Raw genomic sequence first — 115,343 nt, 5'->3', positions numbered from 1 at the left:
ACCGCATCGCGGTCGACTCCGGCAGCCCCGACCTCGTCGCGCTGAGCCGCCAGGCGCACGCGGCGGTGCTGCTGGCGAACGGCCGGCGGGCCGAGGCGCTGGCCCTGCTGGACGACGCGATGTGCTCGGTCACGGCGGGCGAGCTGAGCGGCATGTTCACCGGCTGGCTCTACTGCATGGCGCTCACCCACTGCATGGCCGCCGCCGACTTCGCACGGGCCGTCGAATGGACCGACGCCGCCATGGCCTGGTGCTCCGTCCCCTGGTCGCGGCACGCCGCCCCGGCCGCCGAGGGCGTCGACGGCGCGGCGGAGAGCGACCCGACCGCCGGCGCCGCCCTGACGGACAACCCCTTCCGCGGGCTCTGCCGCATCCACCACGTCCAGGTGCTGGACCTCCTCGGGTCGTGGCCGCTGGCCGCCGCGGAGGCCGAGCGGGTCTGCCAGGAGGTCATGCCCGACTGTCTCGAGGCCGCCGCTGCCGCCCACTACGAGGCCGGGGAGATCCAGCGGCGCCGGGGCCGCCTCGACGACGCCGCCGCGTCGTACGCCCGCGCCCACGAACTGGGCCTCACGCCGCAGCCCGGTCTCGCCCTCCTCCGCCTGGCGCAGGGCAAGGCGGAGGCCGCCGTGACCGGGCTGCGGCTGGCGCTCGCCTGCCAGGGCGAGGCGTCGGCCGACCTGCTCGGACGGGCCCGGCTGCTCGCCGCGCAGACGGAGGTGTCGCTCGCCGTCGGTGACGTGGACGGCGCCGCCACCGCGGTGAAGGAGCTGGAGACGCTCGCCGCCACCGGACCCCGCCCGCCCACCGCGACCCTGCTGCGGGCCATGGCCGACACGGCACAGGGCTCGCTCGCCCTCGCCCAGGGCCGCCCCGAGGGCCCCGACGACCCCGACGCGGCGCTGCGGCCGCTGCGCCGCGCGCTGGCGGGCTGGCTGGGGATGCGCATCCCGTACGAGGCAGCCCAGGTGCGCATGCTGCTGGCCGCCGCGTGCCGGACGGCCGGCGACGTCGAGGCCGCGCGCCTGGAACTGCGGGCCGCGCGGAGCACGTTCGAGCAGTTGGGCGCGCACCCCGACGCCCGGCGCGCGGCGGCCCTGCTCAGCGAACGGCCGCGGGGCCTGCCCGGCGGTCTCACCCGCCGGGAGGCGGAGGTGCTGCGGCTGGTCGCCGCGGGCGGCACCAACCGGGACATCGCCCGGGAGCTGGTGATCAGCGAGCACACCGTGGCGCGTCATCTGAACAACATCTACGCCAAGCTGGACGTGACCTCCCGCGCCGCCGCCACCGCCTACGCCTGCGCCCACGGCCTGGCCGGCTGATTCCCGGACGCCGTATGGGCCGTTCTGCCCATACCGGCCCCTCCCGGCACGTGGACGGTCCGGGCGATGCCCGGCCCGGGCCCCGCGGCCTACAACGGACTCATCGGCTCATTGAGCCCCGCGGACACGTCCGGGCCCATGAGAACGCACACGTCCACCCCGAAAGCCGGTGCCGTGATGACCGCGCTGACCACCCCCTCGACCGAACCGGCCGACCTGGCCCTTGAGCCCCTGCACACCGCCGTGCGCGGCGATGTCATCGAGCCGGGCGACCCCGACTACGACCAGGCCCGCCGCGTCTACAACGCCGCCCACGACCGCCACCCGGCCGTCGTCGTACGCCCCGTCGACGCCGCCGACGTGATCGCCGCCGTGCACTTCGCCCGCGACCACGCCCTGCCGCTCGCCGTCCGCGGCGGCAGCCACGCGGTCGCCGGCCACGGCACGTGCGACGGCGGACTCGTCGTCGACCTGTCCCGGATGCGCGCGGTCCGCGTCGACCCCGTCACCCGCACCGCCCGCGCCGAAGGAGGCTGCACCTGGGGTGACTTCGACCATGCCACGCACGCTTTCGGCCTCGCCACCACCGGTGGGGTCGTCTCCACCACGGGGATCGCCGGACTGACCCTCGGCGGCGGCATGGGCCACCTCGCCCGCCGCTACGGCCTGAGCTGCGACAACCTCGTCTCCGCCGATGTCGTCACCGCCGAAGGGGCCCTCGTCACCTGCGACGCCGCGCACCACCCCGACCTGTTCTGGGCGCTGCGCGGCGGAGGCGGCAACTTCGGCGTCGTCACGTCGTTCCAGTACCGGCTGCACCCGGTGGACGTCGTCCTCGGCGGCCCCACGTTCTATCCGCTCGACGGCGACGTGGCGCGCCGCTGGCGGGACATGATCGCCGGCGCCCCCGAGGAGTTCAACGCGCTCTTCGCCGTGATCCTCGGGCCGCAGGTCCCGTTCCTGCCGGAACGGTGGCACGGCCGCCCCGTGTGCGGTGTGGTCACCTGCTTCAGCGGCCCGCCGGAGGAGGACGACACGATCCGCGGCCGCCTCGCCGAACTCGGCCCGGTCATCGGCCAGTTCCTCGACCGCATCCCGTATCCGGTGATCAACACACTGTTCGACGAGGATCTGCCGCCCGGTCTCCACCACTACTGGAAGGGCAACTTCAGCCGCGACCTGAGCGACGGCGCCATCGACGTCCATATGACGTACGGCGAGACGATTCCGTCGATGGAGAGCGACACCGTGCTCTTCCCGATCGACGGCGCGTGCCACCGCGTCGGCCCGCAGGACACCGCCTTCGCCTACCGCGACGCCGCGTTCTCCCACGCCTTCGGGGCCAGTTACCCCGATCCGGCCGACACCGAGCACAACGTCGCCTGGACCCGCGCGTACGACCACGCGCTGCGTCCGCACACCGAGGAGGCCGGTTACATCAACTTCATGGACACCGACGACCAGGACCGGGTGCGCGCCAACTACCGGCAGAACTACGACCGGCTGCGGACGGTCAAGCGCCGGTACGACCCGGAGAACCTGTTCCGGATCAACCACAACATCGCGCCCTGAACCGGCCCGCGGCGCCCGCTCACCCCGTTCCCGGCGTCACCAGCCCGGCTCGTAGGCGACGATGACCAGTCGGGCCCGGTCCCGGGCGTCCAGCTTGCCATGCTACGGCTGACATGGGTCTTGACCGTCAGCGGACTCAGACCCAGCGACTCGGCGATCTCCGTGTTGTTCAGGCCGCGGGCCACCAGGGCCAGGACCTGGCGTTCGCGGACCGTGAGACCGTCCGGGCCGCCCGCCTCCGGCATCCGCGGTGCGCTCAGGACGCGGGCGATCAGCCGGGACGTCGGCCCCGGTGACAGCAGGGACTCGCCGCGCACGTCGTCGACGAGGGCGGTGCGGGCGTCGTTGTCGGTGCCGGGCGCGGTGGTCGACATCGGGTACATCAGGGTGGTGCCGTCCTGGGACGGGACGCCCTGCGGCGCCGGGCCGTCGAACGGGTGGGCGCCGGTGATCCGGTCGATCTGCTGCTGCGCGTGGGAGCGGTCGGCGGCGGTGAGCCCGCCGTCCCGGTGGTAGACGACGACCAGTTCGGTCGACCCCCCGCCGGGGAGGGCCTGCTCGATCTTGGCCACCTGCGTGGAGTCGGCGCTCGCCGGCAGGTGGTCGACGACGTTGTTCCGCTGGGCGTCGGCGAGCCCGCCCGCGAAGGGCAGGGCGATCGCGATGACCGCGGCCCACAGCACCACGACGGCCCATGGCACGGACCGCCGGGCCCCCGGCCGGGCGGGCGGCTTGGACGGAGGTCTCCGGCTTGCGGTCAGTACGGGCCCCATGGGTGTCTCCCCTTCGTACGGGCGTCCGGTGGCGTGATGCGTCACCAGCGTCCCGTCGCGGGGAGGCGCTTTCGTCGCACGGGAGGGCGAGATGCGCCGTACTCCGCGGGGCGGTACGTCCGCGCCCGTACTCCCCGGGGAGTACGAACGAGTGCAGGGGGTCAGAAGGGGGTGCGGGCCGTCTCCATCAGGCGGGTGGTGTCGGTCTCGTCCAGCTGCAGCGCCGCGCCCACGGTGGCGAGGACCTCGCGCTCGGCCTGGGTGTACGGACCGTCGGCGAGGGCGATCCGGGCGCCCTGGAGCAGGATCGACTCGCGCCCGGCGGGGGCCAGGTGCGGGGCGAGAGGTTCGAGCGCCTCGTGGAGTTCGATGGCGAGCGCCGCGCCGTAGGGCCCGGCGTCCGTGACGTACCGGCCCGTGTCGGCGGCGAGGGCCTCGATGAGGGAGGTGAGCTGGTCCTCGGTGCAGTCGTCGAGCCCGGCGGCGCGCACGGTGTGGACGGCGGTCTCGCGGACGCTGCGGGAGGAGGTGCCGCCGGCGGCGAGGACGGCGAGAGCGACGGTGTGCACCGCGTCTCTGAGCATCGCGGAGAAGCGGCCGGTGGTGGGGTGGTCGAGGGCGTCCGTCCCGAAGTGGCCGTGGCAGGCGGCGCATTCGACGACGGGCCCGGCGATGCCGCGCGGCAGCAGCGGCACGCCGAGGACCGCGAAGCGGCGGCGGCCGGTCCGGCGGCGGTAGTTGCGGTCGCCTCCGCAGCCGGGGCAGAAGAACTCGCCGTCGCCGACGGTGTTCCACGACGTGTGAATGCCGCATACCCGAAGTCTTCGGACGGACATTCCCCGGGCTGGCAGCACGTCGCACCTCCATCACGCTGCGGCAGCGCTGCCGCGTTGACGTGATGTTAGCCACAGAGGCGATGTCGCGTCAGCACCCCGGAGAAGGTGCGGATCCACATGGCTGATTCCGGTCCCCGGCACAACTACGTGCACAGCACCGCAAAACGCCGGACCCGCTCACGAGCGGGCAGGCCCGGCGTCCGGCACGGGAGTACGGGGGTGTCAGCGGGCCGCGCGGTTGACGGCCGAGACGACCGCCTTCAGGGAGGCGCGCGTGGTGTTGGCGTCGATGCCGATGCCCCACAGCACCTGACCGTCGATGGCGCACTCGATGTACGAGGCGGCCTGCGCGGACGCGCCCTCGCTCATCGTGTGCTCCTGGTAGTCCAGCAGGCGCACGTCGACGCCGATGCCGTTCAGCGCCTCGAAGAACGCGGAGATCGGACCGTTCCCGGAACCGGTCAGCACGGTCTCCGCACCGTCGACGACCGCCTCGACGGTCAGCGTGTCCACGCCGTCCTTGTCGGTGGTGGTCTGCCCGGAGCGGATCTGGATGCGTCCCCACGGGTTGTCCGGGTTCGGCAGGTACTCGTCCTGGAAGACGGACCAGATCGCGGCCGGGGTGACCTCGCCGCCCTCGGTGTCGGTCTTGGCCTGGATGATCCTGGAGAACTCGATCTGCATCCGGCGCGGCAGGTCCAGCTTGTGGTCGTTCTTCAGGACGTAGGCGATACCGCCCTTGCCGGACTGCGAGTTGACGCGGATGACGGCCTCGTAGGAGCGGCCGACGTCCTTCGGGTCGATGGGCAGGTACGGCACGGCCCATTCGATGTCGTCCACGCTCTTGCCGGCGGCGGCCGCGTCGGCCTCCATCGCGTCGAAGCCCTTCTTGATGGCGTCCTGGTGGGAGCCGGAGAAGGCGGTGTAGACCAGGTCGCCCGCGTAGGGGTGGCGCGGGTGGACCTCCATCTGGTTGCAGTACTCGCTGGTGCGGCGGATCTCGTCGATCTGCGAGAAGTCGATCTGCGGGTCGACGCCCTGGGAGAACAGGTTCATGCCCAGGGTGACCAGGTCGACGTTGCCGGTGCGCTCGCCCTGCCCGAACAGACAGCCCTCGATCCGGTCGGCTCCCGCCATGATCGCCAGCTCGGCGGCGGCGACTGCGGTGCCGCGGTCGTTGTGCGGGTGGACGGACAGGCAGACGTGCTCGCGGCGGGTCAGGTTCCGCGACATCCACTCGAAGCGGTCGGCGTGCGTGGACGGCGTCGAACGCTCCACGGTGGCGGGCAGGTTGAGGATGATCTCGCGACCGGGGCCGGGCTGCCACACGTCACAGACCGCCTCGCAGACCTCCAGGGCGAAGTCCAGCTCGGTGTCGGTGAAGATCTCCGGGCTGTACTGGTACCCGAAGGCGGTCTCGTCGCCCAGCAGCTTCTCCGCGTACTCCATCACCAGCCGGGTGCCGTCGACCGCGATCTGCTTGATGTCGCCCTTCGAGCCGCGGAAGACGACACGGCGGAAGGTGGGCGCGGTGGCGTTGTAGAGGTGGACCGTGGCGCGCCGGGCGCCGACCAGGGACTCCACGGTCCGCTCGATCAGGTCCTCGCGGGCCTGGGTCAGCACCGAGATGGTGACGTCCTCGGGGATCGCGCCCTCTTCGATGATGGAGCGCACGAAGTTGAAGTCGGTCTCGCCGGAGGACGGGAAGCCGACCTCGATCTCCTTGTACCCCATGCGTACCAGCAGGTCGAACATCTCCCGCTTGCGCGCGGGGCTCATGGGGTCGATCAGCGCCTGGTTGCCGTCCCGCAGGTCGGTGGACAGCCAGCGCGGGGCCCGGGTGATCCGCCGCTCGGGCCAGGTGCGGTCGGGGATCTCGACGGCCTCGTACCGGCCGTACTTGTGGATCGGCATCCCGGACGGCTTCTGCATGTGCGTCGTGTTCGTGATCGGGGTGGGACGGCCGGTCCACTGCGACTGTGACATGACGTGGGGCTCCTCTGATCCTGCGGGAAGGGGGCCGACTGGGTCGAAGCAGCACCAGACTCCGCGGGGAGGGGGTCGGCCTATCGACTACAGGCCCTCACCGCGGCAGCTAAGGAGAAGCAGCCCGAAACGCATGATGCGAAGAAGACTAACCGAGCCTCGACGGGTGCATGGGCCCTGTTCCAGTATGCGGGACGACCGATCAGTAACGGGCAAATATGGCCTATCACTCCATTTCATTAACCGGACTCGCTTTCCGTGACAGTGTCGTCACATGCTGCGACATTGCCCTCCATGGACATTCGCACCCCGGTCTTCTGCGGCATCGTGCCGCCGCACATCCTCGACAAGCTCGCCCGCGCCGGCGACCCCGCCCTCTCCGGCCCCGCCCGGCGCACCCTCCAGGCCGACGCCGCGCACCGCACCGGGCGCCGGCTGACCACCGTGGTCGGCGCTGCCGCACGCCCGGTCGCCGCCCCGGCCGACGGCCCGCGCCGCACCGTGTACGACGCGCGGAACGGCACCGCGCTGCCCGGCGCCCGGGTACGCGGCGAGGGCGACGAGGCCGTCAGGGACGCCACCGTCAACCGCGCGTACGCGGGACTCGGCGCCACCTTCGAACTGCTGACCGCGTACGGACGCGACTCCGTCGACGGCGCCGGCCTGCCGCTCGACGCAACGGTCCACTACGACGAGCAGTACGGGAACGCCTTCTGGAACGGCGAGCAGATGGTGTTCGGCGACGGCGACGGCGAGGTGTTCCTCGACTTCACCGTCGCGGTCGACGTCATCGCCCACGAGCTGGCGCACGGCCTGACCCAGTACACGGCCAATCTGAGCTACTTCGGCCAGCCCGGCGCCCTCAACGAGTCGGTCTCCGACGTGCTCGGCTCGCTGGTCAAGCAGCGGACGCTGGGCCATAGCGCCGACGAGGCGGACTGGCTGATCGGCGCCGGCCTGCTCGCGCCCCGGGTCACCGGGTCGGCGCTGCGCTCGATGAAGGCGCCGGGGACCGCGTACGACGACGACGTGCTCGGCAAGGACCCGCAGCCGGCGACGATGGAGGACTACGTCCGCACCGGCCGCGACAACGGCGGTGTCCACATCAACTCCGGCATCCCCAACCACGCCTTCTATCTGCTCGCCACCCGGCTCGGCGGACGCGCCTGGGAGCGGGCCGGACAGATCTGGTTCGACGTGCTCACCGGCGGCGAGCTGACGGTGGACGCCGACTTCGGCAGCTTCGCCCGTCTGACGGCGGCCGCCGCGAAGGCGCGCTACGGCGACGGCGAGGAGCTGGAGGCCGTGCTCAAGGCCTGGTCGCAGGTCGGCGTCAAGACGTCCGAATGAACACCGGGGCCGGGCGGCCCGGCTGTCGCCCGGCCCCGTTCCGTACTAGAACGGGAACCATGCGTATCCAGGTAAGGCGTACGGGCGGCTTCGCCGGCATCGAGCGTCACGCCGAGGTGGACACCTCGGGGCGGGCCGACGCGGACGAGATGCACGCCCTGGCCGAACAGGCGATGACAGAGGGCCGGGACACCCCGCCCATCGGGGTCCCCGACGGGTTCAGCTACCAGCTCACGGTCGACGGGCGCACGGTCTACTGCTCCGATCCCCGGCTGACCGAGGCACAGCGGCATCTGATCTCGCTGGTGCTCAAAGAAGGATCCTGAGCCGGTGCCGCAGGCGGTTTACCGCGCTCGGCTCAGAAGCCCAGCTTCCGCAGCTGCTTCGGGTCGCGCTGCCAGTCCTTCGCGACCTTCACATGCAGGTCCAGGAAGACCGGTGTGCCCAGCAGCGCCTCGATGTGCTTGCGGGACTTGATGCCGACCTCCTTCAGGCGCTTGCCCTTCGGGCCGATGATGATGCCCTTCTGGCTGGGGCGCTCGATGTAGACGTTGGCGTGGATGTCCAGCAGCGGGCGGTCCGCGGGGCGGTCCTCGCGCGGCAGCATCTCCTCGACGACCACCGCGATCGAGTGCGGCAGCTCGTCCCGCACGCCCTCCAGCGCGGCCTCGCGGATCAGCTCGGCGACCATCACCTGCTCGGGCTCGTCCGTCAGGTCGCCCTCCGGGTAGAGCGGCGGGCTCTCCGGGAGCAGCGGGATCAGGAGGTCGGCGACCAGCTTCACCTGCTTGTCGCCCACGGCGGAGACCGGCACGATCTCGGTCCACTCGATCCCGAGCTCCTTGCCGATCGCGTCGATCGCGATCAGCTGCTCGGCGAGCGTCTTGGAATCCACCAGGTCGGTCTTGGTGACGATCGCGACCTTGGGGGTCTTCTTGATGCCGGCGAGCTCCTTGGCGATGAAGCGGTCGCCGGGGCCGAGCTTCTGGTCGGCCGGCAGGCAGAAGCCGATCACGTCGACCTCGGCCCAGGTGGTGCGCACCACGTCGTTCAGCCGCTCGCCGAGCAGGGTGCGCGGCTTGTGCAGCCCCGGGGTGTCGACCAGGATCAGCTGCGCCTCCGGACGGTGCACGATGCCGCGCACGGTGTGCCGGGTGGTCTGCGGCCGGTTGGAGGTGATCGCCACCTTCTGGCCGACCAGAGCGTTCGTGAGGGTGGACTTGCCCGCGTTGGGACGGCCGACGAAGCAGGCGAAGCCGGCCCGATGGGGGGCTTCGGAAGACTGGGTACGAGCGCTCATGGCGCCCATTCTCCCTGATGTCGGGGGCGCTCGGTCACGCGCGCCCGCGCCGGGCGCCCCCGAGGGGCTTTCCGGGCTCCGTCCCGTACGCTCCGGCGGCCGCGGGAAACACCGGCCGGGCCCCGCGTCAGCCCGCGGTGACCGCGGCCTTCAACTCCCCGTCGGGGCCCGCGAGCAGCACCGGCGTCCCCGCCCCGCCCAGGTCCCGTACCGCCGCGCGGTCGTCGTCGGAGGCGGCGTCCGCCTCGGAGACGACGGCCGCCGCCTCCAGCGACGTCGCGCCGCTGGCCACCGCCATGGCGACGGCGGTCTGCAGCGCGCTGAGCTTCAGCGAGTCCAGGGCCACCGTGCCGGCGACATAGGTGCGGCCGGTCTCGTCGCGCACCGCCGCGCCCTCGGGCACGCCGTTACGGGCCCGGGCGCTGCGCGCCAGAGTGATGATCTTGCGGTCCTCGGGGCCGAGGTCGGAACTCTGCGTCATGCCACGAGCATAGATCGGCCCCGAGTCCGCACCGGCGTCAGCCCTGGGCGCCCTTGACGAGCTTGTCGCCGACCAGCGTGACCAGGTCCGGGAAGGTCTTCTGCACCTTGTCGCTACCGGGATGCTTGAGCACGGCACGGGTGGCGCCGGTGCCCTGGTGGGCTGCGACCACGCTGGCCTTGATCTCGATGCCGGGGACGAACTCCACGGCCATGGTGAACGCCTGGGACGCCTCTCCGATGTCCGGAGCGTCGAGAGGGGCGACCTTGACGGGCACCTTGGCGCCCTCCATGTCGACGAACACCGTGGTGCAGCTCTTCAGGGCGGTCTCGATGCCCTTGACGTAGTCGGCGGCGCCCGTGCCCGGCAGGGTGAAGACCTGCTGGGCCAGTTCGATGGCGCCGCCGTCCTGGATGAAGTCCACGTCACCGCCCACCGTGGCGCCCTGGACGGCGGCCAGCATGTCGGCGAGCGGCTGGCACTCGGGCTTGTCGGCCTTGGGCGGGGCGTCGGTCGACGACGGAACCTTGCGGGCGCTCCACCCGGACGGCAGGTCACCGAGCTCGAGGGTGGACGCCTTCATCTGGGCCTCCGTCAGCGGCTCGACGGACTTGCTCTCCTCGGCGGGCTTGTCGCTCGCCGAGCCCTTGGCGTCGCCGCTCTTGGAAGCGCTCGGCTTCTTGTCGTCCTCCGCGCCGCAGGCGGTGCCTACGAGGCAGAGAGCGGAAGCGGTCAGAACGGCGGCGGCGGTACGGCGGATACGGGTACGCATTGCGTCATCTCCCCATGTCAAAAGAGCTCTTGGGGAGCTTCCCCCCTCCCCTGGACGCACAGAGAATACACAGAAACGGAGGCTGTCCCGCCATGGATTACTGCGCACCTGGCCGGGCCGGGCTCCCCGTTCAGCTCCGGTCCAGCCGCAGCCGCTCCGCCCGCGGGAGACCCGCCACCACCAGGTCGTACGAGTCCTCCACCAGCTCCCGGACCAGCCGGTCGGGCAGCTCGGCCACCGTCACCGTGTTCCAGTGGCGCTTGTTCATGTGCCAGCCGGGGACGATCACGCCCGGATGGTCGGCGCGCAGCCCGACCGCGAGGTCCGGGTCGCACTTGAGGTTGACCGTCAGCGGGGTGCCGTCCAGCGCGCTCAAGGCGAACATCTTGCCCAGCACCTTGAAGACGGAGGTCTCAGGACCGAAGGGGAACTCCTCCACCGCGGCGTTGAATTCCAGGCAGAACGCCCGCAGTTCCTCCGGAGTCACCCCGTCGCCCCTTCCTCCGCCGACAGCTCCACCGGCTCGGAGAGCACCGTCACGATCTTGTTGCGCCGGCCCGCGGGAGACTCCGCGGTCAGCCGGAGGGCCCGGCCGTCCGGCAGGTCCACGACCGCCTCCGCGCCCGCGATCGGGACCCGGCCGAGCGCCTTGGCGAGCAGGCCGCCGACCGTCTCCACGTCCTCGTCGTCCAGCTCGTCGGCCCCCAGGCCGTACAGCTCGCCGAGGTCGCCGATGTCGAGACGGGCCGTGACGCGGAAACGGCCGTCGCCCAGCTCCTCGACGGGCGGCAGCTCGCGGTCGTACTCGTCGGTGATCTCGCCGACGATCTCCTCGAGGATGTCCTCGATGGTCACGATGCCCGCCGTGCCGCCGTACTCGTCGATGACGACGGCGACGTGGTTGCGCTTCTGCTGCATCTCGCGCAGCAGGTCCCCCGCGTTCTTGGTGTCGGGCACGAAGACCGCCGGCCGCATCGCGGTGGAGACGAGGTCCGCCTCCGCGTCGCGGTTGATGTGCGTCTTGCGGACCAGGTCCTTGAGGTAGACGACGCCGACGATGTCGTCCTCGTTCTCCCCGGTGACGGGGATACGGGAGAAACCGGAGCGCAGCGCCAGCGTCAGCGCCTGGCGGACGGTCTTGTACCGCTCGATGGACACGAGGTCGGTGCGCGGCACCATCACCTCGCGCACCAGGGTGTCGCCGAGCTCGAAGACGGAGTGCACCATGCGGCGCTCGTCGTCCTCGATCAGCGACTCCTGCTCCGCCAGGTCGACCAGGGCCCGCAGTTCGGCCTCGGAGGCGAACGGCCCCTTGCGGAAGCCCTTTCCGGGGGTCAGGGCGTTGCCGATGAGGATCAGCAACTGCGGCACCGGGCCCATGACGCGGGCCAGCGGCAGCAGCACGTACGCGGAGGCGGTGGCCGTGTTCAGGGGATGCTGACGGCCGATGGTGCGCGGGGAGACGCCCACGGCGACGTAACTCACCAGCACCATCACGGCGATGGCGACGAGCAGCGCCGACCAGGTCTCCGCGAACTCCTTCAGGCAGACATAGGTGACGAGCACTCCGGCCGCCATCTCGCACGCCACCCGCACCAGCAGGGCGACGTTGAGGTAGCGGGTCGGGTCCGCGGCGACCTGCTCCAGTTTCTGCGCGCCCCGGCGCCCGTTCCGCACCGCCTCGGCGGCGCGGAAGCTGGACACCCGGGCGAGGCCGGCCTCCGCGCAGGCGGCCAGCCAGGCGACGACGACCAGCGCGACGGCGCCCGCGATCAGTTGGCCGGTCATGAGACGGTCGGCGCCGGGGACGGGCCGGTGAAGCCCTTCTCCGACCGCCAGCCGTCGACGATCGCGGCCTGCAGACCGAACATCTCGGCCTTCTCGTCCGGCTCCTCGTGGTCATAACCGAGCAGGTGCAGCACTCCGTGGACGGTCAGGAGCTGGAGCTCCTCGTCCATGGAGTGCTGCGTGGGAGCGTCCTCGCCCTGCTTCTTGGCGACCTCGGGGCAGAGCACGATGTCACCGAGGAGGCCCTGCGGGGGCTCCTCCTCGTCCTTGCCCGGCGGACGGAGCTCGTCCATCGGGAAGGACATGACGTCGGTCGGTCCCGGCAGGTCCATCCACTGGATGTGCAGCTGCTCCATGGCTTCGGCGTCCACGACGATCACCGAGAGTTCGGAGAGCGGGTGGATGCGCATCCGCGCGAGGGCGTAGCGGGCGATGTCGAGGATCGCCTGCTCGTCGACCTCGGTTCCGGACTCGTTGTTGACGTCGATCGACATGGTGCGCGCTGACTACTTCCCGTTTTGGCCGTCGTACTTCTCGTACGCGTCGACGATACGGCCGACCAGCTTGTGCCGGACGACATCCTGCGACGTGAGCCGTGAGAAGTGGACGTCCGAGACGCCGTCGAGGATGGCCTGCACCTGGCGCAGACCGCTCTTCGTACCGCCGGGGAGGTCGACCTGGGTGACGTCGCCGGTGATCACGATCTTCGAGTCGAAGCCGAGCCTGGTGAGGAACATCTTCATCTGCTCGGGGTTCGTGTTCTGCGCCTCGTCGAGGATGATGAACGCGTCGTTGAGCGTCCGGCCACGCATATAGGCGAGCGGTGCGACCTCGATCGTGCCCGCCGCCATCAGGCGCGGGATCGAGTCGGGGTCCAGCATGTCGTGCAGCGCGTCGTACAGCGGGCGGAGATACGGGTCGATCTTCTCGTACAGCGTGCCGGGGAGGAAGCCGAGACGCTCTCCGGCCTCGACGGCGGGGCGGGTCAGGATGATGCGGTTGACCTGCTTGGACTGCAGCGCCTGCACGGCCTTGGCCATCGCGAGATACGTCTTGCCGGTACCGGCGGGGCCGATGCCGAAGACGATCGTGTGCTTGTCGATCGCGTCGACGTAGTGCTTCTGGTTGAGCGTCTTGGGGCGGATGGTGCGGCCGCGGCTGGAGAGGATGTTCTGGGTGAGGACCTCGGCCGGGGTCTCGGCCACGGCGTCGCCCGTACCTTCCTCGGCCGCCCTGAGCATGGCGATCGAGCGTTCCACTGCGTCCTCCGTCATCGGCTGCCCGGTGCGGAGCACGAGCATCATTTCGTCGAACAGGCGCTGGATCAGGGCGACTTCCCGCGCGTCGCCGACCGCGCTGACCTGGTTGCCCCGGACATGGATGTCGGCCGCCGGGAAGGCCTTCTCGATCACGCGCAGCAGGGCGTCACCCGAGCCGAGAACTGTCACCATCGGGTGCTTGGCCGGGACGGTGAAGTGGGCTCGCGCCTGGCCCGGCGCGGGGGTCTGGTCTGTCGGTGTCTGAGTCATGGGCCGGCTCTGTGGCCTGCACATACCTCCCGTTGCAGGGTTCTCGCTGCTCGACAACCTCTGGGACATCCAGAGTACGACGTGCCACTGACAAGGCCGAAGGCTTTTACCGGAGCGGATCCGGGCGGTGACGGAGGGGACCGGCGCCGTGGCGGGTCCGGGCAGGCACTGGCGCGGGTCCGGGCAGGCACTGGCGCGGCCGCCTCAGGCCGAGCGGCCGAAGCCGATCGTGGGGACCGCCCGGCGCAGCGGCCACGGCCTGGCCGGCGCGGGCAGCAGCCGCTCGAGGAAGCCGTACCGGTGCAGGGCCGCCGGGTCCTGGTCGTGCACGGCCCGGACGGACTGCCACCAGGCCGCGACCTCCGACCAGCCCGGAGCGGAGAGCGACCCGCCGAACTCCTGCACCGACAGGGCCGCGGTCAGCCCGGCGAAGGCGAGCCGGTCGGCGAGCGGCCAGCCCGCCAGCGTGCCGGTGACGAATCCCGCCACGAACACGTCCCCCGCGCCCGTCGGGTCCAGCGCCTCGACCTGGATGGCGGGGACCTCGGCGCTCTCGCCGGTGGAGCCGTCCACGGCGTAGGCGCCTTCCGCGCCGAGCGTGACGACGGCCAGCGGCACCCGGCCGGTCAGGGCCCGGGCGGCGGCGCGCGGGCAGTCGGTGCGGGTGTAGCGCATGGCCTCCGCCGCGTTCGGCAGGAAGGCCTCGCAGTGCTCCAGGTCGGCCAGGTCGTCCGGGTCCCAGCGGCCCGACTCGTCCCAGCCGACGTCGGCGAAGACCCGGGTGCCCTTGCGGGCGGCCTGGGCGATCCACTCCGCCCGGACGCCGGGGGTGAGGGAGGCGATCGCGGCGCGGGCGGGCGGCGGGCAGTCGGGGGCCGGCTCCGGCGGCGGGGCCTCGTGGCCGTGGGAAACCATGGTGCGCTCGCCCTCGTACGCCATGGAGACGGTGACCGGGGAGTGCCAGCCGGGGACGGTGCGCGACAGGGACAGGTCGATGCCCTCGCCCTGCTCGAGGGCGTCCCAGCAGTACTCGCCGTAGTGGTCGTCGCCGAAGGCGGCGGCCAGGGAGGTGCGCAGCCCGAGGCGGGCGAGGGCGGTGGCCATGTTGGCGACGCCGCCGGGGCTGGACCCCATCCCGCGGGCCCACGACTCGGTGCCGCGCACGGGGGCGGAGTCGAGGCCGGTGAAGATGATGTCGAGGAAGACGCTGCCGGTCAGATAGACGTCGCAGTCGGGATCGCCGGGCGTCCGAAGTGCCGCGAGGGGATCGAGGCAGGTGGCCGCGGCCGGGCGCGCGCGGCCGGGCGCGAAGGGACCGGAGCCGGCCGGCTGCGGCAGTTGCTTTCCGTTGCGAGTGGTCACCGTGGGCACTCCCGTACGTGGTGCATTTCCAGCCAGTCTGCCCGACGCCACCGGCACCGGAACGGAGGCGGGCAGGGAGCGGCCGGGGCCCCGGTGGACGCGGCGGGTGGCCCGTACCCCCCGGCCGGCGCGTTACAGCGGGGCCGGGCGGAGGATGCCGAGCAGCATCCGGACCAGCTCGTCGACGAGTTCGTCCAGGGTGGCGTCCACCCATCCGGCGGTCCAGTCGTGGAGCAGCCCGTTGACGCTGCCGATGAACGCCGCCGCCGCGACCCGGTAGTCGCGCGGCTCGGCCTCTCCGCGCTCCACGGCGCGCGCCGCCTCCGCGCAGATGAAGTCCACCCAGCGGGCGCGGCGCGCCAGCCGCTGCCGCTCCATCTGCGGGCTGACGCCGACGATTTCGAGGAACGTGATCCGGATGCGCCGGGGATCGCCCGTCACGTTGGCGGCGTACGCGCGGAAGACCGCCGCCGCCCGCTCCGCCACCGGCAGTTCCGCGGCGCGGTCGAGGGCGGCGAGCGCCGCTTCCTCCGCCCAGTCGTTGACCTGGAGGTGCAGGGCGGCCAGTACGTCCTCGAGGGTGCGGAACTCCTCGTAGAACTGGCGGGTGGAGAGCCCCGCCGCCTCGCTCAGCGCGGCGACGGTGGTCGCGCGGTAGCCCGGTGCGTCGCCGAAGAGCCGGAGGCCCGCGTCGAGGAACCGGCGGCGGCGCTCGGCCCGGCGCTCCTCCGCGGACCTGCCTCCGTAACGGCCGGTGGCCGGCCGGGCCCTGCCTGTCACATGACCTCCTGTCGTCGGACGACTCATTTTCGTGGGTCGGCGGGCTGAAGTCCGGGTTTCGGCGTGTGCGAAGTCTTGTGAAGCCTGCCACCGCTCGTTACTTTCCAGTAGCCCAATCTGAACGGCTCCGTTTTCAGACTGCGCCTCGACCTCCTGGGGCCGCCTCCGTGGAAGGAACGACGATGTCTCTGTCCAGCACCAGGCGGGCCGTCGGTGCGGCCGTCGCCGCCCTGGCTCTGACCGCCACCGCGTCGGTGACGGCGACCGCCGCGGCCCCGGCCGGCCCGGCCGCGGACTCCCTGCGGGAGGTCATGTTCGTCGGCAACAACTGGGACGGCACCGCCGATGTCATCGAGGCCCGGGGCGACTTCGCGAAGATCGGCCGGATCAACGTCATACCCGACAAGGAGGAGCGGCTGCGGGAGATCTACCTCAATCCGCTGAAGCTGGCCTTCTTCCTGGGCATCCGCCAGGGCCCCGGCGAGGGGCACGACCAGTTCGTCGACGACATGTACTCGACGCCCGACGGATCGGCCATGGTCGTCTCCCGCCCGAGCTTCGCCGACGTGGTCTCGATCGAGCTGGCCAACGGGGAGATCAACTGGCGTTTCCCCGTCTCCGGCTTCCGCTCCGACCACATGGCCGTCTCCCCGGACGGCAGGCGGGTCGCGGTCTCCGCCTCCACGTCCAACACCGTGCACGTCCTCGACATCGAGACCGGCGAGCAGGCCGGGTCGTTCAAGACCGGTGACAAGCCGCACGAGAACGTCTTCACCGACGGCGGCAGGCATCTGTGGAACATGTCCATCGGTGAGGTCAACACCGCCCTCGACGCGCCCTGGCTCGACTGGACCAAGGGCGACCGCCGCATCACCGTCGTCGACACGCGGACCCACCAGCAGGTGAAGGTCATCGACATGCGCGAGCGGCTCGACGCCTTCGGCCGCAAGGACCTCTCCGACTCGGTCCGGCCCGTCGCCTTCACCCCGGACGAGTCCAGGCTCTACTTCCAGGTGTCGTTCTTCAACGGCTTCGTCGAGTACGACGTGGCGACGGACGAGGTCACGCGGGTCAAGACGCTGCCGAAGAACCCGGCGACCAGCGAGGACCGCACCAGCTGGGTCAACGACTCGCGCCACCACGGCATGTCCATGAGCCCGAAGGGCGACAAGCTCTGCGTCGCCGGGACCATGGACGACTACGCCACCGTCGTCGACCGGGCCACCCTGGCCGAAGGGCCGCTGGTGCCCGCGTCCAAGCCCTACTGGGCCACGGTCAGCGGCGACGGCAAGTCCTGCGTCATCTCCGAGAGCGGAGCCGACGCGGTCACCGCGATCGACTTCGCCACCGGCAGGAAGGTCGCCACCGTCGCCGTCGGCGACCACCCCCAGCGGGTGCGTCTCGCCCACGTGCCGGCCGGCTGGACCGGGCCCGCCGCGGGCTGAGCCGCAGGGGGCGCGTACGCAGCGCGGGCCCGGCCCCGCCCGGCCGACCGGCGTGCTCAACTACCTGGTCTGCCCGGCCGACCGGCGTGCTCGAACTCGTACGCCTCCACCTCGGCCAGATAGCGCGCACGGCGCTCCTCGTCGTCGTCCAGGAACGACGCCAGGAAGGAGTTGCGGGCCAACTCCCGCAGCTGCTCGTCGTCCAGCCCGAGCGCCTCGTGCACCGCGTGGAAGGTGTCGCCGACGTAGCCGCCGAAGTACGCCGGGTCGTCGGAGTTGACCGTGCACATCAGCCCGGCGGCCATCATCCGGGCCAGCGGATGGTCCTCCAGCACGTCCACGGCGCGCAGCCGTACGTTCGACAGCGGACAGAGCGTCAGCGGGATCCGCTCGCGCGCCAGCCGCGTGACCAGTTCCGGGTCCTCCATGCAGCGCAGCCCGTGGTCGACCCGCTCGACTCCGAGCACGTCCAGGGCCTCGAGGATGTACTCCGGCGGCCCCTCCTCGCCCGCGTGCGCGACCCGGCGCAGACCGAGCGCGGCGGCCGCCTCGTACACCTCGCGGAACTTCGACGGCGGATGGCCGGCCTCCGCGGAGTCCAGACCGACGCCGGTGATCCGGTGCAGATACGGCTTCGCCGCCTCGAGCGTCGCGAGCGCCGACTCGGCCGTCTCGTCCCGCAGAAAGCACATGATCAGCCGGGTGGAGACGCCGTACCGCTCCTCCGCACGGTCGAGCGCACGCGCCAGTCCCTGAACGACCGTGCCGATGCCGACGCCCCGCGCGGTGTGCGCCTGCGGGTCGAAGAAGATCTCCGCGTGCCGGACGCCCTGCTCGGCGGCGCGCCGGAGGTAGGCGTCGGCCAGATCCGCGAAGTCCTCCTCGGTGCGCAGCACCGTCATCAGCCCGTAGTACAGGTCGAGGAAGGACTGCAGATCCTTGAACAGATAGGCGCGGCGCAGCGCTTCGGCGTCCCGACAGGGCAGCTCCACGCCGTTGCGCCCGGCGAGGGTGAAGGCGAGCTCGGGCTCCAGGGTGCCTTCGATGTGAAGGTGGAGTTCGGCCTTGGGGAGGGGCATGATCGCATTCTAGGCGGCCGGCGCCTCGCAACCGCGGAACGTGCTCGGACCCAGGGGCCGGGGCGGCGCCTCAGGCCCGCTTCGGCACGGGGATGCGCGAGAGGTCCCTGGCGACGGTCACCTCGCCGTCGAAGCCGGCGGCCGCCCTGGCCTGCCGCTCGAACTCGGCGGCGGCATCCGTGTACCGCTGCGAGAAGTGCGTCAGCACCAGGTGCCGGACGCCCGCCTCCTGCGCCACCCTGCCCGCCTGGCCCGCCGTCAGGTGCCCGTGGTCGGCGGCGAGTCGCCCGTCCTCGTCGAGGAACGTGGACTCGATGACCAGCATGTCGCAGCCCTCCGCCAGCGCGTACACGCCGTCGCAGAGCCGGGTGTCCATCACGAAGGCGAACCGCTGCCCCGGACGGACCTCGCTCACCTCGTCGAGGGTGACCCCGTCCAGTGCGCCCTCGCGCTGGATCCGGCCCACGTCCGGCCCGGTCAGGCCGTGCGCCGCCAGCTTCTCGGGGAGCATCCGGCGGCCGTCGGGCTCGACGAGCCGGTAGCCGTACGACTCGACGGGGTGCGACAGCCTGTGCGCGTGCAGGGTGTAGCCCGCCGTGGTGGCGATGACGCCGTCGGCGGCGACCGGGACCTCTTTGAGCCTCACCGTCTCGCGGTACGCCGTGGCATACCGCAGCCGGTCGAAGAACCGCTGCCCGCTCTTCGGATAGTGCGCGGACACCGGGTGCGGGACCTGGTCCAGATTGATCCGCTGGATCACCCCGGCGACGCCGAGGGAGTGGTCGCCGTGGAAGTGGGTGACGCAGATCCGGTCGATGTCATGCGCGGAGACACCGGCACGCAGCATCTGGCGCTGTGTGCCCTCCCCCGGGTCGAAGAGCAGCCCCTCCCCGTCCCAGCGCAGCAGATAGCCGTTGTGGTTGCGGTGCCGGGTCGGGACCTGGCTGGCGGTGCCCAGCACCACGAGTTCACGTACGGACAAGGCGCGTTGCTTCCGGCTATCCGGGCGGCCACTCGAGGCCGCGGCCTCCGAGCACGTGCGCGTGGGCGTGGAAGACGGTCTGGCCCGCGCCGGAGCCGGTGTTGAAGACGACGCGGTAGCCGCTGTCGGCCGCCTTCTCCTCCACCGCGACCTCGCTGGCCTCGCGCAGCACGTCGGCCGCGAGTCCGGGCGCGCCGGCGGCGAGTGACGCGGCGTCCGGGTAGTGCGCCTTGGGGATGACCAGGACGTGCGTGGGAGCCTGCGGGTTTATGTCGCGGAAGGCGAGGGTCGTCTCCGTCTCCCGTACGACGGTGGCAGGCACCTCCCTGGCGACGATCTTGCAGAACAGGCAGTCCGCCTGCGGTTCTCCGGCCATTCCCGGTCCTCCTGGCGCGCGCTGACGACGACTTCCGCATGCTATCGGGCGGCGCACCCCTCGGGGCGCGGCGCCCTGGGCGCGCGGGGGCCGGCCGGATCGGCTGGCCCCGCTGCCCCGCATCGGTTTCACGGGGCAGCCGCCGCTCACCCGTCCCCCGGTCGTGGCCGGCGCCAGGGGGTGGGGGATCCGCTGTCAGCCACGGCGGCCGGGCTGCAGGGAGTCGTCGAGGACGCCTTGCCGGACCAGGTACGGGTCCTGGCGGAGCCCGGCGGCCCCGGCCGGAACGCCGCCCTGCACGTGCGGCGTCGTGCGCGGTGACCGGTCGGCGGCGTCCGTCAGCAGGCACGACGGGCAGAAGGACTGCGGAGCCGTCACGGTGTCCGCCGTCAGGGGCAGTGCGCCCGGCTGCACGTCACCGGACGACGACCGGGTGGTGCGCAGGGCCGCGGCGGCGACGGACAGACAGGCGGCCACGAGGACCAGGTTCTTGATGATGTACTGCCCCTCCATCGAGGGGACGAACGGGTAGCGCCACACCTCGCCCGGAAGGATCACCAGGGTGGCGAACACGCCCCCCATGTGGACGAAGAACACGGCCAGCGTCAGCCGCAGCAGCTTCCCCGTGACCAGCCCTATGCCGATGAGCACCTCCATGAGGGCCAGGGCCGGCTGGGAGACGCCGGGCGGGACCATGCCGAAGCTGATCACGCCCATCACCTGTGTGGCGATGTCCTGTGCCGGGCTCAGCGCGGGCACGAACTTGAGTGCGCCGAACCACACGTACAGCACTCCGACACTGACCCGGAGCATGTCCGTCTCCCGGCGCCGGTAGGCGGTGGAGAACGCGGCCGCCCAGTGGGCGTAGCGGTTCGTGCGTGGGAATCGTGCGATGCGGATCATGGATGTACCTCGGTTTCGTGTCAGCCGGTCGGGTCCGGATGCGCGCCGCGGCCGCCGGTGGTTGCCGGACGGGCGGGGGCGGCCCGGCCCCGACCGGTTCATCGGGCCGAGCCGGTCGGGCTTCGCAGTGGCAGAGGCCGATGCGGAATTCCCTCCCCCAACCGGGCGTTCTCTTCTGTGGGTTCGGCCGTGCGCTCGCGCACCGGGCCGTGTGCTTCCGCCAACTCGTCCGCCGCATATGGGGCTCGATGCGCTGGGGAAGGTTCGTGTCGTACGTGTCGACAGCGATGAGGAGGATCTGTTCCACCGCCGCCCGGTGGTCGCCCGGCAGCAGAGGGCCGGGGGCGTCGTGGTGAACACGACGTGCATCAGGGGGCGGAGTGCGCGGTTCTTCGTCGGTGCCCTCGGCGGGCCGGCGGATTTCGACCGGTGCCGCCGCGGGAGCGGCAGCGTCTCGGGTCTCTTCTCGGACTCCGCCGTGCGCTGCGGGAGCCGTCCGAACGGCGCCGTTCTTCGGCGGCCGGCGGCCCGCGCCCAGCGGCGGCCGCGATGTCGCGGTTCTCCGGGGACGACCCGTGTGGATCGGGCCCGCGCCGCGCCCGGCTGCCGGCGGGATCCACGCGCCCCCGCCAGCAGTTGCCCGGCCGGCGGGGCCTGTGATCAGCGGTTCAGGTGATCAGTTGTTCACGATCGTGGCGCCGACGTGGCCGGCGACCCGGTAACCCATGGTCAGCGCCACTTCGTTGTCCCACTCGAAGTGCACACCGAGGTACTTGCGGCTGTCGGCCTTCTCCTGCGCGGCGGCACTCAGGCTGGGGAAGGAACGCGTGACGCCCGGGGCCAGCGGGTCGTCGGTACCCGCCGTGAACGACAGGTTGTCGGTGCCGAAGTAGCCCCGTACGGCACCGGCCCACGCCGCCGCGATGCCGCTGTGACCGGAGACGTACGTCGGGAAGTTGGGGCTGAAGCTGTTGCCGGCGGTGTCCTGCTCCTCGGGCTCCCACGCGGGGTCGGCGACGATTCCCGGGTTCGGGACCTCGTTCGCGCGGGTGATGGCGTCCGCCGGCCGCCAGACGTCCCAGTCGCTCAGGTACTTGGAGTCCCAGACGGCGATCGCGGCGTCGGCCAGGGACACCGAGGTGAGGGCGAACAGCTTGGCGCTCTCGTAGGACGTGCCGTTCGGCCGGTACTTGCGGAACACCGCCGTGGTGTGGTCGAACTGCTGGCCCACGGGCTTGTAGGTGCCCTCGATGTCATTGGCCCAGTAATGGCCGATCTTCGTCTGCTCCGCGGTGCGGGCGGTGGAGCCCTTGCCGCCGATCCGCTTGATCTCGTTGACCTGCGCCGCGTACTCGGGACTGCGAAGGAGCTGGTCCGCGGTGGCGAAGCCGCCGATGTTGCCGGGCCGGAACTGCGAGCCGGACTTCAGGGCGAACGGCTTGACCTTGCCCCAGTTGGGGCCTCCCGCGGGCTTGCCGGGCGCGGGCTGCCAGTGCCCGGGGGCGGTGACTCCCACGTAGGGCGTGGTGTCGGCGGAACCGTCTCCGGTGCGGTCGGCGATGATCGCCTCCGCGGCCCTGATGCCGAGGGCGCGGCCCCGCTCGCGCTGCTTCGGGCCGGCGAAGTCGGGCATGGCCAGCGCCGTTTTCAGCTTCGCGTCGAGGTCGGCCGACGGGTACTGCGGGAAGGCGTTCTTGAGGGCGGTGTAGGCGGCGTAGTCGATCGCCGTGTTGAGCGCGCCGTAGTCGCCGCGGGCCGAGGGGTCCTGGGTCCGGTACGGCTTGCCTATGGTGCGGATGGAGTTGACGGCGTCGTAGATGGCCAGATCCATCATCGCCCCGCCGCGGCTGAGCGGACCGGGGGTGCCGCCCGTGCGGCGGAACACGTCGAGGATCGCGTCGTTCCAGTAGAGGACGTGGTCGTTGGCGCCGCGTGAGGAGTCGAGTGCGGACGCGTCGGGAGCCGGGATCTCCTCGGCCGCGGCCGAGTGGGCGGGGGCCAGGGCGGCGAGGGAGGCCATGGCGACGGCTGCCACGGCGTATTTCAGTGCGGTCCTGCCCGGACGTGCGGTGGAGAGCATGAAGTCTCATCCCTGTCTGTCGTGGCCCTGGCGACACTCGAGGACGATGCCGGCGGCGCCATGGCGTTTCTGTCTTGCCATGGAACGTATTCGGCCATCGAGGCCCGTCACCGACCGCTTCGCCGATGGGAGGGATCGGAAAGTCCGATGCCCCCGGTTCAGCAGCGAGTTCACCGGAAGACCATCCCTCTCTAACGGCAAATCAAGGTGCAGTCGTTAGACCTGAGACAGGGTGGGAATCAGCTACTGGGCCTGGTTCCTGCGGGCGTAGTGGCGGGCCACCCGGGCCCGGTTGCCGCAGCCGGTCGAGCACCACTCGCGGCGGCCGCGCGCGCGGTCGAAGAACAGGACGCAGCCCGGCGCCAGGCATGCGCGGGGCTCCACGCCGGACGCGCCGGTCAGCATCCCGATCAGCGAGTGCGCGATCTCGGACTGGACCGCCACCAGGGGCGGCGCGGGGCATATCTGCACCAGCGTGGGGCGCCCACCCTCGATCCAGCGCAGCGAGGGCCACGGCCGGTCCATGCTCGACGCCCGGTTGAGCTGCGCGACGTCCCAGGAATCGGGGCTGAGCCGGCGGACATGGGCCTCGGTCAGCCGGCGGGTGACGTCGCGCAGCATCACGAAACTCAGGACGTCCGCTGCGGTGACCGCATCGAGGGCGCCGTCCGGCAGCGGCGTCGTCAGCCTGTCGCAGCACGCTTCGAGCCACCACGCGAGCCGTTCGCGGGACCCGAGGCCGTCTCGGAGAACCCCCCTCACGGGGAACACCGTGTTGGCGAACTCGAGCGGCAGCGGCTCGCCGTGGAGGGGAGGGACGTCGTCGGGTCCCGGTGCGGGGGCATCGGTGGTCATGTCGGTCCTCATCCGGTCGGGCTCAGCTGGGCGAACGGCATCGGGCTTGTCGCGGCGGCTAACTGCATGGCAGGATCCAACCTAACGCATCTTCGCTCTTGACATCATTAGGTACGACGCGATCCGGCCATGGCTCCTCGGGGGGAGTCACCGCCGGATACGGGCCGGAGTCCGTGGGCGAAGGGCAGGCCGCAGCGCCTCGACGCCGTTCGCGTCCGGATGACGACGGATCCGTGTTTTTCCTTGGGGGAAGTGACATGTCGTTGGATATCGCGCTCTACCAACTCAGAACCTTTCGCGAAGTAGCCAGAACCGGAAGCCTCACCAAGGCCGCACGCAGCCTTGGTTACGCACAATCAAGCGTCACATCGCACATTCGCTCCCTGGAGTCCCGGGTCGGTCTCCCGCTGATACAGCGAATGCCGCACGGCGTTCGCCTGACGTCCGCGGGAGAGATCTTCCGGGACTACACGAACCGGATCTTCCACGTCGTCGACGAGATGGCCTCGGCGCTCGACCCGTCAGGCGAGGCCGAGGGACGCGCCGCGGTCGGCGCCTCCGCGCTGCTGCTGGAGACACGGATCGGCGCCCTGGTCCGCGACTGCCGCTATCGCTACCCCAAGGTGCAGGTGTCGCCACGCCAGTTGGGGATCAGCCGCGCGCTGGCCGCGCTGCGGGGCGGCGATGTCGACATGGCCCTGATCCACGGCGACTTCGCCGCCGGGGACCTCTCCGCCCCCGGTGTCTTCGTCGAGGAATTACCGGACCTCGAGGTGGTGCCCGTCGGCGCGACCTCACTCCTCTCCGCACCCGACCTGGCGACGGCGCTCGGACCGCTCAAGGTCCTGGCGGTCGATCCCCACTGCGCGTCGCACCAGGTCCTCGTCACCACGCTGCGCGAGGTGTACGGCATCGAAGCGGCCGTCATCGAGGCGGGCTCCATGGGCGGCGCCCGGGAACTCGCGCGCGCCGGCTACGGCATCGCCATGCTCCCGGCCGAGTCCGTCGGGCCGACCGAGGAGAGCAACGGCCTCACGGTGCTGCCGGGGCTGCCCCGGGTACGCCTCGATGTGCGGGCGCTGTGGAGCGGCCGCGACGTGGCCATGTCGGCGGTCGCCGCGGTCTGGGAGGTGGCGATCCGGCTCGGCCGCGACACCGTGGCGCAGCCTGCCTGACGGCCGGTCCTTCTTTCCTGTTCCACCGGTTTCGGGAAGGCTCTCGCACCACGGGCTCTTTCCTTCGTTTTCCCTGACCCCCGGCCCGGTGGCACGTCCGGCCCGTCCCATCGGAAATCTTGATAACGGGCATCGGCGAACACCCGAAACCAGCCCTGCCTCCGCTCTATAGCCTTCTCATGACACACAGAGAATCCCCCGGTGGGCTCCGTCCACACCGGCCGGCCGCCGCGGCGGAAGATCCGCTTTCTCGGCGTGACCGCGGCCTCCTGAACCGGCCGGGGCAGAACGGCCCTCAGCCCTGACCGGCCGTTCCGCCCCGGCCCCCCCCTCACGCCATCCCCACCGTGCACCACGCCTGCGTCGGCGTCCCGTCACCGCGCCATGTCCTCACCGCGCCATGCCGCGCCGCCGCGCCCGCACCCGACGAAAGAGCCGCCTTGTCCACCCATCAGGTCCATCCGCACCGCACCCGCCGGCAGGACGCCGCGGAACGAGAGACCGAACACCCCGTGGAGCGCCGCCGCCACCGCGTGCTCGTCTCGAGCGTCTCCTCCGACTCCCACACCTGGAACCTCGTTTTCCTGCAGCTGCTGCTGGAGGAAATGGGACATGAAGTGACCAACATCGGCTCGTGCGTGCCCGACGAGTTGCTCATCGAGGAGTGCCGGCGGGTCCGGCCCGACGTGGTCGTCATCAGCAGTGTCAACGGCCACGGGGCGCTCGACGGGGCACGGTGCATCCGTCGTCTCCGTGACGAGCCGGACCTGCGCGGTCTGCGGGTGGTCATCGGCGGCAAACTGGGTGTGACGGGTGCCGAGGCGGGCACCTACGGCCCCGAGTTGCTGGCCGCCGGTTTCGACGCCGTCTTCGAGGACTCGGCCGGCATCGACGCGTTCCGCCAGTACCTCACCCGGGACGCCGCGCCCGCCGTCGCCGCGACGGGCGCCGCCCGGTGACCTCGGCGTTCGCCGCGAGGATGTGTCGGCAGTCGCTCGGCACTGCTTCCGGCCCGTCCCCCTACCTGGCCGGGGCGAACAGTTCAGAACCCTGATCCGCCAGGGCGTGGTGGAGGTGGCGGACGCCTGCGTCCGCTCCACCCGCCGGCGGAGAACCGGGAGGACGGCGCGGGTGTTCGTTCCCCGGACGGGCCGGCGGCGGCCCGGGCGCGGTCGCCGCCGACCGGTGAGGCGCTCCGCGGCTCAGGCCGGGCGGACGCGGGCCTGGTGCCGCTGTGCCTTGGCCCGGTTGCCGCAGCCGGCCATCGAGCACCAACGGCGGGTGCCGTTCTTGGACACGTCGTAGAAGTGCAGCACGCACGAGGGGTTGGCGCAGTGCCGGATGCGCTCCGGGCGGTCGGCGAGGAGCCGCAGATAGGACTCGACCGCCACCCAGGCGGGCAGCCAGGACGGCGCATCCACCTCGATGACGGTGCCCGGACCGTCGGAGCGCAGGACGTGGCGTATCCGGCCGTGGTCGAGCACGGCGTTGACGGCCTCCACAGCGGCCGGCCCGGGGGCGGCAGGACTCTCGACGGCCTGGTCGAGCGCGGCACGGGCCAGAAGGAGCTGCTCGAGGGTGTCGGCGCCGGCGGGCACAGGTTCTCCGCCGAGGGCGTCGCGTACCGCCGCGCTCTTCAGCCACACCGCCAGTCCGTCGACGCCGGTCAGCAGATCGTGGTGGCCGGCGCCGTCGATCCAGCGGGTGTTGAGCAGATCGATGCCGAGGGGCTCGCCGGTCAGCGGCCTCGGGTCTGCCGCGGCGGTTGAGGTCACGGTTCAGGTCCTTTCTGTGCGGTCGACGTGCTGGCACCACCCACGATAACCGGTCATCCATAGATCACCGGTTGACACGATCGCGATCTAACCCCTAAATTCGCTTTCAACGGTTACGAGAGCGGCTCGTGGCCCTGGATCGAAGGCATGTGATCGACGATGAGCAAGGCCACCAACCTGCAGACCGGCCACATCGGGCTGAACGTCACCGACCTGGACCGCTCGCTCGCCTTCTACCGCGAGGTCTTCGACTTCGAGGTCATGGCAGAGGGCAAGGAGGACGACCGCCGCTGGGCGTTCCTCGGTCGCGGCAGCCGCATGATGGTGGCGCTCTGGCAGCAGAGCGAGGGCACCTTCGCCACCGACCGCCCCGGCCTGCACCACCTGTCCTTCCAGGTGGACACCGTCGAGGAGGTCCGGGCCGCCGAGGAGGTGCTGCGCGGTCTCGGCGCCGAGTTCACCTACCAGGGTGTCGTCCCGCACGGGGAGAACGGCACCTCCGGCGGCATCTTCTTCGCCGACCCCGACGGCACCCGCCTGGAGATCTACGCCCCCACCGGCGCGGACCCGGCCGACGCCCCGACCGCCGGCGCGCCCACCTGCGGCTTCTTCTAGGAAGCCGGGCCGACGACCGGGTGCTTGCGGAGAGAGGCAGCCCGGTGAGGACCCGGCCGCCCCCGCGCCACGATCCGGGCACGCGAGCCCCGGAAGACTCTCGGAGCTCGGAGAGTTCGGAAAGGCAGCCATACCCAGAGCCCCTGGGCTCTCCGATCTTACGAATGACCAGAGCAACCGCCCTTGAAAGGCAGGACATGCCGTGGCCACCTGTCACAGCGGCGAGACCGCTGTGCAGGAGCGGCGGCCACGTCGGTCTCGACCAGGTCATCGCCGACTGCCCCAAGTATCCGCAGAAGCGCGACCACCGCATCGTCGCGGCCGATGAGGCCGCGGCGGCCCGTGCCGTCATCGCCGGCACCGCGCTCACGGCCGCCCAGCAGCGGGCGGTGAGCTCGGCGGACACGTTCTTCGTCGCCACCGTGTCCGGCCGCGGCGACGCGGACGCCTCTCGCCGGGGCGGCAACCCCGGCGGTCGTCACCGTCGTCTCCCCCACTGCTGCACCGGCCCGACCACACCGCGAACGCGATGTTCCTCACCCTGGGGAACCTGCTGCGCAATCCGGCCGCCGGAATCCTCGTCCCGGACCGGGGCACGGGCTCCGTCCTCCACCTGTGCGGCACCGCACGAACGGTGGGGGAGGCCGACGAGACCGCCCGGGTGCCGGAGGCGCAGCGGCTGGTGGAATTCTCCGTCGAAGCCGTACGCGAGCTCTCGGCCGCGTCCCCGCTGCGCTGGACGGAGCCCGGTTACTCGCGGTTCGACCCGCCGGGCGGCTGACGGGAGCCGCCACTCGAATTTCTCGCACCACTGGAATTGCTCGGGCTTCCCGAAAAAGAAGATCCGGTTCTTCCCGTCCAGGAAAGGACGGGAAGAACCGGATCGATCCGGAATCAGTCGAAGTTGCAGTGGGCCGGCGCCTCTCGCTCGTAACGCAGCGGAGCTCCCTCGGGCTGGAGGTACGTGAGGTGCAGCTCGATGGGCTCCGTACCCTCGTTCACGCCGTTCAGAGCAAGGTTGCCCTGCTTGATGAACGACGAGCCCTCCGGGAACACCTCTTCGGTGCAGTCGGCGTTCTTGCGGACGATCGTCCCCTTCTGCACGGTCAGGACCACCAGCCCCGGGTGCACATGCCACCCGGTGTCGCCGCCGGGCTGGATCGTCAGAGTCTGCTCCACGACGTTCGTGACGTGCTTGACCCGAAGATCGTGCGGAACCGCGAACTTGCCCTCCGCGGTGGTCACGGCTGTCAGATCGTGCGCCGGGCTCGCCGTGGCGACACCGCCGACGCCGGCCAGCACGGCAACCGCGGCAACAGTCGCCAGCGTCCTGCCCCGTCGCGACACATCAATACGCTTCATTTTCCATCCTTCGAGATAACACCCGCACCGCAGGCGCGCCGATAACCGGTTCCTTCAGATGGAACTCTAGAAATGAATTCACCCCGAGAGCAAGGTCTGGCTCATTCGATTAGCCGATAGGGGGTGGTGGAAAAACCAATACCATCGAAAAGCAGCCACGAAAGAATGGAGAAGGGCCGGATAACAGGGTGTCCCGGACCCTGACGGGCCCGGGACACCACCGAACGGGGAGCCCTCTACGGCAGCGACGGAGGCTGCTTGGGCGGCGTCTCCGCCAAGGAGGCCAGCGCCAGGCGGATCGCCTCGTCCAGCTGCGGGTCACGCCCCGCCGCCTGGTCCTGGGGCGTCGCGACGACCTCGACGTCCGGGTCGACGCCCCGGTTCTCCACGTTCCAGCCGTAACCCTCCAGCCAGAAGGCGTACTTCGGCTGGGTGACCAGCGTGCCGTCCACGAGGGAGTAGCGGCTGTCGATGCCGACGACACCGCCCCAGGTGCGCGTGCCGACGACGGGACCGATGCCGAGCGCCTTGATCGCCGCGTTGACGATGTCGCCGTCGGAGCCCGAGAACTCGTTGGCGACGGCTACAACCGGGCCGCGCGGCGCGTCCAGCGGATAGCTGGACGGCTGCATGCCGCGCGGCAGGTCCCAGCCGACGATACGGCGGGCCAGTTTCTCCACGACGAGCTGCGACGTGTGACCGCCGCGGTTCTCCCGTACGTCGACGACCAGCCCGTCCTTCGCGACCTCGACCCGCAGGTCGCGGTGGATCTGGGCCCAGCCGGGCGCCTGCATGTCGGGGACGTGCAGATAGCCGAGGCGGCCGCCGGACTTCTCCTGGACGTAGGCGCGCCGGTCGGCCACCCATGCGTGGTAGCGCAGCGGTTCCTCGTCGGCGAGGGGGACGACGACGGCGTGCCGCGGGTCGCCGCCGCCGGCCGGGGAGACGGTCAGCTCGACCGGCTTGCCCGCCGCCCCGACGAGCAGCGGCCCCGGGCCCTTGACCGGGTCGACCGGCCGGCCGTCCACCGCGAGCAGCGTGTCGCCGGCCCGCAGGGCGACGCCGGGTGCGGCGAGCGGGGAGTGCGCGTGGGGGTCGGAGGTCTCGGACGGCAGGATGCGGTCGATGCGCCAGGCGCCGTCCTCCGTACGGGAGATGTCGGCACCGAGCAGGCCCTGCCGGGTCGCGGCGTCGCCGTGGCCGCCGGGCGGCATGACGTACGCGTGCGAGGTGCCCAGCTCGCCCTGGACCTCCCACAGGAGGTCCACGAGGTCGTCGTGGGTCGCCACCCGGTCGAGGACGGGCCGGTAGCGGTCGAGGACTCCGTCCCAGTCGACGCCGCCGAGGTCGGGCCGCCAGAAGTGGTCGCGCATGAGGCGTCCGGCCTCGTCGTACATCTGCCGCCATTCGGCGGCCGGTTCGACGGTGCGCCGCACGCGGGACAGGTCGACGGTGACGCTCGCGGCGTCGTCGCCGTCGTCGTGGGACGCCTCGCGGTCGCTGGGGACGACCTTGAGCTTGCCGCCGGTGTGGAGCAGGGCCCGCTTGCCGTCGCCGCTGACGCGGAAGTAGGAGGCGTCGGAGGAGAGTTCCTCGACCCGCTGCTGTCCGAGGTCGTACCGCTCGAGGGTGGTTTTGGGCTCCGGGTCCTCCGGTGTGGCACGGGTCGCGCCGAGGACGCCGCGCAGCGGGTGGCGCAGCCACAGCAGGCCGTCCTTGGCGGCGCGCAGCGTGGAGTAGCTGGCGGCCTCGACGGGGAACGGCACTATCCGGTCGGCCAGTCCGTCGAGGTCGATGCGGGTGACGGACTCCGCGCTCTCGTCCCCGTCCTGCGCGTTGTCCTTGTCCGAGTCGAAGGCCCGCCCGTGCCGCTGCGGCCCGAACGGCGAGGGTGTGGTCGCCGCCAGTGTGATCAGGTGCGGCCGGCACCCGCCGACGAAGGCGAGGTCGAAGACGTGGGCGTCGTAGACCGGGTCGAAGGCGCGCTCGGAGAGGAACGCGAGGTGCTTGCCGTCGAGGGTGAACGCCGGCTGGAAGTCGGCGAAACGCAGCGGCGTGGCCTCCGAGACGGTCAGATCGCCCGTGTTGGCGAGTTTGATCTGCCGCAGCGGGCTGGGGCCGGGGTGCGACCAGGCGAGCCAGGCCGAGTCGGGCGAGAAGACCAGACCGTCGGCGTCGCCGTGCTCGCTGCGGTCGACCTCGCGCACCTCGCCGCTCTCGCGCTCGACGAGCAGCACCCGGCCGTCGTGCGAGGCGACGGCGGCGCGGCTGCCGTCGGGGGCGACGGCCAGGTTGAGTACGCGGCCGAGCCGGCCGGCGGCGAGCCTGCGCGGTGTGGCGCCGGCGGCGGTCCCGGTGGCGGGCGCGAACTCGAGCGCGTCGTCGCCCTCCGCGTCGGTCACCCAGACGACGTGCTGCTCGCCGTCGACCCGGAACGTGCGCGGCATCCTGGCGCGCACGCCCGGCTCGGCGGCGAGCGAACGGGCCGGCCCTTCGCGGTGGGTGACCCAGTGGATGCCGCCGCGGATCTCGACGGCGCTGCCGCGGCCGGTGTGGTCGGGCGCGGCGCCGCCGAGGTGGTCGGCGGCGTCGATCGGCCGCGGCTGCAGATCGGTGCGCTGTCCGCCGAGCCGGAGGTCGAGCCGGCGCGGCTCGGCGCCCTCCAGGTCGTCGAGGAGCCACAGTTCACCGGCGCTCGCGTAGGCGACGCGGGTGCCGTCGGTCGCGGCGTGGCGGGCGTAGAAGCCGTCGAGGGGCGTGTGGCGGCGCAGGTCGGAGCCGTCGGGCAGCGACGAGTACAGGGCGCCGACGCCCTCATGGTCGGAGAGGAAGGCGACCCGGCCGCCGGCCCAGAGCGGGTACTCGATGTTCCCGTCGATGTCCTCGTGGAGGCGCACGAACTCCCCGTCGCCGTCGCGGTCGATCCACAACTTGCCCGCCGTGCCGCCGCGGTAGCGCTTCCAGGCGGCGGCCTCGCGTCCCATGGTGGCCGACAGCAGCAGCGTGTGCGGGCCGTACGCGACACCGCCGACCGGCCCGTACGGCAGGCGGGTGGCGGGTCCGCCGTCGAGCGGCACCGCGTGCGCCCAGCTGCGGCGCAGGGACGCCTGGCCGTGGGTGGTGAGCGCCAGCACCCGGCCGTCCGGGGTCCAGCCCCGTACGGAGGTCCGGTGGCTCCCCCAGTGGGTGAGCCGCTCGGAGGGGCCGCCGTCGACGGGGGCGACATGCACCTCCGGCAGACCGTCGCGGGAGGAGGACCAGGCGATACGGGTGCCGTCGGGCGAGATTCTGGGATGGTTCACGGGCATGTTGTCGGCGCTCACACGCCACGCCCGGCCGCCGTCGAGCGGCGCGACCCAGACGTCGTCCTCGGCGGTGAAGGCGATCAAGTCACCGTGCAGATGCGGATACCGGAGGTAGGCAGGGTGCGTCACACCGTCACCCTAGGCAGGCGGGAGCCCCGGAGTGAGGGTTTTGGATCACTTGGCCGGAACGGCGGTCACTGTTTCGGTCACCGTCACGGTGACCGTGGGCCGCGGCGCCCCGGGAGCACTGGGGGGCCGGCTCGGCGCGGGCGTGCCGCTCGGCGTAGCCGTGCAGTCCCCGAGCATCGTCGCCCGGAACACGGTCTTCTTCTCGATCTCGGCGATCAGATCTCCGCGGACGCACTTCCCGGCCCGCTCCTCCGTCACCGTGCCGGTGACGGTGATGGCCTGCCGGGAGCGGGTCTCCCCCTGGCAGTTGACGGTGGCGCGGGCCGGTACGGACGGCGAGGGCGACTGGGAGCCACCGGCCGTCGCCGCGCCGCCGTCGGTGCGCGCGGTGCAGTTGAGCCAGGCGACGTCGAACGTCAGGCGCTCGAGGGTGCTGGTCACGGTCCGGTCCGTGGTCACGGCCACGGCGGCGGAGTTCAGCCCGCCGGCGGCGGGTTCACAGGCGGCCAGGCCACCGACCGCCGCTGCTGCGGCGGCGGTTGCGGCGAGGACGCGCGGCACTCTGGTCCGGGCGGGCATGAGGCCAGAGTGCCACCGGGCGCCCGCACGTAAAAGAGTGGTTGTGGCCAGGTGCGGCCCGTACGGTCGTGCGATGACCAAGAAGCTCGACCGGGTGCGCCGGCTGGGGATCGACGCGGAGACCGCCTGGATCTGGAACGTACGCCAGCGGCACACCCGCGCGCCGGACACCGTCACCGACTGCCGCCTGGTGCTGTCCCTCCGGCGGGAGGGCACCCAGCGACGGCTCGAGATCACCTTCCGCCCGGCACCGGGCCGGATCGTCTCCGACGGCTACTGGGAATCCGGCACGGTCGTCTCGCACGGCATCTGGCTCAATCTGTACGAACCGGGCGTGGTGCGGCGGCTGTTGGCCGCGGCTACGGCCAGTGGAACGCTGCCGGCCCGTGCGGGGACGGTGGAGGCCGACGGGTGGCCGCTGTTCGACGCGGTGACGGCGGCCGGCCCGCGGGCTCCCGCGGGCTGACGCCCGCACCCGGCCGGCCGGTTCAGGACCAGCGGCCCGTACGCCCCAGCAGGAGCGCGGTCGCCGCCGTACCCGCCGTGGAGGTGCGCAGCACGCTGCGGCCGAGCCGGTACGGCTTCGCACCGGCCTGCGCGAACACGGCCAGTTCGTCCGGGGAGACCCCGCCCTCGGGGCCGACGACCAGCACGATGGAGCCCGTCTCCGGAAGATCCGCCGTCGCCAGCGGCTGCGCGCCCTCCTCGTGGAGCACCGCCGCGAAGTCCGCGGCCGCCAGAAGTGCCGCCACCTGCTTGGTCGTCGCGCTCTCCGCGACCTCGGGGAAGCGCAGCCGGCGGGACTGCTTGCCCGCCTCACGCGCCGTCGCCCGCCACTTGGCCAGCGACTTGGCGCCGCGCTCACCCCTCCACTGGGTGATGCAGCGCGCCGCGGCCCACGGCACGACCGCGTCCACGCCGGTCTCCGTCATGGTCTCCACGGCCAGTTCACCGCGGTCGCCCTTCGGAAGCGCCTGCACGACGGTGATACGGGGCGCCGGCTCCGGCTCCTCGGGGCACTCGCGCACCTCGACCACCAGGCGGTCCTTGCCCTCGGTGGAGACGACGGAGCCGGCAGCGCCGCGGCCGAGGCCGTCCGTGAGGACGATCTGCTCACCGGGCTGGAGCCTGCGCACGGAGACCGCGTGCCGACCCTCCGGCCCGTCAAGGGTGACGGACGCGCCCGGCGCGACCCCTTCCAGCGACTCGACGAGAAAGACAGCAGCGGTCATCAGACACCACCGCCGTGCGCGAACGCGGCCCGTGCCGTGTCGACTTCGGCGGCGAGCACGCCCACCAGCTGGGCGGCGGGCATCTCCCGCGCCAGCCGGTGGCCCTGGCCGGCCCACAGCGCCATGCCCTGCGCGTCGCCCGCCTTCGCCGCGGCCTTGCGCAGTCCGCTCGTCAGCTGGTGCACATCGGGATACGCGGCCGGCGCGTACGGCCCGTGCTCCCGCATGAACCGGTTGACCAGGCCCCGCGCGGGCCGGCCGGAGAACGCGCGCGTCACGTCGGTGCGGACGAACAACGGGTTGGTCATCGCCTGCTTGTGCAGCGGATGCGCGCCCGACTCCGGGCACACCAGGAACGCCGTACCGAGCTGCGCGAGGCTCGCGCCGGCGGCCAGTACGGCGGCGATCTGGCTGCCGCGCATCAGGCCGCCGGTGGCGACCACGGGCAACTCCACGGTCTCCCGCACCAGTTGGACCAGCGTCAGCAGTCCGTAGCCGGAGCCGTCGCTCGCCGGGTCGTCGCGGTGCGTGCCCTGGTGGCCGCCCGCCTCGACGCCCTGCACGCACACGGCGTCGGCGCCGCACCACTGTGCCGTCTGCGCCTCCTCCGGCGTGGTGACGGTCACGATCGTGTACGTGCCCGCCTTGGTGAAGGACTCCAGCACCGGGCGGGTGGGGCAGCCGAAGGTGAACGAGACCACGGGGACCGGGTCGTCGAGCAGAATCGCGAGCTTCGCCTCGTAGCCGTCGTCCCGCCCCTGGTCCGGGTCCCCGAGAGGCGTCTCGTACCAGGTGGACTCACCGGCCAGCTGCTGCCGGTACACCTCCACGGCGGCGGGGTCGGCGGTGCCGGGCTGCGGCATGAACAGATTGACGCCGAAGGGGCGGGCCGTGAGCGCGCGGACCTGCTGGATCTCCTGGTACATCCCGTCGGCCGTCTTGTACCCGGCGGCGAGGAAACCCAGCCCGCCGGTCTCGGACACGGCCGCCACGAGCTGCGGGCAGGAGGCGCCGCCGGCCATGGGGGCCTGCACGATCGGATGCCGGCAGAGATCGGTCAACGCGGAGGACATGCAGGCATCGTGCCACGTCCCCACGGACCCAGCCGAATCCCCCGTTCCGCTCTTTCGGGGCGTGCCGCCCGCGCCCGAGGCGGGCGCGCCTCAACCACCGGCGGGGCGGGTTGGCCGGTCCCGCCGGGCCCCGCCCCGAACCCCGCGCCTCAATCTCCCCCTGCGCCCGGCGGCCGCGGGAAGCACCCGGGCGAGGCTCAAGTTGCCCGGCAACTCCGGCCCGGCCTGGGGGGCCACCCACGGCCGCCGGGCCGTAGGGGGAGTTCGAGGCCACCGCGCGGAGCGCGGTACCGGGTCCGGGCGGGGCCCGGCCCGGCCACCCTGCGGCACTGGCCCGGAGCCCAAGTCCCCACCTGCCGCCCGGAAGGGCCGGACGGGTCCGGGGCGGGGCCCCACCCCGGCCCGGAGGCCGGGATGGCCCCGGGGCGGATCCACCCGCCCCGGCGCACGCACCCGGGCAGAACGCCTAGCGCCCGTTGAACGCGTCCTTCAGGCGGGAGAAGAGCCCCTGCTGCCCCGGCTGAAACTGACCGAGCGGCCGCTCCTCACCCCTCAGCTTCGCCAGATCCCTCAGCAGCCGCTCCTGCTCCACGTCCAGCTTCGACGGGGTCGTCACCTCGACGTGGACGATCAGGTCGCCGCGGCCGCCGCCGCGCAGGTGCGTGATGCCGCGCCCGTGGAGCGGGATCGACTGGCCGGACTGGGTGCCGGGGCGGATGTCGACCTCCTCCATGCCGTCGAGCGTCTCCAGCGGGCACTTCGTGCCGAGCGCCGCCGCCGTCATGGGGATCGTCACCGTGCAGTGCAGGTCGTCGCCGCGCCGCTGGAAGACGGAGTGGGCGACCTCGTGGATCTCGACGTACAGGTCACCGGCGGGGCCGCCGCCCGGGCCGACCTCGCCCTCGCCCGCGAGCTGGATCCGGGTGCCGTTGTCGACACCGGCCGGGATCTTCACGGTCAGGGTGCGACGCGAGCGCACCCGCCCGTCGCCGGCGCACTCGGGGCACGGCGTGGGGACGACCGTGCCGAAGCCCTGGCACTGCGGGCAGGGCCGCGACGTCATGACCTGGCCCAGGAAGGACCGCGTCACCTGCGAGACCTCACCGCGGCCGCGGCACATGTCACAGGTCTGCGCGGACGTACCGGGCGCGGCACCCTCGCCCGAGCAGGTCGTGCAGACGACGGCCGTGTCGACCTGGATGTCCTTCGTCGTGCCGAAGGCCGCCTCGTTGAGCTCGATCTCGAGGCGGATCATCGCGTCCTGGCCACGGCGCGTACGCGAGCGCGGCCCGCGCTGCGACGCCGTACCGAAGAACGCGTCCATGATGTCCGAGAAGTTGCCGAAGCCGCCCGCGCCGAAGCCTCCGGCGCCACCGCCTCCGGCCTGCGAGAGCGGGTCTCCGCCGAGGTCGTAGACCTGCTTCTTCTGCGGGTCCGAGAGCACCTCGTACGCGGCGTTGATCTCCTTGAAGCGCTCCTGCGTCTTCGGGTCCGGATTCACGTCCGGGTGGAGTTCGCGCGCGAGGCGGCGGAAGGCCTTCTTGATCTCGTCCTGCGATGCGTCGCGGCGCACGCCGAGTACGGCGTAGTAGTCCGTGGCCACTTACGACTCCGCCAGGATCTGTCCGACGTAACGTGCCACTGCGCGTACCGCTCCCATCGTTCCGGGGTAGTCCATGCGGGTCGGTCCGACCACGCCGAGTTTGGCGACTGCCTCGTCGCCCGAACCGTAGCCGACGGAGACCACGGACGTGGAGTTGAGTCCTTCATGGGCGTTCTCATGACCGATTCGTACGGTCATGCCCATGCCGCCGGACTCATTCGCCTCCCCGAGCAGCTTGAGCAGCACCACATGCTCCTCGAGCGCCTCCAGCACGGGCCGGATGGTCAGCGGGAAGTCGTGCCCGAAGCGGGTCAGATTGGCGGTGCCGCCGATCACGAGCCGTTCCTCGGTCTCCTCGACCAGGGTCTCGAGCAGGGTGGACAGCACCGTGGAGACGGTACCGCGGTCCTCGTGCTCGAAGGATTCGGGAAGGTCCTGCACCAGCTGCGGCACATCCGCGAAGCGGCGTCCCACGACCCGGCTGTTGAGCCGGGCCCGCAGGTCCGCGAGCGAGGTGTCGCCGAACGGCGCGGGGCAGTCGATCATGCGCTGCTCCACCCGGCCGGTGTCCGTGATCAGCACGAGCATCAGGCGGGCGGGAGCGAGGGAGAGGAGTTCCACATGCCGGACCGTGGACCGGGTCAGCGAGGGGTACTGGACGACGGCGACCTGCCGGGTCAGCTGCGCCAGCAGCCGGACCGTGCGGCCCACGACGTCGTCGAGGTCGACCGCCCCGTCCAGGAAGTTCTGGATGGCGCGGCGCTCGGGCGACGACAGCGGCTTGACGCCCGCCAGCCGGTCGACGAACAACCGGTACCCCTTGTCCGTGGGGATCCGGCCGGCGCTGGTGTGCGGCTGGGCGATGAAGCCCTCCTCCTCCAGCACGGCCATGTCGTTGCGGACGGTGGCCGGGGAGACGCCGAGCCTGTGCCGCTCGGTGAGGGCCTTCGAGCCGACGGGCTCCTCGGTGCCGACATAGTCCTGGACGATGGCGCGCAGCACCTCGAGCCTGCGTTCGCTGAGCATTCGCGCACCTCCAGATGTGGTTCCTCGTATGTGGTCTGGCACTCGCTGTGTTCGAGTGCCAACATTCCCCGGCCAGTGTACGGCTGTCGGGTACACGCGTAGCAAGGGTGGCAGACCATGCGGTCGGACATGGCGCCGGGCACGGTCCGCACAGGCGGGCGCGGAGGTGATGCGGATAGCGTCGCCGTATGGACGTCAGTTGGGAAGACTTCGGCTGGGAACGGCTCGCCCCCGGCGTCGGCCGTCGCCGCCTGCCGGGCTGGGACGCGACCGTCGGCCTGGTGATCGGCGCGGACGCCGCGCTGCTGTACGACACGGGCTCGACGCTTCGCGAGGGGGCGCAGATCCGGGCCCAGGCGCAGGCGCTGATGGGCGGCCGCCGGGTGACGCACATCGCACTGAGCCATCCCCACTTCGACCATGTGCTGGGCACGGCCGCCTTCGCGGGCGCGGAGGTGTACGGGGCGGTGGGCCTGGACACGCTGCTGGGCCGGGAGCGGGACGCCGTCCGGGACACCGCGGTACGGCACGGGGTGCCGCCCGACGAGGCGGCGGAGGCGGCGGACCTGCTGGTCGCGCCGCACCATCCGGTGTGCGGCGAGTGGACGCTCGACCTCGGCGGCCGCCAGGTGCTGCTCGCCAATGTGGGACCGGGGCACTCGGGGCACGACCTGGCGCTGCTGGTGCCGGGTGAGCCGGAGGTGGTGTTCTGCGGCGACCTGGTCGAGGAGTCCGGCGAGCCGCAGGCGGGGCCGGATGCCATCACCTCCCGGTGGCCCGCCGCACTGGACCGGTTGCTGGACCTCGGCGGCGAGGAGGCGCTGTACGTCCCGGGGCACGGCGCGGCCGTCGACGCGGCGTTCGTCCGGGCGCAGCGGGCGGAACTGGCGGCGCGTTTCGGCGTGTCGTAGCGGCGGGCGGCCGTATCGTCGTGCGATGCGCAGCTACAGCCCTGATCTCACGCCGCCCTGGAAGCGGTCGAAGCCCGTCCCCGAGGTGCCGGCGGAGCCTGATCTGGTGGTCGAGGAGGTGTCGACCGGTTTCTGCGGCGCGGTGATCCGCTGCGAGGCCGGGACGGTGACCCTGGAGGACCGGTTCGGCAAGCACCGGGTCTTCCCGCTCGAGCCGCGCGGCTTCCTGCTGGAGGGCAGGCCCGTCACCCTGGTCCGCCCCGCCCCGGCGGCACCGTCCCGCCCGTCCCGTACGGCGTCCGGCTCGCTCGCCGTGCCCGGCGCGCGGGCGCGGGTGGCGCGCGCCGGGCGCATCTATGTCGAGGGCCGGCACGACGCGGAGCTGGTGGAGCGGGTGTGGGGCGACGACCTGCGCATCGAGGGCGTGGTGGTCGAGTACCTGGAGGGCGTCGACGACCTGCCGTCGATCGTCGCGGAGTTCGCGCCCGGTCCGGACGCCCGCCTCGGCGTCCTGGTGGACCACCTGGTCGAGGGCTCGAAGGAATCCCGGATCGCCGCGTCGGTGACCGATCCGCACGTGCTGGTGGTGGGCCACCCGTACATCGACGTGTGGGAGGCGGTGAAGCCGTCGTCGCTCGGCATCCCGGCGTGGCCGGGAATCCCGCGGGGCCAGGACTGGAAGACGGGCGTGTGCCGGGCACTGGGTTGGCCGGACAACACGGGCGCGGCCTGGCAGCACATCCTGTCCAGGGTGACGAGCTACAAGGACCTGGAGCCGTCGCTGCTGGGGCGGGTGGAGGAACTGATCGACTTCGTGACGGTGTCGGACTAGCGGGGGGAACCCGGCAACGTCCGGAACCGGGATGTGTCCAGCGTGAGATCCAGCGCCTCGACAGGCAGGGGATCACCGAACTTCGACCCGCCCGGGATCGCGAGGTCCTGAGTCTGGAGCGGATACCAGCGCTCAAGACGAGGAATCTGCTTCTGCACCTGCAGAACGATCATGTTGCGGACCCAGTCGGGCCCTGCCGTCATCACGATTTCCCCCCGCAGGAGCTCCGCCTTGAACCCCTCGGGAACATGCAGGTTCTCGTAGAGGTCGGCAATCGATGCAACAGGCCGGTCATCCCCAGCGGTCATCTCCGTGGCCCTCCTCGTCCGCCGCATCCCGTTCGAGCAGCAGGGCAGGGACAGCGTAGGCAGTGGAACCCCTCTTCTGTACGAGTTCACCCCGGGTGAGTGATCAGTCCACCAGGTCCCTGACCACCCCGTCCGCCAGCAGCCGCCCCCGCAGGGTCAAGGCCGCGCGGCCCTCCTCGTACGGGCCGGGGTCGAGCAGGCCGTCGGCGAGGGCCTTGCGGGCCGCCGCCAGGCCCGCCGGGCGCAGCAGCGACAGCGGGACGCCCTCGCGCAGCCGCAGCTCCAGCAGGATCCGCTCGACGCGGCGGTCGTCGTCCGCGAGGATCTCGCGGCCCGCGCCCGGCGAGCGGCCCTCCGCAAGCGCGGCGGCGTACGCGCCGGGGTGCTTCACGTTCCACCAGCGCACGCCGCCCACATGGCTGTGCGCCCCCGGGCCGGCACCCCACCAGTCGGCTCCGCGCCAGTACAGCTCGTTGTGCAGGCAGCGGCCGGCCTCGGTGGTGGCCCAGTTGGAGACCTCGTACCAGTCGAAGCCGGCGGCGGAGAGCACCTCGTCGGCGATCAGATAGCGGTCCGCGTGGACGTCGTCGTCGGTCATGGGGACCTCGCCGCGGCGGATGCGCCGCGCGAGCTGCGTGCCCTCCTCGACGATCAGCGCGTACGCGGAGACATGGTCCGGTCCCGCGCCGACCGCGGCGTCCAGCGAGGCCCGCCAGTCGTCGTCGCTCTCGCCGGGCGTGCCGTAGATCAGGTCGAGGTTCACATGGTCGAAGCCCGCCGCCCGCGCCTCGCCGACGCACGCCTCCGGCCGGCCGGGGGTGTGGGTGCGGTCGAGCACCTTCAGCACGTGCTGCCGGGCGCTCTGCATACCGAACGAGATCCGGTTGAAGCCGCCCTCCCGCAGCTCCGCCAGATAGGCCGGGTCGACGGATTCCGGATTGGCCTCCGTGGTCACCTCCGCGTCGTCCGCGAGGCCGAACTCCTGCCGGACCGCGTCCAGCATCCGTACGAGATCGCCGGCCGCCAGCAGCGTCGGCGTACCGCCGCCGACGAACACCGTCCGCACCGGCCGCGGGTCGTCGCCGAGGATCTTGCGGGCGAGGCGGACCTCGTCCGCGAGGGTCTCGGCGTAGTTGTCACGGGAGGCGAGCACTCCGCCGGAGCCGCGCAGCTCGGTGGCCGTGTAGGTGTTGAAGTCGCAGTAGCCGCAGCGCGTCGCGCAGTACGGCACGTGCAGATAGAAGGCCAGCGGCCGGGCTTCGGCCCCGAGCAGGGCGGACGCGGGCAGCGCGCCGTCCTCGGGCATGGGCTCGCCGTCAGGCAGTACGGAAGGCATGCCCCCCATTGTCCGTCACCCGCGAGGCCACCCCGCCTGGAGCACCAGCAGGGCCAGATCGTCCCCCGGCGGAGTCGGCGCGAACGCGTGCACCGCCGCCCTGATCCGCTGCGCGATGCCCTGCGCGCTGAGCCCGGCGCACTCGGACAGGATCGCCGCGAGACCGTCCTCGTCGTCGAACATCCGGGAGCCGGAGCGCCGCTCGGTCACTCCGTCCGTGACGCACAGCAGGGTGTCGCCGGATTCGAGGTCGAAGGTGTGGCTCTGGTACGCGACGTCGTCGACGACGCCGATCAGCACCTGCGGCTCCGCGTGGACGCGGACGGTGCCGTCGGGGCGCAGGAGCAGGGGCAGCGGATGCCCGGCGCTGGCCAGGGTGCAGCGGGCGCCGCCGTCGCCGGACGCCGAGGGGACCACCTCGCCGTAGAGCAGCGAGAGGAAGCGGGAGTGCCGGCCTTCCGGCAGGCTCGGCCCGTGGCCGCCGGTGGCGAGCAGCGCCGTCGCCTCCGCCGCCTCCATCGCGTCGTCGAGCAGCAGGCCGTTCAGCCGGTCGAGGACCTGCCCGACCTCGTAGCCCTCACGGGCGAGCAGCCGCAGCCACGGCCGCGCGAGCCCGGTGACGACGGCGGCCTCGGGACCGCTGCCCTGGACGTCGCCGAGCATGAAGCACCAGCGGCCGCCGGAGCCGGCGGGGAAGACGTCGTAGAAGTCGCCGCCCGCCACTCCGTCGTCGCTGGGCTCGTAGACCAGATACGTGTCGACGCCGGGGATCTGCCCGACCCGGCTGGGGAGCAGGCCGCGCTGCAGGACGCGGCTGATGGTGGCCTGCCGGGCGTACCGGCGCGCGGCGCCGACGGCCAGGGCCACCCGGCGGGCGAAGTCCTCGATGAGCGCGGCGACTTCGGCGGGTACGTGCTCCTCCCCGCTCTGCGCCACCACCAGTGCTCCGAGCCTGCGGCCTCCGGCACTCAGCGGGTACGCCAGCGCGGTGGCGGCCTCCGCGCAGGGCAGGGCGCCGCCGCCGTCTCCGTCCGCGGCGGACGGCCGGGCCGGCGGTCCGGAGGCGGGCGGCAGGGGCTTCCCGGCGCCGCCCGACGCGCTGCCGTCCGTGGTCCGGAGCCCGTGCTCGACGGCGTGATGGCCTGGCGCGGCCTGGTGAGCCCCCGCAGCGTCCGCGTCCTCGGGCCGGGCGGCCGTCGCGTCGGCGCGGCCGGACGCACCGGCGGGCACCGACCCGGCGGTCGCGTCCACCCGCCGACGGTCCGGCCACCGCACCCGCACCGGTCCGCCGTCCGGGGTGTCCGGCAGCGGGGGCGGCTCCTTGCCCAGCGCCTCGCGCAGCGGCTCCACGCACGACTCGTCGCTGTGCCATACGCCCACGAGCCGCGGCGCCGCCCCGCGCCCGGCGCGCCCGGCTCCGTGGCCGTGCCCGTGTCCCTCGTTCCCGCCGTCGAGCCAGATCGCGCACCGGTCGGCGAGCCGCGGCACCAGCAGCTGGCCCGCGAGCGCCGCGACCAGGTCCTCGTCCAGTTGGCCGGCGAGCAGGTCGGACGCCTCGGCGAGGAACGCGGGCGCGCCGCGGCTGACCCACTCCAGGTCGTCCCGCCCGGCGCGCCGGCGCCGGGCCGACTCCGCGCCGTCCGCGTCCCGGCGTACGGACGGGGCCGGTGACGCGGCGGTCGGCGGCCGGGTCTCACGGCCGTCGAGCGGCAGACGGGCCCACACCGTCTTGAGGGCGGCGTGGAAGGTGACGCCCCAGCGTTCCGCGAGGGAGGCGACGAGGTGAAGGCCGCGGCCGTAGTCGGGGGTGCCCGACTGGTCGGCGCTGTGCGTGCCGCCGGTCACGCCGCTGGCGGGGTGGTGGTCCGAGACCTCGACCACCAGCGCGCCCGGCTGCTCGTGCGTCGGTTCCTCGAAGCGGCAGAGCAGTTCGGCCGCGGTGCCCGCGTGCACGACGGCGTTGGTGACCAGCTCGCTGACGACGATCGCCGCGTCGTCGGCGAGCCGGTCCGCGCGGCGGCCGGCCGTCAGGAGCCCCAGAGCGGTCCACTCGGCGACGGCGTCCCGCACGAAGCGGCGCCCCGCGGCCGGAGCGAGGAGGTTGCCGGGCAGGCTGGTGCGCGCGGCCGGCCCGGCGTCGGACCGGGCCGGCCACACGGAAGTCGATCGGTTGCCGGTTTCGCGCTGCATCGGAATGGACCCCACCTGCGGCTCCTGGTCGGTGCTGGCGTGCGCCGCTCATGACACCGACAGAGTGACAGACCGAGGGCGCCCATAAGCGCCGAGTCACCGAAGTCGAGGGAACGAAACAGGAACGAAACGGCCTGGACGGCGTAAAGGAGCGGGGCGGGAGCGACGGAAGGCCCGCCGGACCGGACGTTGTCCGGGCCGGCGAGGGCTGCTTCCGCGCTCCCGCCCGCCAGTCACACCATGGCGGCGGCTACACCTCGCGGGATCCCGCGTACATCTCGTCGATCAGGTTCTTGTACTCGCGCTCCACGACCGGGCGCTTCAGCTTGAGGCTGGGCGTCAGCTCGCCGTGCTCGATGTCCAGGTCACGCGGGAGCAGCCGGAACTTCTTGATGGTCTGCCAGCGCTGGAGCCCCTCGTTGAGGCGCTTCACATAGCCCTCGATGAGCTGCTCGGCCTGCGGGGAGGCGACGACCTCGGCGTAGCTCCTGCCGCCCAGGCCGTTCTCCTCGGCCCAGCCGAGGATGGTCGGCTCGTCCAGGGCGATCAGCGCGGTGCAGAAGTTACGGTCCGCGCCGTGCACCAGGATGTTGGAGACGAACGGGCACACGGCCTTGAACTGGCCCTCGACCTCGGCCGGCGCGATGTACTTGCCGCCGGAGGTCTTGATCAGGTCCTTCTTGCGGTCCGTGATCCGCAGATAGCCGTCGTCGGACAGCTCGCCGATGTCGCCGGTGTGGAACCAGCCGTCGGACTCGAGGACTTCGGCCGTCTTCTCCGGCAGCTTGTGGTAGCCCTCCATGATGCCGGGGCCGCGCAGCAGGATCTCGCCGTCGTCGGCGATGCGGACCTCGCAGCCGGGCACCGGCTTGCCGACCGTGCCGGTGCGGTAGGCCTCGCCCGGGTTGACGAAGGAGGCGGCGCTCGACTCGGTGAGGCCGTAGCCCTCCAGGATGTGGATGCCGGCGCCGGCGAAGAAGTAGCCGATGTCGGGCGCGAGCGCGGCGGAGCCGGAGACGGCGGCGCGCAGCCGGCCGCCGAAGGCCTCGCGGAGCTTCGAGTAGACGAGGGCGTCGGCGACCTTGTGCTTGGCGGTCAGGCCGAAGGGCGCGGTGGCGTTGCCGGTACGGCGGAAGTTGTCCTGGGTGACCTTGGCGTACTCGCGGGCGACGCCGGCGGCCCACTGGAAGATCTTGTACTTGGCGCCGCCGCCCGCCCGGGCCTTGGCCGCGACTCCGTTGTAGACCTTCTCGAAGATGCGGGGCACGGCGGCCATGTACGTCGGCTGGACGACCGGCAGGTTCTCGATGATCTTGTCGACGCGGCCGTCGACGGCCGTGACGTGGCCGACCTCGATCTGTCCGGAGGTCAGCACCTTGCCGAAGACATGGGCGAGCGGCAGCCAGAGGTACTGCACGTCGTCCTTGGTGACGAGGCCGGTCGCGGCGATGGCCTTGGCCATGTAGGACCAGTTGTCGTGCGGCAGCCGTACGCCCTTGGGGCGGCCGGTGGTGCCCGAGGTGTAGATGAGCGTCGCGAGCTGGTCGGAGGTGATCGCCGCGACCCGCTCCTTGACTGCGTCCGGGTGCTTGGCGAGGTACTTCGCGCCGCGCGCCTCGAGGTCGGTCAGGGAGACGACCCAGCCCTCCGGGTCGGCGGCGTCCGGCTCCAGGCCGGCCGGGTCGATGACGACCACGTGCTTCAGCTCGGGCAGTTCGGCGCGCTTCTCACGGGCCTTGGCCAGCTGGGAGACGTCCTCCGCGATCAGCACCCGGCTCTCGGAGTCGGAGAGGATGTACGCCGATTCCTCCGCGTTGGTGGACGGGTAGACGGTGGTGGTGGCGCCTCCGGCGCACATCACGCCGAGGTCGGCGAGGATCCACTCGACCCGGGTGGAGGAGGCGAGCGCGACCCGCTCCTCGGGGCCCACCCCGAGGTCGATCAGTCCGGCCGCGATGGCGAAGACCCGTTCGGCGGCCTGGCCCCAGCTCAGGGACTTCCAGTCGTCGGGTCCGGAGCCGGATGCGGGCGGCACGGGATAGCGGTAGGCCTCGCCGTCCGGCGTGGCTGCCACGCGCTCGGTGAAGAGGGTGGCCACCGAAGGCGGCCGGTTCTCGATCAGGGTCTGGGTTTCGCTCACGACGTCCTCCGGGCCGGCGGCAGCACTGCGCGACGGGCTGGTTGTTTAACTGGCGAGTAACCATCGAGCCGTGCTCAGGGTAAAGCCCGTTCGACCGGCGCGTAAGTGCCTGCGGGCTGCCGCTTGATAACGAACGGAACGCCGATCCACCGGTTGGAGCAGCAGATCGATGCAACAAGCATGCATCTGTCCGGGAGGTTCCGGAAAACCGAAAAGCGCCCGTCCCGGCAGGGGACGGACGCCTTTCGCACCTCGTGGGGACGTGGCCGCTACTTCTTGCTCTTGCCGCTCTCGTCGCTGGACAGCACCGCGATGAAGGCCTCCTGAGGGACCTCCACGGAGCCGACCATCTTCATCCGCTTCTTGCCTTCCTTCTGCTTCTCCAGCAGCTTCCGCTTACGGGAGATGTCACCGCCGTAGCACTTGGCGAGGACGTCCTTGCGGATCGCGCGGATGGTCTCGCGGGCGATGACCCGGGAGCCGATGGCCGCCTGGATGGGGATCTCGAACGCCTGGCGCGGAATCAGCTCGCGCAGCTTGGCGACGAGCCGTACTCCGTAGGCGTACGCGGCGTCCTTGTGGGTGACGGCGGAGAAGGCGTCGACGCGGTCGCCGTGGAGGAGGATGTCGACCTTCACCAGCTGGGCGTCCTGCTCGCCGGTGGGCTCGTAGTCCAGGGAGGCGTAACCGCGGGTCTTGGACTTCAGGTTGTCGAAGAAGTCGAAGACGATCTCGGCGAGGGGGAGCGTGTAGCGGATCTCGACGCGGTCCTCGGAGAGGTAGTCCATGCCGAGGAGGGTGCCGCGGCGGTTCTGGCAGAGCTCCATGATCGAGCCGATGAACTCGCTGGGAGCGAGGATCGTGGCCCGGACGACCGGCTCGAAGACCTTGTCGATCTTGCCCTCGGGGAACTCGCTCGGGTTGGTGACCGTGTGCTCCTTCCCGTCCTCCATGATCACGCGGTAGACCACGTTGGGCGCGGTGGCGATGAGTTCGAGGTTGAACTCGCGCTCCAGGCGCTCACGGACGACGTCGAGGTGCAGCAGGCCGAGGAAACCGACGCGGAAGCCGAAGCCGAGGGCCGCGGAGGTCTCCGGCTCGTAGACCAGGGCGGCGTCGTTGAGCTGGAGCTTGTCCAGCGCCTCGCGGAGGTCGGGGTAGTCCGAGCCGTCCAGCGGATAGAGGCCGGAGAAGACCATCGGCTTGGGGTCCTTGTACCCGCCGAGGGCCTCGGTGGCGCCCTTGTCCTTGCTGGTGATGGTGTCACCGACCTTGGACTGACGGACGTCCTTCACGCCGGTGATGATGTAGCCCACCTCGCCGACGCCGATGCCGTCGGCCGGCGTCATCTCGGGGGACGAGACGCCGATCTCGAGGAGCTCGTGAGTGGCGCCGGTCGACATCATCTTGATGCGCTCGCGCTTGTTGAGCTGGCCGTCGATCACTCGTACGTACGTCACGACGCCGCGGTACGAGTCGTATACCGAGTCGAAGATCATCGCGCGGGCGGGGGCGTCCTTGACACCGACCGGGGCCGGGACGTCGCGGACGACCCGGTCCAGGAGCGCGTCCACGCCGATGCCGGTCTTCGCCGAGACCTTCAGCACGTCCTCGGGCTGGCAGCCGATGAGGTTGGCCAGCTCCTCGGAGAACTTCTCCGGCTGGGCGGCCGGCAGGTCGATCTTGTTCAGCACGGGGATGATCTTGAGGTCGTTCTCCATCGCCAGGTAGAGGTTGGCGAGGGTCTGCGCCTCGATGCCCTGGGCCGCGTCCACCAGCAGGACCGTGCCCTCGCACGCGGCGAGGGACCGCGACACCTCATAGGTGAAGTCGACGTGGCCCGGGGTGTCGATCATGTTGAGGATGTGGGTCCTGCCCTGGTCCTCTCCCTCATTGGGGGCCCAGGGCAGACGGACCGCCTGGGACTTGATCGTGATGCCACGCTCGCGCTCGATGTCCATCCGGTCGAGATACTGAGCGCGCATCTGCCGCTGTTCGACGACGCCCGTCAGCTGGAGCATCCGGTCGGCAAGCGTCGACTTGCCGTGGTCGATGTGCGCGATGATGCAGAAGTTGCGGATCAGAGCCGGGTCGGTACGGCTCGGCTCGGGCACGTTGGTAGGAGTCGCGGGCACGCAGGGTCCTGATTCTTTGGCAGACGCCGGGTCGGTGAGCTCGACTCGGGCGCGGCTCGGGTCGCTGTCGGATCGATACGTAGGCTCCATGGTCCCACGCGCAAGGGACTGTGCTCGGTTTGGGCCGCCCGTGCGGCGACTGGTAGCCTGAGCAGCTGTGTCTCGTGCCCTCCCTCTCTGGGCACACCTCTCGGACCCGACGGGCCGCGGGGAAGGGACACGAACTCGAAGATCATCGATCCTGAAAAGGCTCTTTCGTGGCGAACATCAAGTCCCAGATCAAGCGGAACAAGACGAACGAGAAGGCGCGCCTGCGCAACAAGGCCGTCAAGTCCTCGCTCAAGACCGCGATCCGCAAGGCCCGTGAGGCTGTCGCCACCGGCGACGTCCAGCAGGCGACCGTGGCGGCCCGTGCCGCCTCCCGCCAGCTGGACAAGGCCGTCTCCAAGGGCGTCATCCACAAGAACGCCGCCGCCAACAAGAAGTCGGCGCTGGCTTCCAAGGTTGCCACCCTCCAGGGCTGAGCACTGATGTGATCGCCGGAAGGGATGAAGCGGGCCCTCTCATCCGCTCCTGACCGGCACCCTTCAGCGCCGCACGCGGCCTGCGTTCGCCACGCGGGTGCGGCGCACCCAGCTTGAAGCGAAGGCCCCGAGCCACCGTCCTTCCCCAGGACGACCGGCCCGGGGCCTTCGTCGTGGACGGACGGCACGGGGCCTTCGTCGTGGACGGACGGCACGGGGGCGGGGTGAGGTGGGGACGGGGCGGTGCGCGCGAGGCCCGGGAGGCCTCAGCGGCGGGAGCGTGCCGCCGTCGCGATCGTCACGACGGCCTTCTCCAGCGCGTACTCCGCGTCGTCGCCGCCGCCCTTGACGCCCGCGTCGGCCGCCGCCACGGCGCGCAGGGCCATCGCCACACCGTCAGGGGTCCAGCCGCGCATCTGCTGACGGACGCGGTCGATCTTCCACGGCGGCATGCCCAGCTCCCGCGCCAGGTCGGCCGGCCGGCCGCCGCGCGCGGAGGACAGCTTGCCGATCGCCCGCACGCCCTGCGCGAGCGCGCTGGTGATCAGCACGGGCGCGACACCGGTCGACAGGGACCAGCGCAGCGCCTCCAGCGCCTCGGCCGCGCGGCCCTCGACCGCCCGGTCGGCGACGTTGAAGCTGGACGCCTCCGCACGGCCCGTGTAGTAACGGCCGACGATCGCCTCGTCGATGGTGCCCTCGACGTCCGCGGTCAGCTGCGACACCGCCGAGGCCAACTCCCGCAGATCGCTGCCGATGGCGTCGACGAGGGCCTGGCACGCCTCCGGCGTGGCGGACCTGCCCGCCGCGCGGAACTCCGACCGCACGAAGGTGAGCCGCTCCCCCGGCTTGGTCGTCTTGGGGCAGGCGACCTCGCGCGCTCCCGCCTTGCGGACCGCGTCCAGCAGGCCCTTGCCCTTGGCGCCGCCGGGATGCAGCAGGACGAGGGTGATCTCCTCGACGGGGGCGAGCAGATACGCCTTCACGTCCTTGATCGTGTCGGCGGACAGGTCCTGTGCGTTGCGCACCACCACGACCTTGCGCTCGGCGAAGAGCGACGGGCTGGTCAGCTCGGCGAGCGTGCCGGGCTGCAACTGGTCGGCGGTCAGGTCCCGTACGTCCGTGTCCGCGTCGGCGGCCCGCGCCGCCGCCACGACCTGCTGGACGGCGCGGTCGAGAAGCAGATCCTCCTGGCCCACGGCGAGTGTGACGGGGGCGAGCGGATCGTCGGTCGAGTTCTTGGTGGCCATCGCGCTCCAGCATCCCACGCGCCACCGACAGTCCTGTCGGCACGGCAACCGAGGACGCGTGCCGCACGAGCGGCGGGCGGTCGGTGCGCCCGGGCGCCGAACGGCCCACGCGGCTCGGCACTGGCGGTCAGTGCGCCTCGCGCCACCCGTCCCAGGCGGCGACGAAGTCGTCGAGCTCGGCGGCGTCCAGACTGCCGTCCGGGTCCTCGACGACCACCAGCCACTGCGCGTCCTCGGCGTCGTCCTCGCCGGCCAGCGCGTCCCGTACCAGCTGGGGCTCCTCGGGTACCTTGAAGCGGTCGCCGATCGTCTCGGCCACCTCCTCGGCGGCGTCACGGTCGGGCAGCACCAGCACATGTCTCACATCGCTCACCGCAACATTGTGCCGGTGGCCCGGGGTACGTCCCCCTTGCCCCCACCGGCCCGGAGGCGCCGGGTCAGTTCTTCGCCGCCGCCCGCACCTCCGGCACCCGGTCGAGTTCGAGGCCGAAGTGCTTCCGGTAGGCGGCGAGCACCTCCGCGTCGGTCTCCAACGGCCGCTCCCGGCGCTCCCGGCCCTCCGTGGTGACGAGTTTGCGACCGCTCAAGGTGATCCTCCCGTCTGCCGTGAGCAGGGAGCACACCAGCGACTTGGTGAAGTGGGACGCGGGCGAGGTCCGGTGATACCAGGCTCCCGCCTCGAAGTCGGCGAGCTCACGCGGCCTGGTGTCGAGCCGGAACTGCCGCTTGCCGTCCCGGAGCAGGTCGAGGTCCCCGTCGCCCGCCTCGACGAGACGGAAGGTCCCCGCCGGATCGGACTGGTCGCCCCGCTCGTCGAGGAGCAGCGGGTGGTGGCTGTGATCACCGAACCCGACGTCGGCCAGCCACGGCCCCGTCCCGTCCTCGGTCTCCACGCGCAGCGTCAGGTGGTCGTACGGGATGCCCAGCCGCCCGCCGTCGCCGAACACCCTGGCCTGGAGCAGCGTCACACCGAAGCCGAGACCGCGCAGCAACGCGGCGAAGGCCCCGTTGAGTTCGTAGCAGAACCCGCCGCGCCGGGCGCCGACGATCTTCTCGAGCAGCGGGCCGTCCGCCAGTACGAGAGGCTCGCCGCGATGGACGGAGAGATTCTCGAACGGCACGGACAGCAGATGCCGCAGCTGAAGGTCCCTGAGCGCATTGGCACCGGCACGCTCGGGCCGCCCGGCGCCGATGCGCGCGAGGTACGCGTCGACGTCCTGCGGTGAGGGGGCCGGCGGCGCCTTCGCGGCGGAGGCCGACGGGGACGGGCTCGAGGCGGACGGTGGCGACGGACGTGCACTCATACGTGCAGTCTGCCCACCGCCTCCACCGCCCGGCCAGACGTCGTTGGTCCTGGTCCCCAGGTCGGAGGCCACTCCGCCCTCCGCCCGACGCGCCACCGCCCGGCGGCCCCTAGCGTGCCTGTCATGATCACTCAGGAACCGGCGCGCAGCCGGCAGGAGCGCCGCCGGGACACACTCGGCCGACTCGCCCAGGACGAGGACGCCTGGGTCGCCACAGCGTCCGCGGACGGACACCCGTGTCTCGTGCCTCTCTCCTTCCTCTGGGACGGCACTTCCCTGCTGATGTGCACCCGGCGCACCAACCCGACCGCCCGCAACGTGACCCCACGGGGCGAGGCCGCGGTGACCCTCGGCCACACCCGTGACGTCGTGCATGTCGAAGGTCCGGCCGAGGTCGTCGAAGGGTCCGCGCTGGCGGCCGAGGCCGCGGACGCCTTCGCCGCGAAGCTGGACTGGGACCCGAGGGACCGGGAGCCCTGGGTATATCTGCGGATCACCCCCCGTGTCGTCAAGGCATGGCGTGAGGAGAACGAGCTGAAGGACCGGCTGATCATGGCCGACGGCCGCTGGCTGGACTGACCCGCGGCGCGGCGGCCGCCCTCGGGGCGCGGGGCCTTCGGCGGTTCCGGCTTCCAGGACCCTCGACGCGCGCTCCACCATTCCGCGCTCCCGGTCAGGCGGCGCCGCGGGCCACCGCCCGGAGATCGGACCCGGCGCCCGTCACCGCGATCGCTCCGTCCCGGTCCGTGCGCAGCACCAGCGCCCCCTGGGCCCGCAGCGCGCCGACCGTGCGGGGTGCCGGGTGTCCGTACGGGTTGTCCCGGCCGCATGAGATGAGCGCCAGCCGGGGCCTGGCTCCGGCGAGGAGGCCGGGGTCCTGGTAGGCCGATCCGTGGTGGGCCACCTTGAGCACGTCGACGGCGGGCAGCGCGGGGTGGGCGCGTATCAGCCGTCGCTGCGACGGTGGTTCCAGGTCTCCGAGGAGCAGCATCGACAGGCCGCCCGCGGCCCGGACGAGCAGGGCGACGCTGGCGTCGTTCGGGCCTTCCGGGTCGGCGCCCCGTGACAGGTCGGGCCACAGGACCTGCCAGGTCAGCTGTCCCGCCCTGCGCCGCTCCCCCGGTATCGCCTGGATCACCGGCACTTCCGCCGCGGCCGCCGTACGCCGTACGAACTCGGCCTGCCAGCGCGGTTCTTCGAACGTGGTCGTCTGGATGGCGCCGACCGCCCGGCCGCGCAACACCCCGGCGAGGCCGGCGACATGGTCGGCGTGGAAGTGCGTGACCAGCAGCAACGGCACCTGTGTGACGCCCAGTTCGCTCAGGCACCGGTCGGTGAGCTGCGGGTCGGGTCCCGCGTCGACGACCACGGCCGTGCCGTCTCCGGCCGCCAGAACCATGGCATCACCCTGGCCCACGTCGCACATCACCAGTGCCCAGTCGGGAGGCGGCCAGCCGGTGAGCCTCGCGGTGAGCGGCGCCGGGCGCACCACGACGAGCACGAGCAGGAGCGCGCAGAGGGCGGTCGCCCACGGATGCCGCGTCAGCCGCCGGACGACGAGAAGCGCCACCGCGGTGAGTGCCGCGAGCAGCAGCCCGCCGCGCCAGCCGCCCGGCCAGTCGATCTGGGCGCCAGGCAGGGCCGCCCCGGTGCGCGCCACGGCAGCGATCCAGCCGGCCGGCCACCCGGCGCAGCGGGCCAGCAGCTCCGCGACCGGTATGGCGACGGGCGCCACGGCCAGGGTCGCGAAACCGAGGACCGTCGCCGGGGCCACGGCCAGTTCGGCGGCCAGGTTGCAGGGGATGGCCACCAGGCTGACCCTGGCGGCGAACACGGCCACCACCGGGGCGCAGACCGCCTGCGCGGCGGCGGCCGCGGCCAGCGCCTCGGCGAGCCTGGGAGGCACCCGGCGCCGCTGGAGCGCCTCGCTCCAGCGGGGACCGATGGTGAGCAGGGCCCCGGTGGCCAGGACGGAGAGCAGAAAGCCGTAACTCCGGGCCAGCCACGGGTCGTACAGCAGGAGCAGCAGGGCTGCGGCCGCCAGCGCCGGGACGAGCGATCTGCGCCGGCCGGTGCCGATGGCCAGCAGGGTGATGAGTCCGCAGGCCGCCGCCCGCAGCACGCTGGGCTCCGGTCGGCAGACGACCACGAAGGCGAGCGTGAGCACCCCGCCGAGCAGTGCCGTTCCGCGCAGGGTGATGCCCAGGCGGGGTGCCAGGCCCCGCCGTTCGGCCAGCAGAGCTCTGCCGGGCGGTCCGATGAGCAGGATGAGGACGATGGTGAGGTTGCTTCCGGAAACAGCAAGAAGGTGGGTCAGGTCCGTCGCCTCGAACGCGTTCTGCAGGTCGGCGGGGATGCGTGAGGTGTCGCCGACGACCAGTCCCGGCAGCAGCGCGCGGGCGTCGGGGGCCAGACCGTCCGTCGCCTCGCGCAGTCCGGCGCGCAGGTCACCGGCCGTACGCTGCAGGGCGGTCGGCGGGGCGGTGATCCGTGGTGGGCCGCTGTCGGCTCGCAGCACGGCGGCGAAGGGGTCGTCCGTGCGCAGCGGCGGGGCGAGGCGCCCGCCCACCGTCAGCCGTGTGGAGGGCAGGAGCTGCCAGGCCGTCTCCTCTTCGCCGGGGGACACGAGGAGCAGGACGGGCGTACGGGTTGCGGTGACGGCGCCCCCGGCCACGCTGACCCGTGTCGCCTCCGCGTTCAGTACGAGGGCCGCGGGAGCCGTCCGGGCGCCCACGACCTTGGGGCTGGTGGGCCGCGGGTCGGAGGTGACGGTCAGCTCGACCGTGACGCGCGCGTGCCGCTCGGCCAGACCGGGCAGCGGCCCCCGTCGCAGATCCGCCCCATGGAGCCCGGCGGACACGGCACCGGCAGCCGCGCACACCAACGCGGCGACGAGCGCCGTGGCGCCCGGACGCCACCGCTGCGAACGGCCTCCCGGAGTGCGCGCCGACCCCGGTGAGGCGGCCGGCCCCACGTGGCCTGCCGAACCGGGCCCGCTGCCCCCGCCAACGCGGCCGACCCGGCGTACGCGGCGGTCCCGGTGGGTCCCGCCGAGCCCAGCGTCCCGACGACGCCGTGCCGCTGCCGCCCACAGCGGCAGCAGCGCCGCAGCGGCGAGACAGGCCGCCACACCAGCTGCCGTCCACTGGCCCGGCGCCCCCAGCGCGAGTGCCGACGCCAGCCAGGTGGCCAGTGCGGGCGGGACGAGCCGCAGATCGGTCGGGCCCTCCTGACGCGGGTCGGCCGCGCCCAGCCTGTGCCCCGTCCCGGCGTGGGCCGCCACCCCGGTCATGGCCGCACCAGATTCCGCAGCACCTCGAACCGGCGGTCGCCGATTCCGTTGACGTCGCGCAGTTCGTCGACCGACCGGAAGCCGCCGTTCTGCGTGCGGTGGTCGAGGATGTGCTGCGCGAGCACCGGGCCCACTCCGGGCAACGTCTCCAACTGGTCCGCCGTGGCCGAGTTGAGGCTGATCGGCCCGGCAGGGGCGCCTGCCCCCGGCCCGGTGCCGGAACCGCCCGGTGCCGGCGGTGCCGGGCCGCCGACGACGACCTGTTCACCGTCCATCAGCACCCGTGCCCGGTTGAGCCCCGTCAGGTCGGTGCCTGCCTTGACGCCACCGGCCGCCGCGAGCGCGTCGGCGACCCGCGAACCGGCGGGCAGTTCGAGCACCCCCGGCCGGCGCACCTTGCCACTCACGTCGACGACGATCGCGGCAGCCCGCTCAGGTCCCGCGACCGGTGGCCCCGGCGAGGGGGACGGATCCGCCGCCGGCCCGGACCGCGGCTGGGCAGCGCCGTGCTGAACCAGTTCCGGGGCGTGCAGCGGCTGCGGCCGGCCGGACCAGAAGTGCTGCGCCGCGAAGACAGCCGCCGCCACGAGGACGACGGCCAGAGCTGCGAGTGTCTTCGGCTCGAGCCCGCACCGGAGCTGGACCCACACCGGCAGCCGGTCACGCAGAGCGAGCCGGATGTGCGGGAGCGGCCTGTCCCCCGGTCTGCCCCTGCCCCTGTCCGTGCCCGTGTCCGTGTCCGTGCCCGTGCCCGTGTCCGTGTCCGTGCCCGTGTCCGTGCCCGTGCCCGTGTCCGTGTCCGTGCCCGTGTCCGTGCCCGTGTCGGGCGCTGCCGCTCCTGCCGGGCCCCGGGCTTCGCTGCCGGGCACCACAGGCGCCGCTCCTGCCGTGCCCCCGCCATCGCCCGCAGGCACCGCAGGCGGCCGTGCCCCGCCGGCCGGTTCCGGTGGCCCGCCCGACCCGGCCCCTCGTACCCGGCCGCCGGAGCCGTTTCGGCCCGGGCCGGTGCCCGCCCCCGCCCGCCGTCCCCCGAGGGGCGTGGGTGGGCGTGCGGACACCGGCGCGGAGGCGGGAGAGGACGGACCGGTCTCAGGCTGTCCTGACGCCACGCCCGCAGCCGCTCCCGCAGCCTCCCCCGCTACCCCGCCCACGGCCCGCGGACCCGGCCCGAACAGGGCGTCGGCCCGCCGCCGCAAGGTGGCTGCCTCTGCCGTCGGCGCACGTCCGCCGCGCAGGCGAACGGCCCGTAGGCCACGGCCGTTCTCGCCGGCGCCCCGTCGGGGACTGACGCCTCCACCGATGCCTGGCGTCACCGCGGGCGCCGGTCCCCGTGCGCGCAGCGGCTCGGGCCCGTGCCCGGGTCCGTCAATGGGCCCGTACACCGGCGCGTAAACGCGCTCGTGCCGGCGGAGACGGCCGTGAACGCGGCCGTGGCCGTGGCGGGCACGGCTGTCGGAGGCCGGGGCGCGGCCCGGGCCACTGGTTGCGGTACGTGATCGAAGAGCCATGTCACAGGACGGTAGGCACCAGCGCCCGAACCCGCTGAGACGTCCCGATTTCAGTGGATAACAAGCCCGTTGTGGGCAACTCGGCCACCCTGACGGGTGACCACAGGGGCCGGCTTCCTCAGCGCGCCGAGACCACGACGCCCAGCAGACCCGGTCCGGTGTGCGCCCCGATCACCGCGCCCACCTCGCTGACATGCAGCTCTGCCAGGCCCGGCACGCGCTCGCGCAGCCGGTCCGCGAGTGCCGCGGCCCGCTCCGGGGCCGCGAGGTGGTGAACCGCAATGTCGACCGGGGCGGTGCCGGCACGTTCGGCGGCGATCTCCTCGAGCCGGGCGATGGCCCGCGACGCCGTACGCACGCGCTCGAGCATGTCGATGCGGCCTCCGGTCAGTTGGAGCAGGGGCTTCACGGCGAGCGCGGAGCCGAGCAGCGCCTGTGCCGCACCGATCCGGCCGCCGCGGCGCAGGTAGTCGAGCGTGTCGACGTAGAAGTACGCGGACGTGCCTTCCGCCCGTTTCTCCGCCGCGGCCACCGCCTCGTCCAGCGAGCCACCCGCCTCCGACACCTCCGCGGCCGCGAGCGCGCAGAACCCGAGGGCCATGGCGATCATTCCGGTGTCGACGACCCGCACCGGCACGGGCGCGTCCTTGGCGGCCAGCACGGCCGCGTCGTACGTCCCGGACAGTTCGGCGGAGAGGTGCAGCGAGACGATTCCCGTGGCCCCGGCGTCGGCAGCGGTGCGGTACGCCTGGCTGAACATCTCCGGGCTGGGACGGGACGTCGTCACCGAGCGCCGCTTCTGCAGGGCGGTCGCCAGCGAGCGGGCCGAGATCTCGGTGCCCTCCTCCAGCGCCTGGTCACCGAGGACGACGGTCAGCGGCACGGCCGTGATGGAGTGCCGCTCCATCGCCGGCGGCGGCAGGTGGGCCGTTGAATCGGTGACGATCGCGACATGGCGGGACATGAGCGGGAGGTTACCCGCAGGCGACGCCGTACGGCAGCCCGACCCTGCCCCGGACGCGACGCGCCGTACGGTCGGCGGCACCCGCCCCCACCCGATGCGGGGACGCCGTGTGCCGGACGGCCGCCCGGCCACCTCGCGCGAGGCGCGGGATGTCCGGGCCGCGACGCGTCAGTTCGTGGTCTCCGGCCGGGCGGTCTTCTGCCACGGATAGGTCGTCGCCTCCCGTGGATCCCGGGCGGTGATCGCCTGGGGCCGGTCCTGCGCCCCCGGCTCCGCACCCGCCTCGGACTCCGATGCCGCCGGCCACGTCTGGGTGGCGCCCGGTCCGGCCCCGGCCGGCTCCGGGACTTCCGAGTCCGGCGCCTGCGGCCATGCCGAGGCCCCGGCGCCCGCGGCGGCCCTGCTCTCCGCGTCTGCCGAACCGTCCGTGGTCGACCAGTGCCGCAGCGCCCCCGCCTCCATGTCGATCTGCGCGCTCAGCGCGTCGAGGTCGCCCTCGGCGAACTTCTGCGCCCGGTCCCGTGCCGCCCAGCGCAGCGCCTCCGCGGAGCGCGTGACCTGTTCCGTGCGCTCGCGCAGCCCCGGCATCAGCGAGGAGACCTTGGCCCGGTCAGGCTCGCGCTCGAGCCTCCTGAGCTCGTCGTCCAGCTCTCGTCCGTGCGCGCTGAGCCGCTGGAAGAGGGCCAGGGACTCGGAGAGCGAAGCGTCCTCCGCGACCCCCGCGTTCAGCGTGTCCTGGGTCGCCCGCATCGACGTACGCAGCTTCAGCCGCAGCTGGGCGAGCTCGCCGACCACGCCGGTCTGCCCGTAGCTCTTGGCGCGCAGCGCGGTCTCCTCCACCGTCCGCCGCGCCTGGGTGACGGTGCGCTCGACGCCGCGCTTGGCGGCACGCACGGCCTTCACGCTCACGTACACCCCCAGCGCCACGAAGGCGAAGAAGAGCAGCGCGAGAATCGTGATCACGGCTTCCATGTGCGCCCTCCGGCGTCGTGTGTGTCCTTCCACCGTAAACGGAACGGGCAGGCCGTAGGTTCCGGCGGAACCCCCAACCTGCCCGTAGGGGAAGCCCCCGACAGCTCTGTCCGCTACGCGGGCACGATGTTGACCAGCTTGGGCGCCCGCACGATCACCTTGCGGATCCCCGCGCCGCCCAGGGCCGTGACGACGGGCTCGGCGCCCAGCGCCAGTGTCTCCAGCTCCTCGTCGGTGATCGACGGGGCGACCTCCAGGCGGGCCTTGACCTTGCCCTTGATCTGCACGACGCAGGTGACGGTCTCGTCCACCACGTACGCCGGGTCGGCGACCGGGAAGTCCTGGTGGACGACCGACTCGGTGTGGCCCAGCTTGCGCCACAGCTCCTCCGCGACGTGCGGGGCCAGCGGTGCCACCAGCAGCACCAGGCTCTCGGCCACGGACCGCGGCACCGGGCCGCCCGTCTTCGTCAGGTAGTTGTTCAGCTCGGTGATCTTGGCGATGGCGGTGTTGAAACGCATGGCCGCCATGTCCTGCGAGACACCGTCGACGGCCTTGTGCAGGGCGCGCAGCGTCGCCTCGTCCGGCTCGCCGTCGACGACCGTGACCTCGCCGGTCGCCTCGTCGACGACATTGCGCCACAGCCGCTGCAGCAGCCGGTACTGGCCGACGACGGCGCGGGTGTCCCACGGCCGGGAGACGTCCAGGGGGCCCATCGCCATCTCGTACAGACGCAGCGTGTCGGCACCGTACTCGGCACAGATCTCGTCGGGGGTGACGGCGTTCTTCAGGGACTTGCCCATCTTGCCCAGCTCGCGCTTGACCGGCTCGCCGTCGAAGTAGAACTTGCCGTCCCGCTCCTCCACCTCGGTGGCGGTGACGGGGAAGCCGCGCTCGTCGCGGTAGACGTACGCCTGGATCATGCCCTGGTTGTACAGCTTGTGGAACGGCTCGACGGACGAGACGTGCCCCAGGTCGAACAGGACCTTGGACCAGAAACGGGCGTACAGCAGGTGCAGCACCGCGTGCTCGGCACCGCCGACGTACAGGTCGACGCCGCCGTGCGGCTGTCCTTCGCGCGGCCCCATCCAGTACTGCTCGATGTCGGGGGCGACCAGCCGCTCGCTGTTGTGCGGGTCCAGGTAGCGCAGTTCGTACCAGCAGGAACCGGCCCAGTTGGGCATGGTGTTGGTCTCGCGGCGGTAGCGCTTGGTGCCGTCGCCCAGGTCCAGCTCGACGTTGACCCAGTCCTCGTTGCGGGACAGCGGCGTCTCGGGCTGGGTGTCCGCGTCGTCGGGGTCGAAGGTGCGCGGCGAGTAGTCGTCGACCTCCGGCAGCTCCAGCGGCAGCATCGACTCGGGCAGCGCGTGCGCGACGCCGTCCTCGTCGTAGACGATCGGGAAGGGCTCGCCCCAGTAGCGCTGACGGCTGAACAGCCAGTCGCGCAGCCGGAAGTTGACCGTGCCCTCGCCGATGCCCTTGTCCGTCAGCCAGGCGGTGATCCTCGCCTTGGCCTCGGCGACGTCCAGACCGTCCAGTGAGATCTCGTCGTTGGCGGAGTTGATGGCGGGGCCCTGCCCGGTGAACGCCTCCCCCTCCCAGCCCTCCGGCGGCCGCACGGTGCGGACGATGGGCAGCTCGAAGGCCTCCGCGAACTCCCAGTCGCGCTCGTCCTGTCCGGGGACGGCCATGATGGCGCCGGTGCCGTAGCCCATCAGGACGTAGTCGGCGACGAAGACGGGGATCCGCTCGCCGGTGACCGGGTTCACGGCGTACGAGCCGGTGAAGACGCCGGTCTTGTCCTTGTGCTCGGTCTGGCGCTCGACGTCGCTCTTCGTCTGGGCCTGCTTGCGGTAGGCGGCGACGGCCTCCGCGGGAGTCGCGGCGCCGCCGGTCCACGCCTCCTTGACGCCCTCGGGCCACTCGGCCGGGACGATGGAGTCGATCAGGCCGTGCTCGGGCGCCAGGACCATGTAGGTGGCGCCGAACAGGGTGTCGGGGCGGGTCGTGAAGACGGTGATCCGTGCGCCGTCGTGGCCGTCGACCGCGAAGTCGACGCGGGCGCCCTCTGAGCGGCCGATCCAGTTGCGCTGCTGCAGCTTGATGGCCTCCGGCCAGTCCAGCGCGTCCAGGTCGTCCAGCAGCCGGTCGGCGTAGGCGGTGATGCGCATGTTCCACTGGCGCAGCTTGGCCTTGAAGACGGGGAAGTTGCCGCGCTCGGAGCGGCCGTCGGAGGTGACCTCCTCGTTGGCCAGGACGGTGCCCAGGCCGGGGCACCAGTTGACCGGCGCGTCGGAGGCGTACGCCAGGCGGTAGTCACTCAGGACGCCGGCGCGCTCGACGGCGCTCAGGTCGGTCCAGGACTGCCCGGAGGGAACGTCGCGCTCCCCGCTCTCGAACTGGGCGACCAGCTCGTGGATCGGGCGGGCCCTCTTCGCCTCCTGGTCGTACCAGGAGTTGAAGATCTGCACGAAGATCCACTGGGTCCACTTGTAGTAGTCCGGGTCGATCGTCGCGAACGACCGGCGGTTGTCGTGCCCCAGGCCCAGCCGGCGCAGCTGCGCCTTCATGTTCTCCATGTTCGCCTCGGTCGACACGCGCGGGTGCGTGCCGGTCTGCACGGCGTACTGCTCGGCCGGCAGGCCGAAGGCGTCGAAGCCCAGGGTGTGCAGGACGTTGTGCCCGCTCATGCGCTGGTGGCGGGCGAAGACGTCGGTCGCGATGTACCCCAGCGGGTGACCGACGTGCAGGCCCGCGCCCGACGGGTAGGGGAACATGTCCATGATGAACTTCTTGGGCTTCGCCACCTGGGCGGGGTCCCCCGCCAGGTCGCCGCTCGGGTTGGGCGCCTCATAGATGCCCTCGGCGTCCCAGAAGTCCTGCCAGCGTGCCTCGATGTCGGCCGCCATGGCGGCCGTGTAACGATGCGGGGCCGCTGTCTCAGCAGCCGAGTTCATCTCGCTCATGATCCTTAAAGCTCCATCGATCGTCTTCGCCGACTGCCAGCCGATTCACGTACCAGGGGAAATGAAAAATCCCCTCGCACAGGAGGGGACGCCGCGCCGATTCCGACCGGATTTCTCATCCGTCGGGACTGATCAGCGCGGCTCGCTAAGCAGAAGGCGTACGGCACGCATGGCGTCAGGGTACCGCAGCGGAGGAACCGTCCGCAGAGGTATCCACACCGAGCCGCTTCCCGACCGTATCCGAGCGATTACGGCCGATTCCGGACCGCTGTCAACCGCTCCCGTCGCGCCACCCGACGCCGCTGTCGACCGCTCCCGTCGCGCCGCCCGACGCCGCAGCGGCGGGTTCCGGCCGTCACGGATGATCAAGCGGTCCGGGTTACTTCGCGTATCGACCCCATCCAGGGCAACCCCCAAGTCAGTTGTGCTCACTTCACCGCAATAAACCTCGAAACCTCGTACCGCTTGGTATGGGTCGACCTAGAGTGCGTCAACGGGACAGCCTTCCCGCACCATTCGGAGTCGCCCCATGAACCCTCGTCTCAAGATGCGTTTGCCGTCCGGTCCGGACCGCGGAGTCAGCCGCCAGGTGCAAGGCGGCGTCTCCGTGGCCGCGTTGGTGCTCCTGCCCCTGCTCGCCGTCGGAGGCGGCGACAGTTTCCGCGCCATGCTCGACTTCACCACCGGAGTCCTCTCCCTGGTGTCGCTCACCGCGTCCGTCGCGTGGGGTCTCCTCGCCACCGACAGACTGCTGTTCTCCCCGCGCCACCGTCTGCTCGCCCAGGGCATCCACCGGGTGACCGCCATCGCCTCGCTCGGCTTCCTCCTGCTGCACGCCACGGTGAAGGTGTCGCTCGGGCATGTGTCGCTGCTCGGAGCCCTGATCCCCTTCGGCCTGGGCGTGACCGGCACGGAGGCGCTGATCGGCTTCGGCTCACTGGCGGGCTTCCTGATGGTGGTGGCCGGCACGACCGGCGCCCTGCGCAGCGCACTGGCGGGCAACATCAAGGTCGCCGGCCGCTGGCGGCCGCTGCACATGCTGGCCTACCCGGCCTGGTGCCTCGCCCTCGTCCACGGCCTCTACACCGGCCGCCCGGCCGCGACCTGGGTCGTGACCATGTACTGCCTGGCCCTCGCCGGAGTCGCCGCCGCGCTCGCGGTCCGTCTGCTGCCGCGCCCCGTGCAGCGCCGCATCGCAGAAAGGATCATGCAGCTGACCGGCGGCGACGGAGCCGACCGGCCCGCGGCCGCGGACGAGCAGGCACAGCGGGACCTCAGCACCGCGCCGCTCCCCGGCATCGGCGCGATGAACGGGACGGGCCGCCCGACCGTACCCGCAGGCATGGACCGCATGGACCGTATGGAGCGCATGACCGGCACAGGGAACGGCGTGCCGTCGCAGCGCCCGTACGAGCAGGACTTCCAGCCGCCCCTGGGCCAGGCGCGTGCTCAGCCCCCGAGGCTCGCCGCGCCCTCCCCGCAGCTCTACGAGGCGCCCCGGCCACAGGAGGAGGAGCCGGCCGCCGCGCCGGACGGCGTCACCGCCGGCGGCCGCGGCACCGGCATGGCCGCGGCCTACCGCGCCGTGTCGCTGGCCGGCGATCCGCAGCCCCCGCTCGCCGAGCGGGTGCCGATGACCGAGGAGATACCCGTGGTCTCGGAGACGGGACCGCCGGCGGGCAGCTGGCCGACGCCTTCGCCGCCGCTGCCGGCGCAGTCCGTACGGCCCGACCCGGCGGCGCCCCTCAACGACACCCCGCCCCCGCCGCTCTACGACGCCGCCCCCTCGTACGACCCGCCCGCGGCGCCGTACGGCGGTTCCGCCGCGTACGACACGCCGTCCCCGTACGACACCGGCGCGATCCCTGACTACGAGACGGGCAGCGTCCCGGCCTACGACACGGGCGGCCTCCCCGCGTACGACACCGGCGGCGCCGCCCCCTCCCCCGGATACGACACCGCATACGACACCGCATACGGCACCGCGTACGGCGCCTCGCCGTCCGATCCCCTGAACCCCTACGACGACCGGCCGTCCTACGACACCGGCGCGCTCCCCCCGTACGACGAGACAGCACCACTGCCAGGCCCGCTCTTCCAGCCCCCGGCCGGAGAGCCCTGGCACGCACCAGCAGGAGAACGACCGTGAATGCGCCCCTCCCCGACGTCCCCGAGGTCCGCGTCGTCGGCCTTCCCCAGCTCACCCAGGGGTTCGACCTGGTCGAGCGCCTCGACCTGTCCATGCATCTGAAGGTGCACGGACCGCTGGAGCCGGTGAGCGGCGAACGGCTCGCACAGCTCGCGGAGGACATATCCCTCACCGGCCGCGGTGGCGCGGGCTTCCCCTTCGGCAAGAAGCTGCGGGCCGTCGCCAAGTCCGCGATCCGGCGCGGCATCCGGCCGGTGGTCGTCGTCAACGGCAGCGAGGGCGAGCCCGCCTGCCGCAAGGACACGGTGCTGCTGAACCGCGCGCCGCATCTGATCCTCGACGGCGCGCTGCTCGCCGCGGAGGCGCTCGGCGCCCGGACCCTCGTCGTCGCGGTCACCCGCAACTCGACCGAGATCTCGATGCGCGCCGCGCTCGCCGAACGCGGTCTCTCGGACCGCCGCGGCCAGGCCCTGCGGGCCAGAGTGGTCCGCACGCCGGAGCGCATGGTCTCCGGCGAGGCCTCCTCCGTCATCCGGGCCGTCAACGGCGGTCCCGCGCTGCCGCCCGGCCGCCGTGTGCGCGCCGCGGAGACCGGCGTCGGCGGGGCTCCGACGCTGCTGTCGAACGCGGAGACGTTCGCACAGCTCGCCGTCGCCGCCCGGATCGGCGCCCGCCGCTACAGCCACACCGGTCTCGACACCGAGCCCGGCACGGTCCTGCTCACGATCTCCGGGGCGGTCGCCCGCCCGATGGTCGTCGAGGTGCCGACGGGCGTGCCGCTGCGCTACGTGCTCCAGCTGGCCGGTGCGCCGCCCGAGCCGCAGGGCGTCCTGACGGGCGGCTACCACGGCAACTGGATCGACGCGGCCGCCGTCCACGAAGCCGTGGTGTCCAAGGAGTCCCTGGCCTCCGTGGGCGGCGCGCTGGGAGCGGGCGCGATCCTGCCGATCGGCCCGGAGACCTGTCCGCTCGGCGAGGCGCTGCGGGTGGCGAACTGGCTGGCCGCGGAGACCGCCGGACAGTGCGGCCCCTGCAAGCTCGGGCTGCCCGCCGCGGCCGGCGGGCTGGCCGATGTGATGAACGGCGGCGGCCCCGCGGCCCTGGAGGCGCTGCGCGAGGTCACCCAGGCCGTCAAGGGCCGTGGCGCGTGCAAGCACCCGGACGGCTCCGCCCGCTTCTTCGCGTCCACCCTGTCCGCGTTCACCGACGACCTCGCCGCGCACGTCCTGCACGGCGGCTGCGGGCGTGCCACGACGGGTGTGCTGCCGCTGCCGCTGCCCGGCTACGAGGAGGCGGAGGAGTCGATCCCGAGCGGCGAGAAGATCTTCGTCGACTGGACGCTCTGTCAGGGCCACGGGCTCTGCGCGGACATCATCCCGGAGCTGATCCGGCTCAACCCCGACGGCTATCCGTCGGTGGCCGACGCGATGGTTCCGGTGCACATGCAGGGACGCGCGCAGCGGGCCGTGCGCCGCTGCCCCGCGCTCGCCATGCGGATCGAGCGGGTCGCCTCCCCGGGCCCGACGCCGCCGCCCGCCCGCGCCGCGCTGCCGAGCAGCAGCCGTAAGGCGCTTGGCAGCGGCCGCGGTTGACGGCGGACGCCCCAAAGGCGAGGCGGGCCACCCGGATCGGGTGGCCCGCCTCGCTGTCTTCTGTGGAGCTAAGGAGAATTGAACTCCTGACCTCCTGCATGCCATGCAGGCGCTCTACCAACTGAGCTATAGCCCCTTGCTGTGTGCCGCCCCGCTCCGGGTCTCCCCCCGCGGCGGCGACGAAGAGAACATTAACGCGCCCGCCGCCGCTTCTCCAAATCGATTCCACGCCCCCGCGGAACGCCCCGGAGGGTCCGGGGGCGTCGGCTCCGCCCGTCGGGCGGGGCGGGAAGCCGGACGGGCCGTCAGGCCGTTGCGAACGAGTAGAAACGTTTGAGTGTGCAGTGCTCGTCCAGAAGCCGGCCGTAGATCGGCTCGCCCTCCAGCTCGCGGTACGTCTCGATCGGGTCGCCTTTTATGATCAGCGCCCGCGCGCACTCCTCGCACCAGTACTGGAACTCGGCATTGACCGGATCCATGTCCCGCACGATCGGCGTACCGCTGCCGCACCAGTCGCATTTCCGCCTGTGGGCACCCATCACTCAGCTCCAGCTGTGGCCGCAGGCCGTGCACACGTAGGAAACGCCGCCGTTGTCCCCGAGGACCTGAGCGACATGGGCAGAACCGCAGGAAGGACAGCTGAGGCGCGCGCCGGCCTCCGCCGTGGCAAGCAGGTCATCGGCAGCCTCCCCGGCTTCCTCGCCGCTGGCGGACATCGTGCGCTCCCTCCCGTACCGCCGGTGTCCCCTCCGGCCGTCCGATTCTGCCATGGCCACGCACACCGGTCAGCGGCGTTCGCGTACGAGATCGGCCACGGCGCCGCGGCGGTGCGGGCCGTCCGGGGAGAACGCAGAATCCCGCCCCCTCGAAGGGGACGGGATCCGGATTGTGGAGCTAAGGAGAATTGAACTCCTGACCTCCTGCATGCCATGCAGGCGCTCTACCAACTGAGCTATAGCCCCGCGTGTTCTTCGCGCTCCGCGCTGCGAACAAGAAGAACTCTAGCCTGCGACCTGCCGGAAAGCGAAATCCGGGCCGGAGTCCGCTCGGGCGCCGGGGCCGGACCCGTCCCCGGCTCGAAGCCCCCGCTCGGCGCCCCGCTCAGGTGTCGTCGCCGAGGACCGGCTCCGGGAGGGTGCCGGCGTTGTGCTCGAGCAGACGCCAGCCGCGCGCGCCTTCGCCCACCACCGACCAGCAGCAGTTCGTGAGGCCGCCGAGGCTCTCCCAGTGGTGCGCGTCGAGACCCAGCAGCCGGCCGATGGTCGTACGGATGGTGCCGCCGTGGCTGGCGACGACGAGAGTGCCGTCGTCGGGCAGCTTCTCCGCGTGGTGGAGCACCACCGGGGCGGCCCGGTCGGCGACCTCGGTCTCGAGCTCACCGCCGCCGCGCCGGACCGGTTCGCCGCGCTTCCAGGCCGCGTACTGCTCGCCGTACCGCTCGACGATCTCCTCGTGGGTCAGACCCTGCCAGGCGCCGGCGTAGGTCTCGCGCAGGGCGGCGTCGTAGGACACGTCGAGCCCCGTGACGGCGGCCAGCTCGCCCGCCGTCGCCGCGGCCCGCTTCAGGTCGGACGCGACGATCGCGTCCGGGTTCAGCGAGGCGAGCAGGCGCGCGGCACGGCGTGCCTGGAGAACACCGGCCTCGGTCAGCTCGATGTCCGTGGAGCCCTGGAAACGGCGCTCCAGATTCCAGGCGGTCTGGCCGTGGCGCCACAGCACGATGCGCCGGCCGCGCGCCGGCCGCCTGGTCGCCCGGGTGCCGGAAACGATGCCGTTCAGCGCTGCTCCCCTTCCGTGTCACCGCCGGTGAGCTTGGCGTGCTCCTCCGCCTTGCCGCGGGTGCTCCGGGCGTCCTCGGGGAGCGGGAGCTCGGGACAGTCCTTCCAGAGCCGCTCGAGGGCGTAGAAGACCCGCTCCTCGCTGTGCTGCACGTGCACCACGATGTCGACGTAGTCGAGCAGGATCCAGCGGGCGTCGCGGTCCCCCTCGCGGCGCACCGGCTTGGCGCCGAGCTCCTTGTTCAGCCGCTCCTCGATCTCGTCGACGATCGACTTGACCTGGCGGTCGTTGGGGGCGGAGGCGAGCAGGAAGGCATCGGTGATGGAGAGCACATCGCTGACGTCGTACGCGATGATGTCGTGCGCGAGCCGGTCGGCGGCCGCCTGAGCGGCGGCGTTGACGAGCTCGATGGAGCGATCAGTGGCGGTCACAAGCAGGCTTTCGTCGGCGGTCAAGAACCCTTCAAGGGTCTCACGGACCGCCGACACTCCTCGCAGCCTTTGCCCGCGGCGGCGCCGCCGCCCCGGTCAGCCCGCGTTCCCGGTCTCGAAATCGGGGCCGAGCACGACCGAGATGTCGGCGTTGGCGGCGGGCTTGCCCTTCTTCACCGCATCGGCCGGCAGGCCCAGCGTCTTGGCGACCTCCTGTGCCTTCGCCTTCTGCCCGTCGTCGGCGTAGGTGACCTGCGAGGCGTCGACGGTGTCGGCCTTGCCGCCGCTCACCACGTTGTAGCCGCCGTTGATGAGCGTGACCCTGGCGCTCTCCAGCGCGTCGGCCTGCCCGCTGCCGTTCCTGATGCCGACGCGGACCGTGTCACCGGGCTCGGGAGCGCTGACCGAGCCGCCCAGGACGTCCTTGACCACGCTGCTCGCGGCCTTGTCACTGAGCGTGCCGTCCTCCTGGACGGGCAGTACCGCGGTCCGGTAGTCGCCGCCCTTGGCACGCTCGGCGAGCTTGGCGAGGGAGGCTCCGAGGTCGGGTTCCTTCAGCGAGGGGTCGAGGATCTGCCCCAGCGTCTCCACGATGACCGTCGCCGGCTTCGGGTCGTCCGGGAGCTTCTTGAGCACGCCCTGCATGACCTGGCCGAAGCGCAGCAGCTGCTTCTCCTCGGCCTCCTCGGGCCCGAGGTAGGTGGCGTACGCGACGGCCGCCCGCCCGTCGAGGGTCTGGTTCTCCCCCTTCTTCACCAGTGGCGGGTCGCCCTTCTTCGCGCCGGGCACCTCGGTGTCGGTGGTCAGGTCGATCGTGCCGACCAGTTCGACGAGGTTCTCCAGGAAGGGGGTGTCGAGCCGCCAGGTCCCGGAGATCTCGGCGCCGAGCAGGGTGCCGACGGCCTCGCGCGTACCGGTGGACCCGTCGTCCTCTACGGACTTCCCGAGGGTCGTGGCGGTGCCGTCGTCGTTGGCGACGGAGAGGGTGTTGGGGAGCAGGACCGTGGTGCCCTGCCGGGTGGTGGCGTTGTCGACGAGGAGGGCGGTGGAGGTGCCCTCCTTCTTGGTGTTGTGCAGATGCACCACGATGACGTCGCGCTTCTGCGGGCCGGCCGCCGTGTCGCTCTTGGTGCCCGAACCGGAGAGGCCGGGCAGCTTGCCCGCGTACCAGAGATAGCCGACGCCGCCGACGAGGACGAGCGCCATCGTGACCATGAGGGCGACGACGCGGTTGCGACCGCGGCGCTTGGCCTCCTCGCGGCGCTCCGAGCGGCTCTCCGTGAACTTCAGCCAGTCGATGACGTCTTCGGAGTCGTCGTCCGGCTCCTCGATGAACGAGAACTGCTCGGTCTGGTACGGCCGCTCGCCGCTCTCCGGCCGGCGCTGCCCCGGCACGACGGCCGGCTCGGGAGCAGCCGCCGGAGCCGGAGGCTGCTGCCCCTGGTACTGCGGCGACTGCTGTTGCTGTTGCTGTTGCTGTTGCTGCGGGACGTTCCACTGCGCGGTGGTGTCGACGGCCGGCTGCGTGCCCGTGTCGTATCCGTAGCCGGCCTGAGTGGCGTACGGGTCGTACTGGCCGCCCTGCTGCTGGGGCGCGTACTGGTCGTAGCCGTACCCCTGGGCCTGGCCGTAGCCCTGGTCCGCGCCGTACCCCTGGCCGGAGGGATATCCCTGCTCGGGGGCGTAGCCCTGCGTGGCCTGGGCGTCCTGCTGCTGGTTCTGTGGGTCCTGCTGCCGGCTCTGGTACTGCGCAGGGTGGCCACCCTGCTGCTGTGCGTAGGGGTCGTACTGCTGGGGCTGCTGATAGACCGGCTGCCCGTACTCGTCGTAGCCGATGATCTGCGGCTGGTAGTACGGGTCGTACGGACTCTGCTGGTCGTTCAACGGTGCCCCTCTCCGCGGCTCACTCGCCGCGGTACAACTGGCGCTTGTCGATGTAGCGCACCACACCGTCCGGCACCAGGTACCAGACCGGGTCCCCCTGGGCGACTCTCTTCCTGCAGTCGGTGGAGGAGATCGCCAGAGCCGGCACCTCCACCAGGGAGACCCCGCCCTCGGGCAGCCCGTCGTCCGTCAGATCATGGCCCGGCCGGGTCACTCCGATGAAGTGGGCGAGTGAGAACAGTTCCTCCGCGTTCCGCCAGCCGAGGATCTGGGAGAGCGCGTCGGCACCCGTGATGAAGTACAGGTCCGAGTCCTCGTTGAGGGCGTGCAGATCCCGCAGCGTGTCTATCGTGTACGTCGGTCCGCCGCGGTCGATGTCGATACGGCTCACCGAGAACTGCGGGTTCGACGCCGTGGCGATGACCGTCATCAGATAGCGGTCCTCGGCCGGTGACACGTTCTTGTGGCTCTTCTGCCACGGCTGCCCGGTCGGCACGAACACCACCTCGTCGAGGTGGAAGAGGGCGGCCACCTCGCTGGCGGCCACCAGGTGCCCGTGGTGGATCGGGTCGAACGTGCCGCCCATCACGCCGAGTCTGCGCTTGCCCGCACCGGAGCCGGTGCGGGTGCCCGCGGCCGCTGTCTGCTCTCCCATGCGTGCAGAGCCTACTGGCACCGGCCGCCGGCCACGGCTCAGCGGTCGCGGTTGAAGCGGGTGGTGATCCACAGCAGCAGGAGCAGCGCGACGAAGGCGCCGACACCGGTGACGTACGGGTTCAGGCTTGCGTGGTTGCCGCCGTGCTCGGCGCCTTCGGCGAGAGTGACCAGGTTGGCGGCGGTGCCGGTGAAGCTCATCTTCAACAGAACCTATCGATCGGGAACGGGTGCGGGGACTTCGCGGACATCGTATGCGGGCGGTCCGGGCACGCTCACGCCGACTCAGTCGTTGTGCAGTCCGCAGGCGCCGTCACCGGGGCATCCGGGAGTTGTCCACAGGCCCCACCGTGCCGCGGTCCCACCACCTAGGCTGGGGTCCGTCAGGGGGACGAGCGAGGACTCGCACCACACAGGGGGCATGATGACCAACAGCCACGAGCAGGTTCCGAGCAGGCAGCGCAGGCGCTTTCCGGAGATCTCCTCACGTGCCTACGAACACCCGGCGGACCGCTCGGCGCTCGTCGCGCTGCGCAAGCTCAGCGGCTTCGACACCGTCTTCAAGGCGCTCAGCGCGCTGCTTCCGGAGCGCAGCCTGCGACTGCTGTTCCTCTCCGACTCGGTGCGGGTGAGTGACGCCCAGTTCGCGCACCTCAACGACATGCTGCGGGACGCCTGCTACATCCTGGACCTGGACAAGGTCCCCGCGATGTACGTGACGCAGGACCCCCGCCCCAACGCCATGTGCATCGGCCTGGACGAGCCGATCATCGTCCTCACCACCGGGCTCGTGGAGCTGCTCGACGAGGAGGAGATGCGGGCGGTCGTGGGCCACGAGGTGGGCCATGCCCTCTCGGGACACTCCGTCTACCGCACGATTCTGCTTTTCCTGACCGGCCTCGCCCTGAAGGTGGCCTGGATCCCGCTGGGCAATGTGGCGATCATGGCGATCGTCACGGCGCTGCGCGAGTGGTTCCGCAAGTCGGAGCTGTCCGCCGACCGTGCGGGGCTGCTGGTCGGCCAGGACCTTCAGGCGTCGATGCGCGGCCTGATGAAGATCGCCGGCGGCAACCACCTGCACGAGATGAACGTGGACGCGTTCCTCAAGCAGGCGGAGGAGTACGAGGCCGGGGGCGACCTCCGCGACTCCGTGCTGAAGATTCTGAACGTGCTGCCCCGCTCCCACCCCTTCACCACGGTGCGCGCCGCGGAGCTGAAGCTGTGGGCGGAGAGCCGCGACTACCAGCGGATCATGGACGGCCACTACCCGCGCCGCACCACGGACAAGGACACCTCGGTCAGCGACTCCCTGCGTGAGTCCGCCGCGCACTACGCCGACTCGGTGCGCACCAGCAAGGACCCGCTGATGAAGCTGGTCGGCGACATAGCGGGCGGCGCCGGCGACCTCGGCGGCAAGCTGCGTGACAAGTTCATGGGCAACGGCGGCCCTGCCGGCGCGGGCAACGGCTCGGGCCCGGCGGGCGGGACTGCGGGAGGGACCACGGGCGGCGGCACTGCCGGCGGGGGTACGGCCGACGGCGGGACGACGGGCGGCGCTCAGGGCAGCGAGGGCTGAGCACCGGGGGCGAGCGAGCCGCACAGAGCCGTGGTGGGCCGGCCCGTCGCGTACGGGTCGGTCGCGGCCGGACCCTCGGAGTCCGGCCGCTGTCCGGCCAGCAGCGGCCGCAGGACGTCCGACGCACCCGCCGAGCACGACTGGGGCCCGGCCTGGACATGGCTGGACCGCACCTCCAGGCGGTGGTGCGCCAGATCGTCCCGGTCGAAGCGGAAGTGCAGCTCGCGGCGGACGGTGAAGAGGGACGCGTCGCCGGCGGCCGGCCGGCCGGCGGCGTCGGCCCGCCGCAGCGCGTAGACGAAGGTGTGGTCGGAGCTGATCTCCAGAGCGGCCGGCCCGGTGTCCAGGACCTCCAGCGTGCCCTGCACCCGCACCTCGGGGTCGGCCAGCGCGACCTCCGCCGGGTCGAAGCGCACCAGCCAGCCGATCGCGGCACCGCGGCCGTCGGCGGCCGATGCGGTGACACCCTGCTCGAACTGGTCCATCTGGTCCGGGTGGAGCAGCATGCGCACGGGCTGTACGGCCTCCCCGGTGAGCACGTCCGGGTCGAGCGAGGATGTCACGAGGTAGTCCTTGACGATCGCCAGCCCCGTCGTCACCTGCCCCTCCGTGAAGTGCTGGGTCCGGCGCACCGGGGGCATGGTGATTCCGGCGGCGCCGGTGCGGAACTGCTCGGCCGGGCTGTGCGCGTACAGAGCGGCCGGGGTGCCGCCCGGCACCGGGCCCTGCGGGGCGAGCGGGACCACGGTGATGCGCAGCGGCTCCGCCTGCCTCGCGGGGGGCGGCTCGTAAGGGTGGCGGACGCCCAGGTAGATCGCGGTGCCGAAGGCGATGACGACCAGGAGGACGAGCACCAGGATCTGTGCGGGTGCCCGCTTGGCGTCCCACGTGGGCAGGGTCCGTACGGCGGGGGTGTGCTCACCCATCCGTTCCATGGCGGAGAATTCCTGGACGCGGGCAGCACGGACGAACGACTCGTCGAAGACGACCGATCCGTACTCGTCCTCTCCACCGCCGGGGAGCCCCTCGGGAGTCCCCTCGGGCGGGTCTCCACGCCCAGCCATACTTTGAGGGTAGGTCCGGCGGGCTGACCGTAAACGCGCTGGTACGCCACAACTTCTGACATGCCATCAGCAAGTTGCGTACCCGCCGCGCCGGGGTTACGGGAAGCATCCGCGCGGCGGTCGCCGCTCAGCGGGCGGGTGGGACCGACGCCTGAGGGGAGCGCTCGAGCAGAGCGGGCGGGCCGTCGCCGTGTCCGCTGACCGTGGCGCCCGTCGGCGGCGCGTCGACACCGGTCCGCGCGGGCTGTGGCCCGGGGTCCTGCCGGTTGCCGTTCGAGGCTCCGCGGTACACGGCCGTGAAGGCGAGCGCGACCATCCCGATGCCCATCAGCAACGCCAGAAGCCAGGCGACCGGCCGGTGCCAGCGGGCACTGCCCCGGTAGGGGCGCAGCGCACCGCCGTGCGGTCCGTAGGGGCCCGCGCAGTCGCCGTCGGGGCCGGTGTCCTCGTCGTCCTCGTCATCGTCGTCGTGAGCACGGCGGCGGTGCCGGGAGCCGTGCCCGTCGTAGCGGTCGTCGTCGGCGGAGTGGCCCCGCAGGCCGGAGCGGGCGGCGTCCGCCTCCGCACGTGCCTCGGCCGCGGCGAGCAGACGCTCCACCGCGGTCGGTTCGTGGATCTTGGCGGCCCGTACGAAGTCCTCGTCGAACACCACGGTGGCGAAGTCCTCGTCCGCGCCCCCGCGGTCCGCAGAGTCATCGGGGTCCCCGCCGTCCTGGAACGGCTTGCCCCCCACGTCGTCCGGCACGCCTTCAGCGTAGACCTGGGGGACCGGTTTGGGCAGGGAGAGTGCAAAATCTCCCCGCCCGGGTGACCCGGTGCGAAGCCCCGCCGGCGGTCACCTCGTGTGGCCGTCGCCCGTCACGATGTACTTCGTCGAGGTCAGCTCGGGCAGCCCCATCGGGCCCCGCGCGTGCAGCTTCTGCGTGGAGATCCCGATCTCGGCGCCGAATCCGAACTGGCCTCCGTCGGTGAAACGCGTGGACGCGTTCACGGCGACCGTCGTGGAGTCCACCAACTGGGTGAACCGCCGGGCCGCCGCCTGCGAGGTCGTGACGATCGCCTCGGTGTGGCCCGACGACCAGAGCCGGATGTGGGCGACCGCCGCCTCCAGCGACTCCACGACGGCCGCCGCGATGTCGTACGAGAGGTACTCGGTCTCCCAGTCCTCGGTGGTGGCGGGCACGATCGTGGCCTTCGTCGCGTCCGCGTACTCCACGACCCGCTCGTCGCCGTGCACGGTCACGCCCGCCTCGGCGAGGGCGTCCAGGGCGCGCGGCAGGAAGGCGGCCGCGACGTCCTTGTGGACGAGCAGGGTCTCCGCGGCGTTGCAGACGCTCGGCCGCTGCGCCTTGGAGTTGAGCAGGATGGCCACGGCCATCTCGATGTCGGTATCGGCGTCCACATAGACGTGGCAGTTGCCGGTGCCCGTCTCGATGACGGGGACGGTGGACTCCTCGACGACGGTCCGGATCAGGGAGGCCCCGCCGCGCGGGATCAGCACGTCGACCATGCCGCGGGCCCGCATCAGCTCCCGCACGGAGTCCCGGCTCTCGCCCGGCACCAGCTGCACGGCGTCGGCCGGCAGACCGGAGCCGCCGACCGCGTCCCGCAGCACCCGCACCAGGGCGGTGTTGGAGGAGTACGCGGAGGACGAACCGCGCAGCAGCACCGCGTTGCCCGACTTCAGGCAGAGCGCGGCGGCGTCCACGGTGACGTTCGGCCGGGCCTCGTAGATGATGCCGACCACGCCGAGCGGCACCCGTACCTGGCGCAGGTCGATCCCGTTGGGCAGCGTCTGGCCGCGCACGACCTCGCCGATCGGGTCCGGCAGCGCGGCGACGTCGCGCACATCGGCCGCGATGGCGCGCACCCGCTCGGGGGTGAGCGTGAGCCGGTCGACGATCGCCTCGCTGGTCCCCGCCTCGCGGGCGCGGGCGACGTCCTCGGCGTTGGCCTCGACGATCTCGCTCGTACGGACCTCGAGGGCGTCCGCCATCGCCAGCAGCGCGTCGTCCTTGGCCGACCTCGGCAGTGGCGCGAGGTCGGCGGCGGCGGCGCGGGCCCGGTAGGCCGCCTGGGCGACCGGGGACATGTTGTCGTACGGCGAGACCGAAGAGAGCGACGTCATATGTGCAGCGTAATGCGCCTTTGGCGGGCGCCTGGCACGGATTCCGCACTCCGAGACGTCCGGGGCCGGCCCGTGGCCGGACGGGCAGCTCAGAAGGGGTGCACCCCGACTCTCGCGGCGGGCGGCGGACCGTAGCCCTCGGCGACGCGCTGGTGATAGGTCTGCCGGTCGATGACCTCCAGGCCGACGATCTCCCATGGCGGCAGATTGGCCGTCGACCGGTGCTCGCCCCACAGTCTGAGGGCGACGGCGGCCGCGTCGTGCAGATCGCGCGCCTCCTCCCAGTAGCGGATCTCGGCGTGGTCGCCCGCGTACCGGCTGGTGAGGAGGAAGGGGTGGTCGTGGGCCAGCTGCTCCAGGCCGCGGCGGACGTCCTTGAGCGGGGCGTCCGGGCCGGAGACGCTGAGCGTGATGTGCCACAGCCGGGACAGCGTCCGCTCCTCTTGGACGGCGCCGGGCCGTGTCCCGGTCCCCGGGCCGGCCGTGCCGTCGCCGGGCCGGCCGGCGAATGCCTCGCGACGCACCTCCCCGAGCCCGCGGACACGCCCGTCCACGGCCGTGCCGGTACGGTCCTCCACGACCACGTCGGCGCATCCTTCCGCACTCCCGTCGCCGGGTCCGTCGTGGCCTTCGTCGCCGGGCCCGTCACCGAAGTCGGCGCCCGCCCCGACGCTGGTCAGGGCCCACTCCTCGCCCACCGCCCGGCGGGCGTGGGGCGGCCTCCCGCTGCCTCGGGGCGCATCCCCTGGGCGCGCTCGTCTCACCGGCGGCCTCCCTGTTGCTGCGTCGTGCTTGGTCGTCGAGCCGATCCCCGTCCCCGCAACAAAGTTGACCAGCCCACGGCGGGCCGTGTGGCGGTTTTGGCAAAGGTCTGTGGCTGATGGCCGGACTTTCCGCTTTTTCAGGACTGGAGGACGACGAGATCGTCCCTGTGTACGACTTCCCGCTCGTACTCCGGGCCGAGTTCCTTCGCCAGCTCCTTGGTGGAGCGCCCGAGCAGCTGCGGGATCTCCTTGGCGTCGAAGTTGACCAGTCCGCGGGCCACCGCCCGGCCGGAGGCGTCACGCAGCTCCACCGGGTCCCCGGCGCTGAACTCGCCGTCCACCGCGGCGATACCGGCGGGCAGCAGCGACTTCCTGCCCACCACCACGGCCCGTACGGCTCCGTCGTCGAGCGTCAGCGAGCCCTGCGGGGCCGAGGCGTGCGCCAGCCACAGGAGCCGGTCGGCGGACCGGCGGCCGGTCGCGTGGAAGTACGTGCCCGTCGCACGGCCGGAGAGCGCGTCGGCCGCGCGGCTCGCCGAGGTGAGGACCACGGGGACACCGGCTGCGGCGGCGATCCGGGCCGCCTCGACCTTGGTGACCATGCCGCCGGTGCCGACGCCGGCCTTGCCCGCGCTGCCGATCTGCACATGGGCGATGTCCTCGGGGCCGTGCACCTCCTCGATGCGGGAGCTGGCGGGCAGCGCCGGGTCCCCGTCGTAGAGTCCGTCGACGTCGGAGAGCAGGACCAGCAGGTCGGCCCGTACGAGGTGGGCGACGAGCGCGGCGAGCCGGTCGTTGTCGCCGAAGCGGATCTCGTCGGTGGCGACGGTGTCGTTCTCGTTGACGACCGGGACCGCGCCCATGGCCAGCAGCTGGTCCAGGGTCCGGTAGGCGTTGCGGTAGTGGGCACGGCGGCTGGTGTCGTCGCCGGTGAGAAGGACCTGGCCGACGCGGACGCCGTAGCGGGCGAAGGAGGCGGTGTAGCGGGCGACGAGCAGCCCCTGGCCGACGCTGGCGGCGGCCTGCTGCCGGGCCAGGTCCTTGGGACGGCGGGCCAGGCCCAGCGGCGCCAGTCCAGCGGCGATGGCGCCGGAGGAGACGAGCACTATCTCCTTCTCGCCGCCACTGCGGATCTTGGCGAGTACGTCGACGAGGGCGTCCACCCGGTCCGCGTCCAGCCCGCCGGAGGCGGTGGTCAGCGACGACGAGCCGACCTTCACGACGATCCTGCGGGCCCCGGTCACCTGCTCCCGCACCACGGCCGTCCGCCGCGCTTCCGCCTGCCCTGCGGCCTGTCCTGCCACGCTCTGCCTCGCCTCTGTCACAACGCCGAATGTATGCCAGCACGCGCACCGTGCGCGCGCGCATTCCGTCCGCTGGACAGCCGGGCCGTTCAGGTGCCGGCCGGCACCCGCCGGGGAGCGGCCGACGGGCGGAGGCGGCGGTCAGGTCGTGCTGCGGCTGCCGCTGTCGACGAGTTCCTTGTCCGCGTCCCGGCCTGCCTGTCGTCCGTCCGCCGACCGGGCCCGCCCCTGCGCGGCGGGCGTCCTCCCCGGGCGGGAGCGGCCGAGGTCCTTGAGCCGCATCGCGGGGCGTTCCACGAGGTGCCACGAGAGCACGGCGGCCATCAGCGTGCCGGCCACCGACATGGCGAGGTAGGCCCAGAAGCCGTAGCGGGCGAGCCCGAGGACGGCCAGCGCCTGCTGCACCACGAATCCGTAGATGTAGATGCCGTACGAGTAGTCGTGCTTGGCCCCGATGCGGCGGAACGGAGCGGGCAGCCGGATCGCGAGCCACAGCAGCAGATACGCGTAGGCGGGCAGCCCCACGGTGTAGAGGTAGCCGAAGCGCAGGCTGCCGAGCAGCACCAGCGCGGAGCCGATGCCCAGCAGGTCGCTGACCGGGATGCGCTCGCGGTAGAGCTCGATCAGCGCCCCCAGGGCGAAGACGAAGCCGAGGTGCACGATGACGTCGGGGTCGAACCGGCCCATGGCCGGGACCAGCACGACGCTGTGGTAGTACGAGGAGTCGTCGAAGCCGGCCCAGTGGGCGACGTCCATGGACTGCCGGACCACGAGCCATCCCAGGAGGACGGTGATCAGCACGACGACCCGGCGGGCCCTGGTCAGAGCGCCGGTCACCGCCAGCAGGGCCACGCCGACGTAGCAGAGCACTTCGTAGCGCAGCGACCAGAGGGCGGCGTCGAAGCTCGGGCTGTGCGCGAGCCCGTCGTCGCCGGCCGCCGCCATCACTCCGGAGATGTCGCGCTGCCGCAGGGCGACGGCCCAGTTGGCCCGCAGATAGTCCAGGGGGCCGGCGGCGTGTCCGAGGAAGCCGTCCAGACCGTGCTGCTGGCGCCAGTACAGGAACGGGGCCACCACGAAGGCGGTGACAGTGAGGCAGACCCACAGCCCCGGAAGGAGCCGCAGCGCCCGGTGCCACATGAAGCGTCCCAGGGGCAGTCGCTTGCCGCTGCGCGTCACGAGGATGCCGGAGAGGACGAAGAAGCCGTAGACGGCGAACTTGCCGAGGTCGGTCTGGCCGTGGCTGAAGTGGTGACCGAATTCCTTCTCGCCGAAGCCGAGGACTCTCGCGTGCGAGACCACGACGGCCATGGCCAGGGACAGTCTGAGCACTCCGAGACTGTTGTCCCGCCCAGAGAAGCAGTCGGCGACCGAACCGCGCGTCCAGGGCAGGCCACGGGCGCTGCTACGGATGAGCCGGATGATGGTGTTCCCCCATGAGACCGAGCGGAACCGCCAGCAGGAGACCGGGCGGAGCCGTCAGTCTGTCCGGCTGCTGACATTCGAGTCAAAGCAAAGTAAGGGACGTCACGCGTTCCCGGCCATGACGGTCGGACCGCCGGCTCCGCCGGTCGCCCGTGATCTCGCGGCGCTCGGATGTCACCGGAATGTCACGAGCATGCGGCCGAACGGCTGGACACCGTCAACCGATAGAGTGCGGCAGGACGGTGGCCCGTCCCTCAAGAGCGGACGGCGGCCTGTGCCCCGTACCGGGCCGGCCGGCTCCCACCCCACTTCGCGCCAGGGTTCCCACGAGAGATGGGGCACAGTTGTGTCAACCAAAGTCAGTGTCGTCATCCCGGTCTACAACCCGGGCAAGTACATCGATCCCTGCATCGATTCTCTGGTCCGCCAGACCCTTCCGGCGGACGAGTTCGAGGTGCTGTTCGTCAACGACGGATCGACCGACGACACTGCGGAGCGCCTCGACAACCTGGCCAAGGAGCACCCCCACTTCCGTGTGATCCACATCCCGAACTCGGGATGGCCCGGCAAGCCCCGGAACATCGGCGTCGGTGAGGCGAAGGGCGAGTACGTCCAGTTCGTCGACCAGGACGACTACCTGGCCTCCGACGCGCTGCGCCGCCTCTACGACATGGGGCACCGCAACGGCTCGGACATCGTCATCGGCAAGGTGGCCAGCAACTTCCGCGGCGTGCCGCACGGCGTCTTCAAGAAGGACCGCGAGAAGTGCTCGCTGAAGGACGCCCCGCTGTACGACAGCCTCACCCCGCACAAGATGTTCCGCACGGAGTTCCTGCGCGAGAACAAGATCGCCTACCCCGAGGGCAAGCGGCGCCTCGAGGACCAGCTGTACATGATGCAGGCGTACTTCCCGGCCAAGGTCGTCTCCATCCTGGGCACGTACACCTGCTACTACTACTCCCGCCGCGACGACGGGCAGAACGCGGGCTCCGCGAAGATCGTGCCGTCCGGCTACTACGGCAACCTCCGCGAGGTCCTCGACGTCGTGGTCGCCAACACGGAGCCCGGCGACTTCCGTGACCAGCTGCTGCGCCGCTTCTTCCGCGTGGAGATGCTCGGCCGCCTCAGCGAGCCGGCCGTGGTGAAGTACGACGCCGAGTACCTCGACGAGATGGTGCAGGCGGTCCGCCCGCTCGCCGAGGACTTCATGGGCGAGGGCGTTATCAAGGGCCTCGGCCCGCTGCTGCGGCTGCGTGCCCGGCTGCTGGAGGCGAACGACCAGCAGGGTCTGGTGCGCCTCGCCCGCCTCGCCGCCTCGATCAAGGCGGCTGCCCGGCTGGAGGACTTCGACTGGGAGCCCGACGGCCGGATCCGCGTCAAGGTCACCGGCCAGCTCGTGTACGGCGACGACCAGAAGCCCCTCACGCTGCTGCGCCGCGACGACCGGCTGTACGTCCACCCCGAGGTGACCAGCGGCGTCGTCGACGACGACTCGCTCGTCGACGTCACCGACGACCTGGACAGCTTCAAGGCCGAGATGTCGCTGCGCAACCGCGAGACCGCCGTCGAGTGGTCCTGCCCCGCGACCTTCACCACCGAGCTCGACGAGCTGGGCGACGGCGTCTGCCGGGTCCTCCTGCGCGGCACCGGCCACCTGTCCTCGGAGGGAGGCCCCGGCCGCGGCAGGGTCTCGCGCGGTTTCTGGGACGTGTGGGTACCACTGCGCGGCCTCGGTGTCGTCCGCAAGGCCCGCCTCGGCGCCGACCGCGCCGAGCACGTCGACGCCAAGTGCCTGCCCGCGCTGCTCTCGTCCCCCGCCCGCCCGGTGATCCCGTACTTCACCGAGCCGCACGGGAACCTGACCCTCGATGTGGCCCGCCGCGCCAAGAAGATGGCCACCTACCTGGAGGGCCGCCCCGTCCTGCGGGTCGCCGCCGGGCAGACCGAGCTGCGCCTCGAGGTGTTCACCACCGGCAAGTCCGCCGCCGGCAAGGCGGCGCTGGTGCTGAACGAGCCGGCCACCGGTGACGAGGCCGCGCAGGAGACGGCCGGTGCGGCGAAGGTCGTGCACTCCGTCCCGGCCGCCATCCGTCCGGTGAAGGCCCGCGCCCATCTGACGGTGCCGCAGCGTATGCCGGGCGCTCCGGCGGGGCAGTGGCAGCTGTCGGCACGGCTGGACGGCGACAAGGGCCCGCTGACCCCGCTGTGCGGCGTGAGCGTCGATGCCGGCGGACGCCTCCGGCTCGACGACAGCCTGCCGCAGGCCGATGCCGCCCTGACCAGGGAGCTGGCCACCCTGAGACGGGGCCGCCGCCTGCGGCGGCTGCTGGGCGTGGCCCGCCCCATCGTGCGCAGGCTGCCCCCCTCGGCACGCAAGAAGGTCCGCCGTCTCGCCGCCCGGCTGACCGGCTGACCCGCCCGCCGAAGCCCCCGCACTTCCCCCAGCAACAGAACAAGGATGTGATCCCATGCGGCAGCTCTCCATCTCCGGAGCCTGGGTGCATGAGCCGAAGGTCTTCCCGGACAGCCGGGGCAGCTTCCACGAGTGGTTCAAGGGACCGGAGTTCGCCGAGGCGGCCGGGCACAGCCTGAGCCTCGCCCAGGCGAACTGCTCGGTGTCGAGCCGCGGCACGCTGCGCGGCATCCACTTCGCCGACGTGCCGCCGAGCCAGGCCAAGTACGTCAAGTGCGTGCGCGGCGCGGTGCTGGACGTGATCGTCGACATCCGGGTCGGCTCGCCGACCTTCGGGAAGTGGGAGGCGGTACGCCTCGACGACACCGACCACAGCTCCGTCTATCTGTCGGAGGGTCTCGGGCACGCCTTCATGGCGCTGACCGACGACGCGACCGTGGTCTACCTCTGCTCCGAGGGCTACTCCCCCGGCCGCGAGCACGGCATCAACCCGCTCGACCCCGGGATCGGCATCGAGTGGCCCGAGGGCATCACGCCGCTCCTGTCCGAGAAGGACGAGGCGGCGCCGACGCTCGCCGAGGCCGAGGCGCAGGGCCTGCTGCCGTCGTACGAGGAGTGCCAGGCGTACTACGCGCAGCTGCGCGAGCGCGGCTGAGCACCGCGCGCAGCACAGCGTGAAGCCCCCGGGACCGTCGACGGTCCCGGGGGCTTCACGCTGTGCTGCGGAGTGTGTCAGGCGGGCGGTCAGCCCCTGACGGCCTCGATGCCGCGGCGCACCGGGGCGAAGGCCGAGCGGGGACGCCGCAGCGTACGGGCCCGGACCAGGGCGGGCCAGAAGTCCGCGCCCAGCAGCGCCTCGGGCTGGACCGCGTTCTTGCGGACCAGCACCTCCTGGGGCACGTTCTGCGGGTCGGGGACGACGTACTCCTCAATGATCTTGTCGTACCCGTTCTTCAGCACCGTGCTGTCCGGGTCGGCGCCGAAGACGCAGACCACGCCGGTCGGCTCGGTGTCCACCTCGACGACCACGAGATCCGGGCGGTGCTTGCGGAGCACCTCGGCGACCTTGTAGACGTCGCCCGCCCAGAATTTCGTATGACGGTCACGGGCGGCCTCGTCGACATCGCGCGGCAGCATGTCGTCGAGGACGATGACGCTCGACCACCGGGAATGCTTTTCGACGTTCATGAAGTCGCGGAGCGCGAATTCGAAGAGGTGCATTCCGTCGATGAACGCGAGCTCTAGCTTCGGATCCCCGCCGAGAAGGTTCATCGGGTCCTTGCGCGCGAGCGCGCGGAAAGGATTCCGGCCGTTCCGCAGATGCAGGAGCGGGTCCTTGCGCGCGAAGAAGTCGTCACTGGTGGCCCGGACCAGATGGACATCGCAACTGAGATCCGTCACGACCCGGAATGCGGGGTCGACGGCGACGGACGGTACACGGGACAGCGCCAGGCTGCGACCGTCGTTGACCCCGATCTCCAGATAATTCCGGGGTTTGCAGACACGGTGCAGATGGCGCAGGAAGTTGTGGCGGTCCACCTTGTGGGTCCTTCGCTGGGAATCTCAACTTGATTGATTCCCAGCGAAGTTAGCCGGTATCTGGTCTGCAGGTAAACGTCTACCGACGGGTAACGTCGAGTGTGTCGCTCCCGCGCTCCGCCGCGACCAGCGCGGGAAACGCCTCCGCGAGCGCCTCGCGCCAGTCGCGGATGGGCTCGATGCCGGTTTCCCGCCATCCCTCGTGCCCCAGCACGCTGTACGAGGGCCGGGGCGCGGGCCGGACGAAGGCCGCGCTCGTCGTCGGCCGCACCCGCTCGGGATCCGCGCCGAGCAGCCGGAAGATCTCCCGGGTGAACCCGAACCAGGTCGTCTCACCACTGCTGGTGCCGTGGTGGACGCCCGCCTTGACGGTGCCGTCCAGCGCGCCCTTTCCGAGCCGCACCAGCCGGTCGGCCAGATCGGCGGTCCAGGTGGGCTGGCCCCGCTGGTCGTCGACGACGTCGAGGGTGTCCTTGACCGCTTCCAGCTTGATCATGGTGCGGACGAAGTTGCCGCCGCCCGCGCCGTACAGCCACGCCGTCCGGACCACATGGCCCGTGTCGGGAAGCAGCTCCAGCACGGCCCGCTCGCCCGCCAGCTTGGTGCGCCCGTACGCGCTGCGGGGCCCGGTGGGGCCGTCCTCGGCGTAGGGCTCGGTGCCGTCGCCGGCGAAGACGTAGTCCGTGGAGACGTGGAGCAGGGCCGCTCCCGCCTCCTTGCACGCCTCGGCCAGCACCCGGGGACCGGTGCCGTTGACCGCGAGGGCGGCCTCCTCCTGGGTCTCCGCGCCGTCGACGTCCGTCCACGCGGCGCAGTTGACGACGACGGCCGGCCGGTGCTCGGCCATGGCCGCGCGGACCGACTCCGCGTCGGTGATGTCCAGGTCGGCCCGGCCGGCGGCGACTGCCTCGATGCCGTCGGCCGCCAGCCGCTCCAGGACGTCCGGTGCCAGCATCCCGCCGGCGCCGGTCACGAGCCACGCGCTCACAGCGCCGCACGCTCCTTCAGGGGCTCCCACCAGGCGCGGTTCTCGCGGTACCACTGCACCGTCTCCGCGAGGCCCTTGGCGAAGTCCTTGCGGGGCTCGTAGCCGAGCTCCTCACGGATCTTGCCGCAGTCGACCGAGTAGCGGCGGTCGTGGCCCTTGCGGTCGGTGACGTACTCGACACTGGTGTCCCAGTCGGCGCCGCACGCCTCGAGCAGCAGTCCGGTGAGTTCCTTGTTGGAGAGCTCGGTGCCGCCGCCGATGTTGTAGACCTCGCCCGCTCGGCCCTTGGTGCGGACCAGCTCGATGCCCTGGACGTGGTCGTCGATGTGCAGCCAGTCGCGTACGTTGCCGCCGTCGCCGTACAGCGGGACCTTCTTGCCGTCCAGCAGGTTCGTGATGAACAGCGGGATGACCTTCTCGGGGAAGTGGTGGTGCCCGTAGTTGTTGGAGCACCGGGTCACGCGCACGTCGAGGCCGTGGGTGCGGTGGTACGACAGGGCGATCAGGTCGCTGGACGCCTTGGCCGAGGAGTACGGGGAGTTCGGCTCCAGCGGGTGGGTCTCCGGCCAGGAGCCCTCGTCGATCGAGCCGTAGACCTCGTCGGTGGAGATGTGCACGAAGGTCTGCACGCCCGCGCGGTGCGCGGCGTCGATCAGGGTGTGGGTGCCCACGACGTTGGTGCGGACGAACTCGGCGCCGCCGTCGATGGAGCGGTCCACGTGCGACTCGGCCGCGAAGTGCACCACCTGGTCGTGCTCGGCCATCAGCTTGCCGACCAGCTCGGGGTCGCAGATGTCGCCCTGCACGAAGGCGAAGCCGGGGTGCTCACGGACCTCGTCGAGGTTGGCCGGGTTGCCCGCGTACGTCAGCTTGTCGAGCACGGTGACGGCGACGTCACCGGGACCCTCCGGGCCGAGGACGGTGCGGACGTAGTGGGAGCCGATGAAGCCGGCTCCGCCGGTCACCAGGATCTTCGTGGTCATGAGGAGATCTGCACCTTGCTGTGGTCACCGAGCACGAGCCGGTGGGCGGACGGGTTGCGGGGGGCGGGCGTCACGACGACATCACGGCCGATGAGCGACGCCTCCACGCGGCGCACACCGGTGATCGAGGAGCCGCGCAGCACGATGGAGTACTCGATCTCGCTGTCCTCGATCCGGCACCCCTCGGAGACCGAGGTGAACGGGCCGACGTAGGCGTCGCTGATCACGGTGCCGGCACCGATGATCGCCGGACCCACGATACGGCTGCCGGACACCTCGGCGCCCGCCTCGATCCTGACCCGGCCGATGATCTCGCTGCTCTCGTCGACCGTGCCCTCGACGACCGGCTCGACGCCCTCCAGCACCGAGCGGTTGACCTCCAGCATGTCGGTGACGTTGCCGGTGTCCTTCCAGTAGCCGGCGATCGTCGTGGAACGGACGTCGCGCTGCTGGTCGATGAGCCACTGGATGGCGTGCGTGATCTCCAGCTCGCCGCGCCAGGACGGCTCGATGGAGCGCACCGCCTCGTGCACGGCCGGGGTGAAGAGGTAGACACCGACCAGCGCCAGGTCGCTCTTGGGCTCCTTCGGCTTCTCCTCCAGCCCCACGACGCGCCCGGCGCCGTCCAGCTCGGCGACACCGAAGGACGTCGGGTTGGGCACCCTGGTGAGCAGGATCTGGGCGTCCGGGCGCTCGGCGCGGAACTCGTCGACCAGACCGCTGATGCCGCCGACGATGAAGTTGTCGCCGAGGTACATCACGAAGTCGTCGTCGCCGAGGAAGTCCTGGGCGATCAGCACGGCGTGCGCGAGGCCCAGCGGCTGGTCCTGCGGGATGTAGGTGACCTTGATCCCGAACTGGGAACCGTCGCCGACGGCTTCGCGAATCTCTTCGGCGGTGTCGCCCACGATCACACCGACCTCGGTGATCCCGGCCTCGGCGATCGCCTCCAGGCCGTAGAACAGAACCGGCTTGTTGGCGACGGGGACGAGCTGCTTGGCCGAAGTGTGGGTGATGGGGCGCAGGCGTGTGCCCGCTCCACCGGAGAGTACGAGTGCCTTCACGATTTCTGTCCTCGATTGGGTCTTGTTTCCCGAGCGGCTATCGCCCCGGCCGCTCGATTTTACCCATTGTCAAGCTTGACCCGCCGTCGGCGGGGCCTGCGGACGCCCAACCTCCGCAGATCCCGACGAGCCCTTCCAACAGCCCGTCGCGCGAGTGAAGGAAGAGTGACCGTCGGCATGATGCGCCGACTGCCCGACCAGTCGGGCACGGTGACCTGGTAGGCCGAGCGCGGAATCCCGCTCCGCCGGTCCCCGAAGTGCGGATACGCGAGGAAGATCCGGCCCCGGCGGTCCCCGGTCACCACCTCCGGGACCTGCTTGGTCCGGACGAACTCGAGCACGTCCGCCAGGATGTCGAGACGGCCCGCGGCCACGCAGGCGAGGACCAGCCGCTCGCCGACCTTGATCCGGTCGGCGACGCCCCTGGACCAGTACCGGACCATCGGGGCGGCCAGCTCCAGTTTGTGCCGGCGCACCTCCTCCGACTCCTTGAGGAGATGGGGTCCGAACTGCTGCAGCAGCCCGACGGTGAACGGCCGGACCAGCAGCTGGTCCCGCTTCGGGCCGGGCGGCTCGAGCCGGACGATCAGCTCCGTCAGTGCCGTGAGCGCCTGGAAACGCGGCGGGTAACTCCCGCGCCGCGTCGCGTGCTTGCCGTCGTCCCTGGCGACGAGGTGGTAGCAGTCGTAGTCGGCCACGACGGAGACGCCGTTGCCCCGCAGATAGGCCTCCATGGTGAACAGGGAGTCCTCACCTGTGGGCAGCGTCTCGTCGAACTCGAGTCCCAGCCGGGACAGCAGTTCGCGCCGGAAGAGCTTCTGCGCGCTCAGGGCGAAGACGACCCGCGAGGAGTGCACGTCCACCCGCTCCTCGGTGCGCGCGAACATCGAGGAGCCGACCTTGCGCCCGACGCCCTTGAGGCGGCCGAGGACGACGTCGGTACCGGCCCGGTCCGCCATCGCGACCAGGCGCTCCAGCGCCTCGTCACCGAAGAAGTCGTCCGCGTCCAGGAAGAAGACATAACGCCCGCGGGCCATCCGCAGCCCCACGTTGCGCGGGCCGCTGGGGCCGCCCGAGTTGGCCTGATGGATCACCCGGGTCGCCACCTTGGAGCGAGCGGCGAACTCTTCCAGATACTCGCCGGTGCCGTCGGTCGAGCCGTCGTTCACGGCCACGATCTCGATCCGGTCCGGACCCAGCGTCTGGCTCTCCACGGACTCCAGACAGCGCACGAGGTAGGGCATCGCCTCATATGCACCGACAACTACGGTGACATCAGGAACTACTCGGTTTTGGTTCATTGGCTGCAAGACAACCCGACCGATCCGCAGGTTGTACGGAACGACACAATCCGGTTATTTCGGCCGGAAAGAGAAGCGGCCCGGCGGCCGCCCCCGTGAAGGAGGCGGCCGCCGGGCCGGTGGAACTTCTCTCAGCCGCCCACAGGCGTGTCGTCGAAACCGGGCGCCTGCTCGGGCTCGGCCAGCCGCTGTGCGACACCCGCGTTGCGGGCCAGTGACTTCGCGGCCAGGTTCTGCACCGCGGTGTCGAACTGCTCCATCGACGTCGGCTCGTCCGGTCCGAGGAGGTACTCCTTGAGGTTCCGGCGCTCCTCGGCGAGGGAGTCGGCGGCGGGGTCGGCGACCGCGGCCAGCAACTCGTCGAGTTCGTCCGCGCTGTTGGAGAGGATCACCGCGGCCCGTACGGCCGTGTTCTGCCGCTTGAACTCGTCCTTGCCGAGACCGGCCGAGTCGGTGACCGCGTACGGCTTGCCGCTGGCGATGAAGTCGGACACGACGCTGGAGATGTCGGAGACCATGCCGTCCGACTCGTTGAAGCAGTCGTACAACCGCGGGGCGGGCCCGGTGACGACCTTGTGCTCCCACCATCCGAAGGAACGCCAGTACGCGGTGTTCCACTCGTCCCGCAGCCGTGCCGCCTCCGCCTCGCGCGCCGGGTCCGGCAGCGAGTCGCGCGAGCCCTCCGCCTCGTCCTGGCCTTCGCCGGCCCCGACGGTCAGCTCCGCGAGCCGGGCCTCGATGCGCCGCAGCTCGGCGGCCGCCTCGGCCTGCTCCGCGCGGTGCGCGGAGGCCTCCTCCGCCCAGCGGGGTTCGGTGGCGCGTGCCGCCGCGGCCCGCTCGATCATCTCGACGATCCGGGCGTCGACGGCCTTGGCCTTGGCGCTGCGGGTGCCGGTGAAGGGGTGCGGCTTGTAGACGACCCGTACGGGCTCCGGCGCCTCGAGGAGCTTCCTGACGATGTTCTCGCCGGCCAGCAGCAGGGAGGTGTTGCCCGGATTGTCGTCCCAGCCCTCCCAGGTGGGGGCGTACAGCACGGTCGGAATGGGGTTCCCGGTCCTCGCGTTGCCCGTCTTGATCGGGGCGAGCTGCGGGCGGCCCACCTCGACGATGTCCTCGCTGCGCACCCCGACGTCGGCCAGCGCGTACCGGTCGCGTCCCGCGCGGCCGGCGGTCCAGACCTCGTCGTACGCCTTGCTGAACGGGTTGACGCTGGCGAGCTTGTCGCTGTCGCCGTGGCCGATGAAGACGTGCTTCATGGTCGGCACCCGCAGCATGTGGATGTTCTTGCCGACGTTGGCGGCGTACAGCGCGACCCGCACGGAGGACAGGTCCAGGTTCATCAGGTGCACACTGCCGGGCACGCAGATCACCGGCACCGACGTGGGACCGAGCTGCGGCACGATGTTGCGCTCACGCAGGAAGACGATCGGCCGGCCCTGGAGCCGGGACATCGTCTCCAGCCACATATTGATCTGGTACGCGGAGTCGGCTGAACCGGAGAAGTACATCATCACGGTCGGCCGGTAGTCGGTCAGCCACTTGTCGACGCCCTTCAGGACCCGGTCCGCCGGCGGCACGAGCCTGCTGGGCCGCAGGTGCGGCACGAGCATGGCCAGGTACCCGACGGCGAGGACGAGGGTGACCGCCAGGCCCGCGTACGCGAACCCGGGGGTGTCCGCCTCGATCGCGGCCAGCACTCCCAGCAGCGCGAAGACGTCCAGGTGGAGCATCTTCTCCGCGGACCGGTCGAGCAGCCGCCGCGGCGGCGCGTCGGGGATGCGCACATATCCCGAGAGGTCGACGTTGCGCGTGACGACCGGCAGCTTGCGGCGCAGCCGCAGCAGCGTGACCATCGCGCCGTGCGGCGCCTGCAGGCCGTAGAAGACCAGCAGGCAGGCGACGGTCACATAGAAGACCGGCCGGTCCGCGAGCCCCATCCGGGCCATGAGCAGCACGAGCAGCAGCTGCCGCAGCAGGAACCTGATGGACAGACCGGCCCGCACCTTGGCGAGACGGTTGATCAGATAGCTGGAACGCTGGTGCAGAAACCGGTCGGACAGATACGTCACTGCCACGGCCGCCGCGAAGAACCAGAGATCGGGAATTATCGCGGCGAGCATGACACACGGGAATCCCAGCACCAGCAGAAGTGCCGCGGCCAGCTCGGATCCGCTACCCACGCGGGCCAAGCGAATGGCTTTCGAAATCACGAAGCACCTGCTCCTGGGGGAACCGACAGTTTTACCTTGCGAAGAAGGTGTGAAGGCCAGACTTCACGAACTCGGGCCCCCGCAGCGCTGCGCGAAACGCGGCAACTACAGAGGCCCAGAGAAATGATTATCCGAAATTATTACACATCCTCCTGGCGGTCCAGAACGGACGCCAGGGCCTGCTCGAAGCCCGATGCCGCCGAGGCTCCACGGGTCGGGTCCTGCTGACGGACGTCGATGACGTGCCCCGTCAGTTCGGAGAGCAGCACGTCGAGCGAGGTCCGCGCGACAGCCTCCGAGGACAGCAGCGAACCGGCCGGCTCCGCGCCGAACGCCTTGGTGCGCATGGGAGTTGCCGTGCGCTCCGGATTCACGCAGTTCACCCGGACACCGTCCGCGGCCCACTCGTCCGACAGGGCCTGGGTGAGATTCACCATGGCCGCCTTGGTGGAGGAGTACAGGCTGTACTCGGCGCGGCCGCGGGTGTAGCTGCTGGAGGTGTAGAGGAGCAGCTGTCCCTGGGTCTCCGCCAGGTACTTGTGCGACGCCCGGGCGATCTGGACGGGCGCCAGGTAGTTGACGTTCAGCGCTTCCTGGATGGCCGCGTTGTCCGTCTCCGCGAGCTTGCCGATGCGCAGGACGCCCGCGGTGTTGACCACGTAGTCGATGCGGCCGCTCTCGGCGTACGCCGTGGAGAGGGCGTCGTCGACGTGCTCCGGGTTCTCGACATGGGTGCCCGTGGTGGAGCGGCCCAGCGCGTACACCTTGGCCCCGTAGGACTCGGCGAGCTTGGCGATGTCGGCGCCGATGCCGTACGAGCCGCCGAAGACGACGAAGGTCTTGCCCGCCAGCAGTTCGCGGTAGGCGGCCTCGTCGGCCTGGCGCGGGGCGGCGGTGGAGGCCAGCTGAAAGAGCTTGTCCGCGATGAAGACGTCGACCGGCTGCGTGACCTTCATGTTGTACTCGTCGCCCGCGACGACGTAGATCGGCACGTCCGGCAGGTACTTGAGCACCACCGAGCAGTCGTCGGTGGCCTGGAAGTTCGGGTCGCCCGCGGCGACCTCGTACGCCCTGCGGATCGTGGACAGCTTGAACGCCTGGGGCGTCTGGCCGCGGCGGAGCCGGGAGCGGTCCGGGACGTCGGTGATGAACTCGCCGTCCTCGCCGTGGGTCCGGGTCACGATGATCGTGTCCGCGGACGGGATGGCGACGTCCACGGCCTGGTAGCGGTCCAGCGCGTCGACGCAGTCCTTGATGACCCGGTCGGAGAGCAGCGGGCGCACGGCGTCGTGGAACAGCACGTTGCGGTCCTCGCCCTCGGCCAGGCCCTCACCCAGCGCCGCGATGGCGCGCTCGGTGGTCTCGTTCCGCGTCGCGCCGCCCTCGATGATCTTGACGACCTTGGTCAGCCCCGCCTTGGCCACGATCTTCTCGACGTCCGGCACATAGCCGGGGGCCATCAACACGATGATGTCGTCGACGGAGTCGGCACGCTCGAAGATCGACAGCGTGTGCTCGATGACAGCCTTGCCTGCGATCTTCAGCAGCTGCTTGGGGATGGACAGACCCACGCGCTGACCGGTCCCGCCGGCGAGCACGACTGCTGTGGTTCGGGGTTTGGCTATGTGCTGCACAGACACAGACGACCTACCTTGCGAGGGCTGGGGGACAAAACTGATGGTTGCACTCTCCGTTACCGAACCGCAAGGCGGGTGACGCCCGGGCCACCGCTCCGATAAACCTCCTGTTCACCGGTGATCAGGGGAATTGACCGGGATGGACGGCAACCCCGGAGTGACCGACACCACACATCTGAGTGGCATGAATCACCCATGAGCGGGTCATGGGAGGTCGACCACGTTCAGCGCCAGGTCATTGGTGACGGTGTAGTAGACCCGCACCCGCACCCGGGCCCCGGGCCTGCCCAGGAGCCGCTTGGCCCAGAACCGCGCCAGACTCTCCGTCCGTCTCCTGGAGATGACGCTCTGCGGATAGACGAAGACGTCCTTCTTCTGCACCACGTCGTCCAGCACCCGCCCGATTCTCACCGGCTTCTCATCCGGCGCGTACCGCACATAGGCGTCCCACACATCGTGCGAGGTGGTCTGCGAGGCGGCGGGCACCGACGAGGAGAAGGTGAAGCGGAAGTCCCTTGAGCCCTGCCGCTCGCCGGGGAAGGTGATCTCTTCCCTCGGCTTGCCGCGGCGGCGCAGCACGAGCTCCGGCTCCCCCGAGGCGGCGGCCCGGCCGTGGAGGCAACCGGCCAGCGTCACGCGCCTGCCGTCCACCTCGACCACGTCGGCCTCCGCGTGGACCGGACGACACCAGGCCCGCAGCATCAGGGCGCCGCCCTTGGCGGTGTCCTTGTAGGGGATGAGGTTGCGGACGGTCTCCTCGGGCGCGAGCCGTCCGGCGATGCCGACCGCGCCGCGCTGATCGACGACCCGTGCGGTGATGCGCCCCCGTACGCCGGTGTCCGCCGGCTCCACATACGTGTCCCACAGGCCCTCGGCGAAGGCCGCGTCGGCCGGGACGGTCGCCCTGCCCGTGGCGTCGAAGTCGAAGGTCCGTACGCGGTCGGGGTCGCCGGTGCGCGTGCACACCAGCCGCACCCCGCCCCCGGCGCCCTCCGGCAACGGGGCGGCGAGCGTGAGCGTGACGGAGCCGTCCGGATCGACCACGCAGTCCGCGGCGGTGGGGATGCCGGGCAACTCCGCCCGCCGCGCGGCCCCTTCGGCGAGTTCGCCGAAGAGCGTCTCGTACTGCTTGGTGACGACGGCCGGGTCGAACCGGCGGGAACTGCGCACGGCCGCCGCACCCATCCGCCCTCGCAGGTCCTCGTCCTCGATCAGGCGCAGCAGCGCCCCGGCGACGGCGTCCGGGTCGCCCACCGGCACCAGGAGCCCGTCCTCACCGTCGCGGATGATCTCGCGCGGCCCGTAGTCGCAGTCGGTGCTGACCATGGGCACGCCGCAGCGCATCGCCTCGACGACGGTCATGCCGAACGACTCGTGGCGGGAGGTGGACACCGCGATCGCGCCCTTGACCCACTCGGGCTCTATGGGCGAACGGGCGCCCATGAGGTAGGCGTTGTTGTAGAGCCCCAGCGCGTCGATCCGCTCGCGCAGCCTGGTCCGCTGGTCCCCGGATCCGTAGATGCGCAGCACCCAGTCGGGGTGGACGGCGACGACCTTCACGAAGGCGTCCAGGAGCACGTGGTACTGCTTCTCCGGGGCCAGCCGGCCGGCGGCGACGATCGTCCTGCTGGTTCCGTCGGACGGCGCGAGTGACGGCTCCGGAACGCTGTTCGGTATGGCCAGGACTCTGGTGGTCGGCAGCGGCATCTTCTCCCGCCACACCGCCGCGTCCCCCTCGGAGACGGTCACGAACGCGTCGAGGGCGTCGAGGTGTTCGTACATCTCCTCGCGCAGCGCCGCCTTGTGGTGATGGTGCGTCATGTGCTCCTGCCCGATCCGTACGGCGGTGGGAGCGGCGAACCGGGCGACGTACGCCGTGAGACCGGGGCGGGTGCCGATGACGATGTCCGCGTCGCAGGTGGCGTAGTGCTCGCGGACCCGTTCGTCGGTGAGCCGGCTGTACTCCTTGTAGCGCGCCTCCGCGCGGGGGAAGACCGTCGCGGGCTCGCTGAAGCGGGGATCCTCCCGGTCGCTCGCCGGGGAGTCCTTGCGGATGTCGAGCAGCGGCACGACGGTGATGCGGGGGTCGATGGCGAAGGCGGACTCGTCCCGGTGACGGAAGACGGAGACGATCTCGACCTCGTGGCGGTTCGCCAGCTCCTCAGCCAGATTCAGCGTCGTGCGGATGGTGCCGCCGATGCCGTAAATGGTGTGAATGAGAAAAGAGATCTTCATCAGTGCTCCGTTCGGTACCGCTCCCAGGAGTGAAGAGGACGTGCGTCATCACCGATTTTGACCGCTGAGTCCTGGTTTTCACCACGGATGCACCTTCGGCCCCCTTCCTCCAGAGAGACAGGGAATCGAGGCCGGGGGTTGCATACAGAATTGGCCCGGAGGTGATCTCCGGGCCAATTTCAGTGGAACGTCCGTACGGATCCGGCCATGGTCCCACCTCGGGCGGCGAGAAAGGGCCGGCGGTGCGGCAGGGGGACGGCTAGAAGGGTTTGAAGCCCTCGTACTCCTGCTGTGCCTCGTCGTGCTCCGCGTCGCGGTCGCGCCGCCGCTGAGCCGCCGGGCGCGGGGCGTCGAAGCGGTGGTCCTCGCCGCGGCGGCCGAGCATCTCCGCGCCCGCCATCACCGTCGGCTCCCAGTCGAAGACGACCGCGTTGTCCTCGGGGCCGATGGCCACTCCGTCGCCGGCGTGGGCTCCGGCCTTCATCAGCTCCGCCTCGACGCCGAGGCGGGCGAGCCGGTCGGCGAGATAGCCGACGGCCTCGTCGTTGCTGAAGTCGGTCTGCCGCACCCAGCGCTCCGGCTTCTCGCCGCGCACGCGGAAGAGGCGGTCCTCCTCCTGCCGGACCGTGAAGCCGGCGTCGTCGACCGCCTTGGGCCGGATGACGATCCGGGTCGCCTCCTCCACCGGCCGGGCCGCCCGCGCCTCGGAGATGATCTCGGCCAGCGCGAAGGACAGCTCCTTCAGACCCTTGTGGGCCACCGCGGACACCTCGAACACGCGGTAACCGCGTGCCTCCAGGTCCGGGCGGATCATGTCGGCGAGGTCCTGGCCGTCCGGGATGTCGATCTTGTTGAGGACGACGATCCGCGGCCGGTCGCCGAGGCCGCCGTACTGCCGCAGCTCCTCCTCGATGACGTCGAGGTCGGAGACCGGGTCGCGGTCGGACTCCAGCGTCGCGGTGTCCAGGACGTGCACCAGCACCGAGCAGCGCTCGACGTGGCGCAGGAACTCCAGGCCCAGGCCGCGGCCCTGGCTGGCGCCCGGGATGAGGCCGGGGACGTCCGCGACGGTGTAGACGGTCGAGCCCGCGGTGACGACGCCCAGGTTCGGCACGAGCGTGGTGAACGGATAGTCCGCGATCTTGGGCTTGGCGGCGCTGAGCACGGAGATCAGCGACGACTTGCCGGCGCTGGGGTACCCCACGAGCGCGACGTCCGCGACCGTCTTGAGCTCCAGCACCACGTCGCCGGCCTGCCCGGGCACGCCGAGCAGCGCGAATCCGGGCGCCTTGCGGCGCGCCGACGCGAGGGCCGCGTTGCCGAGGCCGCCGCGGCCGCCCTCCGCGGCCACGAAGGTGGTGCCCTGACCGACCAGGTCGGCGAGGACGTTGCCCTGCCCGTCGAGGACGACGGTGCCGTCGGGGACCGGCAGGACCAGGTCCTGACCGTCCTTGCCGGAGCGGTTGCCGCCCTCGCCCGGCTTGCCGTTGGTGGCCTTGCGGTGCGGGCTGTGGTGGTAGTCGAGCAGTGTGGTGACCGACTGGTCGACGACCAGGATCACGTCTCCGCCACGGCCGCCGTTGCCGCCGTCGGGGCCGCCGAGCGGCTTGAACTTCTCCCGGTGAACGGAGGCACAGCCGTGGCCTCCGTTACCCGCGGCGACATGCAGCTCGACGCGGTCCACGAAGGTTGTCATGGAAGTGCCTCCAGTGATGAGGGGTGATGTACGTAATGTCTGTCTCTACAACACACGAAAGGCGGACCCGCTTCCCGTACGGGAAGTGAGGTCCGCCCCTCGTGAAAGTCTCGGTCAGGCGACCGGAACGATGTTCACGACCTTGCGGCCACGGTGGGTACCGAACTCCACCGCACCCGGCTGCAGCGCGAACAGCGTGTCGTCGCCGCCGCGGCCGACGCCGGTGCCGGGGTGGAAGTGGGTACCGCGCTGGCGGACCAGGATCTCACCGGCGAGCACGACCTGACCGCCGAAGCGCTTCACGCCGAGCCGCTGAGCATTGGAGTCGCGACCGTTCCGGGTGGACGATGCGCCCTTCTTGTGTGCCATCTCTCCTCAGTCCCTTACTTCGCAGCCGCGGGGATGCCGGTGACCTTGATCGCCGTGTACTGCTGACGGTGACCCTGGCGGCGGCGGTAGCCGGTCTTGTTCTTGTAGCGAAGGATGTCGATCTTCGCGCCCTTGTGGTGGTCCACGACCTCGGCCGTGACCTTGATGCCGGCCAGCACCCACGGGTCGCTGGTCACGGCGTCGCCGTCGACAACGAGCAGGGTCGAGAGCTCGACCGTGTCGCCAACCTGGGCAGTGGAAATCTTGTCAACTTCAACGATGTCGCCGACAGCAACCTTGTGCTGGCGACCACCGCTGCGCACGATGGCGTACACGCGGATCTCTCTCTCGCTCGGGACGAAACTCCTGATGCCAGCCGTTCGAACGGGCCGGGGCCCGTGTGATCCGAATGGACGAGCGGCCTCTCCCGGCGGACCGGGAGGGAGGTGCTCAGGAGTGGGCGCAATGAAGGAAACACGCCGAGGGTCCAGGTTACGGACCGCGTCCCGGCGGGTCAAACCAGCCCTGCACGTCCCGAGCCGGTACGGCCACACCGGCTCGCCCCGGGTCCGCGGCGCCTCGCGTCGTAGGATCTCCCCTCGCGGTCACGGCTCGTTCACATCGTCAGCACTCGGGAGTTTCCTGTGGTCAAGGTCAGCGTCGTCGTCCCCGTCTTCAACGGCGGCCAGTACCTCGACGACTGCGCGCCCTCGCTGCTCGGCCAGTCCCTCGGCCCGGACGCCTACGAGGTGATCTACGTCGACGACGGCTCCACCGACGACAGCCTCACCCGCCTGGAGAAGCTGGCGGCCGAGCACCCCCACGTACGAATCGAGACGATCGCGAACTCCGGCTGGCCGGGCAGGCCCCGCAACGTGGGCGTCGAGCTGGCCCGCGGCGAGTACGTGCACTTCGTCGACCACGACGATCTGCTGGGCCCGCAGGCGCTGGAGCGCATGTACGAGCTGGCCGCCCGGAACCGGTCCGACGTGGTGCTCGGCAAGGTCACCAGCACCATGGTCCGGCCCAAGAGCGTCTTCAAGCGCACGGTCGAGTCCTGCACGGCCGACAACTTCCAGCTCATGGAGACGCTCACCCCGCACAAGATGTTCCGCCGGGAATTCCTGCTGGAGCACGGCATCCGCTTCCCGGAAGGCCCGTGGATCCTCGAGGACATGCCGTTCGTGATCGCCTCCTATCTGAAGGCGGAGCGCATATCGGTCCTCGGCGACTACCCCTGCTACTACTGGCTCAAGCGGGAGGACGGCGGCAACAACACCGAGTCGATGTTCACCGACCGCCACGACTTCTTCGGCAACCTCCGCCACGCCGTCCGCACCGTCAAGGAGGGCACCGAGCCCGGCGACCGGCAGAACGGCATGCTGCACCGCCTCTACCGCGCGGAGGTGCTCCAGCGGGTCAGCGAGGGCGAGGTGCTGAACCTGGAACCGCAGGAGCGGCAGCGCCGCTTCGAGGCGGCGCGCTCGATCGCCGTCGAGGAGTTCCCACCCGCCGTACGCGACGGCTTCGCGGCCGCCACCCGGCTGCGCGCCACCCTGCTCGAAGAGGGCCGGCTCGACTCCCTGATCGCCCTCGCCGACCGGATCCGGCAGGTCAAGGCGCACACCGAGGTCGACGCCGTCCGCTGGCAGGACGGCGAGCTGAGGGCGGACGTACGGCTCAGCCTGCTGCGCCCCGACGGCGAACCGCTGGTCCTCGTGGAGCAGGACGGCCGGCTGCTGCTCGATCCCGAGTTGCTCGAGGACATCCCAGGCGTCGGCGACTGGGAGGTCGAGGACCCGTACGCCCACGCCTACGGGGAGTTCATCGTCAAGGACCGCGACCGCCAGGACTGGTGGTTCCCCGACGGCGAGCTCGACATCAGGCTGGAGCAGCTCGGCGAGGGACGCAGCCGTCTCGTCGCCGCAGGGACGCTCCGCGTCGACCCGCTCTCGCTCAAGGGCGGCCGGCCGCTGGAGAGCGGCCCGCACGACGTGTGGGCCTTCTTCCAGCTCCTCGGTATCGGGCGTCAGCCCCGTATCGGCGGCACCGCCGCGGCCCCCGGCCAGGGAGCGGCCTGCGGGCCCGCCCTCGTCGGCAGCCCGGCACGGATCGCGATCCCCTACTGGACGAAGGGCGGACAGCTCGCCCTCGACATGGACGAGCGGCTGCGGCGCCTCGGCACCGAACTGGCCGCGCGCACCGGTGACGCCGTCGGACCGCGCCCGGGCGACGGCCGGGCCGCGCTGCCGCTGCCCGTGGCGCCGGCCGGGGCGAAGGGCCGGCTCGTGCTCGAGGTCCGCGTGGGCAAGGGCGCCTCCGCGCAGACCCTGCCTGCGGTCGTCACGGCCGGAGCGGAGTGCGTCCTGTCGTTCGCCGACCGGGTTCCGCTCCCCGACGGCACGCACCCGATCGCCCTGGTCACCGCCACGGCCCCGAAGGCCAAGACGCCGCCCTTCGCCGTCGCCGTGCTGCGGCGCGGCCGCGTCGTACGCCTCCAGGGGCCCGAGGCTCCCGCACCGGTCCCGTCCTTCGCCGACCGGGCACGCCGCAAGGTCCGCAGGGTGCTCGGACGGCGCTGACGGAACCCGGACACACGGCCGGCGGTGGGCCTCCCCTCGGGAGACCCACCGCCGACCGTGTCGTGCTGCCCCGCCCTACTCGTCCGACGCGGTGGACGAGACGCCCGGGGCGGACGTCTGCTCGGCGGCGACGGTCTTCTTGGAAGCCTTCTTCGCCGTCGTCTTCTTCGCAGCCGTCTTCTTGGCGGTGGTCGTCTTCTTCGCCGCCGCCTTTTTCGCCGTGGCCTTCTTGGCGGTCTTGCGGGCCGCCTTCTTGGCCGCCGGGGCCTCGGCGGCGGTCTCGGCCTCGGTTCCGGTCTCGTCGGCCTTCGCGGCCACGTCCTCAGGCGCTGCCGCCTTCGGCTCCGATTCGACCACGACGACTGCGGCCTCCTCGGCGCCCGACGGCGAACCGGCCGGAGCCGTCACCTTGCGGGTCACCCGGCGGCGCGCACGCGGCGGCGCCGCGGCCGGCGTCTCCTCGGCGGCGGGGGCGGGGGCCGCCTCCGCGGGCTCGGGCTGCGGCTCGGCCGGCGCGGTGACGGTCGTCTCCACGACGGTCGGCTCGGACGTCACGGGCGGGCCCGCCGGAGCGGACGCCTTCCGCGTCGCGCGGCGGCGGGTACGGCCCGTGGGGGCCGCCTCCTCCGCCGGCGCGGCCGGCTCGGCCTCCGCGGGCGCGGGGACCTCGGCCTGCGGCTCCACGGCCCGCTCCGCGGGCCGCTGCGGCTCCGCGGCCCTGGGCGCGCCGGCCGGGGCGGACACCTTGCGGGTGGCCCGGCGGCGGCCACGGCCGCGGGTGGCTGCCGCCTCGGCCTCCGCCGCGCTGCTGTACAGCTCCTCGTCCGGGATGAACTCGGGCTCGGCGAGTGCCACCGGCTCCGCCACCTCGGCGGCGACCTCGGTCTCAGTCTCGGTCTCGGTGCCGGTGGTCTCCGGCTGCGGCTCCGCCTGCTCCTGCGCGCCGCCACGGCCGCGCTTCTTCGCGCGCTTGCCGCCACCGCCGCCGACCGACGTCGGCTGCTCCATGTGCACGATCACGCCGCGGCCGTTGCAGTGGACGCAGGTCTCGGAGAAGGACTCCAGCAGCCCCTGACCGACCCGCTTGCGGGTCATCTGGACCAGGCCCAGCGACGTCACCTCGGCGACCTGGTGCTTGGTCCGGTCGCGGCCCAGGCACTCCAGGAGCCGGCGCATGACCAGGTCCCGGTTGGACTCCAGCACCATGTCGATGAAGTCGACGACGACGATGCCGCCCAGGTCGCGCAGCCGGAGCTGACGCACGATCTCCTCGGCCGCCTCCAGGTTGTTCCTGGTGACGGTCTCCTCGAGGTTGCCGCCCTGGCCGGTGAACTTGCCGGTGTTGACGTCGACCACGACCATGGCCTCGGTCTTGTCGATCACCAGCGAACCGCCGCTCGGCAGCCAGACCTTGCGGTCCAGCGCCTTCATCAGCTGCTCGTCGATCCGGTGGACGGCGAAGACGTCGGTCTCGCTGGTCCAGCGCTGCAGCCGGTCCGCGAGGTCGGGCGCCACGTGCGCGACGTAGCCGTGGATGGTCTCCCACGCCTCGTCACCGCTGACGACGACCTTGGTGAAGTCCTCGTTGAAGATGTCGCGGACGACACGGACGGTCATGTCCGGCTCGCCGTAGAGCAGCGAAGGCGCGTTCGAGCTGCCGCCGCCCTTGGCCTTCTTCTGGATGTCCTCCCACTGGGCCTGCAGACGCTCGACGTCGCGGCGCAGCTCGTCCTCGCTCGCGCCCTCGGCGGCCGTGCGCACGATGACGCCCGCGTCCTCGGGGACGATCTTCTTGAGGATGGTCTTCAGCCGTGCGCGCTCAGTGTCGGGCAGCTTGCGGCTGATGCCGGTCATCGAGCCCTCGGGCACGTAGACCAGGTAGCGGCCGGGCAGGGACACCTGGCTGGTGAGGCGGGCGCCCTTGTGGCCGATCGGGTCCTTGGTCACCTGGACCAGGACCGACTGGCCGGACTTGAGGGCGGCCTCGATACGGCGGGGGCCGCCCGCCATGCCCAGGGCCTCGAAGTTCACCTCACCGGCGTACAGGACCGCGTTGCGGCCCTTGCCGATGTCGACGAACGCCGCCTCCATGGACGGCAGCACGTTCTGGACCTTGCCCAGGTAGACGTTGCCGACGTAGCTGGTGGCCTGCTCCTTGTTGACGTAGTGCTCGACGAGCACGTTGTCCTCGAGGACGCCGATCTGGGTGCGCTCGCCGCTCTGGCGGACGACCATCACACGCTCGACGGCCTCGCGGCGCGCCAGGAACTCGGCCTCGGTGATGATCGGCACCCGGCGGCGGCCCTGCTCGCGGCCTTCGCGGCGGCGCTGCTTCTTCGCCTCGAGACGGGTCGAGCCCTTGATGGACTGGACCTCGTCCGCGCCGGTGCCGAGCTCCTCCTTCTTGCGGGGTTCGCGGACCTTGACGACCGTGTGCTCGGGGTCGTCGGCGCCCGTCTCGCCCTCCGCGGCGCCACCGTCGCCACCGCGACGGCGACGACGGCGGCGGCGACGGGTGCTGCTGGTGCCGGCGGCGGACGGGGTGCCGGTCTCGTCCTCGTCCTCCTCGTCGCCCTCGTCGTGGGCGGCCTCGGTCTCGGCGCCGGTCTCGTCGCCCCGCTCGTCCGCGTTCTCGTCGGCCTCTGCGGCCTCACCACGGCGACGGCGACGGCCTCCACGGCGGCGACGGCGCGAGGGGCGGTCCTCGTACTCGTCCTGCTCCTCGCCCTCGGCGGCCTCCGCCTGCTCGGGCTCGGGCTCCGTCTCGGTCTCGTCCTCGGCCGGGGCGGCCTCGGCCACGGGCGCCTCGACGGGCTCCGCGGGCTCGCCACGACGGCGGCGCCGACGACGGCCCGCGGGCTCGGGGGCGGCCGCCTCCACGGCGGGCTCCTCTTCCTCCTGCGGCTCCGGACCGCTCTCGGCGGCGGCAGCCGCGGCGGCCGTCTCCGGGGTCTGGAACATCGGCTCGGTGAACACGGGCGCACGGAAGGTCGGTACGGCCGGGCGGCCGGCGCGACCGCCCTTGGCGGCCTTCTCCTCGGTCTCCTCGGCCTGCTGCGCGGTGAACTGGGGCGACACGGCACGGCGGCGCGTGCGGCCCCGGGTCGCGGCCTTCTCGGCGGCCTCGACCTCTGCGCCTTCGGCGGCGATCTGGGCGACGGCGCTCTCGGGCAGGCTCTCGCCCGCGTCCGCCGTCTCCTCCTCGGCCGCCCTGGGCGCGCCTGCGGCAGCGGTGGCCTTACGGACGGCCCGGCGGCGGGTGCGCGGCGCGGGCGCCTCCTCCTCGTCGGCCTGGGCCTCGACGGCCTCGGCCTCGGCGGGCCTGGGCTCCTCTGCGGCGCCGGCCCTGCGGGCGCCGGCGGGCGCGGAGGCACGTCGCCGCGTACGGCGACGCGCGGGCGTCTCCTCGTCGGCTGCGGCCTCGGGCTCCTCGCTGACAGCGGCCACGGCGGCCTCCTCCTCGTCGGCCTCGACCTCGGGCTCGACGGTCTCGGCCTCGACGGCCTTCGGCGCACCGGCCGGGGCGGACGCACGGCGACGGGCGCGGCGGGGGGCGGCGCTCTCCGTCGTGGCGGGCGCGGGGGCCTCTTCGGCCGCCGCTTCGGCGGGCTCGGCTTCGTCGCCGGGGGCCTCGGTCACGTTCGGCTCGCCGGCCGGAGCCGTCGCCTTACGGGTCGCACGACGACGCGTACGCGGCGCGGGCACCTCCTCGGCAGCCGCCTCCGCGACCACCCCGGACGCCTCGGCCTCAGCAGCAGCCGGCGCACCCGCGGGAGCGGACGCACGACGACGACGCCGCGGCGCCGGAGCCTCAGCAGCCTCGGCCTCCACAGCCTCACCGGCATCCGACTCAGCGCCCTCAGCCGCCTGCGGCGAACCGGCCGCAGCCGTCGCCTTACGGGTCGCACGACGACGCGTACGCGGCGCGGGCACCTCCTCGGCAGCCGCCTCCGCGACCACCCCGGACGCCTCGGCCTCAGCAGCAGCCGGCGCACCGGCGGCAGCGGACGCACGACGACGACGCCGCGGCGCCGGAGCCTCAGCAGCCTCGGCCTCCACAGCCTCACCGGCATCCGACTCAGCGCCCTCAGCCGCCTGCGGCGAACCGGCCGGAGCCGTGGCCTTACGGGTCGCACGACGACGTGCACGGGGCGCGTCGGTCACGGCCTGCGCCACCTGTGCCGCCTCGGCGGCCTCCGGCTCTGCGGGCGTCGCCTCTTCGGCAGCCTCGTCGGAGGCTTCCACCACGGCGCCCACGGCGGCCACGGCCGGAATCACGGCCTCGGCGGCCTGCAGCTGGTCGACGCCCTCCGCGGTCTCGACCGCCTTCGGCGCGCCCGCCGGACGCGACGCGGCGCGGCGCCTGCGGCGCGGCGGCAGCGTGTCGCTGGGGCTGTTGTTGTTGTCTTCGTTCTTCTCGTTGTTACCGGCGGTGCCGGTTTCGTTCGGCTCGAGCATGCGGGGGTTCTCCCGTCACGCTCCCGGGCGCCGCGCCTGAATCCGGTCCGGCCGCGGCCCGCGTCATGTGCGCGGTGCCGCCGTCCGGGGCGCGGGCGCCGCACGGGAGCTGATGTCTGGCTCGCCGGTTCCGTACGCGATGTACGTACGGCCTGGCGAAAGTCTCCTGTGTCTTCGCGCGGCCCGACCCTGGTGGCTCCCGAGTGCAAGAGCCGCGCTACGACGACCGTCCTTACGCGGCGGGACCTTCCGGCGCCGTCGCAGAAGCGGTCCCGGCGGCCGTGGGTGTAGCGGCCGGGGCTGCCTCGCGGTCGGGCGCGAGCGGGTCGGTCACCGTGCCGGACTCCTCGTCGAAGAGCCCCTGCGCCAGCCTGGTCACCGCTGCGGGGACCGGCGGCGCCAGGTCGGCCACAGCTCGGAGACCGGACAGGACGTCGTCGGGTCGTACGGCAGGTGTCACGTGCCGAACAACCAGGCGCAGTATCGCACAGGGCCCGTCCCCGCTCCTATCGGACGCCGCGGGACCCGCATGGAGGCCGGCCACGGCGCCACGGGCGTCGAACGTGCGCATGCCGTTCTTCGTCTTCCGCTGGACCTCGACGGTCTCGGCGGCGAGGAAGGCGGCCACGGCACTCTCGGCGTCCCGGGGCTCGACACCCTCCAGACGCAGCTCCCACACGGAGGCGGTGAGCCGGTCGGCGAGCCCCGGAACACGGGCCTCGACGGCGTCGGTGATGTCAAGACCGGCCGGCAGCGACTCGTCGAGCAGCTCGCGCAGCTTGTCCGGGTCGCGGTGGTCGGTGAGGGCGATCTCCAGGAATTCGGCCTCGCTGCCCGTGCCGGTGGGTGCGGCATTGGCGTACGACACCTTCGGGTGCGGGGTGAAGCCGGCCGAGTACGCCATGGGTACCTCGGCGCGGCGCAGCGCCCGCTCGAAGGCGCGCTGGAAGTCGCGGTGGCTGGTGAACCGGAGGCGGCCGCGCTTGGTGTAGCGCAGTCGGATGCGCTGCACCGCAGGTGCGGGCGGCGGGCCTTCGGGCTGTCGCTTGCCCAGTGGTTCTTCTCCTCGGTGTGGAGCGGGCGCGGGTGGCGCGCCGCCCTCAACGTGTGGGGTGCTCCCCGGGGCCGGACCGGTTCACCCCTGCTTCCGCAGGGAGATCTCGGGTTCGGCCGCCGCGCCGGGAACGGTCTGTGCTTGTTGTCTGCCACCCAGGTTACGCGCCTGAGCGGCCGTACCCGCCAGCGGCCGCTGATGGCGGGGCGCGCCGATCAGCGCCCGCCAGGCGTCGCGCCGTGCCTGACGCACGGTTTCGCGGGCCGTCGCGAGCGCCGCCCGGGCCGCCCGGCCCGCCTGCACGGCGGCCTCGGCGACCGGTCGCCACATCGCGTCGCGCACGAAGTGTCCGACCGGAGTGCACACCTCGCGGTAGGCCCAGCGCACCGGGCGGCCCACCAGGTGCCACGCGAGCCACTTCAGTCCCCGGCCGATCGCGCGGGAGACGTATCCGGCGATGCGCCAGGCCACGCCCACCGCCGCCGCGATCTCCCGGCCGACGGGGGCGAGGACGTACCGGTACAGCCAGACCACGGGAGCGACGAGCAGCGTCCTGACCAGCCAGGCGAGACCGTGCCCCAGCGGAGTGAGCAACTGCCGGTACACCCACACCACCGGCACCACCAGCCCGTACCGCACCACCGGCACCACCACATACCGCCACAGCCCCACCCACGGCCAGTAGAACAACGCCTTGCCGACGACGACCGCCAGCCGGGCCACGGCGAGCGCGACGGGAGTGATCACCTTCTCGGAGACCCACGCCAGCCCTCGCCCCAACGGCCTCAGCAGCACCCGCTCCACGGCCCGGCCGCAGAGCGCGAGGACGTCCCACATCATCCGTACGGGGATGACGACGAGCACCACCACGACGCGCACCGGAACGCGGATGACCTGCGCGAGGCAGCCGTCACCCGGCTCGTACCCCCGCGGTGCGGGGTACGCACCGTGGCGCTGCTCCACGGTCGCCTGCGACGGCTTCTCCGAGTCCATGTCAGCAAGGACGCGTCAGAGGTCTGTTCGGATCCAGTACCTGCGCTTTTCGCCCCGCCGGTCCTCGAACGCACCACCGTTCGCCTCGATGACCCGGCGCGATCCGACGTTGTCGTGGTCGCAGGTGAGCAGGACGGATCCGAGCCCGAGCCGCCGGGCGTGCGGCAGGGCGTCGCGCAGCATCGCCGTGGCGTGTCCCTGCCGTCTGGCGCCGGGCCGCACGGCGTAGCCGATGTGGCCGCCGAACTCGAGCAGGATCGGTGAGAGCCGGTGCCGTATGGAGAGCCGGCCGAGGAAGGTGTCGCCGTCGACGTACCAGAGCACGGTGTGCGGCACCCAGTGCTCGGGCCGCGGGCCGTCCTCGAGGGCCTCCGCCCGCAGCCGTGCGACATAGCCGGCGAAGCCGTCCGGCCGGTGCCAGATGTCGCCGAACTCCGCGACCTCGTGCGGGTGTACGACATGAGCCTCGGTCCCGTCCGCGGCGAACTCCGCCAGCGCGTCGAGGAACGAGGCGTGGACCCGGGTATGAGGGGCGATGAGCTGCGGCACGGTCCCATTGTCGCGAAACGGACGACGGCCCGGCCACAGGTCTCCCTGCGGCCGGGCCGTCCCCCGAGCCGGGTGGCGGGCGCTACTTGACGACGGTCAGCGGAAGCAGCTTCTTGCCCGTCGGGCCGATCTGGATCTGCGTGTCCATCTGCGGGCAGACGCCGCAGTCGAAGCACGGCGTCCAGCGGCAGTCCTCGACCTCGGTCTCGTCGAGCGCGTCCTGCCAGTCCTCCCAGAGCCAGTCCTTGTCGAGACCGGAGTCCAGGTGGTCCCACGGCAGGACTTCCTCGTACGAACGCTCACGCGTCGTGTACCAGTCGACGTCGACGCCGAAGTCCGGCAGCGTCTTGGCGGCGCACGCCATCCAGCGGTCGTACGAGAAGTGCTCACGCCAGCCGTCGAAGCGGCCGCCGTCCTCGTAGACGGCGCGGATGACCGCGCCGATGCGGCGGTCACCGCGCGAGAGCAGGCCCTCGACGATGCCGGGCTTGCCGTCGTGGTAGCGGAAGCCGATCGACCGGCCGTACTTCTTGTCGGCGCGGATCTTGTCGCGCAGCTTCTCCAGCCGCGCGTCGGTCTCCTCGGCGCTCAGCTGCGGCGCCCACTGGAACGGCGTGTGCGGCTTGGGCACGAAGCCGCCGATGGACACGGTGCAGCGGATGTCGTTCTGCCCGGAGACCTTGCGGCCCTCGGCGATGACCTTGACCGCCATGTCGCCGATCTGGAGGACGTCCTCGTCGGTCTCGGTGGGCAGACCGCACATGAAGTACAGCTTCACCTGACGCCAGCCGTTGCCGTACGCGGTGGAGACCGTACGGATCAGGTCCTCTTCGGAGACCATCTTGTTGATGACCTTGCGCAGGCGCTCGGAGCCGCCTTCGGGGGCGAAGGTCAGGCCCGAGCGGCGCCCGTTCCTGGTCAGCTCGTTGGCCAGGTCGACGTTGAACGCGTCGACGCGGGTCGAGGGCAGTGAGAGGCCGATCTTGTCCTCTTCGTACCGGTCCGCGAGGCCCTTCGCGATGTCGCCGATCTCGCTGTGGTCCGCGGAGGACAGCGACAGCAGGCCGACCTCCTCGAAGCCGGTCGCCTTGAGACCCTTGTCGACCATGTCGCCGATGCCGGTGATGCTTCGCTCCCGCACGGGGCGCGTGATCATGCCGGCCTGGCAGAAACGGCAGCCGCGGGTGCAGCCGCGGAAGATCTCGACGGACATCCGCTCGTGGACGGTCTCCGCGAGCGGGACCAGCGGCTGCTTCGGGTAGGGCCACTCGTCGAGGTCCATGACGGTGTGCTTGGACACCCGCCACGGCACGCCCGACTTGTTGGGCACGACGCGGCCGATGCGGCCGTCGGGAAGGTACTCCACGTCGTAGAAGCGCGGCACGTACACGTTGCCGGTCTTCGCGAGGCGGAAGAGGACTTCCTCGCGCCCGCCCGGGCGGCCCTCGGCCTTCCAGGCGCGGATGATCGCGGTCATGTCGAGCACGGCCTGCTCGCCGTCGCCGATGACCGCGCAGTCGATGAAGTCCGCGATCGGCTCGGGGTTGAACGCGGCGTGCCCGCCGGCCAGCACGATCGGATGGTCGACCGTGCGGTCCTTCGACTCCAGCGGGATGCCCGCGAGATCGAGGGCCGTGAGCATGTTGGTGTAGCCGAGCTCGGTGGAGAAGCTGAGGCCGAACACGTCGAACGCGCCGACGGGCCGGTGGCTGTCCACGGTGAACTGCGGCACCTTGTGCTCGCGCATCAGCTCCTCGAGGTCCGGCCACACGCTGTACGTGCGCTCCGCGAGCACGCCCTCGCGCTCGTTCAGCACCTCGTAGAGGATCATGACGCCCTGGTTGGGCAGACCGACCTCGTAGGCGTCCGGGTACATGAGGGCCCAGCGGACGTCGCAGGACTCCCAGGGCTTGACGGTGGAGTTGAGCTCACCGCCGACGTACTGGATGGGCTTCTGCACATGCGGAAGCAGCGCTTCGAGCTGTGGGAAGACCGACTCGGCAGACATGGAAACCTATCTGGGCTGACAAGGGGGCGATTCTCAAGCGTACCCGCACCCTCAGCCGTCGAGCGCCGCCCGGATTTCCGGGGCCGACGCCGCTGCCCAGACCCCGGGTAGCTCCGTCTCCCGCGCCCCGGCGCGGGCCTCCTCCCGGCCGTAGAGCAGCCCCCAGACGAAGGCGTTCTCACCCGCCGCGTCGGCCCGGACCGCGAGGTCCCGCAGTGCCTCGCGTGCGACCACGCTGTCCTGGTGGTCGCCGAGGACCTGCTGCACCGCCTTCATCCGCTTGCCGAAGCGCTTCGCCGCCTTGCCGAGGGCGGGCCGCGCCACCTCGGCCGCGTACCGTGCGCGCTTGGCTGCCTTGCGGGCGTCGTGCATGGCGAGGTCCCGCTCGTCGCCCACGGGCAGCGACAGCGCCATGTCCATGCGGTCGGCCAGCCGGCCGTACTCCTTCAGCACCGCCGCGGCGAGGACGCCCTCGGGCGCGTGTGCCGCGGCCTTCAGCAGCGGCGGGTCGGCGCGCAGCGCGTCCAGCGCGTCGAGGAGCGCCAGGTAGCGGTCGCTGTCGAGCGCGGCGACGGCGGTTCTGCGCGCCTCCACCGCCCCCTGGACGGACCACTGCCGCAGCCGTGCGGCGACCGGGCCCAGCAGCAGCGTCACCGGTACGGCGTCGACCCTGCTGTGCAGCCGCTCGGCGAGCACCTCCTGGTCACGGGCCACGCCCAGCTCTCCCGCGAGCCACTTGAGCTCGTCGATCACCGGCTGCGTGGCATGCCGGCCGAGGACCTTGCGGTACGTCCGCAGCGCACTGCGCAGCCGCCGCGTCGCGACCCTCATCCGGTGCACGGCGTCGGGCATGTCGCGCCGCACACCGGGGTCGTACGCGACGATCGCGGCCGTCTGCTCGCCCACGTACGCGAGGACATGGTCCCCGGCGGTGCGCGCCCTGGGCGGCTCGGACGGGCGCGCCGGACCCGCCCCGGTCTCGGTGAGCGCCCTGGCGAGTTTCGAGGGGGCGGCGGCCGCGCGCACCTTGGCCTTGCGGAGCCGTTTGTCGACGGCGTCCAGGAAGGCCGGGTCGCCGCCGTCCGCCAGCTCCACCTCGATCTCGTCCCACTGGGCGGTGCCGTCCCCGCCGTGGAGCCGCTCCGCGACCACGGCGTCCCGGCTGAGTTCGGCGAGGAGCGCGCTGTCTGCGTCGACGAGATGGTGCACGTCCCGGGACGACAGCAGCCGCATCATGGGGACGAGCTCCTCGCCCCGTGCGTACGCCCGCACCAGGGCGGCGAGTCCGGCCGGGACCTCGTCGGAAAGGGGCGCGGTGATCTCGTCCCGTACCCCGGGCGACACCGGCAGCTTGAGATGCCATCCGGCGTCCGCGCCGCCGGTTCTGCGGCGCAGGGTGACGGACGCGGCGGCCAGCCGCAGGTCGGCCGTGTCGTAGTACACGGCGTCGAGCTCGGCGACCCCCTGGCCCACGACGTCGGCCACGCCGGGCACTTCTCTCAGGTCGGGCAGCGGGGTGTCGGGGGTGGCTTCGTACTTACGCTCGATCTCGCGCTTGGTGTCCGCCATCCCCTGAATCTAGCCCGCCGTGTCCCCGAGCGGCAGCCCTCCGGGCCCGGCCGGAACGGTGCCGGCCGGGCCCGGAGACGGCGCCCGCCCGGGGGTTACGCGCTTATGGGGCGCTGGACCCGGATCGACTGGAGCAACCCGATCGCGATCCACACCGCGAACATCGACGTGCCTCCGTAAGAGACGAACGGCAGCGGCAGGCCGGCGACCGGCATGATGCCGAGGGTCATGCCGATGTTCTCGAAGGACTGGAAGGCGAACCAGGCGATTATCCCGGCGGCCACGATCGTGCCGTACAGCTCCGTCGTCTCGCGTGCGATCCGGCAGGCGCGCCACAGCACCACACCCAGCAGGAAGATGATCAGCCCGGCTCCCAGGAAGCCGAGTTCCTCCCCGGCGACGGTGAAGATGAAGTCGGTCTGCTGCTCGGGCACGAACTGGCCCGTGGTCTGGTGGCCGTTGAACAGGCCCTCGCCGTACAGTCCGCCGGAGCCGATCGCGATCCGCGCCTGGTTGGTGTTGTAACCGACGCCGGACGGGTCCAGTTCGGGGTTGGCGAAGGCGGCGAAGCGGTTGAGCTGGTACTCGTCGAGCAGTCCGAGCGCGGTGACCGCCACCGCGCCCGCCGCGCCGGCGCCGATGAGACCGAAGACCCAGCGGTTGGACGCGCCGGAGGCGAGCAGTATGCCGAGGACGATCACCACCATGACCATGACCGAGCCGAGGTCCGGCATCATCATGACGATCACCATCGGAATGACGGCGATCCCGAGGGACTTGGCGACGGTGCGGTGGTCGGGATACGCCTGGTCGCCGGCGTCGACCCGGGCGGCGAGCAGCATCGCCATCCCGAGGATGATCGTGATCTTCACGAACTCGGAGGGCTGCAGGGAGAATCCGCCGCCGAGCTGGATCCACGCGTGCGCCCCGTTGATGGTGGCGCCCAGCGGGGTGAGGACGAGCAGCACGAGCACCACGGACAGCCCGTACAGGACGGGCACCGCGCCGCGCAGGGTGCGGTGTCCGAGCCAGATGGTGCCGATCATCAGCGCCACGCCGATGCCGGTGTTGAGCAGGTGCCGCACCAGGAAGTAGTACGGGTCGCCCTGGTTGAGTTCGGTGCGTCCGCGGGTCGCGGACCACACGAGCAGCGCGCCGAGCAGGGAGAGCGCGACGGAGGAGAACAGGATCGGCCAGTCGAGCCTGCGCACCACCGAGTCACGGGCGCTGAGCCGGCTCCAGATCCCGCCGCGCTCCGGCCCGTAGCCGGAGACGGAGAAGCCACCGGTGGTCATGGCTCAGTCCCTCCGCGCGGGTGAGCCCGCGAGCAGTTGTTCGGTGTCCTTCGGCTTCGGGGGCACGTAGGGCTTGATCTCCGGGGTCTCGATCGAGCCGTCCGGCAGGATCTTGGGCAGCTTCTTCTGCGGCTTGGGGAGCAGGGCCCTCTTCAGGTCCTGGTTGCCCTCCTCGTCCAGGCCGTACATCGCTTCGTAGATGTTGCGCACCGCGGGACCGGAGGCGCCGGAGCCGGTGCCGCCCTGGGAGATCGTCATGACGACTGTGTATTCGTCGGTGTAGGTGGCGAACCACGAGGTGGTCTGCTTGCCGTAGACCTGCGCGGTACCGGTCTTGGCCCGCATCGGGATCTTGTCCTGCGGCCAGCCGCCGAACCTCCAGGAGGCGGTGCCGCCGGGTCCGACGACGGAACGCAGGCCCTTGTCGAGGTCCTTGATGGTCCGGGCGTCCACCGGCAGCCTGCCGTGGGACTCCGGCTTGATCTCCTCGATCTTCTTGCCGTCGGGGCTGATCACGGCCTTGCCGATGGTGGGGTTGTAGAGGGTGCCGCCGTTGCTGATGGCGGCGTAGGCGGTGGCCAGCTGGATGGGCGTGATGAGCACGTCGCCCTGGCCGATGGCGAAGTTGATGCTGTCGAAGGCCTTCAGCTGGTTGCCTTCGAGACAGCTCTCATAGGCGATCTGCTCGACATAGGTGCCCCCCTTCTTGCCCTGCTTGCACCAGGAGTCCTTGTTCGCCTCCCAGAAGGCCTGCTTCCACTGACGGTCGGGGATGCGGCCCTTGACCTCGTTCGGGAGGTCGATGCCGGTCTCGGCGCCGAATCCGAAGTCACGGGCGGTCCGGTAGAACCAGTCGTTGGGGTTCTTCTTGGGCTTGAGACCGCCGTCGCGCTGCCACTCCTGGTGGCCGAGACGGTAGAAGACGGTGTTGCAGGAGTACTTGAGGGCGTCGCCGAGGGTGATGGGTCCGTGCCCCTGGGACTCGAAGTTGGCGAAGCTCCGGTTGCCCATGCTGTAGGAGCTGCTGCAGTTGTAGAGGTCGTCGAAGGGGTAGCCGGCCCGCACGGCGGCGCTCGCCGAGACCACCTTGAAGACGGAGCCCGCGGGCGCCTGGCCCTGGGTCGCCCTGTTCAGCAGGGGGTAGTTGGACTCCTTGCCGGTGAGCTTGGCGTAGTCCTTGGCGGAGATGCCGCCGACCCACGCGTTGGGGTCGTAGTCGGGCTGGGAGGCCATGGCGACGACCCGGCCGGTCTTGGCCTCCATGACGACGACGGCGCCCGCATCGGCCTCGTACGGGCGGCCGGTGACCTTGTCGGTCTCCCCCCGTACCTTCTTCATGGCCTGGTACAGCTCGTGCTCGGCGACGGCCTGGACGCGGGCGTCGATGCTGGTCACAAGGTGCGAACCGGGCACGCCCGGGTCCGCCTCGGTCTGCCCCATGACCCGGCCGAGCTTGTCCACCTCGTAGGACGTGACCCCCGCCTTGCCGCGCAGTTCCTTGTCGTAGTTGCGCTCCAGGCCGCTGCGGCCGACCTGGTCGGAACGCAGATACGGCGAGGCGCTGTCCTTGGCCTTCTGGATCTCCTCGTCGGTGACGGGGGACAGATAGCCGAGCACCTGCGCGGTCCGCGCCTTGGCGGGCGCCGGGTAGCGGCGGACGGCGGTGGGCTCCGCGGTGATGCCGGGGAAGTCCTCCGCCTGTTCGCGGATCTGCAGCGCCTGCTGGGTGGTGGCCTCGTCGGTGACCGGGATCGGCTGGTACGGGGAGCCGTTCCAGCAGGGCTGGGGCGTCTTGGAGTCGCAGAGCCGGACCTTGTCGATGACGTCCTTCGGCTTCATGCCGAGGACGCCGGCGAGCCGGGTGAGGACGGCCTTCCCGTCGTCCTTCATCTTCATCAGTTCGGTGCGGGAGGCGGAGACTACGAGGCGGGTCTCGTTGTCGGCGAGCGGCACGCCGCGGGCGTCGAGGATCGAGCCCCGGATCGCGGGCTGGACGACCCGCTGCACATGGTTGCTCTTCGCCTCGTCGGTGTACTCCTCGCCGTTGCGGATCTGGAGGTACCAGAGCCGGCCACCGAGGGTGAAGAGGAGGGAGAAGACGAGTACCTGGATGATGACGAGCCGGATCTGGACCCGGGCGGTCCGCCCCGTCTCCGGAATGTTGCTCACGCTGCTGCCCCCTCGGTCACAGTCGCTTGACTCCCTTGATGCGTCCGGCCCGCGCGGCGCGTGTCTTCGCTGCCCTGAGCCGCAGGCCGCCGCGCCGGCTGCCGATGCGCAGTCCCGTGCCGGACGAGAGCCAGCCCGCGGCCACGTCGGTGCCGCCCGGGCTCTGGCTCTCGGCGAGCGGATCGTTGTCGCTGCGTCTGGCGAGCCACATGATCAGCGGGACCGTGAACGGCGCGAGGATCAGGTCGTAGATCACGGCCGTGAACAGCAGGCTCGCCAGGCCCACATGGCGGGCCGCGTCGTCGCCCACCAGGGCGCCGACGAGCGCGTACAGCAGCGTGGAGCCGACGGCCGCCGCGACGACCACGGACATGGGGCCGGTGGCCGACCGCAGCGGCTTGCCGTTCTCCGGGCGGACCAGACCGGCGAGATAGCCGATGACGCACAGGACGAGGGCGTAGCGGCCGGCGGCGTGGTCGGCGGGCGGGGCGAGGTCGGCGAGCAGACCCGCGCCGAAGCCGACGAACGCGCCGGCCACATGCCCGTACACCATCGCCAGTCCGAGCACGGTGAGCAGCACCAGATCGGGCACAGCGCCGGGCAGCTGGAGTCGGGAGAGGACCGAGACCTGGAGGACGAGGGCGACCACGACCAGCGCCGTGGAGAGCAGCATCCGGTTGAAACGCATGACGGATCAGCTCCTACTGGTCGTCGTTCTGGCCTGTGGCGTCGCCGCCGTCACCCGCGCCGGGATCAAGGCCGCCGTCCTGCGGCAGACCGTCGCCCTGCGCCTGGCCGTCGCCCTGTGCCTGGCCTTCACCCTCCGGCGGGATCGCACCCGGGGTGACCGTCACGGTGACCGTGGGCGTGGGCTCCGGCGCGACCGGCTTCGACGGCAGGACCGTGTCGCGCGGATCGCTGCGCGGGGCCTGGACGACGACACCGATGATGTCGAGCTTGCTGAAGCCGACGTACGGCCGCACATAGACGTTGCGGGTGAGGTCGCCGCGGGCGGGATCCACGCGGACGACCTCGCCGACCGGGACGCCCGGCACGAAAGGCTTGTTGGCCTGCGAGCCGAAGGTGACGAGCCGGTCGCCCTTCTTGACCTTGGACTTGCCGTTGAGAAGCTGGACCAGCAGTGGCCGGTCGCCCTGGCCGGTCGCGAAGCCCAGCTCGTCGGTCTTCTCCATACGGGTGCCGACGGTGAAGTCGGGGTCGTTGGCGAGCAGCACGGTCGAGGTGCGCGGGCCGACGGTGGTCACCCGGCCGACGAGTCCGTCGTTGTTGATGACGGTCATGTCGCGCTGGATGCCGTCGTCGGAGCCGATGTCGATGGTCACCGTCCAGGAGAAGCCCTGGGCCGCTCCTATGGCGATGACCTCCGCGCCCTTGATGCCGTACTGGCCGGCGGCGGCCGTCCTGATCAGGCCGTCCAGCTGGCGCAGTCTGCTCTCTTTGCGCTCGTCGCTGCCGAGCCGCTGCTTGAGCTGGGCGTTCTCCAGCTGGAGCTGCTTGATGCGGTCGTGGCGGTCACCGGAGTCCCGGACCGCCCCGATCGCGTTGCCGACCGGATCGACGGCCGCCGCGACACCGTTCTCGACGGGGCCGAAGACCGACGCCGCGGCCCGTCGGGCACCGTCGACCGGTGACTCCTCACCGCCGCGGATGTCCACCGTGATCAAGGCGAAAGCGATGGCGATCAGCAGCACCAGGAGCAGCCGGCTCTCCTTTGTGTCCCTCACGTGCGGCGGCCGTGCCTTCCTCGTAGGAATGGTCGTGTCGTGTGGAGCAACGATCCTCCCCCCGCATCGGCGCGGGAAGGACCCCGAGTGGTGGCCTGCCGACCCCCGTACGGCGCATGGCCGGGCCGTCGGACGGCCCGGCCCGATCGTCTAACGACGCGGCTGGGAGTCCAGCACCTGCTGGAGCGCCTCGAATTCCTCGACGCACTTGCCGGACCCGAGCGCCACCGAGTCCAGCGGGTTCTCCGCGATGTGGATCGGCATGCCCGTCTCGCGGCGCAGCCGCTCGTCCAGTCCGCGCAGCAGCGCGCCGCCGCCGGTGAGGACGATGCCGCGGTCCATGACGTCGCCGGACAGCTCGGGCGGGCACTTGTCGAGCGTGGTCTTCACCGCGTCGACGATCGCGTTGACCGGCTCCTCGATGGCCTTGCGGACCTCGGCGGCGGAGATGACCACGGTCTTGGGCAGCCCGGACACCAGGTCGCGGCCGCGGATCTCGGTGTGCTCGTCCTTGTCCATGTCGTACGCGGAGCCGATGGTGATCTTGATGTTCTCGGCGGTCCGCTCACCGAGGAGGAGCGAGTACTCCTTCTTGATGTGCTGGATGATCGCGTTGTCCAGCTCGTCGCCGGCGACACGGATGGACTGTGCCGTGACGATTCCTCCGAGCGAGATCACGGCGACCTCCGTGGTGCCGCCGCCGATGTCCACGACCATGTTGCCGGTGGCCTCGTGGACGGGGAGTCCGGAGCCGATGGCGGCGGCCATGGGCTCTTCGATGATGTGGACCTGCCGCGCACCCGCCTGCGTCGACGCCTCGATGACCGCGCGGCGCTCGACTCCCGTGATCCCGGAGGGCACACAGACGACGACACGGGGCCGGGCGAGGTACCGGCGCTTGTGGATCTTCAGGATGAAGTAGCGGAGCATCCGCTCGGTGATCTCGAAGTCGGCGATCACGCCGTCCTTCAGCGGCCGGACGGCAACGATGTTGCCCGGCGTCCGGCCGATCATCTTCTTCGCCTCGGCGCCGACCGCGAGAATGCCGCCCGTGTTGGTGTTGATGGCGACGACGGACGGCTCGTTGAGAACGATCCCCCGGCCTCTGACGTACACCAGCGTGTTGGCGGTCCCGAGGTCGACAGCCATGTCACGGCCGATGAACGACATGTTGTTCCCCATGAGGATGCGTCTGGCCTTCCCAAATCGAAGCGTTGACGGCTTTTCAGGATGGCGAGGTGGGTGCGTGTGGCGTGGAGGCTTACATCGTAGTGCCGCCTGCAGCGACACCGCGCGGTGGTCCACCTCTTGTTTATGGTGACGATGCGTTGGGGCGATGCGTTCCCGCAATGCCCGTGCGTATGCCGAAGGGCGACCGAAATTCCATCGGTCGCCCCAGGGCAAGGCCCTGTACGGGCTATCTGCGGGGATCCGTCCGGCGGCGCGGAGCAGGGGCCAGGCCCCGGCGGCTACGGGGAGAGGGCAAGTGACCGGGCCCTTCCGGACCGCGCTGTCGAGAGCCCACGACCCGGAAAAGATCGCCCGGAAGGCCCTTCGGCCCGCTTCGGCTGAGGCGCTGTCAGGAAAGGCCGGGGAAGAAAAGCTTCAGTTCCCGAATGGCGGACTCCTCGGAGTCCGAAGCGTGGATCAGATTCTCCCGGACGATTGTGCCGAAGTCGCCCCGAATGGACCCGGGAGCGGCCGCGATCGGGTCCGTGGGACCGGCCAGTTGGCGTACGCCCTCGATGACCCGCTCACCGTCGACGACCATCGCGACGACCGGACCGGAGAGCATGAACTCCACCAGCGGCTCGTAGAACGGCCGGCCGACGTGCTCGCCGTAGTGCTGCTCCAGGGTGGCGCGGTCCAGCTGCCGCAGCTCCAGCGCGGCGATCTTCCAGTCGGCCTTGCGTTCGATGCGGCCGATGACCTCGCCCACGAGTCCGCGACGGACAGTGTCCGGCTTGAGAAGGACGAGGGTGCGCTGAGTCATGGTGTGCGGCTCCTTGCAGGCCAGGAAGTGTGCGGTTGGGGCGAGATTACCGGGTGTGACGCCCGGGGCGTCACCCGCCCCGGGCCCCGGGACCGCCCTTGCCGCCTACGGGGCCCCGGCCCCCGCGTCCGCCTGCGCGGCCCACTTCGCCTTCGCCTCGTCGACCTTGCGGCCGAAGTGGACGGACGCCCACCACAGACCGGCGAAGAGGGCGCCGAGGAAGAACATCGTCGGCACCACGAACCCACTGGCGATCAGCGCGACCTGCAGCGCCCAGCCGAGCTGGATTCCGCCCGGCCGGGTGATCATGCCGCACAGCAGCAGCGACACCAGCATCAGGATGCCGCAGACCGTCCAGACCGCCGTCATGGAGACGTCGTCCGACTTCATGGCGACCAGACCGGCGAAGCCGATCACGAAGAACTCGCCGATCAGGGTCGATGCACAGAGCGTACGCACGTCGATGTCAGCCCTTCCCCAGCAGCAGCCGGGCCTCGCCGACCGTGATCACCGAACCGGTCACCAGCACACCCGCGCCGGCGAACTCGGACTCCTCCTCGGCGAGCGTGATCGCCGCCTCCAGCGCGTCGTCCAGCCGCGGCTCGACGACCACCCGCTCGTCGCCGAAGACCTCCACGGCGACCGCGGCGAGCTCGTCCGCGTCCATCGCGCGGTGGCTCGAGTTCTGCGTCACGACGACCTCCGCGAAGATCGGCTCGAACGCCTCCAGGAAGCCGCGGACGTCCTTGTCGTCGCTGGCCCCCACCACGCCGATGAGGCGCGAGAAGCCGAACGACTCCGTGACGCCCGCCGCCGTCGCCCGCGCCCCGGCCGGGTTGTGCGCGGCGTCCAGCACGACGGTGGGACTGCGGCGCACGACCTCGAGACGGCCGGGCGTCGACACGGCGGCGAACGCCGTACGGACCGTGTCCACGTCCAGAGTGCGGGACTCCCCCGCGCCCACACCGAAGAACGCCTCCACCGCGGCGAGCGCCACCGCGGCGTTGTGCGCCTGGTGCGCGCCGTACAGCGGGAGGAAGATCTGGTCGTACTCGCCGCCCAGGCCGCGCAGCGTCAGGAGCTGCCCGCCGACCGCGATCTCGCGCGCGGCGACGCCGAACTCCATGCCCTCGCGGGCGACCGTCGCGTCGACCTCGACGGCCTTCTTCAGCATCACCTGCGCCGCGTCCACCGGCTGCTGCGCCAGCACGACCGTCGCGCCCTGCTTGATGATCCCGGCCTTCTCCACCGCGATCTCGGCGGGCGTGGAGCCCAGCCGGTCGGTGTGGTCGAGATCGATGGGGGTGACCACGGCGACGGAGCCGTCGATCACGTTCGTCGCGTCCCAGCTGCCGCCCATGCCGACCTCGACGACGGCCACGTCCACCGGCGCGTCGGCGAAGGCGGCGTACGCCATGCCGGTGAGCACCTCGAAGAAGGAGAGCCGGTAGTCCTGGCTCGCGTCGACCATCTCCACGTACGGCTTGATGTCCTGGTACGTCTCGATGAACCGCTCAGCGGTGACCGGCGCGCCGTCCAGGCTGATCCGCTCGGTGACCGACTGCACGTGCGGCGAGGTGTACCGGCCGGTGCGCAGTTCGAACGCCGAGAGCAGGGCCTCGATCATCCGGGCCGTGGACGTCTTGCCGTTCGTGCCCGTGATGTG

At 71.5% G+C, this 115,343-nt stretch carries 96 protein-coding genes and 2 tRNA genes (2 of these 98 cut by a window edge); 20 read left to right on the top strand and 78 right to left on the bottom strand.

What is annotated here, in order from left to right; all coding sequences use genetic code 11:
- A protein-coding gene (locus tag ACFYOP_RS02255) for a LuxR C-terminal-related transcriptional regulator (protein WP_356889981.1) crosses the window boundary here: on the top strand, window positions 1–1,322 show its 3' portion. The gene continues 472 nt to the left of window position 1, outside the view; 1,322 of the gene's 1,794 nt are visible here — the last part of the coding sequence; its start codon lies off the left edge, out of view; its stop codon occupies window positions 1,320–1,322.
- Between the two features lie 177 nt (window positions 1,323–1,499).
- Window positions 1,500–2,894: an FAD-binding oxidoreductase gene (locus ACFYOP_RS02250; protein WP_356890255.1), complete on the top strand. Its 1,395-nt coding sequence runs from the start codon at window positions 1,500–1,502 to the stop codon at window positions 2,892–2,894.
- On the opposite strand, the gene ACFYOP_RS02245 is transcribed toward ACFYOP_RS02250, so the two are convergent.
- From ACFYOP_RS02245 to leuA, 3 genes are all read right to left on the bottom strand, one after another.
- Complete coding sequence (locus ACFYOP_RS02245; RefSeq protein WP_388450644.1) at window positions 2,816–3,595, bottom strand: LuxR C-terminal-related transcriptional regulator; 780 nt, start codon at window positions 3,593–3,595, stop codon at window positions 2,816–2,818. The genes ACFYOP_RS02250 and ACFYOP_RS02245 overlap by 79 nt on opposite strands.
- A gap of 233 nt (window positions 3,596–3,828) precedes the next feature.
- Window positions 3,829–4,503: a TerB family tellurite resistance protein gene (locus ACFYOP_RS02240; protein ID WP_356890253.1), complete on the bottom strand. Its 675-nt coding sequence runs from the start codon at window positions 4,501–4,503 to the stop codon at window positions 3,829–3,831.
- Between the two features lie 222 nt (window positions 4,504–4,725).
- Window positions 4,726–6,489 carry a 2-isopropylmalate synthase gene (gene leuA / locus ACFYOP_RS02235; RefSeq protein WP_356889979.1) on the bottom strand — a complete coding sequence of 588 codons (1,764 nt, stop codon included), beginning with the start codon at window positions 6,487–6,489 and terminating at the stop codon, window positions 4,726–4,728.
- 294 nt (window positions 6,490–6,783) lie between these two features.
- On the opposite strand from leuA, the gene ACFYOP_RS02230 reads away from it, so the two are divergent.
- Together ACFYOP_RS02230 and ACFYOP_RS02225 are read left to right on the top strand one after the other, a co-directional pair.
- Window positions 6,784–7,839, top strand: a complete 1,056-nt coding sequence (locus ACFYOP_RS02230; RefSeq protein WP_356889977.1) for a M4 family metallopeptidase — start codon at window positions 6,784–6,786, stop codon at window positions 7,837–7,839.
- Window positions 7,840–7,898: 59 nt separating this feature from the next.
- A complete protein-coding gene (locus ACFYOP_RS02225; RefSeq protein ID WP_356889975.1) occupies window positions 7,899–8,165 on the top strand; it encodes a protealysin inhibitor emfourin in 267 nt (88 codons plus the stop codon).
- A 32-nt stretch (window positions 8,166–8,197) separates the two neighbouring features.
- On the opposite strand, the gene era is transcribed toward ACFYOP_RS02225, so the two are convergent.
- The 9 genes from era to ACFYOP_RS02180 form a co-directional block, all read right to left on the bottom strand.
- Complete coding sequence (era, locus tag ACFYOP_RS02220) at window positions 8,198–9,139, bottom strand: GTPase Era (protein WP_356889973.1); 942 nt, start codon at window positions 9,137–9,139, stop codon at window positions 8,198–8,200.
- Between the two features lie 127 nt (window positions 9,140–9,266).
- Window positions 9,267–9,620 (bottom strand): cytidine deaminase, encoded by a 354-nt coding sequence (locus ACFYOP_RS02215; RefSeq protein WP_356889971.1) that lies wholly within the window; start codon window positions 9,618–9,620, stop codon window positions 9,267–9,269.
- Between the two features lie 37 nt (window positions 9,621–9,657).
- Window positions 9,658–10,392 carry a hypothetical protein gene (locus ACFYOP_RS02210; RefSeq protein ID WP_356889969.1) on the bottom strand — a complete coding sequence of 245 codons (735 nt, stop codon included), beginning with the start codon at window positions 10,390–10,392 and terminating at the stop codon, window positions 9,658–9,660.
- Between the two features lie 130 nt (window positions 10,393–10,522).
- Window positions 10,523–10,879: an MmcQ/YjbR family DNA-binding protein gene (locus ACFYOP_RS02205; protein ID WP_356889967.1), complete on the bottom strand. Its 357-nt coding sequence runs from the start codon at window positions 10,877–10,879 to the stop codon at window positions 10,523–10,525.
- On the bottom strand, window positions 10,876–12,180 hold the full coding sequence (locus ACFYOP_RS02200) for a hemolysin family protein (RefSeq protein WP_356889965.1): 1,305 nt from the start codon (window positions 12,178–12,180) through the stop codon (window positions 10,876–10,878). Before ACFYOP_RS02200 ends, ACFYOP_RS02205 begins: the two co-directional genes overlap by 4 nt.
- A complete protein-coding gene (gene ybeY, locus ACFYOP_RS02195) occupies window positions 12,177–12,674 on the bottom strand; it encodes an rRNA maturation RNase YbeY (protein ID WP_356889963.1) in 498 nt (165 codons plus the stop codon). The genes ACFYOP_RS02200 and ybeY overlap by 4 nt, the downstream gene beginning before the upstream one ends.
- A 12-nt stretch (window positions 12,675–12,686) precedes the next feature.
- A complete protein-coding gene (locus tag ACFYOP_RS02190) occupies window positions 12,687–13,709 on the bottom strand; it encodes a PhoH family protein (protein WP_356889961.1) in 1,023 nt (340 codons plus the stop codon).
- A 204-nt stretch (window positions 13,710–13,913) separates the two neighbouring features.
- On the bottom strand, window positions 13,914–15,071 hold the full coding sequence (locus ACFYOP_RS02185) for a PfkB family carbohydrate kinase (protein ID WP_356889959.1): 1,158 nt from the start codon (window positions 15,069–15,071) through the stop codon (window positions 13,914–13,916).
- A 132-nt stretch (window positions 15,072–15,203) separates the two neighbouring features.
- Window positions 15,204–15,851 carry a TetR/AcrR family transcriptional regulator gene (locus tag ACFYOP_RS02180; protein ID WP_356889957.1) on the bottom strand — a complete coding sequence of 216 codons (648 nt, stop codon included), beginning with the start codon at window positions 15,849–15,851 and terminating at the stop codon, window positions 15,204–15,206.
- A 182-nt stretch (window positions 15,852–16,033) separates the two neighbouring features.
- On the opposite strand from ACFYOP_RS02180, the gene ACFYOP_RS02175 reads away from it, so the two are divergent.
- The gene (locus ACFYOP_RS02175; RefSeq protein ID WP_356889955.1) at window positions 16,034–17,296 is read left to right on the top strand and encodes a YncE family protein; all 1,263 of its coding nucleotides are present in this window, start codon (window positions 16,034–16,036) and stop codon (window positions 17,294–17,296) included.
- Window positions 17,297–17,352: 56 nt separating this feature from the next.
- Here ACFYOP_RS02175 and ACFYOP_RS02170 read toward each other — a convergent pair whose 3' ends face one another.
- The 6 genes from ACFYOP_RS02170 to ACFYOP_RS02145 all read right to left on the bottom strand — a co-directional run bounded on the left by ACFYOP_RS02170 (window position 17,353) and on the right by ACFYOP_RS02145 (window position 23,571).
- A complete protein-coding gene (locus ACFYOP_RS02170) occupies window positions 17,353–18,375 on the bottom strand; it encodes an adenosine deaminase (protein WP_356889953.1) in 1,023 nt (340 codons plus the stop codon).
- 70 nt (window positions 18,376–18,445) lie between these two features.
- The gene (locus ACFYOP_RS02165; RefSeq protein ID WP_356889951.1) at window positions 18,446–19,357 is read right to left on the bottom strand and encodes a ribonuclease Z; all 912 of its coding nucleotides are present in this window, start codon (window positions 19,355–19,357) and stop codon (window positions 18,446–18,448) included.
- A 16-nt stretch (window positions 19,358–19,373) separates the two neighbouring features.
- Window positions 19,374–19,733, bottom strand: coding sequence for a histidine triad nucleotide-binding protein (locus ACFYOP_RS02160; RefSeq protein ID WP_356889949.1), 360 nt, complete (start codon window positions 19,731–19,733; stop codon window positions 19,374–19,376).
- Between the two features lie 195 nt (window positions 19,734–19,928).
- A complete protein-coding gene (locus ACFYOP_RS02155) occupies window positions 19,929–20,636 on the bottom strand; it encodes a DoxX family protein (RefSeq protein WP_356889947.1) in 708 nt (235 codons plus the stop codon).
- A 676-nt stretch (window positions 20,637–21,312) separates the two neighbouring features.
- Complete coding sequence (locus ACFYOP_RS02150) at window positions 21,313–22,716, bottom strand: vanadium-dependent haloperoxidase (protein WP_356889945.1); 1,404 nt, start codon at window positions 22,714–22,716, stop codon at window positions 21,313–21,315.
- 243 nt (window positions 22,717–22,959) lie between these two features.
- Entirely contained in the window at window positions 22,960–23,571 is a 612-nt protein-coding gene (locus ACFYOP_RS02145) for an ABATE domain-containing protein (protein ID WP_356889943.1), read from the bottom strand.
- Window positions 23,572–23,828: 257 nt separating this feature from the next.
- Between ACFYOP_RS02145 and ACFYOP_RS02140 the strand changes: the two genes are divergently transcribed.
- Window positions 23,829–24,746 (top strand): LysR family transcriptional regulator, encoded by a 918-nt coding sequence (locus ACFYOP_RS02140; protein ID WP_356889941.1) that lies wholly within the window; start codon window positions 23,829–23,831, stop codon window positions 24,744–24,746.
- A 440-nt stretch (window positions 24,747–25,186) separates the two neighbouring features.
- Window positions 25,187–25,705 (top strand): cobalamin-dependent protein, encoded by a 519-nt coding sequence (locus ACFYOP_RS02135; RefSeq protein ID WP_356889939.1) that lies wholly within the window; start codon window positions 25,187–25,189, stop codon window positions 25,703–25,705.
- A 243-nt stretch (window positions 25,706–25,948) separates the two neighbouring features.
- Here the strand turns inward: ACFYOP_RS02135 and ACFYOP_RS02130 are convergent, their stop codons facing one another.
- Window positions 25,949–26,521 carry a CGNR zinc finger domain-containing protein gene (locus ACFYOP_RS02130; protein WP_356889938.1) on the bottom strand — a complete coding sequence of 191 codons (573 nt, stop codon included), beginning with the start codon at window positions 26,519–26,521 and terminating at the stop codon, window positions 25,949–25,951.
- Between the two features lie 159 nt (window positions 26,522–26,680).
- Between ACFYOP_RS02130 and ACFYOP_RS02125 the strand changes: the two genes are divergently transcribed.
- Both ACFYOP_RS02125 and ACFYOP_RS02120 read left to right on the top strand, forming a co-directional pair.
- Window positions 26,681–27,136, top strand: coding sequence for a VOC family protein (locus ACFYOP_RS02125; protein ID WP_356889936.1), 456 nt, complete (start codon window positions 26,681–26,683; stop codon window positions 27,134–27,136).
- Between the two features lie 529 nt (window positions 27,137–27,665).
- Window positions 27,666–27,917, top strand: a complete 252-nt coding sequence (locus ACFYOP_RS02120) for a pyridoxamine 5'-phosphate oxidase family protein (protein ID WP_356889934.1) — start codon at window positions 27,666–27,668, stop codon at window positions 27,915–27,917.
- Between the two features lie 113 nt (window positions 27,918–28,030).
- Here ACFYOP_RS02120 and ACFYOP_RS02115 read toward each other — a convergent pair whose 3' ends face one another.
- From ACFYOP_RS02115 to ACFYOP_RS02105, 3 genes are all read right to left on the bottom strand, one after another.
- On the bottom strand, window positions 28,031–28,498 hold the full coding sequence (locus tag ACFYOP_RS02115) for a cupin domain-containing protein (protein WP_356889932.1): 468 nt from the start codon (window positions 28,496–28,498) through the stop codon (window positions 28,031–28,033).
- Window positions 28,499–28,734: 236 nt separating this feature from the next.
- Window positions 28,735–31,932, bottom strand: a complete 3,198-nt coding sequence (locus ACFYOP_RS02110) for a S41 family peptidase (RefSeq protein WP_356889930.1) — start codon at window positions 31,930–31,932, stop codon at window positions 28,735–28,737.
- Between the two features lie 45 nt (window positions 31,933–31,977).
- Entirely contained in the window at window positions 31,978–32,511 is a 534-nt protein-coding gene (locus ACFYOP_RS02105; protein ID WP_356889928.1) for a hypothetical protein, read from the bottom strand.
- 73 nt (window positions 32,512–32,584) lie between these two features.
- On the opposite strand from ACFYOP_RS02105, the gene ACFYOP_RS02100 reads away from it, so the two are divergent.
- Window positions 32,585–32,977 (top strand): hypothetical protein, encoded by a 393-nt coding sequence (locus ACFYOP_RS02100; RefSeq protein WP_356889926.1) that lies wholly within the window; start codon window positions 32,585–32,587, stop codon window positions 32,975–32,977.
- 22 nt (window positions 32,978–32,999) lie between these two features.
- Here the strand turns inward: ACFYOP_RS02100 and ACFYOP_RS02095 are convergent, their stop codons facing one another.
- The 4 genes from ACFYOP_RS02095 to hrcA form a co-directional block, all read right to left on the bottom strand.
- The gene (locus ACFYOP_RS02095; protein WP_356889924.1) at window positions 33,000–33,743 is read right to left on the bottom strand and encodes a 16S rRNA (uracil(1498)-N(3))-methyltransferase; all 744 of its coding nucleotides are present in this window, start codon (window positions 33,741–33,743) and stop codon (window positions 33,000–33,002) included.
- Window positions 33,743–34,816, bottom strand: coding sequence for a nitronate monooxygenase (locus tag ACFYOP_RS02090; RefSeq protein ID WP_356889922.1), 1,074 nt, complete (start codon window positions 34,814–34,816; stop codon window positions 33,743–33,745). Before ACFYOP_RS02090 ends, ACFYOP_RS02095 begins: the two co-directional genes overlap by 1 nt.
- Window positions 34,817–35,282: 466 nt before the next feature.
- Window positions 35,283–36,419, bottom strand: coding sequence for a molecular chaperone DnaJ (dnaJ, locus tag ACFYOP_RS02085; RefSeq protein ID WP_356889920.1), 1,137 nt, complete (start codon window positions 36,417–36,419; stop codon window positions 35,283–35,285).
- Window positions 36,420–37,445 (bottom strand): heat-inducible transcriptional repressor HrcA, encoded by a 1,026-nt coding sequence (gene hrcA, locus ACFYOP_RS02080; protein ID WP_356889918.1) that lies wholly within the window; start codon window positions 37,443–37,445, stop codon window positions 36,420–36,422.
- A 188-nt stretch (window positions 37,446–37,633) separates the two neighbouring features.
- On the opposite strand from hrcA, the gene ACFYOP_RS02075 reads away from it, so the two are divergent.
- Both ACFYOP_RS02075 and ACFYOP_RS02070 read left to right on the top strand, forming a co-directional pair.
- Window positions 37,634–38,356 (top strand): MBL fold metallo-hydrolase, encoded by a 723-nt coding sequence (locus ACFYOP_RS02075; RefSeq protein ID WP_356889916.1) that lies wholly within the window; start codon window positions 37,634–37,636, stop codon window positions 38,354–38,356.
- Between the two features lie 25 nt (window positions 38,357–38,381).
- Window positions 38,382–39,188: a DUF3097 domain-containing protein gene (locus tag ACFYOP_RS02070; RefSeq protein ID WP_356889914.1), complete on the top strand. Its 807-nt coding sequence runs from the start codon at window positions 38,382–38,384 to the stop codon at window positions 39,186–39,188.
- Here the strand turns inward: ACFYOP_RS02070 and ACFYOP_RS02065 are convergent.
- The 5 genes from ACFYOP_RS02065 to lepA all read right to left on the bottom strand — a co-directional run bounded on the left by ACFYOP_RS02065 (window position 39,185) and on the right by lepA (window position 47,297).
- On the bottom strand, window positions 39,185–39,496 hold the full coding sequence (locus ACFYOP_RS02065; RefSeq protein ID WP_356889912.1) for a hypothetical protein: 312 nt from the start codon (window positions 39,494–39,496) through the stop codon (window positions 39,185–39,187). The two genes, ACFYOP_RS02070 and ACFYOP_RS02065, sit on opposite strands and share 4 nt — an antisense overlap.
- 103 nt (window positions 39,497–39,599) lie before the next feature.
- Window positions 39,600–40,832 carry a radical SAM family heme chaperone HemW gene (hemW, locus tag ACFYOP_RS02060; protein ID WP_356889910.1) on the bottom strand — a complete coding sequence of 411 codons (1,233 nt, stop codon included), beginning with the start codon at window positions 40,830–40,832 and terminating at the stop codon, window positions 39,600–39,602.
- 15 nt (window positions 40,833–40,847) lie between these two features.
- Window positions 40,848–43,022, bottom strand: a complete 2,175-nt coding sequence (locus ACFYOP_RS02055) for a SpoIIE family protein phosphatase (protein WP_356890251.1) — start codon at window positions 43,020–43,022, stop codon at window positions 40,848–40,850.
- Between the two features lie 250 nt (window positions 43,023–43,272).
- Window positions 43,273–45,162 carry an AMP-dependent synthetase/ligase gene (locus tag ACFYOP_RS02050; protein ID WP_356889908.1) on the bottom strand — a complete coding sequence of 630 codons (1,890 nt, stop codon included), beginning with the start codon at window positions 45,160–45,162 and terminating at the stop codon, window positions 43,273–43,275.
- 269 nt (window positions 45,163–45,431) lie between these two features.
- A complete protein-coding gene (lepA, locus tag ACFYOP_RS02045; RefSeq protein ID WP_356889906.1) occupies window positions 45,432–47,297 on the bottom strand; it encodes a translation elongation factor 4 in 1,866 nt (621 codons plus the stop codon).
- Between the two features lie 257 nt (window positions 47,298–47,554).
- Between lepA and rpsT the strand changes: the two genes are divergently transcribed.
- Window positions 47,555–47,821, top strand: coding sequence for a 30S ribosomal protein S20 (gene rpsT, locus ACFYOP_RS02040; protein WP_356889904.1), 267 nt, complete (start codon window positions 47,555–47,557; stop codon window positions 47,819–47,821).
- Between the two features lie 266 nt (window positions 47,822–48,087).
- Here the strand turns inward: rpsT and holA are convergent, their stop codons facing one another.
- The 3 genes from holA to ACFYOP_RS02025 form a co-directional block, all read right to left on the bottom strand.
- Window positions 48,088–49,071 carry a DNA polymerase III subunit delta gene (gene holA / locus ACFYOP_RS02035; RefSeq protein ID WP_356889902.1) on the bottom strand — a complete coding sequence of 328 codons (984 nt, stop codon included), beginning with the start codon at window positions 49,069–49,071 and terminating at the stop codon, window positions 48,088–48,090.
- 127 nt (window positions 49,072–49,198) lie between these two features.
- On the bottom strand, window positions 49,199–49,444 hold the full coding sequence (locus ACFYOP_RS02030; RefSeq protein ID WP_356889900.1) for a hypothetical protein: 246 nt from the start codon (window positions 49,442–49,444) through the stop codon (window positions 49,199–49,201).
- Between the two features lie 64 nt (window positions 49,445–49,508).
- Window positions 49,509–50,375, bottom strand: a complete 867-nt coding sequence (locus ACFYOP_RS02025) for an arylamine N-acetyltransferase (protein WP_356889898.1) — start codon at window positions 50,373–50,375, stop codon at window positions 49,509–49,511.
- A 123-nt stretch (window positions 50,376–50,498) separates the two neighbouring features.
- Between ACFYOP_RS02025 and ACFYOP_RS02020 the strand changes: the two genes are divergently transcribed.
- On the top strand, window positions 50,499–50,954 hold the full coding sequence (locus ACFYOP_RS02020) for a pyridoxamine 5'-phosphate oxidase family protein (protein WP_356889896.1): 456 nt from the start codon (window positions 50,499–50,501) through the stop codon (window positions 50,952–50,954).
- A gap of 94 nt (window positions 50,955–51,048) precedes the next feature.
- Here the strand turns inward: ACFYOP_RS02020 and ACFYOP_RS02015 are convergent, their stop codons facing one another.
- The 5 genes from ACFYOP_RS02015 to leuS form a co-directional block, all read right to left on the bottom strand.
- Window positions 51,049–53,667, bottom strand: a complete 2,619-nt coding sequence (locus ACFYOP_RS02015; RefSeq protein WP_356889894.1) for a ComEC/Rec2 family competence protein — start codon at window positions 53,665–53,667, stop codon at window positions 51,049–51,051.
- Window positions 53,664–54,536, bottom strand: a complete 873-nt coding sequence (locus tag ACFYOP_RS02010) for a ComEA family DNA-binding protein (protein WP_356889892.1) — start codon at window positions 54,534–54,536, stop codon at window positions 53,664–53,666. The genes ACFYOP_RS02015 and ACFYOP_RS02010 overlap by 4 nt, the downstream gene beginning before the upstream one ends.
- A gap of 757 nt (window positions 54,537–55,293) precedes the next feature.
- The gene (locus ACFYOP_RS02005; protein WP_356889890.1) at window positions 55,294–56,139 is read right to left on the bottom strand and encodes a DegV family protein; all 846 of its coding nucleotides are present in this window, start codon (window positions 56,137–56,139) and stop codon (window positions 55,294–55,296) included.
- A gap of 168 nt (window positions 56,140–56,307) precedes the next feature.
- Window positions 56,308–57,111: a hypothetical protein gene (locus ACFYOP_RS02000; RefSeq protein WP_356889888.1), complete on the bottom strand. Its 804-nt coding sequence runs from the start codon at window positions 57,109–57,111 to the stop codon at window positions 56,308–56,310.
- 113 nt (window positions 57,112–57,224) lie between these two features.
- Window positions 57,225–60,077 carry a leucine--tRNA ligase gene (gene leuS / locus ACFYOP_RS01995; RefSeq protein WP_356889886.1) on the bottom strand — a complete coding sequence of 951 codons (2,853 nt, stop codon included), beginning with the start codon at window positions 60,075–60,077 and terminating at the stop codon, window positions 57,225–57,227.
- A gap of 607 nt (window positions 60,078–60,684) precedes the next feature.
- Between leuS and ACFYOP_RS01990 the strand changes: the two genes are divergently transcribed.
- Together ACFYOP_RS01990 and ACFYOP_RS01985 are read left to right on the top strand one after the other, a co-directional pair.
- The gene (locus tag ACFYOP_RS01990; RefSeq protein ID WP_356889884.1) at window positions 60,685–62,226 is read left to right on the top strand and encodes a hypothetical protein; all 1,542 of its coding nucleotides are present in this window, start codon (window positions 60,685–60,687) and stop codon (window positions 62,224–62,226) included.
- Window positions 62,223–63,818, top strand: a complete 1,596-nt coding sequence (locus ACFYOP_RS01985) for a ferredoxin (protein WP_356889882.1) — start codon at window positions 62,223–62,225, stop codon at window positions 63,816–63,818. Before ACFYOP_RS01990 ends, ACFYOP_RS01985 begins: the two co-directional genes overlap by 4 nt.
- A 63-nt stretch (window positions 63,819–63,881) precedes the next feature.
- Here ACFYOP_RS01985 and ACFYOP_RS01980 read toward each other — a convergent pair.
- From ACFYOP_RS01980 to ACFYOP_RS01945, 8 genes are all read right to left on the bottom strand, one after another.
- Window positions 63,882–63,954: transfer RNA gene (locus ACFYOP_RS01980), tRNA-Ala, on the bottom strand.
- Between the two features lie 169 nt (window positions 63,955–64,123).
- Window positions 64,124–64,297, bottom strand: coding sequence for a hypothetical protein (locus ACFYOP_RS01975; protein WP_356890249.1), 174 nt, complete (start codon window positions 64,295–64,297; stop codon window positions 64,124–64,126).
- 410 nt (window positions 64,298–64,707) lie between these two features.
- Window positions 64,708–64,780: transfer RNA gene (locus ACFYOP_RS01970), tRNA-Ala, on the bottom strand.
- A gap of 139 nt (window positions 64,781–64,919) precedes the next feature.
- Window positions 64,920–65,597 carry a histidine phosphatase family protein gene (locus ACFYOP_RS01965; RefSeq protein ID WP_356890247.1) on the bottom strand — a complete coding sequence of 226 codons (678 nt, stop codon included), beginning with the start codon at window positions 65,595–65,597 and terminating at the stop codon, window positions 64,920–64,922.
- Entirely contained in the window at window positions 65,594–66,028 is a 435-nt protein-coding gene (rsfS, locus tag ACFYOP_RS01960) for a ribosome silencing factor (protein WP_356889880.1), read from the bottom strand. The genes ACFYOP_RS01965 and rsfS overlap by 4 nt, the downstream gene beginning before the upstream one ends.
- A 96-nt stretch (window positions 66,029–66,124) precedes the next feature.
- A complete protein-coding gene (locus tag ACFYOP_RS01955; RefSeq protein ID WP_356889878.1) occupies window positions 66,125–67,912 on the bottom strand; it encodes a LytR C-terminal domain-containing protein in 1,788 nt (595 codons plus the stop codon).
- A 19-nt stretch (window positions 67,913–67,931) separates the two neighbouring features.
- Window positions 67,932–68,567, bottom strand: coding sequence for a nicotinate-nucleotide adenylyltransferase (gene nadD / locus ACFYOP_RS01950; RefSeq protein WP_356889876.1), 636 nt, complete (start codon window positions 68,565–68,567; stop codon window positions 67,932–67,934).
- Between the two features lie 38 nt (window positions 68,568–68,605).
- Complete coding sequence (locus ACFYOP_RS01945; protein ID WP_356889874.1) at window positions 68,606–68,767, bottom strand: hypothetical protein; 162 nt, start codon at window positions 68,765–68,767, stop codon at window positions 68,606–68,608.
- Between the two features lie 220 nt (window positions 68,768–68,987).
- On the opposite strand from ACFYOP_RS01945, the gene ACFYOP_RS01940 reads away from it, so the two are divergent.
- Window positions 68,988–70,142, top strand: a complete 1,155-nt coding sequence (locus ACFYOP_RS01940) for a M48 family metallopeptidase (protein ID WP_356889872.1) — start codon at window positions 68,988–68,990, stop codon at window positions 70,140–70,142.
- On the opposite strand, the gene ACFYOP_RS01935 is transcribed toward ACFYOP_RS01940, so the two are convergent.
- The 6 genes from ACFYOP_RS01935 to ACFYOP_RS01910 all read right to left on the bottom strand — a co-directional run bounded on the left by ACFYOP_RS01935 (window position 70,124) and on the right by ACFYOP_RS01910 (window position 76,734).
- Entirely contained in the window at window positions 70,124–71,206 is a 1,083-nt protein-coding gene (locus ACFYOP_RS01935) for a hypothetical protein (protein ID WP_356889870.1), read from the bottom strand. The two genes, ACFYOP_RS01940 and ACFYOP_RS01935, sit on opposite strands and share 19 nt — an antisense overlap.
- Before the next feature lie 127 nt (window positions 71,207–71,333).
- Entirely contained in the window at window positions 71,334–71,951 is a 618-nt protein-coding gene (locus ACFYOP_RS01930) for a hypothetical protein (protein WP_356889868.1), read from the bottom strand.
- Window positions 71,952–72,041: 90 nt separating this feature from the next.
- Entirely contained in the window at window positions 72,042–73,334 is a 1,293-nt protein-coding gene (locus tag ACFYOP_RS01925; protein ID WP_356889866.1) for a glutamate-5-semialdehyde dehydrogenase, read from the bottom strand.
- 89 nt (window positions 73,335–73,423) lie between these two features.
- Entirely contained in the window at window positions 73,424–74,098 is a 675-nt protein-coding gene (locus ACFYOP_RS01920; protein WP_388450625.1) for a hypothetical protein, read from the bottom strand.
- Window positions 74,099–74,235: 137 nt separating this feature from the next.
- Window positions 74,236–75,342: a glutamate 5-kinase gene (gene proB / locus ACFYOP_RS01915; RefSeq protein WP_356890245.1), complete on the bottom strand. Its 1,107-nt coding sequence runs from the start codon at window positions 75,340–75,342 to the stop codon at window positions 74,236–74,238.
- Window positions 75,343–75,543: 201 nt separating this feature from the next.
- Window positions 75,544–76,734 (bottom strand): acyltransferase, encoded by a 1,191-nt coding sequence (locus ACFYOP_RS01910; RefSeq protein ID WP_356889862.1) that lies wholly within the window; start codon window positions 76,732–76,734, stop codon window positions 75,544–75,546.
- Between the two features lie 439 nt (window positions 76,735–77,173).
- Between ACFYOP_RS01910 and ACFYOP_RS01905 the strand changes: the two genes are divergently transcribed.
- Window positions 77,174–79,240, top strand: coding sequence for a glycosyltransferase family 2 protein (locus ACFYOP_RS01905; protein WP_356889860.1), 2,067 nt, complete (start codon window positions 77,174–77,176; stop codon window positions 79,238–79,240).
- A gap of 55 nt (window positions 79,241–79,295) precedes the next feature.
- Window positions 79,296–79,895: a dTDP-4-dehydrorhamnose 3,5-epimerase gene (gene rfbC, locus ACFYOP_RS01900; RefSeq protein ID WP_356889858.1), complete on the top strand. Its 600-nt coding sequence runs from the start codon at window positions 79,296–79,298 to the stop codon at window positions 79,893–79,895.
- Window positions 79,896–79,984: 89 nt separating this feature from the next.
- Here rfbC and ACFYOP_RS01895 read toward each other — a convergent pair whose 3' ends face one another.
- The 11 genes from ACFYOP_RS01895 to rplU all read right to left on the bottom strand — a co-directional run bounded on the left by ACFYOP_RS01895 (window position 79,985) and on the right by rplU (window position 93,597).
- Window positions 79,985–80,779: a class I SAM-dependent methyltransferase gene (locus ACFYOP_RS01895; RefSeq protein ID WP_356889857.1), complete on the bottom strand. Its 795-nt coding sequence runs from the start codon at window positions 80,777–80,779 to the stop codon at window positions 79,985–79,987.
- 79 nt (window positions 80,780–80,858) lie between these two features.
- A complete protein-coding gene (rfbD, locus tag ACFYOP_RS01890; RefSeq protein WP_388450698.1) occupies window positions 80,859–81,734 on the bottom strand; it encodes a dTDP-4-dehydrorhamnose reductase in 876 nt (291 codons plus the stop codon).
- A 29-nt stretch (window positions 81,735–81,763) separates the two neighbouring features.
- Window positions 81,764–82,750: a dTDP-glucose 4,6-dehydratase gene (gene rfbB / locus ACFYOP_RS01885; protein ID WP_356889853.1), complete on the bottom strand. Its 987-nt coding sequence runs from the start codon at window positions 82,748–82,750 to the stop codon at window positions 81,764–81,766.
- On the bottom strand, window positions 82,747–83,814 hold the full coding sequence (locus ACFYOP_RS01880) for a glucose-1-phosphate thymidylyltransferase (protein ID WP_356889851.1): 1,068 nt from the start codon (window positions 83,812–83,814) through the stop codon (window positions 82,747–82,749). The genes rfbB and ACFYOP_RS01880 overlap by 4 nt, the downstream gene beginning before the upstream one ends.
- A gap of 59 nt (window positions 83,815–83,873) precedes the next feature.
- Window positions 83,874–85,115: a glycosyltransferase family 2 protein gene (locus ACFYOP_RS01875; RefSeq protein WP_356889849.1), complete on the bottom strand. Its 1,242-nt coding sequence runs from the start codon at window positions 85,113–85,115 to the stop codon at window positions 83,874–83,876.
- A 131-nt stretch (window positions 85,116–85,246) separates the two neighbouring features.
- The gene (locus ACFYOP_RS01870) at window positions 85,247–87,325 is read right to left on the bottom strand and encodes a hypothetical protein (RefSeq protein WP_356889847.1); all 2,079 of its coding nucleotides are present in this window, start codon (window positions 87,323–87,325) and stop codon (window positions 85,247–85,249) included.
- A 140-nt stretch (window positions 87,326–87,465) separates the two neighbouring features.
- Window positions 87,466–88,965, bottom strand: a complete 1,500-nt coding sequence (locus ACFYOP_RS01865) for a bifunctional cytidylyltransferase/SDR family oxidoreductase (protein WP_356889845.1) — start codon at window positions 88,963–88,965, stop codon at window positions 87,466–87,468.
- Between the two features lie 201 nt (window positions 88,966–89,166).
- Window positions 89,167–91,197: a glycosyltransferase family 4 protein gene (locus ACFYOP_RS01860; RefSeq protein ID WP_356889843.1), complete on the bottom strand. Its 2,031-nt coding sequence runs from the start codon at window positions 91,195–91,197 to the stop codon at window positions 89,167–89,169.
- A 259-nt stretch (window positions 91,198–91,456) separates the two neighbouring features.
- Window positions 91,457–92,893: a GTPase ObgE gene (gene obgE / locus ACFYOP_RS01855; RefSeq protein ID WP_356889841.1), complete on the bottom strand. Its 1,437-nt coding sequence runs from the start codon at window positions 92,891–92,893 to the stop codon at window positions 91,457–91,459.
- Window positions 92,894–93,007: 114 nt separating this feature from the next.
- Window positions 93,008–93,262: a 50S ribosomal protein L27 gene (gene rpmA / locus ACFYOP_RS01850; RefSeq protein ID WP_215095789.1), complete on the bottom strand. Its 255-nt coding sequence runs from the start codon at window positions 93,260–93,262 to the stop codon at window positions 93,008–93,010.
- A 14-nt stretch (window positions 93,263–93,276) separates the two neighbouring features.
- A complete protein-coding gene (gene rplU, locus ACFYOP_RS01845; protein ID WP_147986440.1) occupies window positions 93,277–93,597 on the bottom strand; it encodes a 50S ribosomal protein L21 in 321 nt (106 codons plus the stop codon).
- A gap of 309 nt (window positions 93,598–93,906) precedes the next feature.
- Here rplU and ACFYOP_RS01840 point away from each other — a divergent pair, with 309 nt between their 5' ends.
- Window positions 93,907–95,844, top strand: coding sequence for a glycosyltransferase (locus ACFYOP_RS01840; protein ID WP_356889838.1), 1,938 nt, complete (start codon window positions 93,907–93,909; stop codon window positions 95,842–95,844).
- Between the two features lie 75 nt (window positions 95,845–95,919).
- On the opposite strand, the gene ACFYOP_RS01835 is transcribed toward ACFYOP_RS01840, so the two are convergent.
- The 14 genes from ACFYOP_RS01835 to ACFYOP_RS01770 form a co-directional block, all read right to left on the bottom strand.
- On the bottom strand, window positions 95,920–100,302 hold the full coding sequence (locus tag ACFYOP_RS01835) for an Rne/Rng family ribonuclease (RefSeq protein ID WP_356889836.1): 4,383 nt from the start codon (window positions 100,300–100,302) through the stop codon (window positions 95,920–95,922).
- Between the two features lie 232 nt (window positions 100,303–100,534).
- Window positions 100,535–101,314: a TIGR03936 family radical SAM-associated protein gene (locus ACFYOP_RS01830; protein ID WP_356889834.1), complete on the bottom strand. Its 780-nt coding sequence runs from the start codon at window positions 101,312–101,314 to the stop codon at window positions 100,535–100,537.
- Window positions 101,315–101,437: 123 nt separating this feature from the next.
- On the bottom strand, window positions 101,438–102,349 hold the full coding sequence (locus tag ACFYOP_RS01825) for a hypothetical protein (protein WP_356889832.1): 912 nt from the start codon (window positions 102,347–102,349) through the stop codon (window positions 101,438–101,440).
- A gap of 15 nt (window positions 102,350–102,364) precedes the next feature.
- Window positions 102,365–102,898: a GNAT family N-acetyltransferase gene (locus ACFYOP_RS01820; RefSeq protein WP_356889830.1), complete on the bottom strand. Its 534-nt coding sequence runs from the start codon at window positions 102,896–102,898 to the stop codon at window positions 102,365–102,367.
- An 82-nt stretch (window positions 102,899–102,980) separates the two neighbouring features.
- The gene (locus tag ACFYOP_RS01815; RefSeq protein WP_356889828.1) at window positions 102,981–104,906 is read right to left on the bottom strand and encodes a TIGR03960 family B12-binding radical SAM protein; all 1,926 of its coding nucleotides are present in this window, start codon (window positions 104,904–104,906) and stop codon (window positions 102,981–102,983) included.
- A 51-nt stretch (window positions 104,907–104,957) separates the two neighbouring features.
- Window positions 104,958–106,475, bottom strand: a complete 1,518-nt coding sequence (locus ACFYOP_RS01810) for a CYTH and CHAD domain-containing protein (RefSeq protein WP_356889826.1) — start codon at window positions 106,473–106,475, stop codon at window positions 104,958–104,960.
- Between the two features lie 95 nt (window positions 106,476–106,570).
- Window positions 106,571–107,770, bottom strand: a complete 1,200-nt coding sequence (gene rodA, locus ACFYOP_RS01805; protein WP_356889824.1) for a rod shape-determining protein RodA — start codon at window positions 107,768–107,770, stop codon at window positions 106,571–106,573.
- A 3-nt stretch (window positions 107,771–107,773) separates the two neighbouring features.
- A complete protein-coding gene (gene mrdA, locus ACFYOP_RS01800) occupies window positions 107,774–109,939 on the bottom strand; it encodes a penicillin-binding protein 2 (RefSeq protein WP_356889822.1) in 2,166 nt (721 codons plus the stop codon).
- A gap of 16 nt (window positions 109,940–109,955) precedes the next feature.
- Entirely contained in the window at window positions 109,956–110,627 is a 672-nt protein-coding gene (gene mreD / locus ACFYOP_RS01795) for a rod shape-determining protein MreD (protein WP_356889820.1), read from the bottom strand.
- Between the two features lie 13 nt (window positions 110,628–110,640).
- Window positions 110,641–111,684: a rod shape-determining protein MreC gene (gene mreC, locus ACFYOP_RS01790; protein ID WP_356889818.1), complete on the bottom strand. Its 1,044-nt coding sequence runs from the start codon at window positions 111,682–111,684 to the stop codon at window positions 110,641–110,643.
- A gap of 150 nt (window positions 111,685–111,834) precedes the next feature.
- Window positions 111,835–112,854, bottom strand: coding sequence for a rod shape-determining protein (locus ACFYOP_RS01785; RefSeq protein WP_356890243.1), 1,020 nt, complete (start codon window positions 112,852–112,854; stop codon window positions 111,835–111,837).
- A 409-nt stretch (window positions 112,855–113,263) separates the two neighbouring features.
- On the bottom strand, window positions 113,264–113,677 hold the full coding sequence (ndk, locus tag ACFYOP_RS01780; RefSeq protein WP_356889816.1) for a nucleoside-diphosphate kinase: 414 nt from the start codon (window positions 113,675–113,677) through the stop codon (window positions 113,264–113,266).
- 105 nt (window positions 113,678–113,782) lie between these two features.
- Window positions 113,783–114,136, bottom strand: a complete 354-nt coding sequence (locus tag ACFYOP_RS01775; RefSeq protein WP_356889814.1) for a DUF4233 domain-containing protein — start codon at window positions 114,134–114,136, stop codon at window positions 113,783–113,785.
- A gap of 7 nt (window positions 114,137–114,143) precedes the next feature.
- On the bottom strand, window positions 114,144–115,343 hold the 3' portion of the coding sequence (locus ACFYOP_RS01770) for a bifunctional folylpolyglutamate synthase/dihydrofolate synthase (protein WP_388450615.1). The gene runs 378 nt beyond the window's last position; 1,200 of the gene's 1,578 nt are visible here — the last part of the coding sequence; its start codon lies beyond the right edge, outside the window; the stop codon is at window positions 114,144–114,146.

It is taken from the genome of Streptomyces sp. NPDC006294 (genome assembly GCF_042870895.1).
Classification (GTDB): Bacteria; Actinomycetota; Actinomycetes; order Streptomycetales; family Streptomycetaceae; genus Streptomyces.
Note: the sequence above shows the minus strand (reverse complement) of the source record. Positions and strands in the feature narration are given on the sequence as shown.

Excerpts from the sequence above, each read along its gene's own strand:
- leuS (WP_356889886.1), bottom strand. The coding sequence starts at position 60,077 with ATGAGCGAGATGAACTCGGCTGCTGAGACAGCGGCCCCGCATCGTTAC.
- ACFYOP_RS02025 (WP_356889898.1), bottom strand. The coding sequence starts at position 50,375 with ATGAGTGCACGTCCGTCGCCACCGTCCGCCTCGAGCCCGTCCCCGTCG.
- ACFYOP_RS02100 (WP_356889926.1), top strand. The coding sequence starts at position 32,585 with ATGACCAAGAAGCTCGACCGGGTGCGCCGGCTGGGGATCGACGCGGAG.
- ACFYOP_RS01810 (WP_356889826.1), bottom strand. The coding sequence starts at position 106,475 with ATGGCGGACACCAAGCGCGAGATCGAGCGTAAGTACGAAGCCACCCCC.
- rfbB (WP_356889853.1), bottom strand. The coding sequence starts at position 82,750 with ATGACCACGAAGATCCTGGTGACCGGCGGAGCCGGCTTCATCGGCTCC.
- ACFYOP_RS01945 (WP_356889874.1), bottom strand. The coding sequence starts at position 68,767 with ATGAGCTTCACCGGCACCGCCGCCAACCTGGTCACTCTCGCCGAAGGC.
- ACFYOP_RS02005 (WP_356889890.1), bottom strand. The coding sequence starts at position 56,139 with ATGTCCCGCCATGTCGCGATCGTCACCGATTCAACGGCCCACCTGCCG.
- ACFYOP_RS02200 (WP_356889965.1), bottom strand. The coding sequence starts at position 12,180 with ATGACCGGCCAACTGATCGCGGGCGCCGTCGCGCTGGTCGTCGTCGCC.
- ACFYOP_RS02020 (WP_356889896.1), top strand. The coding sequence starts at position 50,499 with ATGATCACTCAGGAACCGGCGCGCAGCCGGCAGGAGCGCCGCCGGGAC.
- ACFYOP_RS01875 (WP_356889849.1), bottom strand. The coding sequence starts at position 85,115 with ATGAACCAAAACCGAGTAGTTCCTGATGTCACCGTAGTTGTCGGTGCA.
- ACFYOP_RS01940 (WP_356889872.1), top strand. The coding sequence starts at position 68,988 with ATGATGACCAACAGCCACGAGCAGGTTCCGAGCAGGCAGCGCAGGCGC.
- ACFYOP_RS02075 (WP_356889916.1), top strand. The coding sequence starts at position 37,634 with ATGGACGTCAGTTGGGAAGACTTCGGCTGGGAACGGCTCGCCCCCGGC.
- ACFYOP_RS02105 (WP_356889928.1), bottom strand. The coding sequence starts at position 32,511 with ATGCCCGCCCGGACCAGAGTGCCGCGCGTCCTCGCCGCAACCGCCGCC.
- ACFYOP_RS02140 (WP_356889941.1), top strand. The coding sequence starts at position 23,829 with ATGTCGTTGGATATCGCGCTCTACCAACTCAGAACCTTTCGCGAAGTA.
- rodA (WP_356889824.1), bottom strand. The coding sequence starts at position 107,770 with ATGACCACCGGTGGCTTCTCCGTCTCCGGCTACGGGCCGGAGCGCGGC.
- ACFYOP_RS02160 (WP_356889949.1), bottom strand. The coding sequence starts at position 19,733 with ATGGCCGGAGAACCGCAGGCGGACTGCCTGTTCTGCAAGATCGTCGCC.
- ACFYOP_RS02250 (WP_356890255.1), top strand. The coding sequence starts at position 1,500 with ATGACCGCGCTGACCACCCCCTCGACCGAACCGGCCGACCTGGCCCTT.
- hrcA (WP_356889918.1), bottom strand. The coding sequence starts at position 37,445 with ATGCTCAGCGAACGCAGGCTCGAGGTGCTGCGCGCCATCGTCCAGGAC.
- hemW (WP_356889910.1), bottom strand. The coding sequence starts at position 40,832 with ATGCCTTCCGTACTGCCTGACGGCGAGCCCATGCCCGAGGACGGCGCG.
- ACFYOP_RS01815 (WP_356889828.1), bottom strand. The coding sequence starts at position 104,906 with ATGTCTGCCGAGTCGGTCTTCCCACAGCTCGAAGCGCTGCTTCCGCAT.
- ACFYOP_RS02115 (WP_356889932.1), bottom strand. The coding sequence starts at position 28,498 with ATGAAGCGTATTGATGTGTCGCGACGGGGCAGGACGCTGGCGACTGTT.
- ACFYOP_RS02150 (WP_356889945.1), bottom strand. The coding sequence starts at position 22,716 with ATGCTCTCCACCGCACGTCCGGGCAGGACCGCACTGAAATACGCCGTG.
- ACFYOP_RS01935 (WP_356889870.1), bottom strand. The coding sequence starts at position 71,206 with ATGGCTGGGCGTGGAGACCCGCCCGAGGGGACTCCCGAGGGGCTCCCC.
- ACFYOP_RS02210 (WP_356889969.1), bottom strand. The coding sequence starts at position 10,392 with ATGCGTACCCGTATCCGCCGTACCGCCGCCGCCGTTCTGACCGCTTCC.
- ACFYOP_RS02155 (WP_356889947.1), bottom strand. The coding sequence starts at position 20,636 with ATGATCCGCATCGCACGATTCCCACGCACGAACCGCTACGCCCACTGG.
- ACFYOP_RS01925 (WP_356889866.1), bottom strand. The coding sequence starts at position 73,334 with ATGACGTCGCTCTCTTCGGTCTCGCCGTACGACAACATGTCCCCGGTC.
- ACFYOP_RS02095 (WP_356889924.1), bottom strand. The coding sequence starts at position 33,743 with ATGACCGCTGCTGTCTTTCTCGTCGAGTCGCTGGAAGGGGTCGCGCCG.
- ACFYOP_RS02240 (WP_356890253.1), bottom strand. The coding sequence starts at position 4,503 with ATGTCCGTCCGAAGACTTCGGGTATGCGGCATTCACACGTCGTGGAAC.
- holA (WP_356889902.1), bottom strand. The coding sequence starts at position 49,071 with ATGGCCACCAAGAACTCGACCGACGATCCGCTCGCCCCCGTCACACTC.
- ACFYOP_RS01860 (WP_356889843.1), bottom strand. The coding sequence starts at position 91,197 with ATGAAGATCTCTTTTCTCATTCACACCATTTACGGCATCGGCGGCACC.
- rfbC (WP_356889858.1), top strand. The coding sequence starts at position 79,296 with ATGCGGCAGCTCTCCATCTCCGGAGCCTGGGTGCATGAGCCGAAGGTC.
- ACFYOP_RS02120 (WP_356889934.1), top strand. The coding sequence starts at position 27,666 with ATGTTCCTCACCCTGGGGAACCTGCTGCGCAATCCGGCCGCCGGAATC.
- ACFYOP_RS01835 (WP_356889836.1), bottom strand. The coding sequence starts at position 100,302 with ATGCTCGAGCCGAACGAAACCGGCACCGCCGGTAACAACGAGAAGAAC.
- ACFYOP_RS02175 (WP_356889955.1), top strand. The coding sequence starts at position 16,034 with ATGTCTCTGTCCAGCACCAGGCGGGCCGTCGGTGCGGCCGTCGCCGCC.
- ybeY (WP_356889963.1), bottom strand. The coding sequence starts at position 12,674 with ATGTCGATCGACGTCAACAACGAGTCCGGAACCGAGGTCGACGAGCAG.
- ACFYOP_RS01825 (WP_356889832.1), bottom strand. The coding sequence starts at position 102,349 with ATGGACTCGGAGAAGCCGTCGCAGGCGACCGTGGAGCAGCGCCACGGT.
- ACFYOP_RS02225 (WP_356889975.1), top strand. The coding sequence starts at position 7,899 with ATGCGTATCCAGGTAAGGCGTACGGGCGGCTTCGCCGGCATCGAGCGT.
- ACFYOP_RS02090 (WP_356889922.1), bottom strand. The coding sequence starts at position 34,816 with ATGTCCTCCGCGTTGACCGATCTCTGCCGGCATCCGATCGTGCAGGCC.
- ACFYOP_RS02215 (WP_356889971.1), bottom strand. The coding sequence starts at position 9,620 with ATGACGCAGAGTTCCGACCTCGGCCCCGAGGACCGCAAGATCATCACT.
- ACFYOP_RS02055 (WP_356890251.1), bottom strand. The coding sequence starts at position 43,022 with ATGCAGCGCGAAACCGGCAACCGATCGACTTCCGTGTGGCCGGCCCGG.
- rfbD (WP_388450698.1), bottom strand. The coding sequence starts at position 81,734 with ATGCTGGCACCGGACGTCCTGGAGCGGCTGGCGGCCGACGGCATCGAG.
- ACFYOP_RS02230 (WP_356889977.1), top strand. The coding sequence starts at position 6,784 with ATGGACATTCGCACCCCGGTCTTCTGCGGCATCGTGCCGCCGCACATC.
- ACFYOP_RS02145 (WP_356889943.1), bottom strand. The coding sequence starts at position 23,571 with ATGACCACCGATGCCCCCGCACCGGGACCCGACGACGTCCCTCCCCTC.
- ACFYOP_RS02125 (WP_356889936.1), top strand. The coding sequence starts at position 26,681 with ATGAGCAAGGCCACCAACCTGCAGACCGGCCACATCGGGCTGAACGTC.
- obgE (WP_356889841.1), bottom strand. The coding sequence starts at position 92,893 with ATGACAACCTTCGTGGACCGCGTCGAGCTGCATGTCGCCGCGGGTAAC.
- rpmA (WP_215095789.1), bottom strand. The coding sequence starts at position 93,262 with ATGGCACACAAGAAGGGCGCATCGTCCACCCGGAACGGTCGCGACTCC.
- ACFYOP_RS02190 (WP_356889961.1), bottom strand. The coding sequence starts at position 13,709 with ATGACTCAGACACCGACAGACCAGACCCCCGCGCCGGGCCAGGCGCGA.
- era (WP_356889973.1), bottom strand. The coding sequence starts at position 9,139 with ATGAGCGCTCGTACCCAGTCTTCCGAAGCCCCCCATCGGGCCGGCTTC.
- ACFYOP_RS01785 (WP_356890243.1), bottom strand. The coding sequence starts at position 112,854 with ATGTCGTTCATCGGCCGTGACATGGCTGTCGACCTCGGGACCGCCAAC.
- mreD (WP_356889820.1), bottom strand. The coding sequence starts at position 110,627 with ATGCGTTTCAACCGGATGCTGCTCTCCACGGCGCTGGTCGTGGTCGCC.
- ndk (WP_356889816.1), bottom strand. The coding sequence starts at position 113,677 with ATGACTCAGCGCACCCTCGTCCTTCTCAAGCCGGACACTGTCCGTCGC.
- ACFYOP_RS02065 (WP_356889912.1), bottom strand. The coding sequence starts at position 39,496 with ATGACCGCTGGGGATGACCGGCCTGTTGCATCGATTGCCGACCTCTAC.
- nadD (WP_356889876.1), bottom strand. The coding sequence starts at position 68,567 with ATGGGAGAGCAGACAGCGGCCGCGGGCACCCGCACCGGCTCCGGTGCG.
- leuA (WP_356889979.1), bottom strand. The coding sequence starts at position 6,489 with ATGTCACAGTCGCAGTGGACCGGCCGTCCCACCCCGATCACGAACACG.
- ACFYOP_RS01975 (WP_356890249.1), bottom strand. The coding sequence starts at position 64,297 with ATGGATCCGGTCAATGCCGAGTTCCAGTACTGGTGCGAGGAGTGCGCG.
- ACFYOP_RS02170 (WP_356889953.1), bottom strand. The coding sequence starts at position 18,375 with ATGCCCCTCCCCAAGGCCGAACTCCACCTTCACATCGAAGGCACCCTG.
- ACFYOP_RS02015 (WP_356889894.1), bottom strand. The coding sequence starts at position 53,667 with ATGACCGGGGTGGCGGCCCACGCCGGGACGGGGCACAGGCTGGGCGCG.
- ACFYOP_RS02000 (WP_356889888.1), bottom strand. The coding sequence starts at position 57,111 with ATGGAAGCCGTGATCACGATTCTCGCGCTGCTCTTCTTCGCCTTCGTG.
- ACFYOP_RS02070 (WP_356889914.1), top strand. The coding sequence starts at position 38,382 with ATGCGCAGCTACAGCCCTGATCTCACGCCGCCCTGGAAGCGGTCGAAG.